Annotated in this window: 114 protein-coding genes and 1 tRNA gene (1 of these 115 running past the window's edge); 60 read left to right on the plus strand and 55 right to left on the minus strand. The window is 27.4% G+C overall.

Features of this window, described 5'->3' with window-relative positions; all coding sequences use genetic code 11:
• The first annotated feature begins 169 nt into the window (after positions 1-169).
• Positions 170-799: a LysE family translocator gene (locus KO488_RS05855; protein WP_216057863.1), complete on the plus strand. Its 630-nt coding sequence runs from the start codon at positions 170-172 to the stop codon at positions 797-799.
• A 19-nt stretch (positions 800-818) separates the two neighbouring features.
• On the opposite strand, the gene KO488_RS05860 is transcribed toward KO488_RS05855, so the two are convergent.
• From KO488_RS05860 to KO488_RS05945, 18 genes are all read right to left on the minus strand, one after another.
• The gene (locus KO488_RS05860; protein ID WP_216057864.1) at positions 819-1,145 is read right to left on the minus strand and encodes a putative quinol monooxygenase; all 327 of its coding nucleotides are present in this window, start codon (positions 1,143-1,145) and stop codon (positions 819-821) included.
• Positions 1,145-2,377 carry a glutamate-5-semialdehyde dehydrogenase gene (locus KO488_RS05865; RefSeq protein WP_216057865.1) on the minus strand — a complete coding sequence of 411 codons (1,233 nt, stop codon included), beginning with the start codon at positions 2,375-2,377 and terminating at the stop codon, positions 1,145-1,147. Before KO488_RS05865 ends, KO488_RS05860 begins: the two co-directional genes overlap by 1 nt.
• A gap of 100 nt (positions 2,378-2,477) precedes the next feature.
• Positions 2,478-3,458 (minus strand): YhdH/YhfP family quinone oxidoreductase, encoded by a 981-nt coding sequence (locus KO488_RS05870; protein ID WP_216057866.1) that lies wholly within the window; start codon positions 3,456-3,458, stop codon positions 2,478-2,480.
• Between the two features lie 146 nt (positions 3,459-3,604).
• The gene (locus KO488_RS05875; protein ID WP_216057867.1) at positions 3,605-4,300 is read right to left on the minus strand and encodes an ABC transporter permease; all 696 of its coding nucleotides are present in this window, start codon (positions 4,298-4,300) and stop codon (positions 3,605-3,607) included.
• Positions 4,301-4,351: 51 nt separating this feature from the next.
• Positions 4,352-5,251, minus strand: coding sequence for an NAD(P)H-dependent glycerol-3-phosphate dehydrogenase (locus KO488_RS05880; protein WP_216057868.1), 900 nt, complete (start codon positions 5,249-5,251; stop codon positions 4,352-4,354).
• A gap of 68 nt (positions 5,252-5,319) precedes the next feature.
• Entirely contained in the window at positions 5,320-6,744 is a 1,425-nt protein-coding gene (gene gatB / locus KO488_RS05885) for an Asp-tRNA(Asn)/Glu-tRNA(Gln) amidotransferase subunit GatB (protein WP_216057869.1), read from the minus strand.
• An 11-nt stretch (positions 6,745-6,755) separates the two neighbouring features.
• Entirely contained in the window at positions 6,756-7,580 is an 825-nt protein-coding gene (locus KO488_RS05890) for a peptidyl-prolyl cis-trans isomerase (protein WP_216057870.1), read from the minus strand.
• 73 nt (positions 7,581-7,653) lie between these two features.
• Positions 7,654-10,494: an FAD-binding and (Fe-S)-binding domain-containing protein gene (locus KO488_RS05895; protein WP_216057871.1), complete on the minus strand. Its 2,841-nt coding sequence runs from the start codon at positions 10,492-10,494 to the stop codon at positions 7,654-7,656.
• Between the two features lie 234 nt (positions 10,495-10,728).
• Entirely contained in the window at positions 10,729-12,090 is a 1,362-nt protein-coding gene (locus tag KO488_RS05900; RefSeq protein WP_216057872.1) for a TRAP transporter large permease, read from the minus strand.
• The gene (locus KO488_RS05905; protein WP_216057873.1) at positions 12,090-12,683 is read right to left on the minus strand and encodes a TRAP transporter small permease subunit; all 594 of its coding nucleotides are present in this window, start codon (positions 12,681-12,683) and stop codon (positions 12,090-12,092) included. The genes KO488_RS05900 and KO488_RS05905 overlap by 1 nt, the downstream gene beginning before the upstream one ends.
• A 135-nt stretch (positions 12,684-12,818) precedes the next feature.
• Positions 12,819-13,886 (minus strand): TRAP transporter substrate-binding protein, encoded by a 1,068-nt coding sequence (locus tag KO488_RS05910; RefSeq protein ID WP_216057874.1) that lies wholly within the window; start codon positions 13,884-13,886, stop codon positions 12,819-12,821.
• Positions 13,887-13,973: 87 nt separating this feature from the next.
• A complete protein-coding gene (locus tag KO488_RS05915) occupies positions 13,974-14,618 on the minus strand; it encodes a response regulator transcription factor (protein WP_216057875.1) in 645 nt (214 codons plus the stop codon).
• Positions 14,619-14,620: 2 nt separating this feature from the next.
• The gene (locus tag KO488_RS05920) at positions 14,621-16,822 is read right to left on the minus strand and encodes an ABC transporter substrate binding protein (RefSeq protein ID WP_216057876.1); all 2,202 of its coding nucleotides are present in this window, start codon (positions 16,820-16,822) and stop codon (positions 14,621-14,623) included.
• Between the two features lie 25 nt (positions 16,823-16,847).
• Positions 16,848-17,435: a LutC/YkgG family protein gene (locus tag KO488_RS05925; RefSeq protein ID WP_216057877.1), complete on the minus strand. Its 588-nt coding sequence runs from the start codon at positions 17,433-17,435 to the stop codon at positions 16,848-16,850.
• Positions 17,428-18,801, minus strand: a complete 1,374-nt coding sequence (locus KO488_RS05930) for a lactate utilization protein B (protein WP_216057878.1) — start codon at positions 18,799-18,801, stop codon at positions 17,428-17,430. Before KO488_RS05930 ends, KO488_RS05925 begins: the two co-directional genes overlap by 8 nt.
• On the minus strand, positions 18,798-19,547 hold the full coding sequence (locus tag KO488_RS05935) for a (Fe-S)-binding protein (RefSeq protein ID WP_216057879.1): 750 nt from the start codon (positions 19,545-19,547) through the stop codon (positions 18,798-18,800). Before KO488_RS05935 ends, KO488_RS05930 begins: the two co-directional genes overlap by 4 nt.
• A 62-nt stretch (positions 19,548-19,609) precedes the next feature.
• Complete coding sequence (locus KO488_RS05940; RefSeq protein ID WP_228319042.1) at positions 19,610-20,188, minus strand: class I SAM-dependent methyltransferase; 579 nt, start codon at positions 20,186-20,188, stop codon at positions 19,610-19,612.
• Between the two features lie 3 nt (positions 20,189-20,191).
• Entirely contained in the window at positions 20,192-20,632 is a 441-nt protein-coding gene (locus KO488_RS05945) for a deoxycytidylate deaminase (RefSeq protein ID WP_216057880.1), read from the minus strand.
• Positions 20,633-20,818: 186 nt separating this feature from the next.
• Here KO488_RS05945 and accB point away from each other — a divergent pair, with 186 nt between their 5' ends.
• From accB to KO488_RS05995, 10 genes are all read left to right on the plus strand, one after another.
• A complete protein-coding gene (gene accB, locus KO488_RS05950) occupies positions 20,819-21,280 on the plus strand; it encodes an acetyl-CoA carboxylase biotin carboxyl carrier protein (RefSeq protein WP_216057881.1) in 462 nt (153 codons plus the stop codon).
• Positions 21,281-21,292: 12 nt separating this feature from the next.
• Positions 21,293-22,645 (plus strand): acetyl-CoA carboxylase biotin carboxylase subunit, encoded by a 1,353-nt coding sequence (locus KO488_RS05955; RefSeq protein ID WP_216057882.1) that lies wholly within the window; start codon positions 21,293-21,295, stop codon positions 22,643-22,645.
• 241 nt (positions 22,646-22,886) lie between these two features.
• Positions 22,887-24,437 (plus strand): DEAD/DEAH box helicase, encoded by a 1,551-nt coding sequence (locus KO488_RS05960; protein WP_216057883.1) that lies wholly within the window; start codon positions 22,887-22,889, stop codon positions 24,435-24,437.
• Between the two features lie 293 nt (positions 24,438-24,730).
• Positions 24,731-26,311 carry an inorganic phosphate transporter gene (locus KO488_RS05965; protein WP_228319043.1) on the plus strand — a complete coding sequence of 527 codons (1,581 nt, stop codon included), beginning with the start codon at positions 24,731-24,733 and terminating at the stop codon, positions 26,309-26,311.
• A gap of 117 nt (positions 26,312-26,428) precedes the next feature.
• Positions 26,429-27,334 (plus strand): AEC family transporter, encoded by a 906-nt coding sequence (locus tag KO488_RS05970; RefSeq protein ID WP_303572115.1) that lies wholly within the window; start codon positions 26,429-26,431, stop codon positions 27,332-27,334.
• Between the two features lie 8 nt (positions 27,335-27,342).
• Positions 27,343-29,133 carry an asparagine synthase (glutamine-hydrolyzing) gene (asnB, locus tag KO488_RS05975; RefSeq protein WP_216057884.1) on the plus strand — a complete coding sequence of 597 codons (1,791 nt, stop codon included), beginning with the start codon at positions 27,343-27,345 and terminating at the stop codon, positions 29,131-29,133.
• A gap of 57 nt (positions 29,134-29,190) precedes the next feature.
• On the plus strand, positions 29,191-29,493 hold the full coding sequence (locus KO488_RS05980) for a hypothetical protein (RefSeq protein ID WP_216057885.1): 303 nt from the start codon (positions 29,191-29,193) through the stop codon (positions 29,491-29,493).
• Positions 29,494-30,138, plus strand: coding sequence for a 5,6-dimethylbenzimidazole synthase (gene bluB, locus KO488_RS05985; protein WP_216057886.1), 645 nt, complete (start codon positions 29,494-29,496; stop codon positions 30,136-30,138). It abuts the gene before it with no gap.
• A complete protein-coding gene (locus KO488_RS05990; RefSeq protein ID WP_216057887.1) occupies positions 30,122-31,189 on the plus strand; it encodes a TRAP transporter substrate-binding protein in 1,068 nt (355 codons plus the stop codon). The genes bluB and KO488_RS05990 overlap by 17 nt, the downstream gene beginning before the upstream one ends.
• A gap of 186 nt (positions 31,190-31,375) precedes the next feature.
• Complete coding sequence (locus KO488_RS05995) at positions 31,376-32,443, plus strand: TRAP transporter substrate-binding protein (RefSeq protein WP_216057888.1); 1,068 nt, start codon at positions 31,376-31,378, stop codon at positions 32,441-32,443.
• Between the two features lie 44 nt (positions 32,444-32,487).
• On the opposite strand, the gene KO488_RS06000 is transcribed toward KO488_RS05995, so the two are convergent.
• The 10 genes from KO488_RS06000 to rsmA all read right to left on the minus strand — a co-directional run bounded on the left by KO488_RS06000 (position 32,488) and on the right by rsmA (position 43,035).
• Positions 32,488-33,225 (minus strand): succinate dehydrogenase/fumarate reductase iron-sulfur subunit, encoded by a 738-nt coding sequence (locus KO488_RS06000; protein WP_216057889.1) that lies wholly within the window; start codon positions 33,223-33,225, stop codon positions 32,488-32,490.
• Complete coding sequence (locus KO488_RS06005; protein WP_216057890.1) at positions 33,222-34,826, minus strand: FAD-dependent oxidoreductase; 1,605 nt, start codon at positions 34,824-34,826, stop codon at positions 33,222-33,224. The genes KO488_RS06000 and KO488_RS06005 overlap by 4 nt, the downstream gene beginning before the upstream one ends.
• A gap of 1 nt (position 34,827) precedes the next feature.
• Positions 34,828-35,232 carry a hypothetical protein gene (locus KO488_RS06010; protein ID WP_216057891.1) on the minus strand — a complete coding sequence of 135 codons (405 nt, stop codon included), beginning with the start codon at positions 35,230-35,232 and terminating at the stop codon, positions 34,828-34,830.
• Positions 35,233-35,397: 165 nt separating this feature from the next.
• On the minus strand, positions 35,398-36,801 hold the full coding sequence (locus KO488_RS06015) for a PhoH family protein (RefSeq protein ID WP_228319046.1): 1,404 nt from the start codon (positions 36,799-36,801) through the stop codon (positions 35,398-35,400).
• The gene (gene hemJ, locus KO488_RS06020) at positions 36,798-37,322 is read right to left on the minus strand and encodes a protoporphyrinogen oxidase HemJ (protein WP_216057892.1); all 525 of its coding nucleotides are present in this window, start codon (positions 37,320-37,322) and stop codon (positions 36,798-36,800) included. Before hemJ ends, KO488_RS06015 begins: the two co-directional genes overlap by 4 nt.
• Positions 37,323-37,324: 2 nt before the next feature.
• Positions 37,325-38,509: a replication-associated recombination protein A gene (locus tag KO488_RS06025; RefSeq protein ID WP_216057893.1), complete on the minus strand. Its 1,185-nt coding sequence runs from the start codon at positions 38,507-38,509 to the stop codon at positions 37,325-37,327.
• Entirely contained in the window at positions 38,493-39,299 is an 807-nt protein-coding gene (locus tag KO488_RS06030) for a pseudouridine synthase (protein WP_216057894.1), read from the minus strand. Before KO488_RS06030 ends, KO488_RS06025 begins: the two co-directional genes overlap by 17 nt.
• Complete coding sequence (locus tag KO488_RS06035) at positions 39,299-40,261, minus strand: KpsF/GutQ family sugar-phosphate isomerase (RefSeq protein ID WP_216057895.1); 963 nt, start codon at positions 40,259-40,261, stop codon at positions 39,299-39,301. Before KO488_RS06035 ends, KO488_RS06030 begins: the two co-directional genes overlap by 1 nt.
• Positions 40,262-40,271: 10 nt before the next feature.
• The gene (locus tag KO488_RS06040) at positions 40,272-42,254 is read right to left on the minus strand and encodes a ribonuclease J (protein ID WP_228319048.1); all 1,983 of its coding nucleotides are present in this window, start codon (positions 42,252-42,254) and stop codon (positions 40,272-40,274) included.
• Positions 42,241-43,035, minus strand: a complete 795-nt coding sequence (gene rsmA, locus KO488_RS06045; protein WP_216057896.1) for a 16S rRNA (adenine(1518)-N(6)/adenine(1519)-N(6))-dimethyltransferase RsmA — start codon at positions 43,033-43,035, stop codon at positions 42,241-42,243. Before rsmA ends, KO488_RS06040 begins: the two co-directional genes overlap by 14 nt.
• Before the next feature lie 73 nt (positions 43,036-43,108).
• On the opposite strand from rsmA, the gene hisF reads away from it, so the two are divergent.
• The 14 genes from hisF (at position 43,109) to KO488_RS06115 (ending at position 57,414) form a co-directional block, all read left to right on the plus strand.
• Positions 43,109-43,870, plus strand: a complete 762-nt coding sequence (gene hisF, locus KO488_RS06050) for an imidazole glycerol phosphate synthase subunit HisF (protein ID WP_216057897.1) — start codon at positions 43,109-43,111, stop codon at positions 43,868-43,870.
• A 1-nt stretch (position 43,871) separates the two neighbouring features.
• Positions 43,872-44,561, plus strand: a complete 690-nt coding sequence (locus tag KO488_RS06055; RefSeq protein WP_216057898.1) for an SIMPL domain-containing protein — start codon at positions 43,872-43,874, stop codon at positions 44,559-44,561.
• On the plus strand, positions 44,558-45,094 hold the full coding sequence (locus KO488_RS06060; protein WP_216057899.1) for a purine-nucleoside phosphorylase: 537 nt from the start codon (positions 44,558-44,560) through the stop codon (positions 45,092-45,094). Before KO488_RS06055 ends, KO488_RS06060 begins: the two co-directional genes overlap by 4 nt.
• Positions 45,095-45,121: 27 nt before the next feature.
• Positions 45,122-46,204 carry a 23S rRNA (adenine(2503)-C(2))-methyltransferase RlmN gene (rlmN, locus tag KO488_RS06065; RefSeq protein ID WP_216057900.1) on the plus strand — a complete coding sequence of 361 codons (1,083 nt, stop codon included), beginning with the start codon at positions 45,122-45,124 and terminating at the stop codon, positions 46,202-46,204.
• Between the two features lie 88 nt (positions 46,205-46,292).
• On the plus strand, positions 46,293-47,717 hold the full coding sequence (gltX, locus tag KO488_RS06070) for a glutamate--tRNA ligase (RefSeq protein WP_216057901.1): 1,425 nt from the start codon (positions 46,293-46,295) through the stop codon (positions 47,715-47,717).
• Positions 47,718-47,799: 82 nt separating this feature from the next.
• Positions 47,800-48,459, plus strand: a complete 660-nt coding sequence (locus KO488_RS06075) for a response regulator transcription factor (RefSeq protein ID WP_216057902.1) — start codon at positions 47,800-47,802, stop codon at positions 48,457-48,459.
• A gap of 127 nt (positions 48,460-48,586) precedes the next feature.
• Positions 48,587-49,642 (plus strand): sensor histidine kinase, encoded by a 1,056-nt coding sequence (locus KO488_RS06080; protein WP_216057903.1) that lies wholly within the window; start codon positions 48,587-48,589, stop codon positions 49,640-49,642.
• 88 nt (positions 49,643-49,730) lie between these two features.
• Positions 49,731-50,114, plus strand: coding sequence for a FixH family protein (locus KO488_RS06085; RefSeq protein WP_216057904.1), 384 nt, complete (start codon positions 49,731-49,733; stop codon positions 50,112-50,114).
• Positions 50,114-51,310 carry a TolC family protein gene (locus tag KO488_RS06090; RefSeq protein ID WP_216057905.1) on the plus strand — a complete coding sequence of 399 codons (1,197 nt, stop codon included), beginning with the start codon at positions 50,114-50,116 and terminating at the stop codon, positions 51,308-51,310. The genes KO488_RS06085 and KO488_RS06090 overlap by 1 nt, the downstream gene beginning before the upstream one ends.
• On the plus strand, positions 51,307-52,317 hold the full coding sequence (locus KO488_RS06095) for an efflux RND transporter periplasmic adaptor subunit (RefSeq protein WP_228319050.1): 1,011 nt from the start codon (positions 51,307-51,309) through the stop codon (positions 52,315-52,317). The genes KO488_RS06090 and KO488_RS06095 overlap by 4 nt, the downstream gene beginning before the upstream one ends.
• Positions 52,318-52,326: 9 nt before the next feature.
• On the plus strand, positions 52,327-55,443 hold the full coding sequence (locus KO488_RS06100; RefSeq protein ID WP_216057906.1) for an efflux RND transporter permease subunit: 3,117 nt from the start codon (positions 52,327-52,329) through the stop codon (positions 55,441-55,443).
• 146 nt (positions 55,444-55,589) lie between these two features.
• Positions 55,590-55,883 (plus strand): hypothetical protein, encoded by a 294-nt coding sequence (locus tag KO488_RS06105; RefSeq protein WP_216057907.1) that lies wholly within the window; start codon positions 55,590-55,592, stop codon positions 55,881-55,883.
• Between the two features lie 24 nt (positions 55,884-55,907).
• A complete protein-coding gene (locus KO488_RS06110) occupies positions 55,908-56,732 on the plus strand; it encodes a DUF692 domain-containing protein (protein ID WP_216057908.1) in 825 nt (274 codons plus the stop codon).
• Positions 56,722-57,414, plus strand: a complete 693-nt coding sequence (locus KO488_RS06115; protein ID WP_216057909.1) for a putative DNA-binding domain-containing protein — start codon at positions 56,722-56,724, stop codon at positions 57,412-57,414. Before KO488_RS06110 ends, KO488_RS06115 begins: the two co-directional genes overlap by 11 nt.
• Here the strand turns inward: KO488_RS06115 and KO488_RS06120 are convergent.
• Positions 57,411-58,055: a response regulator transcription factor gene (locus KO488_RS06120; RefSeq protein ID WP_216057910.1), complete on the minus strand. Its 645-nt coding sequence runs from the start codon at positions 58,053-58,055 to the stop codon at positions 57,411-57,413. The two genes, KO488_RS06115 and KO488_RS06120, sit on opposite strands and share 4 nt — an antisense overlap.
• Positions 58,056-58,073: 18 nt before the next feature.
• Positions 58,074-59,708, minus strand: a complete 1,635-nt coding sequence (locus KO488_RS06125; protein ID WP_216057911.1) for a sensor histidine kinase — start codon at positions 59,706-59,708, stop codon at positions 58,074-58,076.
• Positions 59,709-59,869: 161 nt separating this feature from the next.
• On the opposite strand from KO488_RS06125, the gene KO488_RS06130 reads away from it, so the two are divergent.
• From KO488_RS06130 to KO488_RS06140, 3 genes are read left to right on the plus strand one after another with little or no spacing between them, the layout of a single operon-like run.
• Complete coding sequence (locus KO488_RS06130) at positions 59,870-61,033, plus strand: hypothetical protein (RefSeq protein ID WP_216057912.1); 1,164 nt, start codon at positions 59,870-59,872, stop codon at positions 61,031-61,033.
• A gap of 11 nt (positions 61,034-61,044) precedes the next feature.
• The gene (locus KO488_RS06135; protein WP_216057913.1) at positions 61,045-61,203 is read left to right on the plus strand and encodes a hypothetical protein; all 159 of its coding nucleotides are present in this window, start codon (positions 61,045-61,047) and stop codon (positions 61,201-61,203) included.
• Positions 61,187-62,293, plus strand: a complete 1,107-nt coding sequence (locus KO488_RS06140) for a tetratricopeptide repeat protein (RefSeq protein WP_216057914.1) — start codon at positions 61,187-61,189, stop codon at positions 62,291-62,293. The genes KO488_RS06135 and KO488_RS06140 overlap by 17 nt, the downstream gene beginning before the upstream one ends.
• Here the strand turns inward: KO488_RS06140 and KO488_RS06145 are convergent.
• The 5 genes from KO488_RS06145 to rlmB all read right to left on the minus strand — a co-directional run bounded on the left by KO488_RS06145 (position 62,290) and on the right by rlmB (position 67,755).
• Complete coding sequence (locus KO488_RS06145; RefSeq protein ID WP_216057915.1) at positions 62,290-63,645, minus strand: MATE family efflux transporter; 1,356 nt, start codon at positions 63,643-63,645, stop codon at positions 62,290-62,292. The two genes, KO488_RS06140 and KO488_RS06145, sit on opposite strands and share 4 nt — an antisense overlap.
• Before the next feature lie 107 nt (positions 63,646-63,752).
• Positions 63,753-65,015, minus strand: coding sequence for a homoserine dehydrogenase (locus KO488_RS06150; RefSeq protein ID WP_216057916.1), 1,263 nt, complete (start codon positions 65,013-65,015; stop codon positions 63,753-63,755).
• A gap of 14 nt (positions 65,016-65,029) precedes the next feature.
• The gene (locus KO488_RS06155) at positions 65,030-66,244 is read right to left on the minus strand and encodes an LL-diaminopimelate aminotransferase (RefSeq protein WP_216057917.1); all 1,215 of its coding nucleotides are present in this window, start codon (positions 66,242-66,244) and stop codon (positions 65,030-65,032) included.
• 3 nt (positions 66,245-66,247) lie between these two features.
• The gene (locus KO488_RS06160) at positions 66,248-67,054 is read right to left on the minus strand and encodes a hypothetical protein (protein WP_216057918.1); all 807 of its coding nucleotides are present in this window, start codon (positions 67,052-67,054) and stop codon (positions 66,248-66,250) included.
• An 11-nt stretch (positions 67,055-67,065) separates the two neighbouring features.
• Positions 67,066-67,755 (minus strand): 23S rRNA (guanosine(2251)-2'-O)-methyltransferase RlmB, encoded by a 690-nt coding sequence (rlmB, locus tag KO488_RS06165; protein ID WP_216057919.1) that lies wholly within the window; start codon positions 67,753-67,755, stop codon positions 67,066-67,068.
• A 131-nt stretch (positions 67,756-67,886) separates the two neighbouring features.
• On the opposite strand from rlmB, the gene KO488_RS15380 reads away from it, so the two are divergent.
• Positions 67,887-69,857, plus strand: a complete 1,971-nt coding sequence (locus KO488_RS15380; protein WP_216057920.1) for a methyl-accepting chemotaxis protein — start codon at positions 67,887-67,889, stop codon at positions 69,855-69,857.
• Positions 69,858-69,865: 8 nt separating this feature from the next.
• Here KO488_RS15380 and rsmI read toward each other — a convergent pair whose 3' ends face one another.
• The 5 genes from rsmI to KO488_RS06195 form a co-directional block, all read right to left on the minus strand.
• Entirely contained in the window at positions 69,866-70,684 is an 819-nt protein-coding gene (rsmI, locus tag KO488_RS06175) for a 16S rRNA (cytidine(1402)-2'-O)-methyltransferase (RefSeq protein WP_216057921.1), read from the minus strand.
• Positions 70,685-70,693: 9 nt separating this feature from the next.
• Positions 70,694-70,900, minus strand: coding sequence for a 50S ribosomal protein L31 (rpmE, locus tag KO488_RS06180; RefSeq protein ID WP_216057922.1), 207 nt, complete (start codon positions 70,898-70,900; stop codon positions 70,694-70,696).
• A gap of 85 nt (positions 70,901-70,985) precedes the next feature.
• On the minus strand, positions 70,986-71,858 hold the full coding sequence (gene miaA, locus KO488_RS06185; RefSeq protein ID WP_216057923.1) for a tRNA (adenosine(37)-N6)-dimethylallyltransferase MiaA: 873 nt from the start codon (positions 71,856-71,858) through the stop codon (positions 70,986-70,988).
• A 35-nt stretch (positions 71,859-71,893) separates the two neighbouring features.
• On the minus strand, positions 71,894-72,112 hold the full coding sequence (locus tag KO488_RS06190) for a hypothetical protein (RefSeq protein ID WP_216057924.1): 219 nt from the start codon (positions 72,110-72,112) through the stop codon (positions 71,894-71,896).
• A gap of 60 nt (positions 72,113-72,172) precedes the next feature.
• Positions 72,173-73,543, minus strand: a complete 1,371-nt coding sequence (locus KO488_RS06195) for a peptidoglycan-binding domain-containing protein (RefSeq protein ID WP_216057925.1) — start codon at positions 73,541-73,543, stop codon at positions 72,173-72,175.
• Between the two features lie 116 nt (positions 73,544-73,659).
• On the opposite strand from KO488_RS06195, the gene KO488_RS06200 reads away from it, so the two are divergent.
• The 3 genes from KO488_RS06200 (at position 73,660) to KO488_RS06210 (ending at position 75,250) form a co-directional block, all read left to right on the plus strand.
• Positions 73,660-74,139: an OmpA family protein gene (locus KO488_RS06200; protein WP_216057926.1), complete on the plus strand. Its 480-nt coding sequence runs from the start codon at positions 73,660-73,662 to the stop codon at positions 74,137-74,139.
• 89 nt (positions 74,140-74,228) lie between these two features.
• Positions 74,229-75,089: a menaquinone biosynthesis prenyltransferase MqnP gene (gene mqnP, locus KO488_RS06205; protein ID WP_216057927.1), complete on the plus strand. Its 861-nt coding sequence runs from the start codon at positions 74,229-74,231 to the stop codon at positions 75,087-75,089.
• Positions 75,090-75,173: 84 nt separating this feature from the next.
• Positions 75,174-75,250 (plus strand) — tRNA-Arg (locus tag KO488_RS06210).
• Between the two features lie 89 nt (positions 75,251-75,339).
• Here KO488_RS06210 and KO488_RS06215 read toward each other — a convergent pair.
• Complete coding sequence (locus KO488_RS06215; protein ID WP_216057928.1) at positions 75,340-75,930, minus strand: hypothetical protein; 591 nt, start codon at positions 75,928-75,930, stop codon at positions 75,340-75,342.
• A 161-nt stretch (positions 75,931-76,091) separates the two neighbouring features.
• On the opposite strand from KO488_RS06215, the gene KO488_RS06220 reads away from it, so the two are divergent.
• The 8 genes from KO488_RS06220 (at position 76,092) to KO488_RS06255 (ending at position 81,303) form a co-directional block, all read left to right on the plus strand.
• Complete coding sequence (locus tag KO488_RS06220; protein WP_216057929.1) at positions 76,092-76,358, plus strand: hypothetical protein; 267 nt, start codon at positions 76,092-76,094, stop codon at positions 76,356-76,358.
• A 5-nt stretch (positions 76,359-76,363) separates the two neighbouring features.
• The gene (locus KO488_RS06225; protein WP_216057930.1) at positions 76,364-77,005 is read left to right on the plus strand and encodes a Lin1244/Lin1753 domain-containing protein; all 642 of its coding nucleotides are present in this window, start codon (positions 76,364-76,366) and stop codon (positions 77,003-77,005) included.
• Positions 77,006-77,182: a hypothetical protein gene (locus KO488_RS06230; protein ID WP_216057931.1), complete on the plus strand. Its 177-nt coding sequence runs from the start codon at positions 77,006-77,008 to the stop codon at positions 77,180-77,182.
• Position 77,183: 1 nt separating this feature from the next.
• Entirely contained in the window at positions 77,184-77,468 is a 285-nt protein-coding gene (locus KO488_RS06235) for a hypothetical protein (protein ID WP_216057932.1), read from the plus strand.
• Positions 77,469-77,584: 116 nt separating this feature from the next.
• Positions 77,585-77,845, plus strand: a complete 261-nt coding sequence (locus KO488_RS06240) for a hypothetical protein (protein WP_216057933.1) — start codon at positions 77,585-77,587, stop codon at positions 77,843-77,845.
• A gap of 27 nt (positions 77,846-77,872) precedes the next feature.
• Positions 77,873-79,120 (plus strand): hypothetical protein, encoded by a 1,248-nt coding sequence (locus KO488_RS06245; protein WP_216057934.1) that lies wholly within the window; start codon positions 77,873-77,875, stop codon positions 79,118-79,120.
• Positions 79,121-79,255: 135 nt separating this feature from the next.
• On the plus strand, positions 79,256-80,086 hold the full coding sequence (locus tag KO488_RS06250; RefSeq protein ID WP_216057935.1) for a DNA adenine methylase: 831 nt from the start codon (positions 79,256-79,258) through the stop codon (positions 80,084-80,086).
• Complete coding sequence (locus KO488_RS06255) at positions 80,086-81,303, plus strand: type II restriction enzyme (RefSeq protein ID WP_216057936.1); 1,218 nt, start codon at positions 80,086-80,088, stop codon at positions 81,301-81,303. The genes KO488_RS06250 and KO488_RS06255 overlap by 1 nt, the downstream gene beginning before the upstream one ends.
• Positions 81,304-81,315: 12 nt before the next feature.
• Here KO488_RS06255 and KO488_RS06260 read toward each other — a convergent pair whose 3' ends face one another.
• From KO488_RS06260 to KO488_RS06285, 6 genes are all read right to left on the minus strand, one after another.
• Positions 81,316-81,465: a hypothetical protein gene (locus tag KO488_RS06260; protein ID WP_216057937.1), complete on the minus strand. Its 150-nt coding sequence runs from the start codon at positions 81,463-81,465 to the stop codon at positions 81,316-81,318.
• A 10-nt stretch (positions 81,466-81,475) separates the two neighbouring features.
• Positions 81,476-81,706: a hypothetical protein gene (locus KO488_RS06265; protein WP_216057938.1), complete on the minus strand. Its 231-nt coding sequence runs from the start codon at positions 81,704-81,706 to the stop codon at positions 81,476-81,478.
• A 313-nt stretch (positions 81,707-82,019) separates the two neighbouring features.
• Positions 82,020-83,153: a tyrosine-type recombinase/integrase gene (locus KO488_RS06270; protein ID WP_216057939.1), complete on the minus strand. Its 1,134-nt coding sequence runs from the start codon at positions 83,151-83,153 to the stop codon at positions 82,020-82,022.
• 364 nt (positions 83,154-83,517) lie between these two features.
• On the minus strand, positions 83,518-84,516 hold the full coding sequence (locus KO488_RS06275) for a type II toxin-antitoxin system HipA family toxin (RefSeq protein ID WP_216057940.1): 999 nt from the start codon (positions 84,514-84,516) through the stop codon (positions 83,518-83,520).
• A 2-nt stretch (positions 84,517-84,518) separates the two neighbouring features.
• On the minus strand, positions 84,519-84,845 hold the full coding sequence (locus KO488_RS06280; RefSeq protein WP_216057941.1) for a HipA N-terminal domain-containing protein: 327 nt from the start codon (positions 84,843-84,845) through the stop codon (positions 84,519-84,521).
• Positions 84,845-85,057: a helix-turn-helix domain-containing protein gene (locus KO488_RS06285; protein ID WP_216057942.1), complete on the minus strand. Its 213-nt coding sequence runs from the start codon at positions 85,055-85,057 to the stop codon at positions 84,845-84,847. The genes KO488_RS06280 and KO488_RS06285 overlap by 1 nt, the downstream gene beginning before the upstream one ends.
• A gap of 209 nt (positions 85,058-85,266) precedes the next feature.
• On the opposite strand from KO488_RS06285, the gene KO488_RS06290 reads away from it, so the two are divergent.
• The 16 genes from KO488_RS06290 (at position 85,267) to KO488_RS06365 (ending at position 105,934) form a co-directional block, all read left to right on the plus strand.
• On the plus strand, positions 85,267-88,395 hold the full coding sequence (locus tag KO488_RS06290) for a DUF3427 domain-containing protein (RefSeq protein WP_216057943.1): 3,129 nt from the start codon (positions 85,267-85,269) through the stop codon (positions 88,393-88,395).
• A gap of 131 nt (positions 88,396-88,526) precedes the next feature.
• The gene (locus tag KO488_RS15385; RefSeq protein ID WP_216057944.1) at positions 88,527-89,330 is read left to right on the plus strand and encodes a GGDEF domain-containing protein; all 804 of its coding nucleotides are present in this window, start codon (positions 88,527-88,529) and stop codon (positions 89,328-89,330) included.
• A 279-nt stretch (positions 89,331-89,609) separates the two neighbouring features.
• Positions 89,610-90,164 (plus strand): hypothetical protein, encoded by a 555-nt coding sequence (locus KO488_RS06300; protein WP_216057945.1) that lies wholly within the window; start codon positions 89,610-89,612, stop codon positions 90,162-90,164.
• A gap of 83 nt (positions 90,165-90,247) precedes the next feature.
• Entirely contained in the window at positions 90,248-90,889 is a 642-nt protein-coding gene (locus tag KO488_RS06305) for a hypothetical protein (protein WP_216057946.1), read from the plus strand.
• A 99-nt stretch (positions 90,890-90,988) separates the two neighbouring features.
• Positions 90,989-91,735 carry a hypothetical protein gene (locus KO488_RS06310; protein WP_216057947.1) on the plus strand — a complete coding sequence of 249 codons (747 nt, stop codon included), beginning with the start codon at positions 90,989-90,991 and terminating at the stop codon, positions 91,733-91,735.
• Entirely contained in the window at positions 91,732-92,478 is a 747-nt protein-coding gene (locus KO488_RS06315) for a hypothetical protein (RefSeq protein WP_216057948.1), read from the plus strand. Before KO488_RS06310 ends, KO488_RS06315 begins: the two co-directional genes overlap by 4 nt.
• Positions 92,478-93,188, plus strand: a complete 711-nt coding sequence (locus KO488_RS06320) for a hypothetical protein (RefSeq protein ID WP_216057949.1) — start codon at positions 92,478-92,480, stop codon at positions 93,186-93,188. Before KO488_RS06315 ends, KO488_RS06320 begins: the two co-directional genes overlap by 1 nt.
• Complete coding sequence (locus KO488_RS06325) at positions 93,189-95,996, plus strand: RCC1 domain-containing protein (RefSeq protein ID WP_216057950.1); 2,808 nt, start codon at positions 93,189-93,191, stop codon at positions 95,994-95,996.
• Between the two features lie 9 nt (positions 95,997-96,005).
• Positions 96,006-97,667: a hypothetical protein gene (locus KO488_RS06330; protein ID WP_216057951.1), complete on the plus strand. Its 1,662-nt coding sequence runs from the start codon at positions 96,006-96,008 to the stop codon at positions 97,665-97,667.
• Between the two features lie 2 nt (positions 97,668-97,669).
• A complete protein-coding gene (locus KO488_RS06335) occupies positions 97,670-98,686 on the plus strand; it encodes a hypothetical protein (protein WP_216057952.1) in 1,017 nt (338 codons plus the stop codon).
• A 9-nt stretch (positions 98,687-98,695) separates the two neighbouring features.
• Positions 98,696-100,363: a GspE/PulE family protein gene (locus KO488_RS06340; RefSeq protein ID WP_216057953.1), complete on the plus strand. Its 1,668-nt coding sequence runs from the start codon at positions 98,696-98,698 to the stop codon at positions 100,361-100,363.
• Positions 100,351-101,106 (plus strand): hypothetical protein, encoded by a 756-nt coding sequence (locus KO488_RS06345; RefSeq protein WP_216057954.1) that lies wholly within the window; start codon positions 100,351-100,353, stop codon positions 101,104-101,106. Before KO488_RS06340 ends, KO488_RS06345 begins: the two co-directional genes overlap by 13 nt.
• Positions 101,099-101,593, plus strand: coding sequence for a hypothetical protein (locus KO488_RS06350; RefSeq protein ID WP_216057955.1), 495 nt, complete (start codon positions 101,099-101,101; stop codon positions 101,591-101,593). Before KO488_RS06345 ends, KO488_RS06350 begins: the two co-directional genes overlap by 8 nt.
• Positions 101,590-103,818: a hypothetical protein gene (locus KO488_RS06355; protein WP_216057956.1), complete on the plus strand. Its 2,229-nt coding sequence runs from the start codon at positions 101,590-101,592 to the stop codon at positions 103,816-103,818. The genes KO488_RS06350 and KO488_RS06355 overlap by 4 nt, the downstream gene beginning before the upstream one ends.
• Before the next feature lie 19 nt (positions 103,819-103,837).
• Positions 103,838-104,851 (plus strand): hypothetical protein, encoded by a 1,014-nt coding sequence (locus KO488_RS06360; protein WP_216057957.1) that lies wholly within the window; start codon positions 103,838-103,840, stop codon positions 104,849-104,851.
• A 9-nt stretch (positions 104,852-104,860) separates the two neighbouring features.
• A complete protein-coding gene (locus KO488_RS06365; RefSeq protein WP_216057958.1) occupies positions 104,861-105,934 on the plus strand; it encodes a hypothetical protein in 1,074 nt (357 codons plus the stop codon).
• A 24-nt stretch (positions 105,935-105,958) separates the two neighbouring features.
• Here the strand turns inward: KO488_RS06365 and purT are convergent, their stop codons facing one another.
• The 4 genes from purT to coaE are packed head-to-tail and all read right to left on the minus strand — an operon-like array spanning position 105,959 to position 109,232.
• Entirely contained in the window at positions 105,959-107,128 is a 1,170-nt protein-coding gene (purT, locus tag KO488_RS06370; RefSeq protein ID WP_216057959.1) for a formate-dependent phosphoribosylglycinamide formyltransferase, read from the minus strand.
• Between the two features lie 8 nt (positions 107,129-107,136).
• Positions 107,137-107,889 (minus strand): glucosaminidase domain-containing protein, encoded by a 753-nt coding sequence (locus KO488_RS06375; protein ID WP_216057960.1) that lies wholly within the window; start codon positions 107,887-107,889, stop codon positions 107,137-107,139.
• Positions 107,890-107,895: 6 nt separating this feature from the next.
• Positions 107,896-108,645, minus strand: a complete 750-nt coding sequence (gene dapF, locus KO488_RS06380) for a diaminopimelate epimerase (protein WP_216057961.1) — start codon at positions 108,643-108,645, stop codon at positions 107,896-107,898.
• Positions 108,642-109,232 carry a dephospho-CoA kinase gene (gene coaE / locus KO488_RS06385; protein ID WP_216057962.1) on the minus strand — a complete coding sequence of 197 codons (591 nt, stop codon included), beginning with the start codon at positions 109,230-109,232 and terminating at the stop codon, positions 108,642-108,644. Before coaE ends, dapF begins: the two co-directional genes overlap by 4 nt.
• A 151-nt stretch (positions 109,233-109,383) precedes the next feature.
• Here coaE and purM point away from each other — a divergent pair, with 151 nt between their 5' ends.
• A complete protein-coding gene (gene purM, locus KO488_RS06390; RefSeq protein WP_216057963.1) occupies positions 109,384-110,379 on the plus strand; it encodes a phosphoribosylformylglycinamidine cyclo-ligase in 996 nt (331 codons plus the stop codon).
• A 78-nt stretch (positions 110,380-110,457) separates the two neighbouring features.
• Here purM and KO488_RS06395 read toward each other — a convergent pair whose 3' ends face one another.
• Positions 110,458-111,486: a glyceraldehyde 3-phosphate dehydrogenase NAD-binding domain-containing protein gene (locus tag KO488_RS06395; protein WP_216057964.1), complete on the minus strand. Its 1,029-nt coding sequence runs from the start codon at positions 111,484-111,486 to the stop codon at positions 110,458-110,460.
• 102 nt (positions 111,487-111,588) lie between these two features.
• Between KO488_RS06395 and KO488_RS06400 the strand changes: the two genes are divergently transcribed.
• Positions 111,589-111,843 carry a Rho-binding antiterminator gene (locus tag KO488_RS06400; RefSeq protein ID WP_216057965.1) on the plus strand — a complete coding sequence of 85 codons (255 nt, stop codon included), beginning with the start codon at positions 111,589-111,591 and terminating at the stop codon, positions 111,841-111,843.
• 5 nt (positions 111,844-111,848) lie between these two features.
• Here the strand turns inward: KO488_RS06400 and KO488_RS06405 are convergent, their stop codons facing one another.
• The 3 genes from KO488_RS06405 to KO488_RS06415 are packed head-to-tail and all read right to left on the minus strand — an operon-like array spanning position 111,849 to position 113,628.
• Entirely contained in the window at positions 111,849-112,550 is a 702-nt protein-coding gene (locus KO488_RS06405; protein ID WP_216057966.1) for a pirin family protein, read from the minus strand.
• Positions 112,551-112,571: 21 nt separating this feature from the next.
• Complete coding sequence (locus KO488_RS06410; protein WP_216057967.1) at positions 112,572-113,138, minus strand: YceI family protein; 567 nt, start codon at positions 113,136-113,138, stop codon at positions 112,572-112,574.
• A gap of 46 nt (positions 113,139-113,184) precedes the next feature.
• Positions 113,185-113,628, minus strand: coding sequence for a MarR family winged helix-turn-helix transcriptional regulator (locus KO488_RS06415; RefSeq protein ID WP_228319051.1), 444 nt, complete (start codon positions 113,626-113,628; stop codon positions 113,185-113,187).
• A 157-nt stretch (positions 113,629-113,785) separates the two neighbouring features.
• On the opposite strand from KO488_RS06415, the gene KO488_RS06420 reads away from it, so the two are divergent.
• The gene (locus tag KO488_RS06420) at positions 113,786-115,228 is read left to right on the plus strand and encodes a catalase (protein ID WP_216057969.1); all 1,443 of its coding nucleotides are present in this window, start codon (positions 113,786-113,788) and stop codon (positions 115,226-115,228) included.
• Positions 115,209-115,343, plus strand: the start of a protein-coding gene (locus KO488_RS06425; RefSeq protein ID WP_216057970.1) for an ankyrin repeat domain-containing protein. It continues 351 nt past the right edge of the window; 135 of the gene's 486 nt are visible here — the first part of the coding sequence; the start codon lies at positions 115,209-115,211; its stop codon lies beyond the right edge, outside the window. Before KO488_RS06420 ends, KO488_RS06425 begins: the two co-directional genes overlap by 20 nt.

Here is a 115,343-nt window from a genome sequence, read left to right on the forward strand (position 1 = left end):
GATATATAGTTCATGGTTTTTGTTTCCTTTTAAAATGATATTTTTAAATTATGTGAATTATAACAAAAATAAAAAATTGATACAATCCAGATATTGCTAAATTATTCTTATTAATTAATGTGATATACTTCTTTTATTAAAAAATGTAACATTATAATAAGGCTAGATAATGATTGAAACAACACAACTATTACTTTTTATAGGAGCATCTTTTCTTTTATGTCTTGCACCTGGACCTGATAATATTTATGTATTAACACAAGGTATTACTAAGAGTAAAAAAGCTGCTATCGTAACAACTTTAGGACTATGTTCAGGATTAATCATCCATACAAGTGCCGCAGCATTAGGTATTTCTGTGATTTTTCAAACATCTGAAATGGCTTTTAATATTGTAAAGTATGCGGGAGCTGCTTATTTAATTTATATTGCATATCAAGCTTTTAAACATAGAAATGAAGTTTTAGATTTAACAGTTCAAAACTCAAGTAGTGAATTAAAAAAGCTTTTTGTAAAAGGATTTATTATGAATATTTTAAATCCTAAAGTTTCTATTTTCTTTTTAGCTTTTCTACCTCAGTTTGTAAATACGCAAGAGGGAAATGTACCAATGCAAATGATAATTTTAGGAATAATTTTTATGATTATGACAATTATTGTTTTTTCAAGTATTGGAATTGCTTCAAATATGTTAAGTTCTAAACTTTTAGAAAAGCCAAATATTGTAAAATATATGAATATATTAACATCTTTTGTTCTTTTAAGTTTAGGACTTAAATTAGCATTATCTCAAAGATAATGCTTCATTTTAATCAGTATTAATTTACCTCATCACTATAAACTGCAACATTAAAATCTTTTACTAGTCCATCTTCATCAACACAGTGTTTTTGAAAGAAGTCGGTAATATATTTTTTATTACAATGAAGTTCAAAAGCCTCTTTTGATTCCCAAATCTCATTAAAAACTATAGGAAAAGATTTTCCCATAGCATTTGGATGTGATATATGCTTTGTCACAATATATTGTACACAGCCATCTTCTCTTGTAGTTTTTGGCTCTAAAGCTTGAAGTACTTCTAATAACTCTTGTTCTTTATTTTCTTTTGCTTCAAATGAAGCTATACAATATATTTTTTTAGACATTATCTTACTTGACCTTTTCCATAAATTTTATATTTAAATGTTGTTAAATCACTAATTCCCATAGGACCACGTGAGTGAAGTTTATTTGTAGAAATACCAACTTCAGCACCTAAACCAAAAGCTCCACCATCAGTAAATCTTGTACTTGCATTTGCATATACACAAGCTGCATCGACATAATCTAAGAATTTATTTACAACAGTATAGTTTTCACTTAAAATTGATTCAGAATGCCCAGAACCATACAGAGCTATATGATCAATTGCTTCATCTACATTTTTAACTACTTTAATATTTAAAATATTTGCTAAGTATTCTGTATTGTAATCATCTTCTGTTGCAATCTTCACATCAATATATTTTGCTGTTTCTTCACACCCTTTCAATACCGTTTCATGTTCTGTAAATGCATCATATAATCCTGGAAGTATATATGCTGCAATTTCTTCATGTATTAAAAGTGTCTCCATTGCGTTACAAACACCTGGTCTTTGACATTTTGCATTAATTGCAATATCAATGATTTTATTATGAGCAGCATCTTTATCAACAAAAATATGACATAAACCTTTATCATGTTTAATTACTGGAACTGATGAGTTTTCACTAACATACTTAATTAATGCTTCTCCCCCACGAGGTACAATTAAATCAACATATTTATCTTGTTTAATTAAATTAGCAACTCCTTCTCTTGTATAATCAGGTAATAATGAAATGGCTTGTTCTGGTAGCTTATTTGCTTCTAATACTTGTTTTAAAACATTAGCAATTGCTTTATTTGAATAAGCAGCCTCTTTTCCACCTTTTAAAACACAAACATTTCCACTTTTAAAACAAAGGGCTGCTGTATCACTTGTAACATTTGGACGGCTTTCATAAATAATACCAATTACACCAATTGGAACTGCTATTTTTTGGATATTTAATCCATCTTCTGTAATCCAACCCTCAAGAGTTTTTCCAACTGGCTCTTTTTGATCAGCGATTTGTCTTATAGCTAAAGCCATATCTTCAACTCTTTGTTGTGTTAATAATAATCTATCAAGTAAGGCATTACTTAGATTATTTAATGTTCCTTCACTCATATCTTTATTGTTATGTTCTAATATATAATCGCTGTGTGCTATTAAAGCGTCTGCCATTTCTCTTAAAACTCTATTTTTTGTATGAGTATCTAGGTTTGCAATAGTTCGGCTAGTTTTTTTTGCCTCTTCTAAAAATTTCTGCATTTATTTATCCTATACTTTATTTAATTAGTGTAATTATAGCGAATTTATTTTAATTGAGAATTTAGAGTTTTATTGATTTTAATATAAAGAGAAAAACTCTTTATATTTTTACTACATAACGTCCTACTGCTTTTCCAGCAAGTAATAGTTCATATGCATCTTTAATTTCTTCTAGTGATATTTCATTTGTAATATTATCTAATGTATTTATTTTCCATTTACTAGCAATCTTTTCCCAAGCAGCTTGTTTCTTTTCAAGTTTACACTCAACTGAATCAATACCAATTAATCTTACACCTCTTAAAATAAAAGGAAATACAGTTGTATTTAATTCATGAGATGATGTAAGGCCACAACAAGTTACTACACCATCATATTTTATATATTTTAATGCATTTGCTAAAATCTCTCCACCAACTGTATCAATTACACCTGCATATCTTTCACTCATCATTGGTTTTTTTGATTCTTCATTAAATTTATCTCGAGGTATTACTTCTGCTGCTCCAATATTTTCTAAATAATATGTTTTTTCTCTTTTTCCAGAAATAGCTACTACTGTAAATCCAATTTTATTTAGTATTGAAACGGCGATAGAACCTACTCCACCCGTAGCACCAGTTACTAAAACTTCTCCTCCTTCAGGTGTTACGCCATTTTCTATTAGTTCATTTACACTTAAAGCTGCTGTTAATCCAGCTGTTCCAAATGTCATAATTTCTTTATCACTAATTGCATCTGGAATTCTAGCTACCCAAGAACTAGGTACTTTTACAAATTCGGCATGTCCACCATTTGTATTCATTCCCATATCATATCCTGTAACAAGTACCCTCTCCCCTACTTTAAATACATTACAATTTGATTCAGCTACTGTTCCTGCAACATCAATTCCAGTAATATGAGGAAAATTTCTTGTAACTCCTAGATTTCCTGCTGAACTTAATGCGTCTTTATAATTTAATGAAGAATAACTTACTTTTATTAGTACTTCATTTTCACCACATTTTGGTATTGCTACTTCTTTTATATCAGATTTAAATTCTCTATCAGCTATTTTTTCTACTACATATGCTTTCATTTTAATTCCTTTAGTGATATTTATTTATATCAAAACTTTAGCTAAAATTCTTAAAAAGAACAAGAACTTACTTTTTAGAAATGTACTATCTAGAAAGATACTATAGAGTTAATTATGATAAAAAAGAAGATAAATGAGCCATATGTTTATTCATAGTTTTTTCTTTTTAGTAAAAAATAGATAATTATACTAATTCCTGATGAAGATAAAATGACTGACATTATCATAATCTGATATCTTACAGCAATTAAGGGGTCAACTCCTGAAAGTATTTGTCCTGTCATCATACCTGGTAATGATACAAGTCCTACTGCTAATAAAGAGTTGATTTGAGGAATCATACTTGCTTTAAAAGATATAGCTCTAGATTGAATAAAATTTTTATTTTTGGTGTATTCCATTTCAAAGCGTTCAATTCCTAAAGATAGGCTATTCATTATATTTGCAAATAACATTCCTGCTATTGGTATTACATACTGTGGTATGTAAATATTTTCTAATTTTAATACAAATAGTATTATAATAACAAGGTGAAGAAGTCCTGAGATTCCAAGAGAAATAAATATTAATAAGTATTCGTATTTTGATTTGTTTTTTATATTTCTTCTTGCTATATATGTAGAGACTAACATCATAAATATTAGTATAAAAACTCCAAGTAAATAGTTTTTATTATCAAAAATATAAAGTAGAATATAACCAATTAGAAGTAGTTGGACAATCATTCTTATAGTTGAATTTATTATTTCGTAGCTATTTTTAACCCATGATTTATAAAAATACCAAACAATAATTAATGGTAATACTAAATATAAAAGATTATAAAGCTCTATTGTTTTCATGATTTTTTAATACCTTAGTTATAGTTTACAACTAAGGTATTATATCTTATGTTAAGAATTAAGTAAGTCTTTTAAACTATCTTGTGGACTTTTACCCTCAAGTATTAGTTTAACTTCATTTGCAATGGGTGTATAAATATCATGTTCTTTTGAAAGTTTTGATATTGCTTCTGATGTTTTAACACCTTCTGCTACTTCCCCTAATTCTTCAAGAATTTCATCTAACTTTTTATTTTTTGCAAGACCTAAGCCTACTCTATAGTTTCTACTCATTGGAGAACTAGCTGTCAAAAATAAATCTCCAGCACCACTTAATCCTAAAAATGTTGCTTCTTGAGCTCCAAATTTTTTACCAAATCTATGCATTTCTACTAAGCCTCTTGATATTAAAGAAGCCTGTGCATTTTTTCCTAAATGTAAACCTTCACAAATTCCACTTGCTATTGCTAATACGTTCTTATATGCACCTGCAACTTCTGCACCAATTACATCACTACTATAATAAGTTTTTATAAATGTAGGAAAGAAAGGACTAAACTCATCATATAACTTCTTTGAAGTTGAATTTAATACTAAAGCACAAGGTAATCCTTGAATTACTTCAGCTGCAAAAGAAGGCCCTGAAATAAAGCCAATATTAGAAGATGGAACATAGTCTGCATAAATTTCATTTAAGAACTCACCTGTATTTGCTTCAATACCTTTTGAAGCTACTAAGACTTTTTGGTTTTTAAATATAAAGTTTTCTTTTAACCATAATTTTAATTGCTGTGCAGGGATTGCTATGATTAAATAATCACAATTAAGTGCAGTATCTAAATCTATAAAGTTTTTAATATCTCTAGGAGTTCTTGAAGTTATGAAAGTTTTTTGATTTTGTGATAATGCATAATGAAGTGCTTGCCCCCATTTACCAGCTCCAATTACTGCGATTGTAGGTTTTATTGTCATTTTCAAGCCTTTGATTCTATAGGTATTTGTAGTAATAAAACCCATTTTATATGGGCTTTATTTTTTGTTTATGAAAGTCTTTGTTTTAGTAATTCATTTACTTTAGCAGGATTTGCAGTACCTTTAGAAGCTTTCATAGTTTGACCTACAAAGAATCCAAATAGTTTATCTTTACCAGCTTTATATTGCTCTACTTTATCTTCATTTGCTGCAATTATACCATCAATTATTTCTAAAATAGCACCATCATCTGATACTTGTTTTAATCCAAGTTTATCAATTGCAGCATCTACTTCTACATCATTTTGCATTAGGTAATCAAGTACTTCTTTAGCAGCTTTTCCTGAAATTGTTCCATCTTCAATCGATTTTACAACTTGTGCTAATTTTTTAGCTTGAACTGGTGAAGTTTCTAATGTAATACCTTCAATTAATCTTGATGCTAATTCTACAGTTAACCAAGTAACTGCATTTTTACCACTAATTCCTTCTTTCATCATTTCATCAAAAAAGTTTGCCGTTTCAAGTGAAGCAGTTATAACTGATGCATCATACTCTTTGATTCCAAAATCTTTTACAAATCTTTCTTTTTTCTCATCTGGTAGTTCAGGAATTTGTGAGTATTTCTCAAACATCTCATCTGTAACAACTACAGGTAAAAGATCAGGATCTGGGAAATATCTGTAATCAGCAGCGTCTTCTTTCCCTCTCATTGATCTAGTCTCACCTGTATCAGCATCAAAAAGTCTAGTTTCTTGAACTATCTCAGTTGAATGAATACCATCTTCCCATGCTTCAATATGTCTATTTACTTCATAATGAATTGCTTTTTCAATAAATTTAAATGAGTTCATATTTTTAATTTCACATCTTGTATTAAGGTTTGTATCCCCTTTTGGACGAATAGAAACATTAACATCAGCTCTAAATGAACCTTCTTGCATATTGGCATCTGAAATACCTAAATATCGTACAATTGAATGAAGTTTTTTAAGGTATAAAATAGCTTCCTCTGCAGTTCTCATATCTGGTTCAGATACGATTTCAAGAAGTGGTGTTCCTGTTCTATTTAAATCTACTAAAGACTCATTTGCTGCATGTTTACTTTTACCTGCATCGTTTTCTAAGTGAGCTCGTGTTACTCCTATAGTTTTTTGACTTCCATCTGGAAAATCAATTACTAATTCACCAAGTCCTACAATTGGTACTTCAAATTGTGATATTTGGTATCCATTTGGTAAATCTGGATAGAAGTAGTTTTTTCTATTAAAAATAGATTTTCTACTTATCTCTGATTTTAATGCAGTTCCTAACATAATAGATTTATGAACAGCTTCTTTATTTAATACAGGAAGTGCTCCTGGTAATCCTAAACAAGTTGGACACACATTTGTATTTGGTTCTTCTCCAAAACTTGTTGCACAAGAACAAAATAGTTTAGATTTCGTATTTAATTGTACGTGAACTTCTAAACCTATAATTACTTCAAACATCTATTTCCTTTCTATCTTATTATTTTTATATCAGCTGTTAATTTTTGTTTTTCAAAAAAATCTTTTAAATATTTTTTTTCTCTTAATGCCATTACTTCATTAAATACTTTATTTTTTACAACTTCAAAATCTAAAATATCAGTACCTTCTTTTTTAAGAATAAAAAGTGCATTGTACATTTTATTTGAAGTAAAAACTGGTGTAAAGCTATTTTCATCTGTATTATTTAGAAGATATTGCATTTGTGGATCTAATTGTTTAACTTCAAGAGTTAAAGGATTTCTTTGAACATCTTGAGGTACTAATAAAGGACTTTTAATCACTGCTAATAAAGATGATTTTTTATCTGTTAGATATTGTACAACTTCAACAGTTTTTGCAGTTGTATAGTCCTTTTTATTGTTTTCATAATGTATTTGTAAATCTTCTTCAGTTGCTATTTTTAACTGACCTTGTACTAATTTCTTTATTAGTTTTTGTCTTGTAACTACATTTTTTGTTTCTTCTTCAAATACAGAATAATCTGGATATTTTTGTCTTACAATTGATTTAAAAGCGAAAACATCCATATTATTAGATTTTGCTAGTTTCTCAACATAATCATTGACATCGAAAATATCAGCTGTTACATTATTCTTTTGAAGCAGTTGCTCATATAAAATTTTATCAACAAGTAAGCTTACTGCTTGGTTTTTGTCAATTTTTTTTGCAACCATTAATTGGTCAATATCATATAGAGTAATTGGATCATCATTTACAGTAAGTGCAACACCATTGATTACACCAGCAAATGATATACTTGAACATAGTAGTAATGTTAAAAATAATTTATACATTATAATTCCTTCATTTATTAAAACAGACATTTTACCGAAAAAATGGTAAATATCTGTTTTGGCTAAAAAAGAATTAAATATTTTTAGCTTTTGTACACTTGTTTATTAAGTAAAAAATTGAATTATAATCTAACCCAGAATGCTCAGACAATCCTATTTCACAAGTCTTTGAAGTTGAAAATGCATATTTTGCATTTTTAATACTTTTAGGTAAATCTCTTAATGCAGATTCATTTAGCTCAGGAAAATTAAATCCTCTATCTCCCGCAAACCCACAACATTTTACATCTGCTGGAACTATAACTTCTTTTGAACACATTGAAGCTAAAGTTTTAAACTTATCTTCAAGACCCATTTTTCTTGAACTACATGTTGTATGAATTGTAATTGCTTCATCAATTGGTGTAAATTCTAAGTCTTTTGATAAATAATCTAAGGCAAATTCAATTGGTTCATAAAGTTTTATATTGCTTTTGAATTTTTCAATCATTGTTTTTGTACAAGGACTCATATCACATAATACTGGATATTCACCATTATTTGTAGCTTTAATTAAGGCCTTTTCAAGTTGTGTAGATTTAGTATTTCCAGCTTCATTAAACCCTTTTGATGAAAATGGCATTCCACAACATAAATTTGGTAAATCTTCTGGGAAGATTATTTGGTAACCAGCTTTTTGCAATAATTCAACAGTTACATCAAATAATTGTTTTTCTTCAACACTTATATCGCTCAATCCCATTGATCTATTTATACATGAGGGGAAATAAACTACTTTTTTATCTGAAACTTTTTGTTCAAAATTAGTATTTATAGTTGTTGGTTTTGGCAAGTTTGCATCCCATTTTGTAATTTTGCCTTTTGAAAATTCTCTCATTGTTGAAGTCACTGTTTCCATACTAGCTGTTCCTAAAAACTTATGAACTACATTTGCACTTCCTAAACCAAATCTCATTCCTTTTAATGTTAGAGCGAAGTTATTTGCTACAAAGTTTGCAACTTTTTTAGCATTTGGACTTATTTGTTCTGCTCTTAAGTGTTTAGTTAAGTTTCCCGTATCAATATTAACAGGACATGAAGATGAACACAAAGAACATGTAGCACAAGTTTCAATTCCATCATATTGATATAGGTCTCTATACTCTTTAGCTTCAACTTCTCGTCCAAGTCTTTCTAGTCTTGATATTTCTCTATTTATAACAATTCTTTGTCTTGGTGTTAAAGTAAGGTCATTTGATGGACATGATGGTTCACAAAAACCACACTCTATACACTTATCAACTATTTCATTAGTTGCAGGCATTGATTTTAAATTTTTAAGATGAGCTTGGGCATCATCATTTATAATTACACCAGGGTTTAATAAGCCTTTTGGATCAAATAATGTTTTGATCTTTTTCATCATTACATATGCATCATTCCCCCATTCAACTTCAATAAATGCAGCCATATTTCGTCCTGTTCCATGCTCTGCTTTTAAAGAACCTTGATATTTAACTGCAACAGAATGAACAACATCATTCATAAATTCATCATATCTTTTCACTTCTTTAGCATCTGAGAAATCTTGTGTAAATACAAAGTGGAAGTTTCCCTCTAAAGCATGTCCAAAGATTAATGCTTCAGTATAATTATGCTTTTTAAATAAATCTTGCAACTCTAAAGTTGCCTCTGCTAAGCACTCAATTGGATATGCAACATCTTCAATAATTACAGTTGTACCTGTTTCTCTCACTGCTCCAACAGCAGGGAATAAACCTTTTCTAATTTTCCAATATAAAGTATATTCTGCAATATTTTTTGTAAAATATAATTCTCTTTTTAGTGTAAATTCTTCTAAAAGTTTCTCTATTTGTGAAGTTTGAATATCAAGTGCTTCATTAGAAATGGCTCTTGTTTCAATTAATAAAGCAGTAACATTATCATCAAAATCTTTGATAAATTCTGGCATTGCTGGATCATTTTCAATACTTCTTAAAGCTGCTCTATCCATTAATTCAACTGCATCAACTGTGATAGTTTTTTCATCACGTGCAAGTTTTAATTTTGTAACAGCAGAACATGCCTCTTCAATATTGTTAAAGTAAATTAATGCACTTGCTTTATCTTTTAAATCTTCAACTGTATAATATGTGATTTCCTCAATAAAGGCTAAAGTTCCTTCACTTCCTATAATTAAATGCTCTAAAATTTCAAACTCATCTTGAAAATCAATTAAGGCATTTAGAGAGTAACCACATGTATTTTTAATTTTAAATTTTCTTTGAATTTTTGCACGTAATTCTTCATTTTTTACTGTACTTTGTGCAAACTCTTTTAAATCTTTTAAGAATTGCCCATGACTAATTTTAAATGCATTTTTGCTTATTTCACATGATGTATCTAACTTTGTTCCATCTGCAAAAATTAATTTCATTGATTTTAAAGTTTTATAAGAATTTTGTGAAATACCACAACACATACCTGATGCATTATTTGCGGCAATTCCACCAATCATAGCGGCATTAATACTAGCTGGATCTGGACCAATTTTCTTTGAATAAGGAGATAATAAATTGTTTACTTGTTGACCTGTAAGTGCTGGTTGTAGTGAGATATAACTCTTATCCTCTGATATTTTAAAGTCTGTAAATTTTCTTGATGTTACTATTAAAATTGAATCACTTATAGCTTGTCCAGAAAGTGATGTTCCAGCTGCTCTAAAAGTGATACTTAATTCTAATTCATTTGATAATTCTATAATATCTTGAACTTCTTTTGCCTTATCAGTTTTGATTACAATTTTTGGAATTAATCTATAAAATGAAGCATCTGTTCCATAAGCTAAAGTATGTAACTTATCTGTAAAAATATTCTCTACTGGAATTTTTTTTGAAATTTGATTATAAAAATCTAGGTATTTGCTATCTAACATTTTGAGTCCTTTTATTTTTTCATTATATTTTGTTTTATATTATTTTAAAAAAGGATGCTTCTTACTCTAGTCGTGGAACTGTATATATTCTTTGTTGAGGATCGTATATAAAAGCAAACATTTTATCTTTGCTTTTATATACAATATTTGTGGGTAGTTTTTTTATTAATAAATTCATAGGATATTTCCCTTTTTAAGTAAAAGGGAAACCCCTTTTACTTTTAAATACTATTCTTAAAGGCTTGGATTAATTCCAAAGAATTCTGGATAGAAAGCAATTAACATTAAGACTACAATTTGAATTGCAATAAATGGTAATACACCTTTATAAATTTGAATAGTTCTTACAGTTGAAGGAACTACCCCTTTTAAATAGAAAAGGGAGAATCCAAACGGTGGCGTTAAGAATGACGTTTGTAAGTTCATTGCAATTAAAATAGCAAACCAAACAGGATTGATATCTAAGTTCATTGCAATTGGAACTAAAATTGGAACAATAATATATGAAATCTCAACAAAGTCAATAAAGAATCCTAATACAAGAATTGCTAACATTGTAAAGATAATGAATCCCCATTTCTCATCACCTGGTAAACTCATCATAAAGTGTTCAACTATTTCATCTCCACCAGTATAAGTAAATACCATTGAGAATGCAGTTGCACCAATTAAGATACCAAATACCATAGATGTAATTTTAACAGATTCTAGTGATGCTTCTTTAATCATTCCAATTGAAAATGTTCTATATAAAATAGCTAATCCAACTGCTCCTAAACACCCTACTGCTGATGATTCAGTTGGTGTTGCAACACCTGCAAAAATTGAACCAAGTACTAATAAAATTAATGTAAGTGAAGGAATAATATCGATTAAAGCTCGTACAACTTGTTTACCTTTTGAACCACGTGATGCATCTGCTGGAATTGCAGGAGCCATATCTTTATTAAAAAATGATATTATAACTATATATAATATATATGCACCAACAAGTGCAAGTCCTGGTCCAATTGCAGCTTTGAATAAATCTCCAACAGGAACTTGAAATACATCTCCTAAGATAATTAAAACAATTGAAGGCGGAATAATTTGCCCCAGTGTTCCAGAAGCACAAATTGTACCACATGCTAAGGGTACGTTATAATTGTATTTCATCATAACTGGAAGTGAGATTACACCCATTGCAACAACAGAAGCACCAACAACACCAGTTGAAGCTGCAAGTAATGCACCAACTAGTACAGTTGAAATGGCAACTCCACCTCTAATTTCACCAAATAAGAATCCCATAGATTCTAAAAGTCTTTCCGCTAAACCTGTTTTTTGTAAAACAATACCCATGAAAATAAACATAGGAACTGCCATTAAAATTGTATTTTGCATTATTGACATAATTCTAAATGGCATAAAGTCAAACATTAGTAGACCTTCTTCAAAACCATCTATTAAAGCTACATCAATACCATCATCAAAACCAATTTCGATAATACCAGCAATAATACCAAATAAAACAGATACCGCTGCAAATGTAAATGCTACAGGAAAACCAAATAGTAGCATTATCAGCGCAGCAAAAAACATTACTATACCAACCATTATTTATCTCCCTTATGTAATCTTTCTTCAGATTTATGTACATCATTTACGATGATATCAATTTCACCATTTACCATATGAGGAGCAACTGGATGAAGTCCTTTAAATACATTTAAATTTTTGATAAAAAATCCAATTGATGTAATTATAAGTAAGAAAAATGATAAAGGGATAAGTGATTTTACTAACCATCTGTTTGTTAATCCCCCTGGATCTCCACTTTGTTCATTTGATTGATAAGCTTCTATAACATAATCTATAGAACCAAAACCAATTAGTAAAGCAATAGGTAAAATAAAGAATACAACACCAAGCATATTAATAATTGCTTTTCTCTTATCGCTTAATGTATCGTATATTAAATCCACTCTAACGTGACCATCTTCTTTTAATGTATATGAGATACCTAAAAGTATAATAACAGAAAACAAGTGCCATTCCATCTCTTGCATAGCAATACTTCCTGATCTAAAGAAGTATCTCATAATTACATCATAAAATACGTTTAATATCATAAGTACCATTACTATTGCAGTAATATATCCTATGATATTGGCAAATTTATCAAAACCTTTTTCTAGTTTTAACAGCATAAAAATCCTTTTGAAGTTCAATAAGTCGAATAAATATAATCAAGTTATATATTTATAACACTTATTTTTAAATTATAGAGTGATTTAACCCCCCCCCACATGGAGGGTTAAATTTTCGACATTATAGTATATTTCTTATAAGTTGTCTTTTAAGTATAAGTAATCAGACATTTTAGTCCATTCTCTAGCTTTCTTTTGGTAAGCAGCTTGTGAATCTAAAATTTCTTTTAATAATGGTTGATTTTTAGTTTTTTCAACAATTAATTCTTTGTTTGTTTTCTTTAAAGCATCCATAACTTTTTTTGGAAAAGTTTTAACTTTAATATTTGGATTTTCTTTTTCCATTTTTGCCCATGCTTCAGAACTCATGTGGTAATTTTGAATATACATATCATATGCAGACACTCTCATAGCTGTAATTAAGATTGTCTGTAAATTTTTTGGTAATTTGTTAAATTTTCTTTCATTAACAAGATATTGTAAATCTAAACCTGGTTCGTGCCATCCAGTGTAATAGTATGGAGCAATTTTATTGAATCCCATTTTGATGTCCATTCCAGGGCCAACCCATTCAAGTGCATCAATAGTACCTCTCTCAAGTGATGTATATAATTCACCTGGAGCAATATTTGTAACTGAAAGACCTAATTTTGCCATGATTTCACCTGCAAATCCAGGGATTCTCATTTTAAGACCTTTTAGATCATCAACAGAATTAATTTCTTTTCTGAACCATCCACCCATTTGGTTTCCAGTACTTCCCCCAGGGAATGATAAAACTTTATGTTTTTTGTAAACTTTTTTCATTAAATCCATACCACCACCATGGTAGAACCATGCATATTGTTCAGGTGTAGTCATACCAAATGGCATTGTACTAAATGGCATAGTGTTTATATCTTTACCTTTCCAATAATATGATGCTGAGTGACCCATATCATATTGACCACCTTTAACCATATCTAATACACCAAAGGCAGCTTTATGTTTATTAGAAGCGTCAACTCTAATTTGTAATTGTCCATTTGACATTTCTTCTACCATTTTTGCCATATTTGTTGGTGCATCAAAGAATGGGCTTAATGTTGAACCCCAAGTAGTAGCAAGCTTCCATTTGTAAACTTTATCTTTTGCCATTGCTGCTGTACTTAGTCCTGCAATTAGTGCAGAAGTAAGAAGTAGTTTTGTCGTTGTTTTTAACATCATCATTTTCTCCTTAGATTTGTTATTATTAATTCTAACTACTAGAAATGAAAATCATATGATATTTTCAATGATATTATGTAAATTTTACTTTGTTTTAAAAATATACCCAGTATCTACAACAGTTTGAATATAATCTTCAATTAAAGTCTTTCTTAGACGTCTTATTAAACTTCTAATTGATTCTAAAGAAGCAAACTTTCCTTCCCAAACGTAATTTTCAATTGCTTCATATGATAAAACTTGATTTCTTTTAGTTAAAAAGAGATTCATAAGTAGTCTTTCTTTTTTAGTAAGTCTTTGCTCTTTTTTATTTATTACAAGTAAAGATGATTTATAATCAAAGTGGCAATCTTTATCAAAATGAATTAAATCGTCTTGTATTTTGCACAATTTTTCTATTTTTATTTCTAACTCATCTATAAAAAATGGTTTTTTTAAATAATCATTACATCCAAAGTCATATGATTGTTTAATATCATCAAGTTCTACACTTGCAGATATTATAATTACAGGTATTTCATCATAATATTCTCTAATTTTTTTTAATATTTTAATTCCATCAATATTCGGGACATTTATATCTAAAATAAAACAGCTGAATCCATCACCAATTTTTTCAATTGCATCTGATCCATCTATACATGATTCAACTTTATAACCTTTTATCTTTAATCTTTTTGTAATTGTGTCATTTAATTTTTTATTATCTTCTAAAAGTAAAATCTTCATTTTTAAAGCCTTTTATGAGGTAATTTTATTGAGAATATTACCTTTTCATCATCATTACGTACAGTAATAGTTCCTCTCATCTTATCTTCTATAATTACCTTAGCCATATAAAGACCTAATCCCGTTCCATTTGTTTTTGTTGTAAAATATGGTTGAAAAATAGAATGTATAATCTGTTCATCTATCTTCCCTGCATCATCACTTATTTCAATTGTATTATAATTAACACATCTTTGAATAGTAATATCAATATTACCTTTTTGATTATCATCCAATTGTTTTTCAATGATTTTATTTTTTGCATTATTAATTAAGTTTAATAGTACTTGTTTAAACTCATTTTCATAACCGTAAATAAGAAGTTCTTCATTTTCATTTTTATAATTAAAACTCATTTTTATATTGGAGTAAAATACTTGTTTCCCTATTATTTCATTAATATCATTCAATGATTTTGAAATAGAAAATAGTCTTTTTTTTGTAGATGGTTTTAAAAAGTTTCTAAAATCATTTAATGTCCTAGACATATATTGAATTTGAACCATTGAATCTTTTACAAAATCATTTACTTCCATATCTTGTAATTCATTTAGTAAATATGAAGTTTGAATATCTTGAACTAATGCAGATAATTCTACTAATGGTTCATTCCATTGATGTGCAATTGCAGCTATCATATCACCCATTTCAGCTAGTTTACTTTGTTGTATTAAAAATTGTTTTTGTTGAACACGTTCTGTAATATCATCCATAATACAAACAATCCCACCAACTGTTCCATCAATATTTTTATAAACTGCTTTATTTAAAATAATATGTTTCATTTGATTTGTGACTGTATAAAAAGTGAATTCTGAAGTGGATGTAGAAAAAGTCTTTAGTAATTCTTTATCAATAATTGTATTTTTGGATGCTACTTCATTTGTAAAAAAGTCAAAGGCTGTTTTACCTATAACATTATTTCTTTCTTCATTTACTAAGTTTGCAAAAGCTAAGTTACATCCTAAAAACTTACCATCAATATTTTTATAATAAATAGGATTTGGGATAGTATCAAGTAGTACTTTATCAAACTCTAGTCTATTAGATAAGGCTAGTTCAACTTTTAATCTTCTTTGAATATTTGCTCTTAAAGTAATTACAATAATACTTAAAACCATAATAATAACTATGGCTAAAATAAGAATTTTTGTTGCTTCTTTATATTGTGAGCTTGGTTCATTTATTATAATATAATCATCAAGATGTTTTGTAAGATCTATATTAAATCTCTCAAGTTCATTGTTATCAAAGATGTATTCATTTGGAGATTTATCTATGATTGGTATTTCAGATATTTTTTTACCTTTTAAAAGATCAATAGCCATCTTTGAAACAGCTTCACCTTGTCCTATTGCAGAAGTTAATAATCCTCCAACCATTCCATTATTTAAATAAAAATCCCAAAGACCATAAATAGGTACATTACTAACTTTTCTTATTTCTCTAAACCCTTGTTTATAGGTAAAATACTTTCCTGTCGTATCTTTAAATAACAATACAAATAAAATTGCTGTGTCATCTCCTAGTGTTGAAACTTTTTTTGTAATTTCATTTATTTCTAGGTTATCAATATATTCTATTTCAAACTCTTTTTTATACTTTTTAATAATTGGTCTTAAGTCTCTTTTTACAGCATAACCTGTTCTAGAAGTATCATTTATGATGAGTAGTTTTTTTAAGTTTGGATGTAAGTCTTTTATTAGTTCAAAGTTTTTTTCTAAGTCTACTTGTTCAACAACACCTGTCATATATTTTTTCATATAATTTTGTTCTAAAAAAGCTTTATCAAAATTATTTATTCCACAAAAAAGAATAGGCAAATTTTCAAATAAATAAGTATGATAATTAATAACAAATTCAAAGGCATTGTTATCACTAACAATTACTAAGTCAAAGTTTCTTTTTTTGAATTGTTGTTTATAAAGTCTTGCTAATTGATCAATATAGCTAGGATCTGCAACCCTCTTTGTATCCATGTATACAGTGGTTAATTCAATATTCTCAGAACCTATTGATTCTTCAAAATTCTTTTCGATAGTTTTAGAAATATCATCACTCCAAATATATCCTTTATGATACGAGTGAAGTAATAATACTTCTTTTGGTTTATTTGCAAAAAGAAATGTAATAAAAAGTAAGCTAAATAGTATTATTTTTTTCATATAAATCCTCTATTTAGCCATTATATCAAGATTTAGTAAAAATTACATAACCAGATTTTGGTCCATGTGCTCCAATAACTAAAGATTGTTCAATATCTGCAGTTTTTGAAGGACCTGAAATAAATACTCCATAACCACCATTTTCGAAATTTATTTTCTCATATGCTTGATGCATATTTGAAACAATTTCTTTTTCATCAATTACTATTACAATATTTTGTGCAATAAAATATAAAGATCTATGTCTATTATCTTCATTTCTCATCCAAATAGCACCATTTTCTGCAACAGCAAAATTTCCTTTTACTACAGCTACATCAATATTTCTTAGATTATGAGGATCTTCTTCTTTATTTGAATCGAAGTTTCCTAAAGTAAAACCTTCCACATTTGAAGATATTATTTTCTCATCTTTATATAGATTTTGTACTGTTTTATCTAAGTCTTTTTTATCAATTTTTAAAGCTTTTCCCCCTACACTTTCAATCATAGTAGAAAACTTTTCAAACTTATCTTCAAAAGTTATCCCAAAGTTTTCATAAGAAGGTAGTTCACTATCTATAACTACATTATTCTTTTTGATGTTTTCTAATATTTTTTCTTTACTAGTCATCTAAATCTCCTTGTTCAAACATTTCTTTAAAACTTTTCTCTGCCATTTTTGGCATATCTCTTTGTTTTCCCCATGCATTAGCTTTATTATAAACAAGTGAATTAGGAAGTTTTGGTACAATTTTTCTAGCCATTTTTCCTGCAAAATCAAATAGTTTGGGTTTTGTCATTAACCATGCAGTTACTTTCATAGCCATTTTCTTTTTTGAATCAATTAAATTCATTTCACTTAAGTCTTGTCTTCTTGCATAAAGTTGTGAATCTAAATCAATTTTTACAGGACATACATTTGTACATGAACCACATAAAGTACAAGCAAATGGTAAAGTATTGTGTTTTTCAGGCTCTTTTACAGATCCTAAAATTGAACCAATTGGTCCAGGAATTACATATTCATAAGAGTGACCACCACTTCTTCTATAAACAGGACATGTATTCATACAAGCACCACATCTAATACAGTTTAATGCTTTTTTATATTTTTCTGAACTTAAAAATTCACTTCTTTTATTATCAACAATAATAATATGCATTTCTCCGTTTTCAATACTCCCATGAAAATGCGAAGTATAAGAGGTAATCGGTTGCCCTGTTGCAGATCTTGCGAGTAATCTTGTAAATACTGATAAATCTTTTAACCTAGGAATTATTTTTTCAATCCCCATTGAAGCAATATGAAGTTTGGGTACAGAAGCTCCCATATCAGCATTCCCTTCATTTGTACAAACTACAACCCCTCCAGTTTGGGCAATTGCAAAGTTTACACCTGTCATTCCTGCTTGTGCACTTAGAAAATCATTTCTTAAACTAGCTCGTGCAGCACGTGTAAGATATGTAGGATCATCGTTTCCTTTTTCTGTGCCTAAATGCTTATGAAAGGTATCAGATACATCCATTTTTTTCAAATGGATTGCTGGTAATACAATATGAGAAGGCGGTTCATTTCTTAATTGAACAATTCTTTCTCCTAAATCTGTATCAATAACTTCTATACCACGCTCTTCTAAATATGGATTTAAATGACACTCTTCTGTAAGCATAGATTTTGATTTAACTAATTTTGTTACTTTGTGTTCTTGAAGTATTTTATATGCAATTTCATTATGCTCTTTTGCATCACTAGCAAAATGTACTTTTATACCTTTTTTTATTGCATTTTCTTCAAATTCTAAAAGATATTTATCAAGATTTGCCATAGTATGTGATTTAATTTGTGCCGCAAGCTCTCGTAAATTTTCCCATTCAGGAATGGATTTAGAAGCTAAATCTCTTTTTTCACGAACAAACCATAATGCTTGATCATGCCAATGCATTCTCTCATCATTTGCAACAAATTCTTTTGCATTTTGTGCATGATTTGTACTCATAATTCTTCTCCTAATAGGATTTGAACAATATGTTTTACTTTTATTGGATTATTATTTCTATTTATAATCCCATCCATATGCATTAAGCAAGACATATCTGCACCTGTCATAATTTGGGCATTTGAATCTAAATGATCTTTTATTCTATCTTTTCCCATAGCAATTGAAATATCTTCTTCTTGTACTGAGAATGTTCCACCAAAGCCACAGCATTCATCTTCTCTTTTTAAAGTTACAAGTTCGATTTGAGGAACTTTTTGAAGTAAGTTTTTTAATTTAGAGTTATAAGGAACATTAAGTTCACTTGCCGTTGCAAGTTTTAAAACTCTATGCCCATGACATGAATTGTGTAAACCTACTTTATGAGCAAAAGGTTTATCAAAACTTAGGTTTTCAACTTTTACAATATCATGTAAAAATTCACATACTTCATAAATAGAGGCTTTTACCTTATTATAGTCTTTATCGTTATTAAAAAAAGGAGCATAATGCTCTTTTACCATTGAAACACATGAGCCACTAGGTGCAACAATATAATCATAATCTTTAAAAGTCTTTACAAATTGTTTTGCTAATACTTCAACATCTTTTGAGCATCCTGAGTTTGCCATTGGTTGACCACAACATGTTTGATTTAGAGGGTAATCAACATCTAAACCTTGTTGCTTTAGTATTTTATATGTCGATTTACAAATGTCTGGGTACAGTTCATTCATAAAACAGGGGATAAATAGACCTATTTTCATATAGACTCCTTTAAAACTAATTGAATAATCTTATAGTTTATATATGAAATAGGTATGATATTTTATTTTTTTAAAAAAAATGAAATATCATTTTCTAAGTAAGTATCTTCTATACTTATATTTGAACAGATACTTTTACAGAAACTAAGAACTATATTCATAGAAACATTACTTAATAAATCTTCTTTTAAAAAGTTAAAAATGAAACCTTTTTTAGAAGCTTTGTATGAACGTTTTATAAATGTTAAAACTTCTTTTTCATCTAAAGTATTCATAGCTCCACTACATATATAATAATCAGCAGCTGGAAGTTTATCTTCAAGAATATTTTTTAAAACAAATTTTGTATTTAAAAACCTTTTTGATGCGGGATCTATCATTTGTTCTTCGCAATCAATACCAATATATTCTTTTGGCTTCAAATCATTATCATATAAATAGTTATAATATTCACCAAAACCACAACCTGCATCTACAATTACATAGTCTTTTATATTATTTTTGATAAAGTTTGTTAATATTTCAAATCTTAAATATTGAGATTCTTCACAGTTCCAATGAACACCTCTTGCACTTATTCCATATCTTTTTATAACTCTTTTATAAAATTGAGTATTGTTTTTATATCCAATATTAGCCATAGATTAGCAATTACCAATTTGTTCTATTATTACATTATTATCTTTTAGAAATTTTGAGATTATTTCTGAATTAGTGTGTTCATAAGCTTTATCATATACTATTCTTTTTATTCCACTTGCGATTAAATTTTTTGAACACTCACTACAAGGTTCTAAAGTTACATATATTGTTGCTCCTTCTATACTTATACCTTTTCTTGCTGCCCAAATAATTGCATTCATCTCTGCATGAATTTCATAAGTTTTCGACCAATCATGATGATCTTTTGTATATTCTCCATTCCAATGATCACTACAGTTTGTAAATCCAGTTGGAGTTCCGTTGTAACCAGTAGAAAGTATTCTTCCATCTTTTACAATAACTGCACCTACTTGTTTTGATACACATTTTGAAGCACTTGCAATTTCTTTTGCAATATTTATAAATGTTTGCTCTTTTAACATTTCCGTGCCTTTATTAAATTTTTTGAAATTATAGCAAAAGATGGTTTGTATTGGTATTTAATGAAAATGAAGCTTGAAATTATTCTTGCTAACTTAAATTAAGCTTATTTATTTTTGTAAAAATAAAATTATAATTAAACTTGTGATAATATGTTGAAAATTTGAATAACATTAAAAAGGCTAACTATGGATTTTAAAGAAATCAAAGAATTAATAAGAGTATTTGATAAAAGTGAATTAAACAAATTAAAAGTTAAAGATGGTGAATTTGAAATATCTATGCAAACAGGATTTGAAGGTGGGACTGTTGTAACTTCTTCTACGCCTGTTGTTGCTGCACCTGTTGCTGTTACTGCATCTGAAACTACTACAGCAACTGCTGTTACTACTGCACCTGCTGCAACTTCTGGAATTACAATTGATTCTCCAATGGTAGGTACATATTATTCTTCACCATCACCTGAAGCCCCTACATTTATTAAAGTTGGAGATACAGTTAAAAAAGGTCAAACTCTATGTATTTTAGAAGCTATGAAAATTATGAATGAAGTTGAAGCAGAATTTGACTGTAAAATTATTGAAATGTTAGTAAAAGATGGTGATCCTGTTGAATTTGATATGCCTATTTTTACTGTAGAAAAAATTTAAGAGTAGCTTGATATGGCTGAAATAAAAAAAATACTAATTGCTAATAGAGGAGAAATAGTTCAACGAGCTATTCGAACTATTAGAGAAATGGGTAAAAAATCAGTAGCAGTTTATTCTGCTGGTGATAAAAATGCATCTTATTTAAAACATGCTGATGAAGCTGTTTGTATTGGTGGGGTTAAATCTGCTGATTCATATTTAAATATTCCTGCATTAATAACTGCTGCAGAAATGACAGGTTGTGATGCAATTTTTCCAGGTTATGGTTTCTTATCTGAAAACCAAGACTTTGTAGAAATTTGTAAACTTCATAATATTAAATTTATTGGTCCTTCTGTTGAAGTAATGGAAAAAATGGCTGATAAATCTAAAGCTAAAAATGAAATGATTAAAGCTGGAGTTCCTGTTGTACCTGGTTCTGATGGTGCAGTTCATTCATTAGAAGAAGGTAGAAAAGTTGCAGCTGAAATTGGATATCCAATTATGGCTAAAGCATCTGCTGGTGGTGGTGGAAGAGGAATGAGACTTGTTAATAAAGAAGAAGATTTTGATCAACTTTTTATGGCAGCCTCTTCTGAAGCACTTGCAGCTTTTGGTGATGGTACTATGTATTTAGAACGATTTATTAATAACCCAAGACATATTGAAGTTCAAGTTATTGGAGATTCTCACGGTAATGCTATTCATATAGGTGAGAGAGATTGTTCTTTACAAAGAAGACATCAAAAAGTTATTGAAGAATCACCAGCTATTTTATTAAATGATGAAACAAGAGCACACTTACATAAAGTTGCTGTTGATGCAACAAAATACCTTAAATACGAAGGTGCAGGAACTTTCGAATTCTTAGCAGATGATAAGCAAAATATTTACTTTATGGAAATGAATACAAGACTTCAAGTTGAGCATCCCGTTTCTGAAATGGTAAGTGGGATTGATATTATTGAGTTAATGATTAAAGTTGCTCAAGGTGAAGAATTACCACCTCAAGAAAAAATCAAATTTAGAGGTCATGCTATTGAAGTAAGAATTACAGCAGAAGATCCAAATTCATTTTTACCAAGTCCTGGAAAAGTAACACAATGGATGGTTCCTGGTGGAAGAAATGTAAGAGTAGATTCCCATCTTTACGCTGGATATGTTGTGCCTCCATATTATGATTCAATGGTTGGAAAGCTTATTGTTTGGGGAAGAGATAGAAATAAAGCTATTAATATTATGAAAAGAGCTTTAAATGAGTTTGAAGTTGAAGGAATTAGAACAACAATTCCTTTCCATAAAAAAATGATGGAAAATGAAGACTTTATAACAAATAATTACGACACAAAATACTTAGAAAACTACAAATCACTTGATGATATTTAAAGAAATAGGATTAATTCCTATTCCTTTAAAGCTTAAATTTATATTAAACTAGCTATAATCCGCAAAATTATACACATATATATACCCATTCAACTTTGATAATAAGACCTTCAAAGATTTACTTTTGATAATCTAACTAAATTTTACAAGATTAGAAGTACGTTATTCGTGCATTAATGGGATTAAATCCAACTTATATAAACGTGTGTATCAATTTTATAAATACATACTAAGGTAAAAAATGACTTTTAACGATTTTAATTTTAAAGAACAGTTACAAAAAGCAATCGACAACGCAGGCTTCAAAGAACCAAGTCCAATTCAACAAGAAGCAATTCCTATTGTTTTAGCAGGTAAAGATATGGTAGGACAAGCACATACAGGTACAGGTAAAACTGCTGCATTTGGACTTCCAGTTATTAACATGATGAAGGGACAAAAAGGCGTTGAAACTGTTGTTATTGTTCCTACAAGAGAACTTGCAATGCAAGTATCAGATGAATTATTTAGATTTGGTAAGAACTTAAACTTTAATACAGCTACTGTATATGGTGGACAATCTTATTCAATGCAATTAAGAAATATTGACAGAGCTTCAATTATTGTTGCTACTCCAGGTAGATTCTTAGATTTATTAAGAGGTGGAAAAATTAAAATTGATCCTTCTTATGTAATTTTAGATGAAGCTGATGAAATGCTTGATATGGGATTCTTAGATGATATTAAAGAAATCTTTACTTTCATGCCAAATGAAAGACAAACATTATTATTCTCAGCAACTATGCCTCAAGCTATCAAAAGACTTGCTCAAACAATTTTAAAAGAACCAGAATTTGTTACATTAACTAAAAAAGATGTAACTAATGCAATGATTAAACAAACATATTATGTTGTAGATGAAAGAGAAAGAGATGATGCTCTAATTAGATTATATGATTTCAAAAACCCTACAAAATCAATTATTTTCTGTCGCACAAAAAAAGAAGTTGATAGATTATCAACTTTCTTAGTTTCTCAAGGATTTATGGCTAAAGGTCTTCATGGTGATATGGAGCAAAGACAAAGAGAAGAATGTATTAGAGCATTTAAATCATCTAAATTAGAAATTTTAATTGCAACAGATGTAGCAGCACGTGGACTAGATGTAAATGATGTTTCTCACGTATTTAACTATCATTTACCATTTGATTCTGAATCTTATGTACATAGAATCGGAAGAACAGGAAGAGCAGGAAAAGAAGGTGCTGCAGTTTCAATTGTAACTCCTCATGAATTTAGAATGCTTCAAAAAATTGAAAAAAATATTGGTACTAAACTTGAAGGTAAGATAGTTCCAAATATTGATTCAGTAAAAGTAAAAAAAGTATCTAATTTAAAAGAAAAAATTAAAGAGCAAGATATTAAAGATTATGCTTTAGAATTAGTTGAAGAATTAAAAGAAGAATTTGATATTTCAACAATTGCATTTAAATTAGCTTCAATGGTTGCTTCTTCTACTTATGTAAAAGGTAACGACTCAATTGGTAAATCTGAAAGTGATATCAAAAGATTAATCGAAAACGCTCAAAGAGGCGGTGGAGATGATAGAGGACGTGGTGGACGAGGTGGTTCACGAGGTGGATACAGAGGTGGAAATCGAGGTGGTTCACGAGGCGGAAGATCTGGCGGTGGTAGATCTGATGGTCGTTCTGGTGGAAGATCTGATGGTAGATCAGGTGGTGGAAGATCTGACGGTCGTTCTGGTGGTAGATCAGAAGGTCGATCAGGCGATAGAAATAGAAGTAGAGATTAATCTCTCTTCTATTTTTAATACTTCTAAATTAACTTAATAAATAACTCAAAGCTTAATAAACTCCAAATAACTTCTTTTTACTCAATACTTTTACTTTTTACTCAATACTTTTACTTTTTACTATTTCATTTTTAATGGAAATATTTGAATTCATATAGAATAATATATAGTCTTTTATAATAAATTAAATAGATTATCTATAAATATATTAAGTATAATTAAAGCTTTGAAAAGGAATTTTCTATTAAAATGCTAGCGATATAAAACAATTAAATGTTTATAAAAGGGTTCCTTTGGATATTAAAACTTTCGATACTTTAGATAAGGCAACAGAAAAATCAATTTCTAGCTTTGCTAAACTTTCACTTGCTCTTCTTTTTATGGTAGTTGTATTTTTATGGTCATATAACTCTCATGGAGATGTTCCTAATAGTACATTCTTAATTATTGGTGCTGTATTTGGGGCTTATATGGCTATGAATATTGGTGCTAATGATGTAGCAAATAATGTTGGACCTGCAGTTGGTTCAAAAGCTATGACAATGATGTGGGCAATTATAATTGCAGCAACATTTGAAGCCTTAGGTGCTTTTGTAGCAGGTGGAGATGTTGTAAATACTATTAAAAAAGGGATTATTAATCCTGATTTAATCTCAGATCCTCAAATATTTATTTGGGCTATGACAGCTGCTTTATTATCAGCAGCACTCTGGCTTAACTTTGCTACATCTATTGGAGCTCCTGTTTCTACAACTCACTCAATTGTTGGCGGTGTAATGGGTGCAGGAATTGCTGCTGCTGGGTTTGGTATTGTTGATTGGGGAACAATGGGAAAAATTGCTTCTTCATGGGTTATCTCTCCTGTTTTAGGTGGTATAATTGCCGCGGCTTTTCTTTATTTCATAAAAACTAAGATTGTTTATAAAAAAGATATGGTGAACTCTGCTAAGGTTGTTGTTCCTTATTTAATTGCAGTAATGACTTGGGCTTTTTCTACATATCTTATTTTAAAAGGTTTTAAAAGACTAGTTAAGTTAGAGTTTTTTTCTGCTTCTCTTATTGCTTTAGTAATTGCTATAATTACATATTTTCTTATAAAACCATTAATAGCCAAAGCTGCTAAAAAACTTGAGAATTCTAGAGGTGGAGTGAATACTTTATTTACAATACCATTAATTTTCGCAGCTGCACTTTTATCATTTGCACATGGGGCAAATGATGTTGCAAATGCTATTGGACCACTTGCCGCAATTAATGACGCTGTTGTGAATTCAGGAGTTTCTTCAAAAGTTGCTATTCCTTTTTGGGTTATGGCTGTTGGAGCTTTAGGAATTGCAGTAGGACTTGCTTTATATGGTCCAAAACTTATTAAAACAGTTGGTTCTGAAATTACAGAATTAGATCAAATGAGAGCTTATGCTATTGCCATGGCTGCATCAATTACTGTAATTATTGCTTCACAGCTTGGACTTCCTGTTTCTTCAACACATATTGCAGTTGGTGGAGTATTCGGAGTTGGATTTTTACGAGAATATTTAGATTCAAATGAAACTAGATTCTTACAAGGTTTAAGAAAAAAGTTTAAAAAGCATAAAAAAGAACTTGATTCTATGACTAAAGAACTTAATGAATTAGAAAAAATTGAATCTAAATCTAAATCTAACTATGTACGAATTGTTGAACTTTATAAAAGTATTGATGAAAAACAAGATATTGTTAAGCAAGAGAAGAAAGATGTTAAAGAAGCTAAAAGTATTAAATATGTTAAAAGAGATGCAGTTAAAAAGATTATTGCTGCATGGGTTATAACTGTTCCTGCTGCTGCTATTTTATCTGCTGCTGTATTTTTTATGATTAAAGGTGTGATGGCTTAAGGAGTAATTTCCTTGAGTATTACACTCTTAATATCAAGAAACTAAAAATTCTATTTGAAAGATTTTATTACTTTATGATAAAATCACCAAAAAAATAGGAATTTTCCAATCGAAGCTATCTTATCTGTATTACCAATTTATTTTTTTATTTTATTAGGTTTTACCGCTAAAAAAATCTTTGATGAGCAAATTAATGAAAGAACTTTAGTTCTTTTATCTCTTTACTTTTTTCAACCTATCTTAATATTTTGGGGATTAACTAAAGCTCCTATTGATTATGCTTTTATTGCCTCGCCTTTAGTTTATTTGGCAATTGTTCTAATTTCATTGGTAATACTTCTGTTAGTTAATAAAAAAATATTTAAAACAAGACAAGACCAATCTATATATTTAGCAACTGCTTTAGTTGGAAATACAGGAAACCTTGGAATTCCATTGGGAATTGCACTTTTTGGTATGGCTTCTGTACCTTATACAAGTATTATAAATATTGCAAATATTTTCTTTATTTATATTTTCTCTGTTTATTTTTTTGCAAGAGAGCAATTTTCACTAAAAGAAGCAATCTTTTCAATTCTAAAAATACCTGGAATTTGGTTTGCTTTTTTAGCTTTATTGGTTAATTATAGCGGTGTGGGAATAAATAAAAATATATATACTGCACTTGAAATGGGAGCATATGCTTCTATGGTTATTCAGCTATTAATTTTCGGAATGTATTTATCAAAAATAAAAATAAAAGCCATGCCTTGGTATTCATCTTTACATATAAGTTTTGTTAAGCATATTTTCTTACCATTATTTGGTATTTTTGTAATATTGTATTTTACTAATTTAAACGCTTATGTGGCCTCTATTTTAATTATGGAGCTAATGGTACCACTTGCAGTTAATAATGTGAATTTAGCTGCTTTATATAACTGTAAACCCTATGATGTTACCGCTTCAATTTTAATATCATCTATAATCTTTGTTGTTTTCTTATATCCTTATATTCAAATTATTGAATATTTTATTAAATAGGTTTTATTATGTGTGGAATATTAGGTACAAATTTTTTATCAAATAACTTCAAGCAATCTCTTGAACTTTTAAATAATAGAGGACCGGACTATCAAAAAAGTGTAAAAATTAATGAGAAAGAGTTTGGACATACAAGATTAGCAATTATTGACTTAGACCAAGAAGCTAATCAACCTATGGTTTTTGATAATATTTTGATTGTTTTTAATGGTGAGATTTATAACTATAAACAGTTAATAATTGATGAGCAATTAGAGTGTAAAACTGCTTCTGATACTGAAGTTATAATAAGACTTTATCAAAAATATGAAACAGATTTTTTAAATAAATTAAATGGAATGTTTTCTTTTTGCCTTTATGATATGAAAAAAGAGAAGTATTTTTGTGCAAGAGATAGATATGGGAAGAAACCATTTTTTTACTATTTTAAAAATAATAAGTTTATCTTTGCTTCTTCTATTAAATCTATACTAAAACTACTTGATAAAAAACCCAATTTAAATAAAGTAGCTGTAAATAAATACCTACAATATTTTGTTTCTTATGGAGAAGATACTTTTTATCAAAATATATTAAAACTAGAAGCTGCTACTTATCTTACATATGAGCCTTTAAAGTCAAATGAGTTAGTTAAAAAAAGATTTTATAAAATAAACACCTATAAAAAAATTAAAGATGAAAGTATTGCTTTAAAAGATATAGAAGAGCTTTTATTTAAAAGTGTAGAAAGTAGATTAGTTGGAGATGTTGAAGTTGCTTCACTTTTAAGTGGGGGAATTGATAGTTCATTAATCTCTGCACTTTATACAAAAATATCAGGAAAAAGAATAAATACCTTTTCAGTTGGTTATGACGAATATAAAAACTATTGTGAGTTAGATTATGCGAAAATAACTGCAAAACATATTAATTCAAATCATCATCCAGTAATAATTGGCAAAAAAGAGTATATAGATAACTTTCATGATACTTTAGATGCACTTGAAGAACCTCATGGTGATAGTGCGGCTATTCCTTTAAATATTTTATCCCAAAGAATTCATCAAAGTGGAATAAAAACTGTTTTATCAGGGGAAGGAAGTGATGAAATATTCTTAGGTTATGATAACTATGCTAAGTTTTTAAAATATTATGAGTTTGAAAAGACACTATCAAGTGGCCAAAATGAGTTTTTAAATACAATAATTTCTGCCTTACAAAACAACACTAAAGAGAGTGAATATTTAAGACGAATTGTAAAAAAGCAAACTTTATATAATTCATTTGGCGAGATTTATACTGATATACAAAGAAAGAAACTTTTTTCTAAAGTACCAAGTTATAAAACTGAGAAACCTAAAAATGATCCAGTTGATTGGATGAGTTATATTGATTTAAAAATATGGCTAGGAGAATCACTTTTATCCAAAGTTGATAGAATTTCTATGAGAAATTCACTTGAAGTTCGAACTCCTTTTTTAGATTTTAATTTAGTTAATTATATGTTCTCAATTGAATCTTCTATAAAAGTTGGAAATACTAATAAATATTTATTAAAAAAAATTGCAGCTAAATATATACCTGAAACTATTATAAATAGAACAAAAAAAGGTTTTAATTCACCCTTTAACGAATGGTTAAATGAAGAATATGGAAATTCAATACTAGATATAGTAATTGATGTAAATAATACAACTAAATTATTTAATGAAGTGTATATTAGGCATATTTATGAACTCTCTTTACAAAGAAAATTTAAACAACATTTTTATTCTTTATTTATATTTTCTTTGTGGTTTAAAAAAGAGTATATATCTTAAGAAACAAAATTGTAAAATCAAAACTTATATAACTTATAATATTTTAAAGAGGATTATATGACAGTATTAATACCAGTTGATTCAACTTCTAGAGATGAATGTGTTATTGCTTCAATTGAAGAAAATAAATCTTGGGCTTTTGTAAAATTAGACGGCGGTAAAATAGCTAGTATTGAATTTGTAGATAGAAGAGAAGATATTTTAGAATGGATTGATGCAGTAGTTGTTATAAATGACCAAGAGTATGTTTGGCCATTTATGGATGAAGGAATAATTGCTTTAGTTGCTCCTACTCAAAAAAGCATTGATGAAATTATTGAAGCTTTTTTATTCAAAGACTTACACGATTTTTCAATATAAATGATTTTTAAAAAGAAAGATCAAACTACACTAAATAAGATTATTACTTCACGACGTGATGTTAGAGGTAATAATTTTATAAATAAAAAGATATCACAAAAAAAACTTTTAAAGATTTTAAACTCTGCACAAAATGCACCTTCTGTTGGTTACTCTCAACCTTGGCGTTTTGTAATTGTTGATGAAGAAAAAAAAGAATTAGTATATAAACATTTTAAAAAATCTTATGATAAAAGCAAAGTAAAATTTAAAGATAGAAAAATTTATAACTCTTTAAAACTGGAAGGAATTAAAGAATCCAATATCAATATTGCTGTTTATTATAAAAAAAGTAAAAAAGATATTTTAGGACAAACATATATGAAAAGAACAGGAGAATACTCTGTTGTATGCGCAATTTTAAATATGTGGTTAACAGCTCGTGCATTAAATATAGGGATGGGTTGGGTTTCTATATTAAAGCCTAAAAAGATAAATAAAATTTTTGATATGAAAAAAGAAGAGCATAAATTTATTGCATATTTATGTTTTGGGTATACAAAAGAGTTTTTTGATGAACCTGAATTAAAAAAACTTGGTTGGAAAAAGAAAAAGAAATTAAGTAAATTAATTTTAAAAAAGGAAGAAAATGAAGAGAACAATTAGTAAATTAGGAGTTACCTCTGTACTTTTAATTGCAATGAGTATAAGCCTTCAGGCAAAAGAAAAAGTATACAAATTAAAAATGGCAACAACTTGGAGTAAAACTACTACACCATTAATTGATGCTGCTACTAATATGGCAAAACTTGCAGAAGAAATGTCTCAGGGAAGATTAATGATTAGAGTTGATAGTTCTAATAAACATAAAGCTCCTTTAGGAATTCTGGATATGGTTAAAGGTGGGCAGTATGATATTGGTCATAGTGCATCTTATTATTGGAAAGGTAAAGATATTAATACTCTACCTTTTACTTCTATGCCTTTTGGTTTAACTGCACCTGAACAATATGCATGGTTTTATTATGGGGGTGGTTTAGAGTTAATGCAAAAAGTTTACTCTAAACATGGTCTTTTATCTTTTCCTGGAGGAAGTACTGGTGTACAAATGGGTGGATGGTTTAGAAATGAAATCAAAACACTTGATGATTTAAAAGGTTTAAAAATGAGAATCCCTGGTTTTGCAGGTGAAATCATGGCTAAACTTGGAGTTCAAGTTACTAATATTGCTCCAGGTGAACTTTATACTGCACTTGATAGAAATACTATTGATGCATTAGAATGGGTTGGCCCTGCAATGGATATTAAAATGGGATTTCATAAAATTGCACCATATTATTACACAGGTTGGCATGAACCTGCTTCTGAAATGCAATTTTTAATAAACAAAAAGAAGTTTAATAAATTACCAAAAGATTTACAACAAATTATGATAGTTGCAATGAGAGTATCTGCATACGATATGTATATTCAACATTATGATATGAGCGCGCAAGCTTGGGATAAGATGAAAAAAGAACAAGCAAATATTAAAATTAAAACTTTACCAATTCCTGTTATGAATGCTATGAAGAAAGTAAATAAAGAGTTAAGAGTTGAACTTGGAAATGAAAGTCCTATGTTAAAAGAGATTTTAGATTCTCAAGATGCTTATCAAAAAAAAGTAAGAGAATGGACAAAAATGTCTGATTATTTATATTTAAAAGATAATTTATAATTATAAAAAAGGAAGCTAATCTCTTGGCTCCTTTTTTTAACTCTTCTTTAATCAAATATATTCCTTATAATGTTTCATGTGAAACATTTATCTTAATTAATACTTTCTTTAAATATTTAATACATCAATTAAGTAAAATAATACTTATATAAATATATACTCTTCTACATTTATTAAGGAGAGATAATGAGAAAAATGATTACTAAACTTGGTCTTACATCTGCATTACTTATTGTAATGTCTATGAATGTACAGGCTTCAGAAAAAGTTTATAAATGGAAGTTAGCAACAACATGGGGGAAAACACTTTCTCCATTAATTGATTCACCAATTAAAATGGCAAAGCTAGTTAAAGAAATGTCAAATGGGAGATTTATTATTAGAGTAGATTCTTCTAATAAACATAAAGCTCCTTTAGGTATTTTAGATATGGTTAAAGGCGGTCAATATGATATGGGTCACTCAGGTTCATATTATTGGAAAGGTAAAGATATTGATACTTTACCTTTCACTACAATGCCTTTTGGTTTAACTGCACCTGAACAATATGCATGGTTTTATTACGGTGGTGGTTTAGAATTAATGCAAAAAGCATATAGTAAACATAAAGTTTTATCTTTTCCTGGTGGAAATACTGGTGTACAGATGGGTGGATGGTTTAAAAAAGAAATTAATACTTTAGATGATCTAAAAGGTCTTAAAATGAGAATTGCTGGTTTAGCAGGTGAAATTATGGCTGATTTAGGTGTTGCTGTAACAAATATGGCACCAGGTGAATTATATACTTCTCTTGAAAGAGGAACACTTGATGCACTTGAATGGGTAGGACCAGGTATGGATATAAAAATGGGATTTCATAAAGTAGCACCTTTTTATTATACAGGTTGGCATGAACCAGCATCTGAAATGCAGTTTCTTGTTAATCAAAGAGCTTATAATAAATTACCAAAAGATTTAAAAGAAATTTTATTAGTTGCAATGAGAGTTTCAGCATATGATATGTATATTCAAAATTATGATATGAGCTCAACTGCATGGGATAAAATTAAAACGGATTATCCAAATATTCAGATTAAAACTTTTCCAAAACCTGTTATGGATGAAATGAAAAAAACAAATAAAAAATTAAGAGATGAAGTATCTAAAAAGAGTTCTTTATTAAAGGAAATTTTAGATTCTCAAGATGCTTACCAAAAGAAAGCTAGAGAGTGGACAAAAATGTCTGACTATTTATACTTAAAAGATAATCTGTAAGAAAGCAGATTATTAAATTTAATTAAGAGCTTTTATGCTCTTAATTAAAATCCTGCATTTGGATCAAAACCCATATCTTGCATCCCAAAATCCATTCCTGAATCAAAATTAGAAAAGTTAGGATTTTCATATCCTTTTTGAACTGATATATTTTGTAGTTGTAATATATCTGCTTTGGGGTCAATACCTTGCGGACATACAAAAGTACATGCGCTACATAAAGTACAATCCCATATTCCTTTATCTTGAATAGAATCAATTATAGAGCTATTATTTAGGACTTTCTTATCATTTATATATCTCAATGCTCTTGTTAGTGCAAAGGGGCCTAGAAACTCTTTATTTACTTCGTAAACAGGACATGAACTGTAACAAGCATTACAAAGAATACAATTACTTTGTATGTCAATAAGCTTTGTATCATTTTGAGATATTTCTAGCTCACTATTAGTATCAAGATATGCTTTAGATTTTTTAATTAAGAATGTTTCATGTGAAACATCTACAACTAAATCCTTAATAACTGTTCTATTTTTTAATGGTTCAATTAAATCATTTTCATTTATAATAGTTTTACAAGCTAGAACTTCTATTCCATTTACTCTAACAGCACACGAACCACAAACTCCACTTTTGCATCCACATCTAAAAGTTAAACTTGCATCACTTATTGATTTTATTTCATTAAGTGCTTGCAATAGATTTGTTTTACTAACAGAAAAAATACTAGTACTTTGATTTTCATGATTTTGTTTATTAAATCTTTTTATTTTTATGTTCATAATACATCCTCAAAAGATAGAATTAATTTATTATCAACCTTTTTTATAAGAGAGTTTTTTTCATATGATTTTGATTCTTCTGGATAATCATCTCTATAATGTGCACCACGACTTTCTTTTCTATTTTTTGCAGTCTTGGCAATTACTTCAGCAATTTCTATCATATTTAAAAATTCGAGAAAATCTACTAAGTTTTTATTATATTCAATTGATTTATCTAATATTCCCATCTTTGGAATTTTACTTTTTATCTCATCTAACTTATTAATTACTAATTGTAAATTTTCTTCATTTCTAAAAAGACCTACATTATCAAAAAATAGTTTTCCTAAATACTCTTTACTTTCATAAAAATTTATTTCATTTGTATAAGTGTATATTTCTTTTATATACTGTTTTTGCTTTTTAAATTCATTGCTTTCTTTATCTTTATTATTCTTTATTTCTTTAGCATTATTTGATGCATTTACTCCAGCAACTTTTCCAAATATAACTATTTCTAGTAATGAGTTCCCACCTAGTCTATTTGCTCCATGAATTGAAGCTTGTGCAACTTCACCACAAGCATATAAAGAGTTTATATTTGTATTAGAATTTATATCAGTTTTTATTCCGCCCATTGAATAATGTGCAGCTGGATTTATAGGTAAAAGTTCATGTTCTAGTTTAATATTCGAAAACTCTAAAGCCAATCTTTTTTCTTGAGGCATTAGACTATTTATCTTTTCAAGTCCTAAATGTCTTAAATCTAAATATACTTTTTCGTTGTTTTTAATCTTTTTGTAAATTGCTCGAGCAACTTCATCTCTGGGTTTTAGTTCATCTACAAATCGTTTTTCATTTTGATCAAGTAAATATCCACCCTCACCTCTAGCACTTTCACTTACTAGAATATTACTATTTACAAGTGCAGTTGGGTGAAATTGTACAAACTCTATATTTGATAGATTCACTCCTGCATTTAAAGAAACTGCTAAACCATCAGCAGTATTTGAAAAAGAGTTAGTTGTAAAATTTGTGTAAATTCCTGCATAACCACCAGTTGCTAGAATTGTACTCTTTGCTTTAAACTCCTTTACAATACCTTCAATGATATCAAAAGCTATTACTCCTAAACAAACATTATTATCAATGATTAACTCTAGTAAAATATGTTCATTTAAAAATTCAACATCATTTTTAATACACTGGTCAAATAAAGTATGAACTATTTTTAATCCTGTGTAATCACTTGAATAACAAGTTCTTATTTTCTTTGTACCACCAAATTTTCTTTGTGCAATTTTACTATTCTTATTTTTTGTAAAAGGTACCCCTATTTTGTCAAGCCATAAAATAGTGTCTTTAGCATTTTTACACATGAAGTTTATATTCTCTTTATTTGCTAAGCCACAAGATGCTTTATATGTATCTTGTGTATGAATATCAACACTATCATCATCTTCATATAAAACTGCATTTATTCCACCTTGTGCTTGAACTGTTTGTGAATGAGTTGGATATGTTTTTGAAAGAATTGCTACTTTTAATCCATTTTCTTTAGCATTTAAGGCAGCAGTTAATCCTGCTGCTCCAGAACCTATAATTAAGACATCATACATGCTATTCCCAGAAATCTTTTAATTGTTCTTCTTTTTTTATTACAGTTTTCTTTGGTAACTCTAAATCTAATTGTTCAATCTGAGCTAGTGCATCTTGTAAATCATCACTATTTATTTCATCAATATCTTCTATTGTTGAATCTTCTGTGTTTTCCTTTAAATTTAGATTCTCTTCTTTTGTAATTACTTTAGGTTTTGTCTTTACTTTTTCTTTCAATTCTAAATAGTCGCTTATTAGTTCTTCATATTTTTGAAAATCCATAAGCATAAAGCTAGGTTTACCATCTCGTAAAATTACAGCTTTATCTATCTCTTTTTTAGAAATCTTATCAAAAACCATTTTACTTTTTCTGATTAACTCTGTTGAAGAAAACATTTCATTTGATCTGTATTGTAGTAAATCCATTTAAACTCCTATACGTATTATAATATGTATTATAGCACAAAATAAAGATTATCTTAATAATAAATAGAGTAGTTAATTTAGATTTATAGTAATTAAAGAAAGAAGATTTTGGGATAAAAATGTATAATTACCTATTAAACTATATGTAATTATACATGTAAAATATTACTTAGAGAATATCAATTCAGCCCATTCTGTAATTGGACCTCTTAGTACTTTTTGTAATTTAATTGCGAATGTATTTACTAATGTACTTTCGTTTTTTGTTGATTTTAAAAGTGTTGTTAATGAATTTGTATATTTATTTACATAGAAATTATCGATTTGTTTATTTGAACCTAGAATCACAACTTTAGATGTATTATCTATTCTTGATAATACCATTTGCATTGTTTTATTAGACATATTTTGAGCTTCATCAATTATTATAAATGAGTTTGATATAGTTCTTCCTCTCATTTCTCCTACCCACATTGTTTCAATACTATAGTTTTGAATCATCTGCTCAACTCTTGATGTTACTTCACTATCATCTAATTCACTTATATTTTCTATGTTTTTTTTAGAATTTCTTTTTTTATGTTCACTTCTTATAATATATTCTAAACTATCCATTAGTGGATGATTATAAATTTTAAATTTTTCTTCAAATCCTGGTAAATATCCAATATCTTCACCTTTATCAAGTGATTCAACAGAGTTTCTAATATAGATTATTTTTTGATACTTCTTTTGTCTTACAAGTTTTAGAGCGCCACTTAAAGCAAGTAAAGTTTTTCCTGATCCAGCTTTTGCTTCTACTATTAACACATTATATATATGTGAAATAATTGCATTTGAAAAGAACAACTGTTCTTTATTTAGTGGAGTAATTATCTGATTTCTTATCTCGATTTCATCTAAAACTTTAATTCTTTTATTTTGAATATTTGCTAAGACTACTTGATCAGAATCTTTTACTTTAAAACAATATGAATAATTATAAGGTTTATGCTCTTTATCAAATAAAGATATTTCTTTATTGTCAAAATCTTCTAGGTCCTCAAATTTTATCTCTATATCCTTTATAAATTCGTACTTAAAGTCATCACTAGTCGAACCTGTTAAGGAGTGCGTTTTTATATCAAGAGATATAGCTCTTGTTCTTGCCATGATATCAAGTGATAAAAATTCTATATTATTTTTATAATATATTTTTGAAAAACTAGCTATTTCTAATATCTTTCTATCGTTAATTATATTTAATGAAACATTTTTTGTATTTATATTATATTCATCTTTAGAGATGATATCTATAATTGCATTTTGTTGATTTTCTATTTCTAATCTTATTATTTTATATCCATCTTTAGAAATTGATTCTTTAATTATTGAGTTTTCTAAAATTCTTGCAAACTCTCTTGCTTGAAAGTTTATTTCATCGAAACCAGATTTTTTACTATCAATTTCATCAAGTACTGTTTCTGGTAATATAATTAGATTTTCACTTTCAGCTGATAGTTTAAATATATTTGTAGCATCTTCTAATAATATATTTGTATCAAGAACATAATATTTATCAAATATCATTTTGCATCCTTTGGTGTTTGTTTTAATACTTTATAAACTAAGAACGCTCCAACTAGTAAAGTTATAACTGTAAATAGTATTGAAAATGTTTTTGTAATTACGTACCCTACAATTAAAAGTGATAATACAGTTGGCACTTCATTATAAGCTCTAAAGAAATTACCAGATTTTTTACAAATCCCCTGCTCTAATTGCTTCATATAATATCCAAGTGAATAAGAATATATTACTAATAAAAAAGCAAATAAAAGTTTTGCATGCATCCAGCCTCCAGCTTCACTAGATAATAAATATGGGTTTAAATAAAGCATAGTTGCTCCACTAATTATTGTTGCCCACATTGCAGGAATACCGATGTATTTATACATTTTATATTCTTGAATTTTAACAACTTCTACAAAGTCTGGTTTATCTTTATGTTCAGTATGATAAACATAAAGTCTTGGTTGATAAAAGAGCATTGCCATCCATGACATAAATGCCATTACGTGAAAAGTTAATATCCAAGTGTAGTATTCCATTCTTAGTCCTCATGTTTTATTTTCTTAAGCCATTCATTCAGAGTCTTTTCATATCCAATATTTTTACTCTCATAAAATTTTAAATCTTTTTCTAAATACTCTTGTTTAACATAACCACCAAAATCATGTGGATATAAGTAGCCTATATGCTGCGAATCTAAATGTTTTGGTATATTGAGTAGTTCGCCATCTTTTATGTCTTGTAGAGCTTTATTGATAGCTTTATAAGCACTATTAGATTTTGGAGAAGATGCTAGATAAATTATACACTGCGCTAACATGATTCTTGATTCAGGGTAACCAATTTTATTACATGCAGTCATTGTATTTACACTTAAATTAAAAGCATGAGGATTTGCATTACCAATATCTTCACTTGCAAAGATTACAAGACGTCTAGTGATAAAATCTACACTCTCCCCCGCATTTATTAATCTACTCATATAATATAAAGCTGCATCAACATTTGAGCCTCGAATGGATTTTATCATTGCACTTGCTAAATCATAATGTGTATCAGATGAAGATACTCCATCCCCTATTACATTTTCTCTTAACTCTTTTACTAAAGAGATATCAATATCTTTTGATACTTTATATGAAAAGTTTAAAAGTGTAAGCATAGCTCTGGCATCTCCAGAACTTGAATGAATTAAATGCTCTTTAGCTTCTTTAGATATATTTACATCAATATCCTTTAAAGCAATAGCTAAAATCTTTTGCATTTCTTCTTTTGTAAAAGCTTTAAACTCGTAAAGAAAAGATCTAGAACGAATTGCATTTGTTAAAGTAAAAAATGGATTTTCAGTACTTGCACCTATAATTGTTGCATCATAATTTTCCATTATAGGAAGTAAAACTTCTTGTTGATTTTTTGAGAGTCTATGTACTTCATCTATAAATATTAAAGGTTTAATTAAAGCATTTTTATATCTATCAAATACTTTACGTAAATCTTCAACTTTTATACTAGTTGCATTAAAATAGTAATAATCTGTATCTATTTCACGAGCTATAATTTTAGCTAAGGTAGTTTTTCCAGTTCCAGGTTTGCCATAAAAAAATAGATGAGGAATATCTCTTTTTTTGATAAGTTTATAAAGGGCTTTGTCTTTTGAGATTATATGAGATTGACCAACAAAGTTTTCTAAGTTTGTTGGTCTAAGTTTGTTAGAAAGATCTGTCATCTTCACTTTCATTTAAAAAGCTTCTTAAGTTCCTATACTCTTCTTTTGAAAGAAATCTACTTTTTCCAGTAGGCAAGTTATTTAATGAAATTCCACCAAATTCATATCTTTTTAAATCCATAATATCAAGTCCAAAGTGTGCAAAGAATCTTCTTAATTCTCTGTTTTTACCTTCAACAATTGCTACTTTAATTTTAGAAAAGTTTTCATTATTTGATTGAATACTGTAACCTATAAAAGGAGCAAATGTCATTGATTTAATTTTACTTGTTTTAAATGCACCATCAGTTGCATCTTCAAGTTCTAAACCTTGCATCATTGCTGATTCTACTTTTGGTCCAATAGATCCATTTACTTTTAATTTATATTTTCTTTCTAAATTTGAGTGCATTAAAGCATCAACAATTTTAACTGAATCTGATAAAAGTAATAATCCTTCACTAGCATAGTCTAAACGTCCTACAGACATAAAGTGTTGATACCTCTTATCCAGTGAATCATAAATAGTTTTTCGACCTTGTGGGTCTTTTTTAGATACTATTTCACCTTTTGGTTTATTATATATAATAACAGTAGGTAGTTTATTTTTATCTTCTTTGATTAAAGTTTTATTGATATGTACTTCATCATCAATTGTTACTTTAGTTGCTAAATTATCAACTACTTTACCATTAACTTTTACTTTACCCTCTTCTATTAATCTATCAGCTTCTCGTCTTGAGTATTTACTATTATGAGATAAAAATTTATTTAATCTTGTCTCTTCTAGTTCTTCTACTTCTTTTTTCATTATTTTATACCAGCTTCTATTAAGTCATGTATATGAAGAACACCAATTAGTTTATCTTCTTCATCTGTTACAATCAATAATTGTATTTTATAGTCTTCTATTACTTGCAAGGCATCACTTGCTAATAAATCTTTATTCTTTAAAGTTTTAGGGTTTTTTGAAGCTAATTCTTCTACTTTACAATCAATTGTAAAGTCGTCATTCATTAAAGCTCTTCTTAAATCTCCATCACTTAATAATCCAATAACCTTGGTATCTTTATCAGTGATAATTACACTTCCAAGTCTACCTTCACTCATTTTTAAAATGGCATCTTTAAGTTTTGTTTCACGTGAAACGATTGGAAGATTATCACGTCTAAGTAAATCATCCACTTTAATAAATAGCTGTTTACCTAAACTTCCACCAGGGTGGAATGATGCGAAATCTTCTCTTTTAAAATCTCTTTTCTTCATTAAACAAACAGCTAATGCATCACCCATTGCCATTGTAAGTGTTGTTGATGACATTGGAGCAACATCTAGAGGACAACCCTCTTTTTCTACGTTAATATTGATAAATACATCAGAATACTTTGCTAATGTAGAGTTTTCATTTCTAGCCATTGCAATTAATGGAATATTAAATCTTTTAAGATGAGGAAGAATTTGAACCAATTCTTCACTCTCTCCTGAGTATGAAATACCAAGAACAATATCTTCTTTTCCAATCATTCCTAAATCACCATGCATGGCTTCAGTAGGATGAAGGAAGAATGAACTAGTACCAGTACTTGCAAGTGTAGCTGCTATTTTTGTTCCAACAAGTCCTGATTTACCAACACCTGTAACAATAAGTTTACCTTTTGAATTTACAATTAAATCAATAGCTTTGTCTATATCAAAAGATATTTTTCCTGCTGCTTTTTCTAATTCCTTAGCTTCTGTTAACAGTGTATCTTTAACTATTTGTTTAAAATCCATTCTTTTCTCCTTATTGTACAAATATAGTAGGTACAATCATTGGGTATTTTTTGTATTTTCTAATACAATGTTTTCTTACAACTTTTCTTAATTCATCTTCTAACATTCTAGAGTTTTTGAAAATACCTGGTTTTGCATTTGCTAAGAATGTTGCTAATAAATCTTCAATCTCTTTTGCAAAGAATTTATCTTGTTTATCAGGAACTAAACCAAATGATGTAACTTTTGCTCTATCAGCTAATGTTCTATCATTTTCATTTATTTGTGCAACAATCATAACAACACCTTCATTAGCCATTGTTTGTCTATCAATTACAATATCATCAGAAATTTTATGATTTAATTGATTATCAATATAAACTTTTCCAGATTTTACTGTTTTTATCTTTTTCATATATTTAGGAGTTACTTCAATTTGCTCCCCTGCATTCATAATATATAAGTTTCGCTCTAATACACCACAATCGATACCTGTTTTACCATGTTTTAAAGCATGGTTATACTCACCATGAACTGGCATAAAGAATTTAGGTTTAACTAATCTTAACATTAATTTTTGTTCTTCTTGAGCAGCATGTCCTGATACGTGAATATCTGGATAATCTTGGTATGCTACTTTTGCCCCTGCTTTTAATAAGTTATTTAAAATTCCAGAAACACTTGCTTCATTTCCAGGAATTGCTTTAGCAGATAATACAATTTGATCTGTTGGCTTGATTTTAATATGTCTATGCTCATGAATTGCCATTCTATATAGTGCTGACATTGGTTCTCCTTGAGAACCAGTTGTAACAATTAGAACCTCATTATCTTTATACTTATTAACTTCATGTGCGTCAATAAAAGAATCTTTTGGAAATTTAACATATCCTAAACCCATTGCTAAGTCTAAGTTTTTTTCCATTGATCTACCAATAACACATACTTTTCTTCCACTTGCAATTCCTCTATCAATTGCTTGAGAAACTCTGTGAATATTTGATGAGAATGTAGACATAATTACTCTACCTTTTGCTCCAGCAAAAATTCTATCAAATGTTGGTCCTACAGTTTTTTCTGTTCTTGTAAATCCTGGTGAGTGTGAATTAGTTGAATCAGATGTTAATAATAAAACACCCTTCTCCCCATAGTATGCAAGTCTATGTAAATCTGTTGGATAACCATCAATTGGAGTATGATCAATTTTAAAGTCACCTGTGTGAATCATTGTTCCAGCTTCAGTTGTTACAGCAATTGCAGATGAATCAATAATTGAGTGAGTAACATGCATCCATTCAACTTCAAATTCGCCTATTTTAATAGGTTTCCTTTTTTCAATACATCTAAAGAATTTTCTAAATTCTCTCATTTTATGTTCATCAAATTTTGAACCAATCATTTCTAATGGTAAAGATGTTCCATAAATTGGGAATTGCATTTCTTTAAATAAATAAGGCATTGCACCAATATGATCTTCATGTCCATGAGTAATAATAACTGCTTCAATTTTATGTTTGATTTCTCTTAAGTAAGTAAAATCAGGAATTAAGATATCAACACCATGCATAGTTTCATCAGGGAAATTCATACCAACATCAACAATAATTGCAGACTTTTCAGTCTCAATAATCATCATATTTCCACCAATTTCGCCTAGTCCACCTAAAGGAGTAATTCTCATTTTTGCAGATGTGTTTAAGTTTAATTTATAGTGTGGATTTAATCTATCTTTTTGAATTTTTTCATTAACTAAGTGACCTTTTTTAAGGTCATTCATCCAACCATCACCTGACATCTCTGTAGGTATTTTTGCTTTTGATCTTTTATTAGGGTTTGGCTTCCTATTTTGATTAGGATTAGCTCTTTGAACCTTTTCTGAAGTTGGTTTTACTTCTTGTGTATTATTTTTCGTTTGCTCTGCAGGAGTATTTATAGCAGGCTTTGCAACAGCTTCTGTTTCTGTCTTAACAGTAGTATTCTCTTGTTTTATTTCTTCTTTTTTAATTTCTTCCATCTTTTACCTTTGTATACAATTGGCTATACAAAGATGAACTAACTTCATGAGGTCTTATATTATCACTAAGATCTAATTCTTCATAATACTTAGATACTAAATCTTTACTTATAATAGAAGAAAGGTTTTTTGATAATTTCTTTCTTGGCTGTACAAAACATGCCTTAAGAAATTTATTAAAATCTTTATCTATTGATTTATTCATATCTTTTCTAATATAAAGTATTGAAGACATAACTTTTGGTCTTGGATCAAATGATTCAGGAGGAACATCAAATAATATTCGTGATTCAATTGAAACTAAATCAGCAATAACTCCTAAAGATGAGAACTCTTTATCCTTAGGCTTTGCCGAGAATTTTAAAGCTACTTCTTTTTGGATCATTACAATGATACTTTCACAGTTGTCGTCTTCAAACGCTCTTAATATAATATTCGTTGCAATATAGTATGGTAAGTTTGCGATTAAATCGTATTTACCATTATGTAGAGTTTCTTGTTTATCCCAAGCTTCTAAAACATCAGTGTGGATCAGTTTTAGTCTATTCTCTTCTATTTCTATTGCAAATTTTGACTCTAAAATACTGATTAAATCAGTATCTACTTCATAAGCAGTCATCTCTTTGTACTTGACTAGATTTTTAGTCAAATCACCTAATCCAGGCCCAATTTCCACCAGGTAGTTATTATTGTTGGGCATCGATTGGATGATCTTATCCAAAACCGTAGTATCTTTTAAAAAATTTTGACCATATCGTTTTTTTGCTTTTATATTTTCCATAATTGCAAAGAGTATAACTGCTTTTAACTTACATTTAGATAAGATAATATCTAATAATAATAAAGGAATTTATTTGAGTAGTTTTGCAAAAAGAATTATACCTTGTTTAGATGTAGATAACGGAAGAGTTGTAAAGGGAGTTAACTTTGTTGGACTTCGTGATGCAGGGGATCCTGTAGAAGTTGCAAAGAGATATAATAATGAAGGTGCAGATGAAATAACTTTTTTAGATATTACTGCAAGTCATGAAAATAGAGGAACAATTGTTGATATTGTAAAAGAAGTTGCAAAAGAAGTTTTTATTCCTCTTACTGTTGGTGGTGGTATTAGAAAACTAGAAGACATTTATAAGTTGTTAAATGTTGGATGTGACAAAGTTTCTATTAATTCTTCAGCTGTTACTAATCCAGATTTAATAAATGAAAGTGCAAAAAGATTCGGTTCACAGTGTATTGTTACTGCAATTGATGTTAAAAAAGTAGAAGATGGCTCTTATCATGTTTTTGTAAAAGGTGGTAGAGAAGATACAGGACTTGATGCAGTAGAATGGGCAAAAGAAGTATATAATAGGGGTGCAGGTGAAATTTTACTTACATCTATGGATACAGATGGTGCTAAAACTGGATTTGAGCTTAATATTACTAAACAAATTTCATCAATAATTGATATTCCAGTGATTGCAAGTGGTGGTGCTGGAACTATGGAACATATGAAAGAAGCTTTTGATCATGGAGCTAGTGCTGCTTTAGCTGCATCTATTTTCCATTTTAAAGAAATAGATATTATGGATTTAAAAAGATATTTAAGAGCTAATAACATTCCTGTAAGGATATAAAATGAAATTTAGAATAATATTTACATTTTTACTCGCCCTACTTTTACCAATGTCTCTATTTTCTTATGAAATAAGCTTCAATAAAAAGTTTTCGAAGCTTGTATCACCAGATCTTTTAACTACATATGTAAATATTAGTATTGAAAATGATTCTGAAAGATTTATAAATGAAAATATAGAAAAATATAATGATTATATTAAAGGGAATAATTTAATTGAAAAAACTCATGGGAACTTTACTTTAAGTCCTAAATACAATTATTTTAAAAATACGCAGAAATTTATAGGTTATGTGGGAAGTTTAAAATATACAATTAAAGCAAAAAATGCAAGTAACTTAAATAGATTTATTAATGATTTAATTGAACTTGAGAAAAAGTTAGATAAGAATAATGTGAAACTTAGAATATCAAATGTTTCATGGATAATTAGTGAAAAACTTTATGATAATAGTTTAGATACTTTACGAATTGATGCTATGACATGGATTGAAAGGTATTCAAAGAGTTTAAAAAATGTTTTATCAAAAAATTGTACGGTTAAAAGTATAAATATAAATAAATCAAACAATCAATTGATAAGAGCTAGTCAAATGGAATCCCTTTCTTCAAAAAGAATTTCGAATGTAGCTCCTGTAAACTCTAATCAAGAAATAAGTATTGAACCAAATTTTCTTTTGGAATGTAAATGATTGTTTGTGCAGGAAGAAATGAAACTTTTGAATATGCACAAGAAATCGGTGTAGGATTAATAGAATCTGCTATAAATTTAACTAAGATTTGCTTAGTTAAAAAACCTGAGTCTATTCTTTTTATAGGAAGTGCAGGCTCTTATGGTAAATATGAAGTATTTGATATTATTGAATCTTGTAAAGCTTCTAATATTGAGCTTTCTTTTTTAACAAATAGTTCATATACTCCTTTAGATAAGATCTTTGAATCAAATAATGAGATACAAAGAAATGATACTATTGTTAATTCATCAAATTATATATCAATAGATGAAGAGTTAACAGAACAATATAATGAATATGGTATTGGTATTGAGAATATGGAATTTTTCTCTGTTTTACAAGTGGCACTTGAATTCAAAATACCAGTTACTGGAATATTTATAGTAACAAATTATACAAATGAAAATGCTCATAAAGATTTTATAAAAAATCATAAAGAAGCGATGAAAAAACTAAGTAAATATTTAGTTGATAAAAATATTATCAAATAATACAAAATAAAAAGAAATGGAAAAGTAATGGCAAAAGAAGGAACACCCTCAATATATGACTTCTCACTTGATGAATTAAAAGAAACTTTAAAACCATCATTTAGAGCAAAGCAAGTATATAATTGGTTATATAAACAATATGCAACATCATACGATGAGATGAAAAATATACCAAAAGAGTTAAAAGAAGAGTTAGAAGAAAAGTACCCTATTGATGTAATGAGTATTCTAAAAAAAGAAGTAAGTACGGATGGAAGTATTAAATATCTTTTTAAATTAAGAGATAATTTAACTGTTGAAGCTGTTTTATTATTAATGAAAGAGAAGAAGAAAAATGAAGAAGGTGTAATTGTTCGTAGTGAAAAATACACAGTTTGTGTTTCTTCTCAAGTAGGATGTAAAGTAGGATGTACTTTTTGTTTAACTGCAAAAGGTGGCTTTGTACGAAACCTTACGGTTGGTGAATATATTGCGCAAATTGTAAATATAAAAAGAGACAATGATATTCCTGCTAATAAATCTGTAAACATAGTATATATGGGAATGGGTGAGCCTTTAGATAACTTCAAAAACTTTACACGTGCAGTTAATGTATTTTCTGAGGAAGAAGGTTTATCTATTAATAAAAGAAGACAAACTGTTTCAACATCAGGAGTTGCTTCAAAAATTGAAAAACTAGGAGAGTTTGACTTAGGAATTCAATTAGCAATTTCACTTCATGCTGTTGATGATGAGTTAAGATCTGAATTAATTCCTATGAATAAGGCATATAATATTCAAACTATTATTGATGCAGTTAAGAAATTCCCTGTTGATACTAGAAAAAAAGTAATGTTTGAATACCTTGTAATTAAAGGTAAAAATGACAGTATTGAAGCTGCTGCTAAATTAATTAAACTATTAAATGGTATAAATGCAAAAGTAAATCTTATTTTCTTTAATCCATATCCAGGAACTACATATGAAAGACCTGAAGTTGAAGATATGGTTAGATTTAAAGACTATTTAAATGATAGAGGTCTTATTTGTACTATTAGAGAATCAAAAGGTATTGATATCTCAGCTGCATGTGGGCAATTAAAAGAAAAGGATGCAAATGGGCTTGCTTGAGATAACAATGTTGATTTTTATTGCAATAGTAGCAATAGTATCAGGCGTAGGATTTTACATATATAATAAGAAAGAGGAGAAGTAAACAATGTCAATTACAAGCAGAGCAATTACAAGATTTGCACCAAGTCCAACAGGATATTTACATATTGGAGGACTTAGAACAGCACTTTATAGTTATCTTTGGGCGAAGAAAACAAATGGTGAATTTAAACTTCGAATAGAAGATACAGATAATGCTAGAAATAATGAAGATGCAGTACGTGCAATTTTAGAAGCTTTTGATTGGGTTGGAATGCCAAGTGACTGTGAAATAGAATACCAATCAAAAAGAGTTGATATTTATAAAAAATATATCGCACAACTTTTAGATGAAGGTAAGGCTTATAAATGTTATATGAGCAAAGATGAATTAGCACAATTAAGAGCTTCACAAGAAGCGGCAAAAGAAAATCCAAGATATGATGGAACATGGAGACCAGAAGAAGGTAAAGTTTTACCAGAGATTCCAGCTGATGTTGAACCTGTAATTAGAATTAAAGCTCCTACAGAAGGATTTATTACATTTGAAGATGGTGTTAAAGGTTCTATGAAATTCGATGCTAATCAAGTGGATGATTTTGTAATTGCACGTGCTAATGGAATGCCTATATATAACTTTGTAGTTGTAATTGATGATCATTTAATGGGTATGACAGATGTTTTAAGAGGTGATGATCATGTTAGTAATACTCCTAAACAAATTGTAATTTATAATGCTTTAGGTTTTGATGTTCCAAAATTCTATCATATGCCAATGATTAATAATCCTCAAGGGAAAAAACTATCTAAAAGAGATGGTGCTATGGATGTAATGCAATATAGGACTGATGGGTATTTACCTGAAGCACTTTTAAACTTCCTTGTTAGACTTGGTTGGTCAAATGGAGATAAAGAAATATTCTCAATGGAAGAAATGCTAGAATTATTTGATCCAAATAATATTAATAAATCAGCATCTTCTTATAATGCAGAAAAACTTTTATGGTTAAACTCTGAATATATAAAAGCAGTTTCAAATGATAGATTAGTTGAAGAGTTAAAAGCTTTTGATTTAGATTTATCAAATTATTCTAAAAAAACTGAAATTTTAGATTTAGCAAAACAAAGAGCTCAAACTTTAATTGAATTAAAAATAGCTGTAAATACTATTTTAGAAGTTCCTACTTCATATGAGGCAAAGGGAAGTAAAAAATTTATAAAAGAAGGTACTATTGAGATGTTAAATAAGTATTTACTTTTATTAGAAGAGAATAAAGATGAATTATATTCTGTTGACAATGTAGAAGCAATTACAAAACCATTTATTGAAGAAAATAATTTAAAATTCCCTCAATTATTCCAACCAATTAGAATTGCTTTAACAGGTGGAACTCAAGCCCCTTCTGTATACGATATTATCTCTGTTTTAGGCTTTGATGAAACAAAATCAAGACTAAATACAGCGATTGAAAAAAACTTTAATAAAGAATAAAAAACTAATTCAAAATCAGGTGCCACTGGGTACCTGAAGTGGTTACTGCTTTTTATCTTGAAAACTTTAAAATGGAGAGTTCATGAAAATACTATTAATGGAAGATGATATTATTTTAAATGAAATTATCTCCGAGCATTTAGAAGAGAATAACCATAAAGTTATTTGTGCTTTTGATGGAGAATCTGCGCAAACAGAAATATACTCACAAACTTTTGATTTATTACTTTTAGATGTAAATGTCCCTAATATTACGGGCTTTGAATTATTAGAAGAGATAAGAAATAAAGATATAAAAACTCCTGCTATTTTTATTACATCGGCAAATATGCTTAAAGATATTGAAGAAGGCTTTAATATTGGTTGCGATGATTATATAAAAAAACCCTTTGAATTAAAAGAATTAGACTTACGTATCAATAATATAAGAAGATTACATGGTATCTGCCCTACTTCTAAAATTGAATTATTTAAAAATATATTTCTAGATACTGAAAACTTATTTATACAAATAGATAATAAAGATATTCATATTGCTCAAAAAGAGTGTGAGGTATTACTATATTTATTAAAAAATAAAACTAGAAACGTGAGTATAGATGAGTTAAGTATGAATCTTTGGTCATATGAAGATTCTCCTCTTAGTTCAACGATTAGAACTTATATAAAAAATTTGAGGAAAATTTTAGGAGAAGATTCTATATTAAATACAAGAGGGGTAGGTTATCGATTTAACTGTTAGTGAGAAAAGAACTTTTATTAGATTTTTATCCCTTTATTTAGGCTCTTCTTTAATTTTAATACTCTTAATTGCAACTTTATATTTTCAAAAAGAAAAGAGTTTATATTTTGATCTTTTAAAATCTAATATGCAAAATATTACATCAAAGATATCTTCTGAAATAATTATTTCACATATGCAAATAAATTCATTTGATAAAGAAAAATATATTGATAGTGGAAAATATGAAGGTTCTTTTGAAAGTAAAAGGGAAAAGTATTTAAAAAATAAAGATTATAAAATAGCTTTTTATGATGATAAACAAAAGAAATTATTTGGAAGTTTAAATGATAAAATAGATTTTTCTAAAACAATATCTTTTGATAATAAAAGTTTAATTCTTATTGATTCTTCAACAGTAGGACACTTGGGAATAGAATATATTGTTATAAAAGATCAATCTTTTGAAAATAAACTAAATGATTTAAAGATTAATATTATACTTTTCTTTTTAACTATTTATTTAATCATTGCTTTAATAGGTTTTTATCTTGCGAAACTATTTCTAAAACCAATAAAAGATGAAAGAATAAAACTGAACAACTTTATAAAAGATACAACACATGAGTTAAATACACCAATTACAGCTATTTTAATGTCACTTGAAAATGATAAATTAACACAAAAACAAATACAAAGAGTAAAACTTAGTGCAAAAAGGGTTTCTGATATATATAAAGATTTAATATATATTTTTTTACAAAAAGATGATGAAAAAAAACTTTTTGAAGATATATATCTTGATAATTTGATTTTAGAGCAGTTAGAATATTTAGAACCAATGGCATTAAAGAAAAAGATTAAGATTAATACATCTTTGGAGAAACTAAAATATCTTATTAATAAAGATGATGCAATAAGAATAATAAATAATTTAGTTTCTAATGCTATTAAATATAATAAAATAGGCGGACAACTTGATATATCTTTAAAGAATAGAATTCTAAAAATATCTGACACAGGTATTGGTATTGATGAAGAAAAACTTAAAGATATTTATAAAAGATATTATAGAGCTACAAGTGAACAAGGAGGATTTGGAATAGGTCTTAATATAGTAAATCATATTTGTGTCAACTATGATATTAAAATTGATGTGCAATCTAAAAAAAATAAAGGTACAACTTTCTTCCTTCACTTCTAATATTTAATCACAAGATAAAAACTCTCCACACATTCTCCACACAAGATTGATAATATTCCTTTATAAAATTAAAAATTGGAGTATATAAATGAAAAATTTATTTAAAATAATAGTAGCAATGTTTTTAACATTAGGCTTTTTAAATGCAGAACCCTTAGAACAAGTAGGTGAGAAAAATGGTTATGAGGTGAATTTAACATCAGATAAATCACTTATAGTTGGAAATAATGATTTATTTGTAGTATTGAGTAAAGATGGCAATGAAGTAAAAGACGTAAAAGTAAAGATAAAAGTATTTATGCCTGAAATGCCAGGTATGCCATATATGGAATATAAAGCAAAAGCAAAATTTATAGATGGTAAATATAAAATGATGGTGAACTTTTCAATGGGCGGAACATGGCAGTATCATTTAAAATTTAAATCAAAAGATGGAAAGATACATACTATTAGAGGAAGTGTAAATATCTAATGAAAAATATAGCAATAGCTTTATCTTTTGCTATATCATCAAGTTTTGCATTAAGTCTTGATGATATAGTAGAAACTGCTTTACAAAACAATCAAGACTTAAAAAATATTCAATCTTCTATAGAAGTAGCAGATGAAAATATAAAACTTTCAAGAAAATGGAAAAACCCTACACTTTCATTAGGTATAAATGATATTCATTTTGATGAGCCACTTAAAAGGGATGCTGAAGCAATGCAAGGTCAATTTATTGGTTTCTCTCAAGTCGTTCCTGTTGGAAATAAACTAGATATAAAAGAAGAAGTTTCAAAAAAAGATAAAAAGATTATTGTTTTACAATTAGAAGATAAAAAATTAGAATTGAAATCAAAAGTATATGAAGCATCTTATAATATTTTAATATTAGAAAAAAAGTTAGAACTTTTAATAAGTTATGAAAAAAATATTAAAAAGATAGAAAAACTTTCAAATGCTTTATATTCGTATGGTAAGTCAATACAAAATGAAATACTAAATGCAAAAGTAGCATATTCAAATGTACAAATACAAAAACAAAACCTAAAAAATATAATTGATAATTTATATTTAAAATTAGAGCAAATTTCATATGAAAAAATTGATAGTATTGATGCTTCACTTGAAATTGAAAAACTAGTTTTAAATATGGATATGCAAAATCATCCAAAAATTCAAATTGAAGAAGAAAGAGTAAGTAAATTTAATAAACTTTCAAAATTAGAGTTAGAGAAAGAAAAAGGTGATATAAAAGTAAATCTTACATATTTTAATAGAGATACAAAGTTTAAAGATTATGCAAATATTTCTGTTAATATTCCTCTTGCTTTATATAAGACAGAAAAGACTAAAGCTTTAAAAGAAAAGATAAAAGCAAGACAGCAAGTTAATAAACTAGAAGCTTTAAAACAAAACTTTAAAATAGAACTAATGTCTTTACAAAACAATATGAATAGTGCATATTTAAACTATTCAATGATTAAAAAAACTATTATTCCTTTAAAACAAAAAATACAAAAGAATATTGAAAACTATAATAGCTTGACAAATATAAAACCTCAAAAAGCAATAAGTAATCTAAATGAATTAATATCTTATGAACTTAAATCTTATGAGCAATTAAAAGAGTACTTCTCAAGCTATGCAAAATCAAAATATTATACATACAAGGCAAACCAATGAATATAATTAAAGCCACATTTTTATGCATGCTTACAATTAGTGTAATGAATGCAAAGATTATAGAAGTAGAACAACTATTTAATAAAAAAACAGTATTAGTAAAAGAAGAAAAAATAGGTATTACTAAAAGCTTCTATGGTAAAACAAAAATTGATGAATCAAAAGTTGTAGATATAGTTACAAGGTTTGATGGATATATAACTAAACTAAATGCAAATAAAAGCCTAATGTATGTAAAAAAAGGTGAGCCTTTATTCTCTGTATATAGTGATACGATTTTAAGTATACAAAAAGAGATAAACATAGCTAGAAGTATAAATAAAAATCTATATAGAAGTTCACTAGAAAAACTAAAAGTATTAGATTTAGACAAAGAAGAGATAAATAGAATAAAGAAGAATAAAAGCTCATTTAATGGTATAAAAGTTTTATCTCCAATTAATGCAATAGTTCTTAAAAAGAGTATCAATCATAATAGTGCTGTTAAAAAAGGAAAGCTTCTTTTGCAACTTGCCAATATTGATAAACTTTGGTTTATAGCTCAAATTTATCAAAAAGATTTAACTTTTATTAAAGAAGACATGAATGCATATATTTATATAGATGGCTTAACACAAGCTGTAAAATCTAAAGTTGATTATATTTATCCTATGGTTGATACAAAAACAAAGACAGTAGATGTAAGATTTATAATTGATAATAAAGATTTAAATATTTATCCAAATATGTTTGCGAGTGTGAAAATCAAAGCTATAAATAAAACAATGTTAACTTTACCAAAAACAGCAGTATTAACAAAAGGAAGCAATTACTATGTATTCAAACCAATATCAGATAAAGAGTTTGAACCTGTAAAAGTTGAAGCAAAAAGAATTAGCTCTAATAAATATGAAATTTTAGATGGCTTAAGTGCAGATGATGAGGTTATAAATAATGCTTTATTCTTACTAGATTCCGATGCAGTTACAAATGCATTATATGAATCAGATACTGATGATGATTGGTAGGAGTAAGTTATGGTTGAAAGTGTAATATCTTATAGTATTAAAAATAAATTTCTAATACTATTTTCTATAATTGTTTTAACATTTGCATCTATTTGGGCTGTGAAAAATACAGCCTTAGATGCCTTACCAGATTTATCTCCTCCACAAGTAATTGTACAAGTTAAGTGGGCAGGGCAGAGTCCTCAAACTATTGAAGAACAAGTATCATATCCCTTGATTTCAAATCTTATGTCTTTACCTGATATAGATACTGTTCGAGCTATGAGTTCTTTTCAAAATGCTTTAATATATATTATCTTTAAAGATGGTACTGACCTTTATGATTCAAGAAATAGAATATTAGAACAATTATCTCAATTACAAGGCACTTTTCCTCAAGGTGTAAATGTAGCAATTGGACCTGATGCCACAGGTGTTGGTTGGGCTTATGAATATGCTTTAAAATCTGATACTAAATCTTTAGATGAGTTAAGAACATTACAAGATTATTATTATAAATATGCACTACTTGGTGTTGATGGTGTTAGTGAAATTGCATCTATAGGTGGTTTTATTAAAAATTATGAGATTACACTAAATCAAGATAAATTAGTTCAATATAACCTTAGTATCAAAGATGTTAAAAATGCAATAAGCAAAAACAATGATGAAAAAGGTGGACGAATAATCCTAGAAAATGGTTTTGAACATATGATTCAGGCCCGTGGTTATTTACAAAGTGTAGTTGATATAGAAAATATTACAGTAAAAACTATGGATTCTATTCCTCTTAAGATTAAAGATATTGCTCGGGTAAATATCACTTCTTCAAATAGACGTGGTATGGCTGATTTAAATGGTGAAGGGGACACAGTTGGTGGCATAGTAGTAGTTAGATATGGAGAGAATCCATATGCTGTTATAAAGGCTGTAAAAGAAAAAATAAAAACATTAAATGTCGATGGTATTGAAGTAATAGAAACTTATGATAGAACTTCACTTATTGATAAAGCAATTGATACTTTAACAAATACCTTACTTGAAGAATCTATTATTGTAATGATTATAACGGGACTATTTTTATTCCATTTTAGATCTGCACTTATTATTATAATTACCTTGCCACTTACTGTTTTAATCACTTTTTTACTTATGAAAGCTTTTGGGATGGGTTCAAATATTATGAGTTTAGGTGGAATTGCCATTGCAATTGGAGCAATGGTTGATGCAACAATTGTTATGGTTGAAAATGCCCACAAATATCTTCAAGGAAAAGAAAATATTTCAAATGAAGAGAGAACTGCAATTATAATCAAATCTGCAAAGCAAGTAGGGCGACCTATCTTTTTTGCTCTTATTTTAGTAGTAGTTTCGTTTTTACCAATTTTTGCTTTAACAGGTCAAGAAGGAAGACTGTTTACTCCTTTAGCTTTTACCAAATCTTTTGCCATGATAAGTGGAGCAATACTTTCTATTACAGTGGTACCTATTTTAATGGTCTTTTTTATAAAAGGTAAGATAATGAGTGAAAATAAAAACTGGTTAAATAGATTTTTTATCTTCCTTTACTCCCCACTTTTAAAACTATCTTTAAAACTAAGATACTTTGTAGTTGTTGCTTTTGTAGCAACGATTATATTAGCATATCCTGTTTATAAAAAACAAAACTGGGAATTTATGCCAATGATGAATGAAACTGTATTTATGTATATGCCAGTAACTCCCTATGGTTTAGGAGTTGATTTGGCAAAAGAGTTAACTTTTAAAACTGATAAGATTTTAAAATCCTTTCCAGAAGTTCAAACTGTATTTGGAAAAGCAGGGAGAGCAGATACAGCAACAGATCCAGCACCCTTAGCAATGATTGAAACAATTGTTACTTTTAAGCCAAAAGATCAATGGCGAGAGGGAATGACATATAAAAAACTAATGGAGGAGATGGATAGTAAGTTACAAATTGCAGGGCTTATTAATTCTTGGACCTATCCTATTAGAGGAAGAATTGATATGCTTCTAACTGGAATTCGTACTCCTTTAGGAATAAAACTATATGGAAATAATCATCAAAAACTAGAAGAAACAGCAGGATTAATAGAGCAAAAACTTAAAAAGTTTGATAAAACACTTTCTGTTTCAACTGATAAAATAAATTCAGGATATTATTTAAATATTAATATCGATGAAGAGATGATTTCAAGATATGGGATTAACAAAAATGATATTTTATCAACAGTGTCATTAGGAGTTGCAGGTGCAAAAATATCAACATTCTTAGATGGGCTAGAGCGATATCCTATAAGCTTAAGATTTGAAACAATTCAAAGAGAAGATATTACAAGTTTACGAAATTTACAAGTTAAAACAAAATTAGGCTTCCAGCCTTTAGAAATGTTTGCCGAACTTAAATATGAAGAAGGGCCTTCAGTAATTAAATCTGAGAAAGCACTAAATGTAAACTTTATATATATTACACCAAAAAGTGGAATATCAGCAAAACAGTATAAAGATGAAGCAAAGGCAATATTGAAAGATATAAAGCTTCCTAGTGGGTTTTATTATGAGTGGGCAGGGCAAAGTGAGTATTTAGAATCAGCAATGCAAAGACTAGCTTATATTATTCCTTTAACTTTTGTACTTATATTTATACTTATATATTTTGCACTAAGAAATATAACATATACAATGATTATTTTCTTTACACTACCTTTTGCATTAACGGGTGGAATATTTTATTTAGATTTCTTAGATTTTAATATCTCAATCGCTGTTATTGTAGGTTTTCTAGCTCTTCTAGGTGTTGCTGCTGAAACCTCAATTGTTATGATTGTTTATTTACATGAAGCAATGCTTGAACTAAAGAAAAAAGATATAAAAATACAGAAGAAAGATATTTTTGAAGCAATTTATAAAGGTGCAGTATTAAGATTACGTCCTAAACTTATGACTTTATTTGCAATTCTAGGAGGACTTATTCCTATTATGTATATTGATGGAGTAGGGAGTGAAGTAATGCAACGAATAGCAGCTCCAATGATTGGTGGAATGATATCTTCTGCATTTTTAACTTTAATTATAATACCTTCTGTATTTTTTATATTAGCACTTAGAAGAGATGGGAAAAAGGAAGCTAATGATTTAAGAAATTAAATAATCTACACACTTACTACACAATAAATAAATAAAATACGACTGAACATTTGATAAAAATGAAAAAAAGAAAAGTGACTTTCTTTATTTGAAAGTAAATAAATTAAATGATAGAATTAATATCAATTAAAACTAAAGGAAATAAAATGAATACTAAAATGAAATTAGCTGGAATTATGTTAGGAGCTGCTTTAACAACTACATCTGCGTTTGCAGGAAATGGTTCATGTGGTGCTGGTAAATGTGGTGGTGAAGCTAAAACTGAAAAAATGGACAAAAAAGGTTCATGTGGTGCTGGTAAATGTGGTGGTGACATGAAAAAGTCTGAAAAAATGGACAAAAAAGGTTCTTGTGGTGCTGGTAAATGTGGTGGTGACATGAAGAAAAAAGCTGAGAAAAAAGCTGGTTCTTGTGGCGCTGGTAAATGTGGAAGCAAATAGTATTTAACTATTAAAAGATAAATAATGATAAATTTAAACGGGTGTGGATTAGGTTTACGAAGTGATTTTTTACTTGATATTAAATCAAGTAAATTTCAACCAGATTGGTGGGAGGTTACCCCTGAAAACTGGATGCATATGCCAAAGATTTTTGAAAAGTCTTTTGAAGAAGCAGTGTTTTCTAGACCAACAATCGCACATGGTTTATCTTTATCAATTGGATCTGCAGACAAACTTAATAAAAAGTTTGTCAAACAGATCAAAACTTTCTTAGATAGATACAATATCGAATTTTATTCTGAACATCTTTCTTTCTCCTCTCTAGATAATAAACAATCTTATGAATTATTACCTGTTCCAATGACTAAAAAAATGGTAAATATTATAAGTGATAGAGTAAAAGAAGTTGAGGATATAATTCAAAGAAATTTAATACTTGAAAATGCTACATATTATTTAGTTCCTTATTCAGAAATGAGAGAAGTTGATTTTATAAATGAAGTAATGGAAAAATCAGGTGCTCAAATGCTTTTAGATGTAAATAATGTATTTGTAAATTCTGTAAATCATTCTTTTAAAGGTAGAAAATTTATTGATGAAATTGATAAAAGTAAAGTAGCTTATATGCATATGGCAGGACATTATTTTGATGAAGATGCAGGATTAAAGATTGATTCACATGGTATGCCAATATGCTCAGGTGTTTGGAAGCTTTTAGAATACACTCTAAAACAAATAGATGCACCAGTTATGATAGAACGAGACAATAATGTACCTCCATTAAAAGAACTTGCAATAGAGTATAAAAAGATGGAAAGTATTTGTAAGGCAGTTCGTAATGGCAAATAATATTGAAAGAGATGTGCAGAATAGATTTTTTGATATTATAAGTGATCAAAAAAACAATCCAAATAACTCTGCTTATAGTGTTTATCAAAAGCTTGTTTTTAATAGATATGAAGAAATTGTAAAGTCTACTTTTATAGAGTTTAGTAAGTATGTTAGTGAACATGAACTAGAAAAAAGTATTTATGAATTTCTAAAAAATCCTCCAAGTACACCTTTTGTATGGCAAATAGCAAATGACTATAGAAAATTTGTAAAAAAACAAAAACTTTTTCATAATAGAAAGTATTTATATGAGCTTTTATATTTTGACTGGATTGAAGTTGAGATATATATGAAAGAATATAAAAAAATCAAAAAATCTAAGTTTTCTTGGGATAACTCTTATCTTTTAGCCCCTTGGAGTAGAATTAAAAAATGTAATTTTGATATTATAAATAAAAATCATGAAACAAAAAGAGAAAACTTTTTAATTATATATTATGATTACAAAAGTGATGATGTTTTATTTAGAGAAATAAATCAATTTATATATACATTAATTAAAAAGGCAAATAAGAAAGAGAGTATTTCAAAGACTTTAGAATCTTTATGTAAAGAAAATGAAATAGATTTTAATGAAGCAAAAGAAATTTTATATGAGCCTTTAAAAGAGTTACTTCTTTCAAAGGCAATTTGTAATTAGTTTGTATTGATTCTGTAGCCTTCATCTAAAACATTTTCTATTAGTTCTGAATTCATTTTTTTTCTAAGTCTTTTGACCATACTTCTTATTGCATCACTTGTTTTTGACTCTCCCTCATAAACAAAATCTTCTATTTTGGAGTGGTCAATAATTTGATTATGATTTTCTATTAATAAATGTAAAAAATTCTTCTCATTTTTAGTTAATGGACAAAGCTCATCTTCTATATATAATTCCTTCTTTCTAAAATAATATTTTGTAAAGGAATTAATTTCAATTAAGTTAGTGTCTTTTTTATTAATCCTTTCAATTTTAAATAATAATTCTTCAATTTCAAAAGGTTTTTTTATATAATCATCACAGCCAAGGCTATATGCTTCTCGGATTTTCTCTATATCAATAATTGCACTAATCATTAGTACTCTAGAATTTGATTTAGATTTTTTAATATAAGCTAATAAGTCAATACCTTCTAAAGATGGCGTATTTATATCTAAAATATATAAATCATAAGTATTGGATATATTCATATATGCTTCCATACCATCATAAAAAGAGTCTACTTTATAATTATAATTTTCTAAGGTTTCTTTTATCGCTTCATTTAAGCTAAAGTCGTCTTCTAATAATAATATTTTCATAAAGAAATTATATAATTCTTAGGTGTCAGTATTGTGGCAATTAAAAGTATAAATAAAAGTATTTTTATTTTCTTTTGAAATTACATCAATAAAGATATTATTATCATAAGCAATATCACTTACGATACTTAATCCTAAGCCATTGCCACCTTGTGTATTATTTTCTCTAGTATATTTTTTAAAAATAGTTTTACTATTAATAATCTTTTTTCCTGAAGATTCAAAGGACAAAATATTGTCTTCAAGTTTTATATAAATAGTTGAGTTTATATCTGAATATTTAATTGAATTAGAAATATTATTATCTATAAGTCTTGTAAGTTCAACTTCTGATATTTTAACTTTAATATTTGAATTATTATTAGTAATTTTTAAAACTCTTCCTTGATCAACTGCAACAGTTGAAAAATAATAAACTCTTTGTTGAATAAACTCTTGTAAATCAATAATACTTTTTTCATATTCAATAAAATTCTTTGATATTAAATATGTCATATCTTCATAAGAATTTTTTAGAGTTTTTATCGCACTATCAATTTTTTGAGTATATTTATCTTCACCCCTTACTTTTTTTCTTAATTGATTGTTTAATGAAATAATTGTAAGAGGAGTTTTTATTTCATGAACTGAGTGTTTGATAAAAGTATCTTTTTGATTTAATAAAAGTTCATTATCTCTTGCTTTTAATAGGAAATAAATTATTATAATAAATAAAAGAGATAAAATTATGGTAATTATATTTATCTGTTTTAATTCATTTTCCAAATTTGATTGAGCAAAAACTACAGAATAGATAATTTTCGCATCATCAAAAAAAGGTGATTTTTGAGAAAAGTATAAATTTTTATAGGTTTTCCCATCTTTTTCCCATCTTTGGGTAATAATTTTATTGTCTTTTATTTTGTCATTTAAATCTTTCCCTTTTTTTAAACGTAATTTAATTTCTTCTAAATTAATCTTTTTTACTTTAAATTCATTAAATACAAAATCCCCTATGTATCCATCTTTAAATATAATATAAGCATTTCCATTTTTTATTATCTCTGATGAGCTTATTAATTCTTGAATATTTTTTAAGTCATTAAAAGTATGACTGTATGTATAACTTATTTGTAGAATTCTATTTGAATTAGGCAAGTAAGAATCAGAAAAACTTAAAAAATTACTTGAAAAAGTTTCAAAAATAGGAGCAGAAGAGCCTATAATATTTTCTTTTTTATGCTTATCAAAGAAGAATTTTGCAAATGATAAATCAAAGCCTAAATCAGCTTTTAAAGTAGTATTTACAATTTTTAAATTATCATCAGTAATATAAATATTATATGGTTTATTTGTAAGCCCTTCATTTAAAATATTATGTATTTCATTTAGTGAAATATTATATTCTTTATCTTTTAAATACTCAAGTGCTATTTTATGTTTTTGTATTATTGTTTCTTTATTTTTATAATACTTAAATAAGATAGAAGTTAGGAGTTTATTTGTTTCTCTTTGTATCTTATAAAATTGCATTTGCTGATTTTTTATATTATTTAGTTGAACATTTTTTATTAAATACTTATATCCAAAAAAGTTTGTTATAAAGAATAGAAATAATATTATAAGCATTACAATTGAGATTTTTGTTCTAAATTTATTAAATTTTGTATTCATTTATGCATGGTACAATAAAATTTATTAAATTATTATAGTTATTTACTGTAGTGATATTAAGAAAATAATATAAAATAATTTATTTAAAGACGAAATGACATTCTATTGACACATAAATAATGTATTATTGTTTATAAATAAAAATTATACAAGGAAGTAAAATGACTAATAAATTTAAAACAATCGTATTATCTGCATTATGTACGAGTACATTACTTGCAGGAGGTCACCCAAGTAAAACTGTTTCAATTGCTACTGATGGAACAGGAGATTTCCTAATTGCACCTTTTTATGAAGCAAAAAATGATGTTTGTAGTGAAATTAAAGTTTTTAACACAAATGAAACAAACTCAATTTTAGCAAAAGTTTCTATTAGAGAAAGAGTTAGTTCTCAAGAAGTAGATTTACCAATATTCTTATCTCCAGGAGATGTGTGGTCAGGAACTCTTTGTGATGTACAAGGGAGAGTGATTTTAACTAGTGATGATGATTCTAATCATCCTTCTGTAAAAAAAGTATTATCTCAAGGTAAAGATTTAAGTGCTCATAGTATGCTTTCAGGTCATAGGGATATTGATTTTACAAATGGCTATATAGAAATTTATCCAATTGCACAATTTGATGAATCAGGAACTAATAAAGTAGATAAATCTATTTTAGTTAACAGATGGGATATGTTAGCACAAGGAATTCAACCTCATGGTAATTTAAGAACTCAAGGTGTTGATGAAGATAGTTTAAGTGGAGTAGTTTCTTTTAAAACATTTAATAAGGAAACATCATCAATTGATATGACAGCTTTTGAAAATGCACACTCAAAACAAAAAATGGGGAATAGTATAGCTTATGCTGAAGATACTAGTCCTGATATTTTATTAGGTCAAAAAGAGAAAATTCAGATTTTAAAATTACTTCAAAATAAAACAACTTCATTTGTTTATGATAATTATGGACATGAACAATCACTTTATATTTCTTTCCCATTTGGGTATACAGCTAATCAAGAAAGAAGTTTTAAATTAACAGTGAGAGATATGAGTGAAAACAAAGATGTTGAAAAAACTGTAATATTCTCTCCTCGTCCAACTAAGACTAAATATTCAATTAAAGGTGAATTAGCAATCCTTTCAGTAAATGAATTAATTAAATTAACTTCAAATTCGCAAAATTATAAAAAAGGAATGATTCAAGTTAAAGAGATTACAAATCTTAGTAATCACCAATTAGGTTATGGACAATATGCTTCATTCTTACCAACATTAGTTTCAACAATGGAAGGTAGAGAAAAGTTTATTAATTCCGTAGTTTCTACTCCAGTTAAATAGTAGGTTGACTTATGAAATATATAAAAGAATTACTTAGCTGTCTATTTGTTTTAACACTATTTACAGCCTGTTCTCAAAAAGAAGTAACTATTGTAGAAGTAGTAGATGTTCATACTGAAGAAGTACCATTACTCCATAGTAAGATTATTGCTGTTGAAAAATCTAGATAAAAATTCAATAATTAGTAGAAGTATTCTTCTTCTACTAGTTATCTTTTGTATTAATTCTTATGCAAAATTTCATGATATTTATAATATTGTAAATCCTTCTTTTCATTATCATATAGAAGGTAATAAATATAGAGTAATTTTAAAAGATACAGGATATGTGTCTTTAAAAGATAATGGCTTTAGATTTTTTCTTCCCAAACTTGTTAAAGATTATAATTTAGAACTATTAAGAGTAAGTTCTATTGGTTACCTAGATGGTTATTTATCAAAAAATAAATATTTTGATAAAAAGAATATACTAAACATAGGTTTTGTAGATTTAAATTATTATCTTACTGATTATAACGAGCAAAATCAGAGACAACTAAACTACATATTAAATGATAAAATAATTCCTTATAAAAAGTCTACTTCTCTAATAATTGAAGGATATAATATCCCTTTATCAATAAGTAATAAACTTGATAAATGGTTGTACTTTACATTTAAAAAAACAAGTGATATTCGTCTAAAAGAAATGTCATATACTTTTAATATGACGTTTGATAAAGAGGAGATAGATACTTATGTTAAAAATAATTTAAATATTAAAAACTATGATAAATCAGAATATAGATATATAGATGCATATCTAAATAATTTAACAAAGATAAAAAGCAATTTTTATACACCCATTAAAGAAGTAAAAAGAACAAATAAAATTAAGAAAAAATCAAAATACTATTTAGATATTAAAAGAATAATAAACTATATAAATATAGATGGAATAAAAAACAATAAAAATGATTTATTAAAGGCTTTAAATAATCCTAAAAATCAGAATATTGTTGGAAAAATAAAGTTTAATCTAGGCGTTTATTATCTAAATAGTAAAAAAAGAATTGATAAGAAAAAGTCTCTTAAATATTTTAAAGAATCAAAAGAAAAAGAGGCTTATTTTAATCTAGGCATATTTTATTATATAGGCCTATTTGTAAAAGAAAATGACAAAATAGCCTATAAGTATTTTAGCAAATCATCTGATTTAGGTTTTTCTAGAGCAAGTAAAAATAAAAATATTATGGAAAAATATAAAGTGGGAACAAACTAAATAGTTTTATTACAAACTTCTTTAAGCACTCTATTTGTATAGAAATATGCAAAAATAGCAGCACTGTAAATCATAAATAAAATCCCAAACCATAAATAAATATAATCTAATTCAAAATATTTTACTATAACCCATGCAATAATTAGCTTTGCTACAATCTGTCTATATAAACTAATAAACAAAATCATCTTAGGTTTTTTAATTCCCTGAAGTGTTGATACACAGATAAATAAAACAATATAAGCATAAAAAATCCATATTTCAACTAGTAAATAATCAACACCGAAATCTACAACTGTTTCATTTGAATCAAATTGCATAATAAAAAATCTACCAAGGAGCGTTAATATAATTATTCCAACAGTTGATATTATAAATCCATATTTAAGTGAAACTTTTAATGTTTGAATAACTCTATCATATTTTTTAGCACCATAGTTATTTGATACTAGAGTTAGAACAGCAGTATTAAGTCCTAGTGCAGGTAAAAGCATAAGTTGTTCAACTCTATATCCAATTCCATATCCTGCAACTGCTTGCATACCATAATGAGATACAAAATAAGTAAGAATTAGTGAACCAAATGCCATAGTTAGCATACTTAAACTAATAGGCAAGCCTTGGCTCATAAATAGTTTATATACTCGTAAGTTTGGAAGAAAGTATTCAAGTTTTTTAAAATGAATTACTTTTGTTTGAAGTACTTTATAAAGCATAAAAAACATATTTATTACTTGAATTAGAACTGTAGCAATTGCAATACCTTTTATCCCCATTGCAGGAATAAATAAGAATCCATAAATAAATAAAGGATTTAAAGCAAGGTTTGCAAAGAATCCAAATATTAGAGTATTTCTATATGTTTTTGTATCACCTTGAGCAACAAGTACTGAGTTTAACGAAAAGTTAAACATAAAAAAGACAGTACCAAATAAAATTGGATTTATATATTCAATTGAAGTTGCTAAATATTGATCACTAGCACCTAATAAAATAAATAAAGATGGAGCTAAAAGATATCCAATGATACTTAAGAAAATACCAAGAAGAGGAACAAAAAACAAGCCTTTATGAGCATAAATAGAAGCTAGTTTATATTTCTTTTTTCCAAAGGCATTTCCTAATAACGCTGTAATTGCAGAAGAAAAACCATATCCTAGTCCAATTATTAAAAAGAATATCATAAAAGATAAAGATAAAGCAGCAATTGCTTCAGTTGATATTAGTCCTGCATAAAATGTATCTACTACATTATACATAGTGTTAAAAAACATTCCTACACTTGCTGGAATTGCTAGTTGTTTTATTAAAGTAGGTATTTCTTGTGTTGTTAAATGTGCTGATTTTCTCAAAATGGAATCCGTATCTATATTAGTTTGTTTAAAATTGATTATAGTATAAAAAAGAAGATTTAGATGTTTATATTGTAAATTTGTTTATAAAGATAGAAAAGAAGGGTTTAATCTTCTATTCTAATCATAGCAGGTTTTGAAGTAACAAAACTTGTTGCTTCAATTTTTGCTAATGCTTTATTTATATCACTTTCAATACAAGTATGAGTTGAAAGTAAAAGGTGCGCACAAGTTTTATTAAGTGGTTTTTGAATTAATTTCTCAATTGAAATATCATATTCACTTAAAATAGTTGCAATTTTTGCTAATACTCCAGCTTTATCTTCAACTCTAAGTCTTATATAGTATTTTGTTTTTATATCATCTTTGCTCATTAGTTTTAATTCTTCACCATAAGAAGTTTCAAAACCAAGCATTGGTGAACCTTTTCCTCTTCTTGCAATATCTACAATATTAGCAACTACAGCAGATGCAGTTGCATCTCCACCTGCTCCTGGTCCATAATACATCGTTTCACCAACTTTATCTCCAATAACAGAAACACCGTTCATAACGCCATCAACTTTTGCAATCATTTCACTATTTGGAAGTAATACAGGATGAACTCTAAGTTCAATCTCATTACCTATTTTTTTAGCAATTGTAAGAAGTTTAATCGAATAACCAAATTCATTTGCAAAATCAATATCTTCAGGAGAAATATCTTGAATACCTTCAATTAAAATATCTTCAGGTTTCGCATCAATACCATATGCAATAGAACCTAAAATTAGTAATTTATGTGCAGCATCAAAACCGCCAACATCAAATGTTGGATCTGCTTCTGCATATCCTAATTCTTGTGATTCTTGTAATATCGTGTCATAATCAACACCTTCATCAATCATCTTTGTTAGCATATAATTACAAGTACCATTCATGATACCTTTAATTGATTCAATATTATTTGCAGTTAGACCTTCTCTTAAAGCATTAATAATTGGAATACCACCTGCAACTGCTGCTTCATATTCAAAAGGAGTATCTCCTGCTAAATCTTGTAATTCATATCTATGATATGCAAGTAAAGCCTTATTTGCAGTTACAACTGCTTTACCTTTTGCCAATGCTTTTTTTACGATTTCATATGGTTTTTCAATTCCACCCATAAGCTCAACAACAATATCAATTGACTCATCATTTAAAACTTCATCAATATTATCTGTTAATTTAATACTTACATCTCTATCTTTATTTAAGTTAGAAACTACGCCAAGAACTGGTTCAATTTCAATACCAGCACGTGCAGTAATAATATTTTTATTATCTCTTAAAATATTTGCAACACTAGCTCCTACAGTTCCTACTCCAATAATTCCTACTTTTAACATCTGTTTTCCTATTCTTATTTTTCTAAAGATTTTAAATATTTCTTTATATTTTTTGCTGCTTGTCTAATTCTTTTCTCATTTTCAATTAGTGCAATTCTTACATAACCTTCACCATAGTGACCAAATCCAATACCAGGACTTACAGCTACTTGTGCTTGTGTTAATAATTGTTTTGAGAATTCCATACTTCCTAAGTGTTCTGCTTGTTTTGGAATTTTTGCCCAAATAAACATTGAAGCATTTGGTATATCCATATCCCAACCTGCATCTTTAAATGCATCAATCATTACATCTCGTCTAAATCTATATTTTTCGGTATGTTCTGCTACACATTCTTGTGGACCATCTAGAGCTACTGTTGCTGCTACTTGAATTGGTGTAAACATTCCATAATCAAGCCATGATTTAATTCTTTTTAAAGCGCCTACTAATTTTTCATTACCAACAATGAATCCAACTCTCCATCCTGCCATATTATATGACTTAGATAAAGTAAATGATTCAACTGCAACATCAAGTGCACCTTCTGCTCCAAAAATTGAAGGAGTTTTATATCCATCAAAAGTAATATCTGCATAAGCAATATCAGAGATTACATAGAATCTTTCTCTTTTAGCCATATCAACTAATCTTTGATAAAACTCAGGAGTCACTGTTGCACAAGTTGGATTATGTGGAAAATTAACTAGTACATATTTTACTTTTGGAATTGATTCATTTAATGTTTTTTGTAATCTTTCAAAAAATAGATCTTCATCAACTCTAAAATCAGCTCCAAAAGAAAGTTCAAACTTATGAATTGCTGCTCCACTTAACATAAATGCATACGAGTGAATTGGATATGTAGGATCAGGTACTACTGCTACATCACCAACATTTACAATAGCTTGAACTAAGTGAACATAACCTTCTTTTGAACCCATTGTTGCACATGCATGTTTATCTGGATCTAGGTAATCTACACCATATTTTCTTTTATACCAGTTACAAATTGCAAGTCTTAATTTATAAATACCAGCACTTGCTGAATAACCATGGTTTTTAGCTTTATCCGCAGTTTCTTTTAGCTTATCAATAATGTGTTGTGGTGTAGGACCGTCAGGATTTCCCATTGAAAAATCTATTATATCTTCACCCGCACGTCTTGCTTCCATTTTTATATTATTAACTTCTGCAAACACGTAGTTTGGAAGTCTCTTCATTCTCTCAAACTCTATTTCTTCAAACACTTATTACTCCTTTGTAATACTAATCCCTCGCTTTAAATTAGCAAGAGAATACAAATCATCTATTTTTATATATGTTGTATTAATTGGTACATCAACTCTTAAGTCATGATGTAAACTATCATCTTTAAAGTTTTCTATAATATTCAAATCATCATCATAAAAAACAACATCTGGATGCCATCTATTCCCTCTATTAGAAGTTATATTCAAACTATTAGCATTTGAAATTTTTATTAAATAAGGTTTAAGTGGTTTCTTTAGTGATAATTGATTATTTGCTGTTAAATCTTTTGCTTTATATATATTTGAATTATCACTATTTATTGAATATCTCCAGCTATAAGCTCCCTCTCTTTTTATATAGCTCACTTGGCAATTATTTTTTGCAAGTGCTTTTGCTAATCTGAGAGGGTTAATGGCGGCTTCTGTTTTTAGCTTTATATTCCAAATAAAACTGTTGTTATCATATTTTGCATCTTGAACAAGATAGTAATAATGACCTAAAGAGTTAAGTGCGTCTTTTAAAATTAAAAGAGATTTTTTAGGTGTATCACTTATTTTAAATGATACATCTATATATTTTGTAGAGCCATATTTTAATTTTAATAATCCATTACTTTGTAATTTACTTGTTAATGCTAGATAATTTACTTGACCATTATTAGAATACGATGAGCCATTAAAGATATAATTAATTAAGTTTTTGTGCTTGTTGTAAGCACTAGGGCCTAGTATATCTCTAATTTGAGTATTTACGTTTGCATTTAAAGCTACAGTACAAGTAATTATTAAAATTAGTTTTTTTATCATAATAAAATCTCTTATCTTTTTAGATTATAAATTAAAATCCCAGCAGCTACTGATACGTTTAACGAATCAAATTCATGTTCCATTGCAATTGATACTTTTAAATCAAGTTTTTTAGCAACTTTTGGAGAAATACCTTCACCTTCACTTCCTAAGAATAATGCAACTTTATCAGTTTTCTCGATTTTACCATATTTTTTTAAGTCAACACCATCCGTTGTTGCACCTATTAAAGTAAAGCCACAATCTCTTAACTCACTTGATAAATCAGCAGATCTTGGGTGCACCATAAATGGTAAATCAAGTAATGCTCCTGAACTTGTTCTTACAATTCCAGCGTTATTAATAGTCTTGATATTTGAAGCTATAATTCCTTCAATACCCATTGAATATGCAGTTCTTGCAATTGCACCAATATTTCCAACATCCGTAACTCCATCTAAAACTAAGATAAAGTTCATTTCTTTGAAATCTTTGATTGGTGTATAGTCAAATTGAACTAACTTTAAAAAGAAACCTTGATGATTTCCACCTTTTGCAAGTGCTTGAGCTTTTTGGTTATCTACTTTGTAAATTACTTTTTTAAGACTTGCAAACTTTGAAAAAAGTTTTTTATCTATTTCTTTTGAAAGAAAAACTTCTTCAATTAATTCGGGGTGATTTTCTAGTACGTATAGTACGATTTGTTTTCCATATATTATCATGGCTAGATTTTATCTAAAAGTTGTTGATAAACCTCTTTGATAGTTTTAAAAGAATAAATTAGCTATTTGCTATAACCTAGCTATATAATTATATTATTATATATCATAGAAATTAAAGAGAAAGAGCGTCTATGAAAAGTGAATATCTAAAAATAGTAAATACAAAATTGTCAGAAATTAATCAAGATTTAATTGATAGTTTAAGTTTCGAAAATAGCGAGACTAAATTGGTTTTAGGATTTGTATCCCCTCATGTAAATTTTAGAGAGTTATCAAGTAAAGTTAAATCATTTTTTTCTTCAGCCACAAAAGTTATTTTAGTTACAACAGCTGGTGAATTATGTACTTATAATTTAGACGAAAAAAGAAATATGATTTATAATGATGCAAGTTCTACTTGGGATGACATAGTTTTTCAAGTATTTAGTGAAAAAATGATAGAAGATATAGAAGTATTAACTATCCCTTTATTTAGTGAAAACTTAGATCCAAATAGTTACTCACACAAAGAAAGGGTTTCAAAAATAAGTAATGAATTAGATAAAGTAAATATTCCATTTAAAATTAATCATGAGGACACTTTTGCCTTAACTTTAATAGATGGATTATCAAATAGTGAGAGTTTTTTCACTGAAGCTGTTTATAATAGTGGAAAACTTCCTTGTTTAATTATAGGTGGATCAGCAGGTGGAAAACTTGATTTTAAAGAAACATTTATTTTTAATAATAACCAAGTAGTTAGACATAAAGCTGTTGTTACTTTAGTAAAATTAAAGAATAATATAAAATATGGAATATTTAAATCTCAAAGTTGTGAAGCAACAAATAAATCTTTTTTAGTTGCGCAAGCTAATGTTTTAAATAGAACAGTAACTAGTACACTAGATGAAACAAGTAATCAAATCGTTAATTTTGTTGATGTTCTATGTTCTACATTAAATTGTACACTTGAAGATTTACCAGAAGTGCTTAACTCATATACTTTTGCAATTAAACTTGATAATGATATTTATATTAGATCTGTATCAAATGTTGATATAGAAAATAAAAATATTTCATTTTTTTGTGATATTTCTTTTGGTGATGTATTATATTTAGTAAAAAGAAAAGATTTTCTTTCACAAACTGAAAATGATTATAGAAGATTTTGTGCAAATAAGCATGTTGAACCAATAGGTGGAATGTTTAATGATTGTATTTTAAGAAGATTGACTAATTATGAACATTTAAACTCTTTGACAACTTTTAATGATATTCCTATTGCTGGATTCTCAACATTTGGAGAACTTTTAGGCTTGAATATAAATCAAACTTTAACTGCATTATTCTTTTATCATGTAGAAAATGAAAAAGATTTTGCTGATAATTTTGTTGATAATTTTGTAAAAAAATATGCACAATATTCTGCTTATTATGAAAAGAAAGAAATCCATCAGCAACGATTGTTATCAAAAGTTAGAAATACTTTATTAAGTACTTTAAATGATGCTTTTCCTTTGATTAAAGATATGGTTAACATTTTAAATGATGTTTATGGAAATACAAAAAAAGGGAATGAAATTATTAGTGATGTTAATAGTAAGTTTGAAGTATTTTCAAATGATATTACAAAAAATGTCGATACAAATAATGATTTAGTTGAAAATATGAAAAGTTTAATAAGTAATGCATCTGATATTAAAACTGTATTAACTGCAATTTCAGGTATTGCAATGCAGACAAACTTATTAGCTTTAAATGCAGCAATTGAAGCATCAAGAGCTGGTGAATATGGTAATGGTTTTAAAGTTGTTGCAGATGAAGTTAAGAAACTTTCTAAAACAACACAAGAAAGTGTAAAAGAGAGTAATTCTTCAGTTGATATTACAATAAAAGATATAAATAAAATATCTAAAATAATTTATGAAGCTAGTTCTTCATTAGAAACAATTTCAAAAGATATAGGATTAATAAGTGGCTCTTTTACAGAAATAACTAAAAGTAGTAAAGATACTAATGGCTTAATTGAAGATAAAAAAGATGGCTTTAATATTTTAATTAATCACTTAGGGAAAATAGATTATATTCAAAATAATTTAAAAACTTTAGAAAAGAATATATAAGTAATAACTTATATATTCTCTTTCATAAGTTGTTGGTAAACTTCTTTTGTAGCTTGTCCTGTTAGTTTTGAAATAAGTTTTGCTTTGATTTTTGGAGCTAAGTCTAAGTCTTGTATATCTTTTAATTCAAGATGTGAACCACTTATTTCTTTTGGTTCAATAACTACAACCCATTCACCTCTTATATTTATATTTTTAAATTCTTCATATAAATTTGCAGCAGTACTTTTATAAGTTGTTTGGTGTAATTTTGTAATTTCTTTTGCTAAAAATATTGTTCTAGAAGGTTGAAGTTTATTTAATTCTTCTAGTAGTTTTGCTAGTCTATGTGGTGATTCATAAAGAATTGCTAGTTTATCATCATTTAAAATTTCATTTAATTTCTGTGCTCGAGTAGCTCCTTTATGATCTAAAAAACCATGAAATGAAAAAGTAGTATGAGGAAACCCACTCATTGCATAAGCTGTTAAGACAGCATTTGCACCAGGTAATACATCATATTCTATATCATTTTTAATACAGTAATCAACAAGTGTAGCCCCAGGATCTGAAACACAAGGCATTCCTGCATCACTTACATAAACAACATTTTTAATAAAAGTTTCTTTTGATAATGTTTCTAAGACTTTTTTTTCATTATGAGAATGATAAGATTTATATTCTTTATCTTTGAAGTCTAGATTATTTTTTTCACCTAAAAGTGAAAGTAGTTTTTTTGTTACTCTTGTATCTTCACAAAAAATTAGTTCCGCCTCCTGTAAAACTTGAAGAGATCTTTTTGAGATGTCTTCAAGATTTCCAATAGGAGTGGGAACTAAGCAGAGCATAAAGTTCTACTACTTAGAAGCAGCAGCGTATTTAGCTTTGAATTTCTCAACTCTACCAGCAGCATCAACAATTTTTTGCTCTCCAGTAAAGAATGGGTGACAAGATGAACAAATATCTATTCTCATAGTTTCAACATTTGATTTAGTTTCAAATGAATTACCACAAGCACAAGATACTGTACAAGTTTTGTAGTCTGGGTGTATATCTTTTTTCACGCCAAGGTCCTTATATAAATTAATGTAAAATAAAAGGTCAAGTCTATAGTTGCCCTTTATTAAACTCTTTGAATCGGGATTATATCTAAAAAAACTTAATAATATCTGAATTTAAGTTTGTTATAATATTTGAAGTTTTATTACTTTTAAATTGACCCTTATTAAAAGTATTTTGTCTTTTTGCAAGTTTGACTGTATTTTGAGCAATTTTTTCTTCTAATTGTTTTTTATTTAGTTTTCCATCTAAAAATTCTAGAGTTTCAAGTATTCCTATTGATGACATACTATTTGGTTTTCTAGTATATTTTCTTTCTAAATATATTACTTCATCAATAATTCCATTATCTATCATTTGAGTTGTTCTTTGATAAATTCTTTTTTTAAGGTCTTCTTTTTCCCAAAGGATTTCAAAAAGTTTTAGATTTTTTACAATTGGAATTTTTGGATTTTTTTTAAAATAAACACTTGGAGTTAAATCAGTTTTCTTATAAATCGCATAAGCTTTTTCAATTCTATATCTATCATTTCTTTTGATTTTTGACATATAATCTTTATCTAATGAATACAACAAATCATATATCTCACCAACATTTGAATCAAGTTTTACTTTAAAATCAACTCCTGTAGAAATACCCTCTATTAAACTTTTTAAATAAAATCCTGTTCCACCAACAATAATAAGGTTTTTATCATTATTCTTTGCAAAATCTTTTGCTTTTTTATAACAGTTTATAAATTGAATAACATCAAACTCTTCGTTTGGTAAAACTTCATCAATTCCAAAGTGAATAATATCTCCGCGCTCTTCTTTTGTAGGTTTTGCAGAAGCTACATTTATCTCTTTATACACTGCTAGTGAATCAAGTGATAGTATTATAGAATTTGTTTTATGTGCTATTTCTAGTGATAAAGCAGTTTTACCTGAGGCCGTTGAGCCTATAATTGCGATTTCTTTCATTTTTTGATTTTATCTAAACTCTTATGAATGCTATCTTATTTAGCAGTTTCTTTTGATTGTACTTCTTTATTTCTACAATCTTCTAATATTTGATTTAGTTTATTGATTTCTTGTTCTTTTTCAATTAATGATTTTAATAAATTTGAGATATCGTCTTTGTTTGAATCTTCTACGTGTGTTTGTGCTTTTGAAATACAAGCTGTAAAAACTGTAGAGATAAGTAGTATTGATAGGGTAAGTTTTAATATTTTCATGAGTTTCTTTCTTAATTTAATTAAAAACAAAAAGCTTTATAGCTTTTTGTTTTAATTATACTATAAACCTAAAGATTTTAGAGTTTTTAAAGTAAGAGCACCTTCATTTAATTTGTTTGCTCTTTGATATGCTTGAACTGCAGCTTTTGTTTCTGGCCCATATACACCATCAATTTTAGTGATTTTAAAGTCTTTTGCTTTTAATGCTCTTTGTAAGTTAGCAACTACATCATTAGTAGTATTTGTTTCACAAAGAATTCCTTGCCATTTTAGGTAAGAATCAGCAACTTTAACTTTTGTTGGTACGTTTGTGTAAACTGCTGGAATATTAGTTTTAACTTCTTTTGCAGGAGTATCAACTACTCTTGTTTTAACCATTTTACATACAGCTGGAATTTTAACTTCTTTAGTAGTTGCAGGTGTTGCAACAACTTTTTTAGTTATCATTTTGTAAACAGCTGGAATAACAATTTTTTTAGTAGTTGCAGGAGTTGCAATAACTTGAGTTGGTACTGATTTATAAGTAGCTGGAATTTTAACTTCTTTAGTAGTTGGAGCAGTTACAACAACTCTTCTTTCTACTGTTCTATAAACAGCTGGAGTTTTAACAGCTTTAGTAGTAGCAGGTTTGTCAATTACTTTTGAAGTAAGAGTCTTGTAAACAGCTGGAACTTCAACTAAACATAAAATATCACCTGTTGAGTTATCAATCTTTTCAATTTCACCTCTACCTTTTTTCCATGAAGTATATGCAGGTTTAACTAAAATTTTTTCAGTAACTGTTTTATAAGTTGCAGGAATTGTAACTAATTTAGTTTTTTCTGGCTCAACCATAATAGTTTCAGTAACTGTTTTATAAGTTGCAGGAACAGTAATGATTTTTGAAGATTCAGGAGAAGCCATTACTTTTTGTGAAGCTTTTTTGTAAGTTGCAGGTATAACAACTAATTTAGTTGTTTCTGGTTTAATTAAAACTTTTTCAGTAACTGTTTTGTAAGTAGCAGGAACTGCAACTAATTTTGAAGATTCTTCTCTAATAGTAACTTTCTTTTCTACAACTTTATATGTAGCTGGAATAATTTCTATATTAGTTCTAGCTTCTTTTAACATTTTTTGGATTTTTTTAGTTTCATATTTTGCAGGAACTAAAACTTTTGCGTAACACTCACCTGCTTTTGCATTTGCAGGTACTAGTGAATTTATCACAGCATTAGCATCTTTACCTTCCGCATTCATTGCGTTAATCGATGATAAAGCTTTTGATTTATCCATTTCTAATTGAGAAATTTTTGCATTTTGAGCATCAATTTCTTTTTGTAATTGTATAACTTTATCAGATGATGTTCCCATTGTATCTTTTGAAGTACAACCAGTCATTCCAATAACAGCTGCAGCTGCTAATATTGCAGAATTTCTTAAATATTTTGACATTTTTAATTCCTTTTTTGAATAATTACTAAATGCTATCTAAATAATCATAAATATTACTTTAAAATTAGTTTAATTATGATATTATCTGATTAATTATTAAATTTGAGGAGAAAAAATTGAAAAAAGTTATTATATCAACACTAGTTGGATTTATAGGAGCAGCATCTTTAAGTGCGGCTGATTGTATTATGGTTAAGGACTTAAATGTTCAATTTAAAAATGCATCAACAGTATATGCTGATTCATCAGAAATGAAAGAAATTAGAGAATATGCACAATTCTTAAAACAAACTGATTTATATACTGTTATTGAAGGACATACAAGTTCTTTATCAGGTGCAAAATATAATTATGATTTATCAACAAGAAGAGCTGCAAAAGTTAAAGCTGAATTAATTAAATTAGGTGTTCCTTCATCTAGAGTAAAAGCAATGGGATTTGGTGAGTCAACTCCTTTATATAACAACAATACAGAATCTGGTGCTGCGCAAAATAGAAGAGTTGTAGGTGAAGTATTTAATACATCTACTGAATTATCTAACTATATCGCAAATCAAAAAACTAGAATTGCAACAACTAAATTTCAAGAGCAATAAAACTTAAACAATAAATAAAGACGATTTAAAGTCTTTATTTATTTCTATCTTAATTTATCTTTTTATTATTCTTAGATAAAATCCTCTTCATGGAAAAACTTTTAAAAAAACTTAATGATTTCAATGAACTAGTTATGTTCAAACATTCTATATTTTCTTTACCTTTTATTTTTATTGCAATGGTAGTAGCTGCAAATGGCTGGTTTGGATTTAACCTTATGCTTCTAGGAATCTTTGCAGCCCTTACGGCAAGAAATTTTGCAATGGGCTTTAATAGATATATGGATAGAGATATAGATGCACTAAATCCAAGAACTGTAAATAGGCCAAATGTAGATGGAAGAATTTCTGCTACTCAAATGTTGATATTTACACTAGCTAATGCTTTTGGATTTATTTTAGTTGCTTATTTTGTAAATGACTTGGCTTTATATTTATCTTTACCTATTTTATTAGTTATTGGTTCTTACTCATATTTCAAAAGGTTTTCGTATTTAGCTCATATTATATTAGGAATATCTTTAGGTCTTGCACCAATTGCCGGAGTTGTAACGGTATTAGAAACTATACCTTTATGGTCTGTATTTCTTAGTATTGGTGTTATGTTTTGGGTTGCTGGATTTGACTTGCTTTATTCTTTACAAGATATTGAAGTTGATAAGAAATTGAACTTACATTCTATTCCTTCAAAGTTTGGTGCAAAAAAAACAATGTTGATATCAAAAGTATTTCATTCTTTAACTATACTATTTTGGTTGTTGTTTATAATACAATCAGAAAGTTCATATTTTGGATATCTTGCAGTAATAGTAAGTGCTATTATGCTTTCTTATGAGCATTATTTAGTAAATAAAGATTTTACAAAAATAGATAAAGCATTTTTTACTGTAAACGGTTATTTGGGGATTGTGTTTTTTATTCTTATTGTTTTAGATAATATATTTTTCTAAATTTTAAACAAAATCAGGAAAGTGTTAGTAATCTAAAAGGTATGTAAGCTTTTATCTGCTAATATTCTTCCCTTATTTATAAATGCGTCTGTGGCTCAACTGGATAGAGCACTGGGTTTCGGCCCCGGCGGTTACAGGTTCGACTCCTGTCAGGCGTACCATTTAGAAGCCCGATTTAATCGCTGTTTGCAGTGTTTATGTCGGGCTTTTTTTATATTGATAGATATTCAAATACCCAGATGTTCCCCATCTAATTCTTTTTTATAAAGTCATTAAGACTTGTAGATTTTAAATAAGTAGCATAATATTTATCTAATACTCTATTTGGAATATTGTTAATAAAGTTAAATATTGCATAATAAATTGTATCTATATCTAATTCAAGTAAATAGGAAGATAAGCAATTAAATGGTTCTTCTAATATTTTACTATTCATATTATTATTGATTTCCGAGGCATAGTATTTATTTAAATATTTTAATAACAATATATTTACTTTTGTGTCAATCATATTACTTTTATTAGATGAATAATGTAATAAATCATCAAATATATTTTGTCCAAATTTATCAAAAAAACTAAAATAAAGAAATATTCCTTCTTCTTCTAATGTATCAGCTAGTTTTTCAATAAAAAAGAAATATTCATCGAACTGTTTTTGACTATAGACATTTATTAAATCGTATCTTGAAATACTATCTGTATTTATAAACTGTATTAAATCATCATCAGTAAAATACTTTTCAATTAATCTAATTATTGGTCTATTCTCTTTTCTCCACTTTCCTACTCCTTGAGGAGTCATACTAAGTACTTTTGAAATTAGTGTGTTTGTAATCATTTATAGCCTAAATTGTAATAATATTTCTAAATTTTATACAATTAACTCTTAAGGAAACATTGTTTCCAATATTAAGAATTTATTAAGTGAAATAATATTACAATTTATGGAGCAAAAACATATAAAATGAAATATAGTTACAATACATAAAGGAAAAAGAAATGAATTACGAAGACATATTAAAATACAACCTTATGCGTTTAGAAGATGCATTTCCAAATTCAAAAACGTCAATAGGTATTACAAAAGAGCAGTTAGCAGAATATAAACAATGTTCAATTTCAACAATAGATAGAGCTATTATGGAGTCTGATTCAAGTGTTATCCCTGATTACATAAAAGGAAAAGGAAAAAATGGACGTGTGTTTTTCCCTTTATTAAATATTGCTATGTATTTAACAGACCAAACTGTAAAAGTTGTTAGGTAGTAATCATGTTAAAAAAGGATGCATATTACTTTTCTCATGACAGTAATGCAAAAGATGACTTCAAGTGTATGTTACTCATAGAAGAGATAGGATTAGAAGGATATGGTATTTTTTGGATATTAGTTGAAACATTACGAGAACAAGAAAGCTATAAATATCCATTAAAACTACTTCCTAGTCTTGCAAGAAAATATAATACTACATTAGCAAAAATGAGAGTTGTGGTTTTAAATTATGGTTTATTTATACTTGAAGATGAGAAATTCTTTTTTAGTAAAAGTTTGAATAACAGAATGGCGTTAATGAATAGTAAAAAAGAGCAAGCAAGGTTAGCAGGAATAAAGTCAGGAGAGGCAAGAAGATTAAAAAATGAACAGAAATCGAACGGACGTTCAACGGATGTTCAACAAATGTTGAACAAAGAAAGAAAAGAAAAGGAAAAGAAAGAAAAAGAAAAAAAAGATATCGAAATTTTAAGAAAAATATCAGGAATGACAGCAAGAGAAATGTCACAAATTAAATTAGAATCATTAGGATTGAGTATTGAATGTGAAAATTTGGTTAAGAAAGAATCTTTACCAATGATTGTTAATTATGCAATTAATAATACAAGATATTTAATTGGTGAGATAAAAAAAGGATATTAGATGAATATAGATCTTAAGAGAATGAAAAAAATATTACAAAAAGAAAGAACTAAAGTAAAAGTAATTGAAAAAAGAAAAAGAACTTCAATCAATGTAAGAAATAAAAAATATGAAAGATATTTAAAATATGAAAATACAGTTCTTTCTAAAATTTTTACTCCTTACGAAAAGATTTAAAATGATTGTAGATATTAGCTATCAAAATACAGATGATGTTGAAAATAGAGTTACTGTTGTTAGAGTAAGAAAATCATCTAAAAGAGATTATCTCTTTGATATAGAAGTCTTAAGAAGTATTTGTTCGGATTTAGCAATGTCCTTTGATCGTATGGGAGGCGAATTTTATAAAGATTGTTTTAATAATTTTGTAATTAATGCTAAAGAGGATGCTGTTATTCAAATTGAAATATCATGGGAAGATACATATCTAGGAATAATATCATCTCAGAGTTTGCCATACTAAAAAAGTAATGGAACAGTACTTAAATAAAATTTCTAATCCCTTGTGGTAAGAAATTTTCAACAAGCATCCCTTTGTGAGTACTTACATTTTTATATAAAAATGAATGGAGAATTAAAATGACAAAGAAAGAAGAAGCTATTTATCTACTTGGATTATTAGGTTATAAATTTGATGACTTCGAGAATGCACTTAAATTATTAGAAGAAAATGAATTTAATAATCTTGTAGATTTTTATTATGAATTAGAAAATTATAATATTGAAAATGAAACGGCAACTAGAATTTCATTAGCAGGCTGTTATCCAAAAATTAAAATAAAAAATGGCGACTGGTGGGAAGTTGAAGAATTGATGAGAAAGTGCAATGTTTCAATCTAAGTAAAAATATTTGTAAAAGGTATAAAAATGAGAAAAGGAACTTTTTCAGTACAAAATGCAACTACACATTCTACTAAACATAACTCAAGAGAAGAAGCTCCAAGATATTTAATTGGCTTAGAAAGTGGAAAATCAAATTATTATGAATTGATAGTTGAAGATGAAGAGTTTGTTGAAAATGCTAAGTTAAGATACAAAGAATATGTAAAACAGAATATGCAAAAGAAACAAATCCCTGGATTAATCAAAGAAACTATTTTAACTCTTAAAGAACATCAAAATGAAAATGATGTTAAAGCATTATTCAAAGAATTAAATAAAAAATATGGAGGACACTTTTTAACAGAAGTTTCTATCCATAGGGATGAAGGACACTTTGTAAGAAATGATATTGCATATTATCCAACAAAGAATATTTTACAAAAAGAAAATGATTGGTATATCTGTTCTAATCCATATATCAAGAAACCAAAAAAAGATGATTTTGATATAAAAGTAAATATTAATGAATTTAAAAAAGTTTATAACTATCATGCACATGCTAAGTTTTCAATGTTTGATATGAATACAGGTAAAACTGCACGAATAGATAAAAAAGCTATGAGTAGTAGAATTAAATTTATAAGTAAATATCTAGGTTTAGATTATGGTCCAGGGAAAGACCGTTATATTAAGAAATCAGTTAATCAAATTAAAGATGAACATTTAGCAGTTTCTAATGAAAAGATTAAAGAATTGGCTAAACAAAAAGATTTAAAGCTAGAAATTGCAAGAGTAAGAGAAGAGCTACAAAAAGAAAAAGCAACTAGAAAAGATTATGCAGCACTTGAAGAATTAAACAGAAATTTAAAAAAGAAAATTAGTAATAAACAAATAACAATAGATGAAATGCAAAATGAGATTGATACTCTTAACGAGCAATTCAATAATAACATCAATCCTATTGAACTTGAAAAAGAATTAGAAAGAGTTTTAGATGAACATTTAGAAGAGCAGGAAGTAAAAGTAAGCTTATTTGGTAAAGAAACTAAATCAGTAGTTGAAGATAAGTTTTCTTTCAAAAGTGCATTAAGTAAGCTTATATCAAAAGGTGCAGTTTATTTATTGAAAAAATATAATGAGTTGAAAACAAAATATGAGCAGTTACAAAAACAATTTAACAACTTAGAAAAAGAAAATATACATTTAAAAAGTTTGATAGAAAAATTAAAAGAAAATTATCAAGATAAAAAAGAATTAAACATTGTTAGTAAAAAAAGAAATTTTAATAGATAAGAATAGTGAGTATTTTATATGATTACAAATTGACATATTTTTATAGATTAAAATTTTTTTAGTCTATAATTATAAGAGATATAGCAACTATTAGATATATTACAAATTTAACAAATAAAGGGAATTAAAGAATAAATGTGTAAGCCAGTTATAAAATGGGTTGGAGGAAAACGCCAACTTTTAAATGAATTAAAAAAATATATGCCTAAAAATTTCAATACATACTTTGAGCCTTTCATAGGTGGTGGGGCTTTATTTTTTGATTTAAAAATAAAAAAAAGTTTTATAAATGACTATAATTCAGAGCTAACAAATTTATATGAGATTATTAAAAACAAACCTAATGAACTTATCAAAGATTTAGAAAAGCATCAAAACAATTCAGAATATTTTTATAAGACAAGAGAATTAGATAGAACACCCGAAAAATATAAAAGATTATCAAAAGTAAAAAAAGCAAGTAGATTTATATATCTTAATAAAACTGGTTTTAATGGACTTTATAGAGTAAATAGAAGTGGTCAATTTAATGTGCCATTTGGTAAATACAAAAACCCTAATTATGCCGATAGTGATAATATTTTAGCTTGTAGCGAATTATTACACGATACAACTATATTAAATGGAGACTTTGAAATTATAAAGAAACATATTCAAAAAGGTGACTTTGTATATTTTGACCCTCCATATGTTCCATTGAATGAGACTTCAAGTTTTACTGGTTATACAGACAAAGGCTTTGATGAAGATATGCAATTTAGATTAAAAGAATTATGCGACTATATAAATAGTATTGGAGCTTATTTTATGTTATCTAATTCGTATACTAAATATATAGAAAATTTATATAAAGAATATAATTTAATTACAGTTCAAGCCAATAGAGCTTTAAATTGTAAAGCTACGGGAAGAGGAAAAATAAACGAATATATCGTTATAAATTATGAAATTAATAAGGAAAAATAATGTCTAAGATAACAAGTCATACTTCATGGGAAAATATTTTTAATCAATATAATGTTTTAAGTGAAATTAGTCGAAATAATTATTTTGATATTACGGCAGACCAAATAAAAGCTGTTGATGGTAAAGAAGCGAGACTTATGACAAAAGTTGATTTTAGACAAAGCTTACCCAATATAATGAAGCAAGAAGAACTTTCTATTTTAGCAATAAAAAATGGTTTATATAGAATTGCAAAAAATGACCCTTTTATTAATATCAATCAAAATATAGAAACTGAAATTATTGAATTAGAAGCACCTTCAAATATAATAAGTATTGACCCATATAATATAAAAAGCGAAAGTGCTGCATTAGATATTGCAACTATTACAGAAATGGCTAATACTGTATTTGGAGAAGAGAGTAGTTTATCAATTAGAGGAAGGTTAAGAGGCTCATTAAATTTTAATATTGGAACTGTTCCATATAATATTGACGGAGTTCAAATAGAAGTTGATGGAGGCTACGAAGGTAATTCCTCAATAAATTTAATTGAAGCAAAAATTGGTTATCGTGATAATATTAATATAAGGCAATTACTTTACCCTGAATTATATTGGAAAAATGAAATTAGTAATAGAAAAACAATCAAGAGCTATATTTTTTATTTACAAGAAGATATTTATAGATTCATTCCTTATATTTATGATGGAGTAATAGGCTACGCAGACCACGCAAATGAGAAAGCATTTAAATTTAAAGAGCCTTCTTCTGATTTTTCTTTATTTAGTATCGAAATAAATGAAAATCATATATGTTTAAACACTCCATTTCCACAAGCTGACAAATTTGATACTATTCATAGTATGTTAATTTTAATATCAGAACACCCATGCATGACAAAAGAAGAACTAAAATTAAATTTTGATATCGTTGATAGACAAATAGATTATTATTACAATGTTTTAAAATGGTTAAAACTTTGCGAAGAAGAAAATGATTGTATGGTCTTAACTACAAAAGGAATAGAAGTTCTTCAATTACCTTTTAAAGATAGAATTATTGAAATATCAAAGATTGTATTTTCAGAACCCATTTTCAATAATTACTTAAATGATAGAGAAGTAAATCTTCAATTATTTCAAAGATATAATGTAAATAGTGAAAGCACTAAGAATAGAAGACTTCAAACTGTTAAGGCTTGGGTTTTATACTTTAAGAATATCGTTGAAAATTAAGAGTAGAAGTAATTATTTACTTCTACACTCTTTACACCAACTTTGGTTAGTTGCATTACCGCTAATTGTTCTATAACCAAATAGCTTATCTAACTCAACTGCTGTCGTTGCTACTTTTCCACATTTTGGGCATGAATGTGGTAAATTTATTTTTCCTGACATTTTTTTTCCTTTATTCTTTTCTCATCATAATTTTTAAAGTTTCTTCACTGTATCCTCTGTTTAGTAATTCTTTTGCAGCATATCTAGAACTTATGCCATCTTTAGATTCAACCATTTCTAATAACTTTTCGTCATTATATTTAGAAAATTTTTCAGTTCTTTCTTCCTGTTGTTCTACAACTTTTTCACTTGTTTCTTTGACAAAATTAAAAACTTTTTTTAGAGTACTTATTAATTCCACTTGATACAACCTCACTTTAATTAAATTATAATTATAAACATCATAATATAATTATTATTATTTCTAAATTAAAGTAATAAAATGCACATTATAAAAATCAATCAGATATGTTTAAAAAATGAGTAGAACAGAATAAGAAAAATGGCGATATGAATTATGTAAAACAAAAGAAGAAAAGCAAAAGATCATGAAGGTAAGAACTGGTAGTAACTTTCCTAAAATCTTATTCTATATATTTAAAATTATTTTTTCTTTTCATCATTAAAAATTAAAAGTAATAAAAATTAGTGTCCTTTTTTATTCCCCATTTCTATTAGATTATATTTGACATAATGGCATCTATCATGTCCCTACCACTATCAGGGGATAGTTTCGCATATCTTAAAGTCATATTAATATCTTTATGATTTAAAAGCTTTTGAATGGTATATATTGGAGTACCTTTAATTGCTAAGTTACTTGCAAAACTATGCCTAAAGGTGTGAATAACAACTCTATTTTTAGCATCACTTTTTTCAAGACCTTCATTGAAAAGTTCATCTAAGATAGGTTTTAATCTTTTTTGTATTTCTCTTAATTTTGCTTGAGTATTATTTATTTGAAATATATAATCATTTACACTAAGAGTTTTTAGCTTTTCATTTAAGATGGTTGCTGTTTCTTTAGTTATAAAGCCTGTGTATGTTGTACCATTCTTGAAGTCTGTTAAAGTAATATTTCTTTCCTCAATGTTTATGTGCTTTTTTTGAATATTAAGTGTTGTTGTTGCTCTTGCACCTGTAGAGAATGAAATTAAACAGAATAGATAGAGAAGTTCATTATCTCTAACATTGTCAAGTAACAGTTGAATCTCACTTAATGTTAAAAATCTTTCTCTTTTATTATTGATTTTGACCCGTTTGATTTTATTAAGAGGATTTGTACCTTTATAAACATCATTGTTAATAGCATAATTAAAAATTGTACTAAATAATGTGAGTATATGATTTACAGTTTTTGGTGCAAGTGTTTTAAGCTTCTCACGTTGCAGTTTTTGAATATCCTGTATAACTATAGCATCTAAGTTTTTTTTGCCGAATATAGGCTTTAAATGAGTGTTATATCTATATACTTCATTGTCTTTACTTTTTTTATTATGATGAACTTCTCTATATTCAAAATATTGCTTTGATATATCATCTAAAATTAATGTTGTTCTATTATTTCTAGCTGCAACTTTTGGCAGGTCTTCACCTAATCTAATTTTTGTAATAATTTCATTTCGTTTTGTGTTACAATAATTCTCTCTTATACCTTCAGAGAATTTACCTATTTTTAATTCTTTATCTTTTAAGTTTTCATCTTTATATCGTATGTAATAAGTTTTATCAGGCTTACTATTTGTGGTAGAATGTATGTAATATACACCTATGAATTTTGTTTTATTTCTATTAAATGCTTTTCCCATTTTTACCCTTTCTCTCCCCATCTTAAATAAAATAAAGTGCTATAATTTGTAAATAACATGATATAAGAAAAAGGAATTATCGAATACTATAAGTACGATATATGCGATGATGTGCGAGTAAATTGATTGAAGTTAAAGTGAATTGATATATAGTGATAAATCGCTAATATATAATTTCGGCCCCGGCGGTTACAGGTTCGACTCCTGTCAGGCGTACCATTTAGAAGCCCGATTTAATCGCTCTTTGTGAGTGTTTAGGTCGGGCTTTTTTTATGTCTAAAAATTAAAGTGATGCCTATATCACACTAATAGATTAGCATTTTCGTCAAATGATTTTATTAGGAAAATATAAAGATATTTTATACTATTTAGTCCTTACTCTTTTCATTCTATCTTTATAAGATTCCTTATAAAACTCTTTTGCTTTAGGACTTAAAAAAGATTTATCAATTAAATCTTCTACTTCTAGATATGAATCTTCAATAAATTTCATAATTTTATTAAATCTAATTTCAGGTAAATCTATAAACTTAGCAAAAGTTTTGAAATCATTATAAGTATAGTAACCATAAGCTTCATAAGTATCCGTATAATCATCTAATAAATCTATTGCCATATCTCCATATTTTTCATTTATATGAAATCTTGTGTTTAATAAATCATAACTTGGTGTTAAAAAGTATTCATTAGAATCTGCTTTACTATACAAAGAAAAGTTTTTAAGATGAGCATCGCCATTACATATTAGATAGTTTAAAATAATTCTTTTAAAAAAATCTTCTTGTGATACTATACTAGATGCTACATGTTTTTTTATCATCTTTGCACAATCTAAATAACTACAAGCATCATACTTATAATTTTCTCCATGAGTTACTGGTGTTATTCCCATAATTCCAGCAAAATCTTCTTGATCGTATTTTAAAGCTGATACATCATCATAATCAAATCTCTTTGTTATATAAGCTAACTCTCCATCACTAAATCTAATCAAACCACTTGAAGCTGTAGGAATTTTAAATATGTTCTTTGAGATAAGCATTGATAAATGTTCATTTGCCACAATATCTTTTTCATTTTGAATATGTCCATCCCCATTAGTAATAGGTTTTAAAATATATCTTCCATTAGCTGCAGTGGGTATTAAGTCTTTCTTTTCAAAAGTTAAAGAGATTTTATCTTGAACCCCAGAGATTGACATTCTAGGCGATAATTCTGCTCTTTTTTTAGTAAATTCAATTCTGTCAAAACTTAAAGGATTTGGCACTTTCCCATTAAAAAGCTCTTTAATACACTTTGGACAATAGTTATTTCTTAGTTTTTTATTTTCTGATAAACAACCCAAACATATTTTATCTTCCATTTTTATATCTCATCTTTTTCTATAGTAATAGAACCTATTGTGTTCTCTTTTGTTGTTAATAATAATCTTGAAAAATCATCATTTTTATCAATTCTAAGTTCCTTGCATTGAATATCTTTTAATTTACCTTCTGCCAATAAATTATAAAAAAAAGGAAATAAACTTTTTGATGTAAATTCCTCTTCTTGTAAAGGGAATGTTAGACTAATAGCTTTTGCATTATCTTTATTTAAATACTCTTTATCATAAACAAAGCTATAGCTATTGTCATCAAACTTTGTAAGTAAACCAGTAAAGGTGTTATTTCTAAAAACTTTTGCTCTTTGCATTATTTAATCTTCACTTTGATATCTAATTCCATTCCTAATACATCTAAAAGTTTTTCTAGTGTTTTAACCGTAGGATTAGCTTTTCCATTTTCAATCTCAGATATTGAAACATAATTAACACCTGAATAATCTTGTAAATCTTTTAGTTCAAGATTTAATTCTTTTCTTCTTTTTTTTATAGTTTTACCTATTTTAGCAGATGTTACTTCCATTTTAATACCTTAATATGTATTCTTATTTAGTATATAAGTTAAATATGTTTAATTATATATCTATAAAAATTAATATTTACTTTAAATTTAAGTTATATACTAAATAATATGATACGAGTTGATAATATTTGAAAAAAGACTTCATATTTAATATATATGTTAAATTAAAAATATGATAAACTCAATTTACAAAAATAATTGGATTCTAAATGTTTAAAAATGGTTTATACGAACAACTCATAAATAATTTGATTTCAAATAAATTAAATTCTTTGGATTTGGAAACTATTTATTATAAAACTACTGCTATTGAAAAATCGGAAGCTTCTAATTTCTTAACACAATATATAAGTAACTTTATTAATCATTCACTGAATTTAATAAGTGGTGAAAATAGTGTTGAAACCAAGATAAATATCATAAATAAAATAATCTTATTACTTCAAAGTGAAATAGAAAAACAAGATTTTAAAGATAATTTACTTGATATTAATACTTCTATTTTAAAAGCAGTTATACCAAAACTTGATTCTCATATAAAAGATTTTGACACTTATATTAAAGAAATCACTCCATATACAGGTCTTACTCAAAGTGAACTTTTTACGGGAAGTAATGCTGGAGTTTCTTTAGAAAGTGAAATAAAAAAAGAGATACTTTCTTCTGACAAGATATATTTTCTGGTCTCTTTTATAAAATGGTCAGGTATTAGGATATTTGAAAAAGAGTTAAGAGAATTTACTAAAAGAGGAAAAAAACTACAGGTTATTACCACTTCATATATGGGAGCAACTGATTTAAAAGCAGTTGAATTTTTAGCAAGTTTACCAAATACTGAAATTAAAGTTTCATATAATACAGCAAATGAAAGACTACATGCAAAATCTTATCTATTTTTTAGAGATACGGGTTTTCATACTGGATATATAGGTTCTTCCAATATTTCAAAAAGTGCACTTACAAGTGGATTAGAATGGAATTTAAAAGTAACAAATTCAGAAATTTCACATATAATAAAAAAGTTTGAAAAAACTTTTGAAACATATTGGGAAGATAAAGAGTTTGAAGTATTTACACAAGCAGAAAAACAAAAACTTCAAATTGCACTAAATAATGCTTCGACAAAAGATACAAATAATTTCTCAACTTTTTTTGATATAAAACCGCATCATTATCAAGAAGAAATTTTAGAAGAACTTCAAGTACAAAGAGAGGTTCATAAACGTTACAAAAATCTTTTAGTTGCTGCAACAGGAACTGGAAAAACAGTTATAAGTGCTTTTGATTATAAACGATTTAAACAAAATAATCCAAGTGCAAAACTTTTATTTGTAGCTCATCGAAAAGAAATCTTAATACAAGCTAGATCTACGTTTCAAGCAATATTAAAAGACAATAATTTTGGTGAATTATGGGTTGATGGAATTACTCCTTTAAGTTATGAGTACTTATTTACCTCTGTACAAACTTTACAAAATAATATTGAAAAACTCTCTCTTACAAAAAACTATTATGATTTTATAATAATAGATGAAGTACATCACATAGCTGCAAAAAGTTATAGACCAATTTTACAAAAGTTTGAAGCAAATATTCTCTTAGGACTTACAGCAACACCTGAGAGAATGGATAATGAAAATATTCTAGATGATTTTTGTGGTGTAATTGCTTGCGAGATTAGACTTCCTGAAGCATTAAATAGAAAACTACTTTGCCCTTTTCAATATTTTGGAATTAGTGATAGTGTAGATTTACAAAATATAAAATGGCAAAATGGGAAATATCAAACAAGTGAACTAAATGATGTTTTATCAAGTGAAAAAAGAGTTGGTGAAATTATTGCAAAATGTGAAGAATATCTAAGAGATATAAATGATGTCTTAGCAATTGGCTTTTGTGTATCACAAGAACACGCAAAGTTTATGAGTGAGAAATTTAATGAAGTTGATTTAAAAGCAGATTTTCTTATAAGTGGAAGTTCCAATAGAGATGATGTGAAGTCAAGATTATTAAAAAAAGAAATAAACTATTTATTTGTAGTTGATATCTTTAATGAAGGTGTTGATATTCCACAAATTGATACTATCTTATTTTTACGTCCAACTGAGAGTTTAACTGTGTTTTTACAACAATTAGGGAGGGGACTTAGATTTGCTGAAAACAAAGAGTGCTTAACTGTTTTAGATTTTGTAGGAAATGCTAGAGATGAATATGATTTTGAAGGTAAATTTAGAAACTTAATTGGTAAAACCTCTAATAGTGTAAAAGATGAAATAGAAAATGAATTTCCTCATTTACCTTTAGGATGTTCAATAGTCTTAGAAAAAAAAGCTAAAGAACATATTTTAAATAATATTAAAAAAGCAACTACACTTGGTAGAAGAAAACTAATATCAAAAATAAGAAATTATGAAAATCAGACAACTTTAGCACTTACAATTAGAAACTTTACGAAGATAAATCATCTTTCCTTAGAAAATTTATATAAAAAAGATAGTTTTTCTAAATTGTGTTATGAAGCTAATATTGTAGAAGATTTTAATGAAGTTAATGAAAAAGAGCTGATAAGAGCAATTTCTAAAAAATGGCTATTAACAAGATCTCATAGTTATTTTGAATTTATTTTAGAACTTATAGATAATAATTTTGATTTTACAAAAGAAGTTATGGAAAAAAATAAAAAATCATTTTTGATGCTTTATTATGATTTCTTTCAAGACCCAAATATGTTTAATAGTTTAGACGAAGGAATAAAATATATAGGAAATAATAAAATCTTAATTAAGGAATTAAAAGAGGTAATTGAAATTTTAATAGATAAAATCACTCATATTGAAAGTGATTTAGATTTACCATATTTTTGTCCAATAAAACTACATTCAAGATATACAAGAGAACAGATATTATCAGGTTTTGGGCAAAATAGTTTTCATAAAAAATCAAATAGTAGAGAAGGTGTTTTAAATATAAAAGACAAAAATACTGAACTTTTATTTGTAACATTAGAAAAAACAGAAGATAAATATTCCCCTACAACTATGTATGATGATTATGCAATAAATGACAGATTATTCCATTGGCAATCTCAAAATTCAACTAAGCCAGACTCTCCTAAAGGTTTAAGTTATATTAACCACCAAAAAGAGAATAAAAATATTATCTTATTTGTAAGAGAATCAAGCCATAATGAAAATAAAAATGTAATGACATATATATGTTTAGGGAAGGTTATTTATAAAAGTCATTATGGAAGCCAACCTATGAGTATTACATGGGAACTTGAAAATAAAATACCACCTTTTTTATGGAAAAATATTGCAAAAATGGCAGTGGGATAAGTTAAAAAGTAACAACAAATTTCTGTAGTTTTTTAAGACAAATATCAATATATAAAGCATTAAAATTTGTATTTAATATAAGTATTTGTTGAGATTGAATATACTATTAGAATTATATTCTAGGAGTTGTAGTGATTAATAAGTTAAAAGAAATAACATATTTAACAATAAAAGATTTAAAAAAACAATCTATTATTCTTCCTGGTAAATATTCTGATATTTTTGAGAACTATGCAAAGGAATTAGAAGTAAACCTTGATGATGAAAAGGTTATTTTAAAAGACTTACAGAAAGATACTGAATATGTTGATAAAATTGTTAGAAAAACAAATGACAACTTAACAGCTTTAAAAGCATCAACTTCAAATGCAAGAAAAGCGATTCAAAATAAAGATGAAGAATCTTTAAATAATATTAATAATGAATTAGAAGAGATGCAAAAACAGATAAATACCTTACAAAAAGAGCTTTTTTCTGATCCTTTAACTGGCGCATATAATAGAAAATGGTTTTCAGATTATTATTTAAAAGATGATTTATTTGTAAATGATGGTTTTATTGTTTTTATAGATTTAGATAAGTTTAAATTTATCAATGACAATTATGGACATATTGTAGGTGATCAAATTTTAAAATACTTGGTTAACTTTTTACAAAAAGAGTTAGATAATCCTGCCGTAGATATTTTAAGATATGCAGGAGATGAATTTATTGTATTATTTAATAAAAATAAATCATCAATTTTAAATCCTGATAAAAAAATGAAAGAAACTCAAGATAAACTATCTAAACTAGTTCTAACATCTTCAAAAATTAAAAAATTGAAATTCACATTTTCATATGGAATTACACCTTTTAAGAAAGAAGATAACATAGAAGATATACTTGTTATCGTTGATAAGCTTATGTATAAGAATAAAGAAGAGAATAGATAATATAAGTAATCTTTACTTATTAACTCATACACAATTTTATTATATTATGTTCAATTAAGTTATTATACAATTATAAAAGTTAGTTTAAAATAATTATAGATAATAATTATAAAATTTTTATTAACTCATTAGACACCTTAAAATAGGCTTCAGAGATATTTAAAGGTAAATTTAGAAGCTCAAATAAAATAAAATAATTTTGTTTAAGCTTACTTTTAACAATAGATATGCTAGAATTAGACAAATAGAATATTATTCATATTCATATTAAGGAAGAAAATGCCATATCTAGTTGCATCTATTATTACAATTGTAACAGCTATGACTATTTTACTTACAAGATATGAAGCTGATGATAGTACTATAAAAGCGGAACTTGAAAATATGAGAGTTATGTTTTCAATGATTGATGGTTTTGTTAATACTTATGTTGATAGTGGTGGAAATTTAACTATTATTAATATTTTTGAATTAGGGAATGATGGAATATTGCTTTCAAATATGGAAGTTTTTCCTGATACTGTAGATGAAGATTCAACTTATTTGGAAAAATTGAAAACTACAACTATTTTACCAAATAGTAATGTTGTTTGGCAAATTATTCCAAATAATGCTGATGCTAGTTCTTATAAAATATTAGTTGATATGAGAGCTAGTGGAGGATTAATGAGTAAAGCTGTATTCTCTGAAAACTTCTCAGGTAGAGAATTTTGTGAAAAATCGCTTTTTGGTACAGCAGAATTAACTTTAAATCAATTTGATGGAACAGATGATTTTAAAGATAGTGGAGGTACAACTAAAGATGGAATCTTTGTTTGTACTGTATTTAAGTAATTGGTGTGATTTATAAAGGTTTATAAATTATAAACATTTGGTAGGTTGGTAGGAAAAATTTAAATTAATAAAAAAGGATTAAAATGCCACAGTTAATAGCAATGGTTATAGTAGTAGTTGGAGCAATGATTTATATGTTCCAAACGTTTGGTGGAACAGGTGATAAAATTGAAGGTATCGCACAAAAGTCTAGTATTATTACTGAAATAAATAATATTAAAAGTGGTGTACAGCTAGCATTAAGATCTGAAGTTGTTTATAATACTTCAGAAACAGAATCAGTTGAAAATAGTTTAGCGACTAGTTTAAGTGGAATTGCTTCATTAGAATTTTTCCCTGAACAAATAAATAATCAACTAATAGATAATGCGGTAACGAATACTTATAATGCAATTTCTTTTGGGGCAAGTGATAATATGGAGATAACATTAGTCTTGCCATCTACAGATGCAGCTGCAGATGAAAGTGCTAGACCAGGTCTTTTTATAGATATGAGTAAAGGTAATTTAGCAACAAATTCAGGGTTTTTAGAAAAACAAGTAATTAATGATTTAGAATCTTTAGCATCAATAGACGAACATGCTATAAGTACAACAGGATATAATGCTTTAGATAATGATGGGGATATAACTGCTAAGACAGCTGCTAGTACTGGTTCAGATTTAGATGGTATGTTTACAATTTATTTCAAAGATTTACCTAGAGGTTCAATTAGGAGTGAGTAGTAACATTTTAGGCTTTTTAGCCTAAGTGTTATCTAAAATAAAAAATGAGTATTATCCTTTAATATTCATTTTTTACTTTATAAAAAGGGACAAATACAAATGTTAGGAAATATATGGCTATCATCAGCACTCATTGTTACAGCTATATATTCTGCATCATCTGTATATAAGTCATATTCTGATGCCCAAGAAGCAAAACAAATCCAAGAAAACTACGAAATTATATCTGATATAAAAACTCTCTTAGCTAAACAATACAATAAAAATCCAGATGAAGTTACACGTGATGAGATTATGATGCACTTACCCGTTGGTGGAAATTGGGAAAAGGTATTACTTTTAGATAGGAGTACTTCTAGTACTCTTGAAAATGATGCCTTGGTTGATGTTGATGGTAACTTTGTACTAAATGAAAGTGAGCAATTAAAACTTTTTGCTTTAAGAGCAAAATTGAGTAATTTATCAGATACTAATACAGAAGTCTTAGATGAAAGTACAAAAGATTATACTTTTACTGTTGGTAAAAAAGATAAAAATATGGTAAATAAAAATATATCAATTGATGAAAATGTAGAAAAGGCCATAGAGTATTTAAGTACAACAATTTTATATTCTACATTAACTAGTGCTGAAATTGAAACTAAATTAAATGAAGCAATAGAAAAATACACTCCTTATAGTGATATATATCAAGATATGAAAAAGAGTGAAGCAGAAGTGATAGATGATGCTGAAGTAGAAATAAGAAAGAAAGCATTTTTCAAAAATAGAATAGAAGAACAATTACTTTTAAATGAAAATGCAATGGAAACAAAATTATATTATTACTTGAAAGATATATTATGATTAAAATATTTTTAATGATGTTAGCATTTTTTATGTCACTAAACATTTTAAATGCAGAGGATTCGGAGTTTATAAAACAGCAAGAATTACTTTTAACAGTAAAAACTATTATTCAAGAAGAAGAGTCCATAGCTAGAGCTTATGAAAGTTTTATTATTAATAAAAAAAAATTACCTGAAGTATTCTCAGATTTAGTAAGTGATGAGTATCTAGGTAGTGGATTTACTTTGACACCTTTTGTAGTTGGAGATACCGTATCTATTAATGATTTTGGCTTTAGAAAAGGGATAAATAACAGATTTAAAGATGCAAATTTTGATGGAATATCTTTAGAGGATAAGCTTAGTGTACAAAGATTATATGAAAGTGATTTATTTAGAAAAAAAACTTATTTTTATGATAGCGATACAATAGGTATAAAACTTGATGATGAGTTTGCAAAACATTTATATTTCTTAAGTTCAACTGCTGGATTTAATTTAGTCGATTGTGCTGATACTCCTAAAAAAAGATATTGTACAGATGGAGATGATATTTATATCTATGATAATGATTCCCGAACAAATTTATTAATGTATTATTCAATAGATAAGTTTAAAACAGGACCAATTATTATTACTAAAGAAACTTCTTTTCATATTACAAGTGATGAATTTAATTCTATACCAAAAGGTGCTACGCTATATGATACTAATGCCGTAAAATATATAAAAACAATAAGTTCTATTGAAGTGGTGAAATAATGAAAATATTAATAACAATACTTTATTTATGCCTTAGTTTTTTAAATGCAAAAGATACATTATATGTACAGCAACAAAATGTATTATATGTACAAAACTTAATAGAAATAGAAGAGAAAATAGCAAGTAATTTTGAAAAATATCTATTAAATGAATTTAAAATACCAGAAATGAGTGATTTAAAAGATGATGGATATTTAGGAAAAAATTTTAATACTACAAATAAATTTAGCTTAGAAGATATAGATTTTATTTCAAATGAGAACTTAAAGATAAGATATGCGATTACAAAGGAAAACTTACCACTTTATATTAATGGATTATATAAAAGAGATTTATATCGGGATATGACAACTGCTTATGAAGATAGTGATTCTAGTAAATCATATGTATCTTTTGAATTAAAATCAAAAGTTGCAGAAAATATTTTAGATATTTTAGAAGGTGGATTTACTATTGAAAGTGAATGTTCTAATTCTTTAAAAGAGACTTATTGTGTTACGAATCTAAATACTATTAGATGGTATAATGCAAGTTCAAATTGGATTGAATATAATAATGAGAAATTTGAAGATGGAGATGTAACTATAAGCACTAGTGGACTTCTTACAAGTTCAAAATTAGATGACTTAAGTATTGGAGTCTTTGTTTTTGTAAATAATGGCGATAAATATTTGAAAACATTTTCTGATGTAATAAAGGTTAATTAAATGAGATTTATACTTTTGATTTTATTGTTAATAAATATTAGTTTTGCAAATACACAAAATATATCTAGAATGAATGCTCTAAAAAAAGTTATTCAAAAAGAAGAATATATAGCTTTAGCAATTAATAAGTATATCTTGCAAACGGGAAGTCTTCCTCTTACAGAATCAAAGGATTTTGATTGGACTAAACTTGATAATGAAGATTATTTAGGTAAAAATTTTAATAAAAGTAATCCTTTAACTTCAAAATATATAGATGTTTACTATAAGAGTGGCAACTTTTTTATTAAAGGAGTAATCGATGATAATATTTCATATGATGAAGATTTAAAATATTTATATAATTTTTATACAAGTAGAATATTTAGAGTAAATACTTTAGCACCAATAAAAATAATAGAGGATGGTGAAAATAATGACTCTCAAGTTATTTATTCTTCAATTCAAAAAGAGATAGTAAAAATTCTTAATGATCCAGAAACTGATGCAATTACAACTATAAAACTTGATAGTCAAGAGTGCCCCGCAAATGAATATTATTATGAATTAAAAGGTAAAGAATTAACATTAAAATTTTGTAAAGATGAAGTTAGTCCAAGTTCTAATCGAGGTATTAGTGTATATCAAGAAGCTCCTATTTATGCTGAAAATTGGGAAGATTTACTATATATTAAAGCAAAGATTGGAGATAAGGCTTATGCAAAGAAAAATGGCACATGGTATGAATATTATTATCAAGGAGATACATCTATTCGATGGGTTCCTTCTTATTTAGGTTCAACAATAAGCGCAGAAAATGAGAGTGAAAATGTAGAAGATTTGATACTCTCATATATTCCTGATTCAAAAGATTTAGTTTTTAGGCGAGATGGTGGATGTATGTTAGCAAATGGAGATATATTTTGCTGGGGAAATAATAAATATAAAAAAGCTGGAATTGAAAACTATGGACAATTAGATACATCATTAAGTCCAGATTATGTAAATACACCAGTAATGCTAAAAGTTCAAATTGATAATATAACTAAAATTGAAGATGATAAAGGTAATAAACTATCAAGATATGACAAAAAATGGTATAACAATCCTTATAGAGTAAAATTCGAAAAAATGGGAATGAATAGTTCAAATGTATGTGGAATATCTCCAATCTTTACATATAAACTTGACGGGCTTGAAAGAAAAATTGGAGGGGAACTATATTGTAATGGTAGTGTATCCTCAACATATTTTGAAGATTTAGATAGTAGTACTAAAATGACTTCAATTTTAAAGAAAAATAAATTTTTCACTAAAGGGAAAACAAACACCGAGACAGATACCCCTGTATATTTGCAAGATATAGTGATGGTAGAAGATACTACGGTTGTGTTATCAGATGCTGGAGATATTTACACTTTTGGAAGAAATTATAAAGGTGCTTTAGGAATCGGAAGTGATGATAAGTTTATTGCTAAAAATACTCCTGAGAAGATTAATGGAGAGACTATTTTTAAAAAGATTTTTGCTCTTAGAGATATAAAAGGACTTGGAGCTATTGATGAAGATAACTTTTTTTGGATTTGGGGAGAAACATCATCTGGAATAGTTTATAATAAACCTACACTTTTAGATGAAGTTAGAAGATATAATAAAGATGCAATTTTTGTAAATACAAAAGAGTTTGTATTAAAAGGTGTTGATAATAATTTTTACCAAACTACAGGTACTAATTCAACAAAATTATTAGCGAATATTCCAAGTACAGCAATAAGCGTATCTGTTTATGGAGACTTTTATACATATATAAATGAAGACTTAGAATTAAAAGCGAGTGAAAGTTTAAGAGTATGTATGCAAGCAAATGAAACTGATAAATGTACAGCAAATGCGAATAATTATATATTCGATACTTCATTTAATGAACTAAATGAAAAATCAAATACTGTAAATAATAAAGATTATGCAAACTTCGCAAATGTATCAATTTTTAAACTTGATAGTGTGATAATTGAAGATTTTGAAGATTTTGAAGACTATAAATCTAGTGATATCCCAAATGGTTGGAATAATGCTAAAGTTACGGTTATTGAAGATGATGGAACAGATGAAGTTCCAGTAACAACATTCTTAGGAAATTTTAAAATAGGTTCATCGATTGATAAGGTATATTCATTTCCTGAATATAAAAATAATGAAGTAGATGTAGAATTTGATTTTTATGAAATTGATACATGGGATTATGAGAAATTTATTGTTAAATTCAATGGAGAAACCATTGTTGAAGATAATTTTATTCATGATGATCATACAGAATTAACTGATGTCAAAGATAATGGGGAATCTCTTCAAGCTGTATCCTCATCTGGTGGTTATAATGATGGTGACCAAAAATTTCATTATAAGTTTAGAACAAATTTAGATGGTAATGGAGATTTAAAGATTGAATTTAGTACAAGAGGATTAGTTGAAGGTGATTTTGGGAAAAACAAGTGGTCATATGCTCAAACTTTAGGAGATGAATCGTGGGGAATTGATAATGTACATGTAAAAGTAAAGGAAACAAATAAAAAATTTGTATGTGCTATGACAGGTTTAGGTAGTAAGTCTCAGATGTATTGTTGGGGGAATGTCGCTAGAAGCATACCTATTTTAAGCACATCTTTATATGATATGAGTAAAATAACTACTATTAATAAATTATTTATCACTCAAGAAGATGAAAAAAAAGTCCAAATGTCAGATAGCTTCTATAATTCAAATGGAAATTTATTTCTAAAATTTCCTACATATATTGGAGGATTTGATTATGGTTTTTATTTTAAATAAGGGAAAAGAATGCATTATGTTTTAAGAAATATTTCATTAAGTACATTAATTATTTTTATGATGACTGCTTGTTCAATGAAGAGTTATCACGATCAAATGACGACAGATGTTAAAAAAACAGTAAATGAAGAAAGTTATGAGGGAGTTAGAAACTCATATTCTGAAGAATTGGTAGATCAAAGAAGTAGAAATAAAGAGTTTATAGATATATTAAGTGATAAATCATTAGGTGATGTTTTAAAAGAGTTGGAACTTATTGATGGCAATTTTTATTATTTAAAGAGTAGTGATATCTTAGTCCCTAAAAGTAGAATGAAAATTCATAATATGGCTGAATTAAATCAGTATTTAAACGCAGTACTTGATAAAGAGCTTTTTATTAAAAAAAGTGGTTCTATATATTTAGTAAAACTTTTAAGTACAAGTGAAACTAAAAAACAATCAATAAAAGATATACCTTTTAATTTAGATGGACAAATATCAGTAGAAGAGTTAATCAAACTTATAACTGCCCAATCTGGTTATGAAGTTTCAATTGGAAATTATATTAAAGATAAAGATGATTTTCAAAATAGTATTGTTTCTGTAAAATCGAAAAATTTAATAAATGCAATTAATTCTCTTGCACATGCAAAAAATGTTTATGTAGATGTTGATTATGACAAAGAAATGATTCATATTAAAAGATATAAAGATGTTGTTGTTGAATTAAATATTCCTTTGTTAAATATTACAACATCAAATGAAACATCATCAAGTGAAACAAATGGTGAGAGTAAAGTTGAAAATAGTTCAGAAATTGTTCTTTATGATGAGTTAGATAAAATGATGAAAAATATTATTGGAAATGATACTATTTCAACTTACCATATTGATAAATCAAGTGGTCTTATCTTTATGAAAGCTACGAAAAGTATAGAAGCAACTGTTCGAACTATTGCAAAAGCATATGAAGATAGTTTTGCAAGAGAAGCTACTATTGTATTTGAGAGAATTGAACTAGTTTTAAATAAAAGTAGAGAATATGGAATCGGATCTGCGTCATTAGCTCCTAATGAATCTAGTGAGTCTTCAAGAGGAATTACTAAAACTTTAGGAACAGATGGTGCTCTTTCATTTTTACAACAAGGTTCAGCAAGATTATTCCAAATTACAGGAAAAGTAGATAATAAAATAGGAAAAATTTTAAACTATAGTAAAAATGTTATGGTATTAAAAAACAATATCCCATCTGTTCAGTCAATTAGTCAAAATACAGACTATATTGAAAAAATTGAAACTACAGTAAATGATAATGTAACAACTTCAGAAGCTACTGTAAATACTATCAAAGATGGTACATCAATTACAGCAATGGCAAAAATATCAAGAGATAAACTATTTTTAAACATTACACCAAATATTAAAAAGTTAATTAATATTTCAGAAGCTACAATTGGTGATTCTACTATTCAATTACCTGAATACAAAGACCAAAGTTATAATATTTCAAGAGAAATAAAAGTTGGTGAAACTTCAATTGTTGGTTCAATTATTGTTCATGATGATGCAAAAGAGTATGCGGGTATTCTTCCTTTAGAAGGTTTTGCAATTGGTGGAAGTGATTCAAAATCTTATGTAAGAAGAGAAATAGTATATGTTGTTTCTGTACAAAGTATTAAAGGCTTCTAATCATGAGTATGTTTTCTGATCCATATGAACAGTTTTTACTAGACTATTTAGTAACAAAATTAGAGAATGGATCTAATACTAGAAAGGCTTTGCTTTTATATAAAGAACAAATTACAAAAGAAACAAGATTTAAAAGAAGACTTGAATCTGCAATTAAAGACATGGAAATTGGAAAGCATAAACTAGAAGCAATTTTACATAGAAATAAGTTTTTAAATGATTTTCAATATAGCTTAGTAGTAAATAGTACTAATACAGTAGATGGTTTAAAATTAGTTCAATCTTTTGAAAAAGCAAATTCAAATCTTTTACCTAAAATGATTAATCCAATATTTGTGCCCTTAGCAATTATAATTTTTTCTTTTTATGGTCTAATTTTATATTTAGGAATGCTTGAAAAAGACTTAGAAGGTTTAAAAAAATTAAATTCTGATGTAGAGTCTTTTTTAGGAATTCCTGCATACTTTAATTATGACTTTGCATATCTAGGACTTGGAATCTCTATTTTTGTGACCTTATTTATCTTTTTTGGATATGTATATACTGAAAAATATAAACCTGCATGGCTTTATAAAGTTTTTAAAACACAATGTTACTCTGATGGTAGGTTTATGTTTAGGATTTTAAATGGTATGTTAAGTGCTGGTATTTCATTTCATAAAACTTCATTAATTCTTTCAAAAGATTATTTTAAAGTAGGGCTGCGTCCATTTTTTGCTGAACTTGCAGATATTATAAGTAAGAATAAAAAACTATTTTTAGTTTTTGAGAAGTATAATTTCCCCCCTTTAGTGACAGCTGATATAAAATTATCTGAGTTAAGTAAAACAAGTTTTGCTGATGTTACTAAAGCTTTATATCAAACCTGTGACACAATGTATGAAAAAAATATTGCTTATATGGTTATTCAGTGGAGACTTCTTTTTTGGTTAATAGCAATGCTTATTACTGTTGTAATAGGTTCAGATATTATAAATTTAGTTATAAGTACTTTTACTTTTAAAACACTGTATCAATAAGAAGAAAAAATGATAAAAAAATTAATAAAAAAATATAAATCAAATAAACTTTCTATCTTGAACAGAAATATTAATAAAAGTGAAAAAATTAATATAAAAGAATATCTTAAAGAAAAAAAGACTGAACTTGTTCAGTATATAAAAAAAGAAGATGAAAAAGATGTAGTGTTATCAACGCTTATTGAAGATTTAATAAAAGATAAATTTAATATTGCAGGAGGATATGGAGATTTAATTGCAAACGAATCAAAATATGCAGAATTTGTAAGAAGTTTAGGATACGAATACTATGCTTCATATAGTGAATTATCTAAACTTTATCAAGATACCTCTTTTCAATTAGATGAAAGAAAACTTGAATTTTGTACAAGTATGTATATTATTACACTTGAAGATAAAAAAACTAAAAATAAAGTGTTAGGGATAAGAGATGTTGTAAACTTAGACTTTGATGTTTTAAGTAAATTTTATTTTACAAAAATAGTTGTTTTAGGAGAGGGTGTATTATCTTCAGTATTTGGAGAAGATAGAGAGATTATTTTTGGGTCTACAACGGATACTGATAATGAAGAAGAAATTGATAAATATTTTGACAAAATGATGGGACAAGCTATTTTATTAGGTGCTTCAGATATCCATATTCAAAAAACAAATAGATATGCTTCTTTATGGTTTAGAATTGATGGTATAAAAGTTGATATGGGAACAATGCCAATTGCAATTGCAAAAACAATTAAAAGAAGACTTGTAACTATGGCTGATCAAGAAGATTCTGATTTTGAGTCAATTAATGGTGTTATTAATTATGATTATGGAAAGAAAAATATTAAATTTAGACTTGGACTTATTAACTCTAAATTAAACTTTTCCCTTGTAATGAGAATGATTGGTGGGAAAGGTGTAGTTTCTCATAATCTAAGAGGACTTAATTATCCTTCTGAAACTGTTGATATTCTTGATAATTTGACAAAATATTCAAATGGTATGATTTTAATTACTGGGCAAGTTGGTTCGGGTAAAACACACTTAATGTATGCACTTTTACAACAACTTGCAAAACAACAACAATATGTAATTACTATTGAAGATCCTGTTGAGTATGTTGATGAGTCTTTCTTCCAAATTGATTTATCAGAGTTTGCAAGTGCAAGTGAAGAGTTCAAATATGGTTACCCAGAAGCAGTTGTTGATATTTTAAGACAGGATTCAAATATTATTTTAATTGGGGAAACAAGAGAGCCTGAAACTGCATCTCAACTTGTAAATGCATCAAACTTAGGACAATTAGTATTCTCAACTATGCATACCAACTCAGCACCTGCAACAGTATCAAGAATGACGAGTTCATTAGGTATTAATGAAGGGGATGTAGTAGATAACTTAAGAGGAATTGTATCCCAACGATTAGTACGTAAACTTTGTGATTATTGTAAAGTTGAAGATGGTGAAGGCGGATATGCCAAAGTTGGCTGTGATGAGTGTAATGGAAGTGGATTTAAAGATAGGGTACCTATTGCCGAGGTAATTAGATTTAAATTAGGATTTGGTGGAGACTTTGAAAATCCAGCTGAATATATGACAGTTGAAAAAGCTTGTATGGCACAATATCATGCTGGTCTTATTACAAAAGCTGATGCAACGGCAATTATTAAAGGGGAGGAAGTATGGTACGACTAGTAGTTACAGATTTTGCAACTAGAGAAGACAACGAAGCTTTCTACCTTAAAGATGATTTTGATATTTCTCAAAAGATGTTTACTTATGACTCATTTAAAAAGCATAGTGTTTATCTATCAAAATATGAAGTTACAAATACGATATATTCTTTAAATTTATTATCAAGAGAACATTTAAAGAAAAATCAATTATTAGTTTATATTACTGATAGTGAATATTTTATTTTGTTTAATCATAAAACTGTATACTCAGCAAAAATAAATCAGAATTTTATTACAGATGATATTATAAAATCGATTTTAATTACAAAACATATTGCGATGCTTTCAAGTGGTGGGAGTATTGAAAGATATTATTATGTAATTAGTGCAAAGTATAAAAGTGCTGTAGAAAATATTTTGAAACAAAATACCAAAAATGAAAAACATGAAGAAATTGCACAATCTTTAGGAAATATTGAAGAATTAGTTAAGCCTTTAAATGAGTTAGATAGTTTTAAATCACATTTTGGTAAAAATATTTTTTTGTTATTCTTTACTACTTTAGTTGTATGGGTTATGTTTTTTGGTTTAGATTTAGTGACAAAGAAATATATCTATAAAGAACCTTTAGAAAAATTAAAAAGAGAAATAAAAATTGAAAAAAGATTAATACAGAGACAAAAGATTCTATTAACTAGAACAAATAAAAAGTATAAAGAATTAACAGAATGTATTACTCCTTTTGAGGTGAAAAATGATTAGTATTAATAGGAAAAGATTTAATCTAATTATTAAAGTAGGTTTTGTTATATTTATTGCTTATATTATTGGTTTTTTCTTTTTTAAGTTAGCAAGTTTTTTTAAAATAGCTTATGAAAAAGATCAACTTACAAATGAACTTCAGATTAAGAAACAAGAAACACTTAGTTTGAAAAGAAAAATTGTTAATATAAAAGATGATATGAAAGAGGTTGAATCAAGATATATAAAAAAAGATGAATTAGATAGTAAAATAAAAGATGTTTATAAAAGAATGTCTGTTTTAGATTATAATTTAAAGTTTCTAGATTCAAAAAGAATGTGTATAGACAATTATATTATAATTACACAGTTAACAGCAAGAAGTAAAAAGGGCTTAAATGCGGGAGAGGGTATTTTATCTTATTTAGGTCAGATGAAAAAGAGTGAAAAAAATAATACAATTTACTTTGTAAATTATATATCAAAGCCAAAGGATATTAAAAAATGATTTTTATTAAATTTCTTATTTTCATTTTCTTATCAGTATCTTTGTATTCAGAAGAGATGTATTTTGATACTATCTCTTTATCTAAAATAAAAAAAGTAATAAAAAAAGAAGAGCAAATTGCCAAGGCATATAAAGAATATATTTTAGAAAAAGCTCAAATAAGAACTTCAACTTCAATATCTATTTTAAATGATTTTTTACCAATAGGATTTAAGAATGATAATTTATTTAGTAAATCATTTTCTTTACATGCTACTGAATCTTATATTGTAAATGAAATACCTTCAAATATCAAATCAGCTTTATATGATAAATATTATTCAAATGAAAATAGAATATACACTAAAGCCCCTCTTAGTAAAAATAGTAAAAATGTTGAAATTATACTTTCTGAAAAAGAAAAGTACATATTAACTCAATTAAGTTCAATTACTACAGATGCAACATCAAGTCCAAAAAATAAGTACTTACTAGATACAAAGGGAGTATTACATTGGTATGATAATGATGGAAAGCTACTTTTCTCTTATGATAAAAACCTAATCGTATATCCAGATGCTAAAATGATAGATGATGATGGTAATATATCTTCTGACTTTCAAGATTTATTAGATGATAAAAAAATCTCATCTCTTGGTCAACAAATATTAAATATTGAAAACGGTATAGCTCATGAGTATATTAATATTGGTGGGGATACAGGTATTGTAAAAATAGGAGATGGAAGTAGAGATATTGGAAAAACAATTATCCAGTTTTCCAGACGTGCTGGAGGTATGATAATAAATGGTGATATATATACTTGGGGTAATAATGCAAATCAAATTGTAGGCTTAGTAAAAACAGATAGTTATGGAAATAAATCTAATACTCAATATTCAGGTTCAGCTGATAATTATTATAAATATCCCGTTATTACAGGCCTAGTAAGAGCAAAAGTTAAAACATATGATTCTAAATTTGATAGTAAAAATTTCTTTTCTTCACCTATAAGACCAAAGTTTGTTGATTTTTTTAGTACGGTTTATCATAGTACTTGTGGTGTTACGGTTGATGGAGCAATTTATTGTGGAGGTTCAAAAGGAGTTACCTACTCTTTTGGAAGTAATTTTACTCATGTTCTTGATGCAGATGGAAATCTTGTAGGAAATGATGATCCAGAGATGTTATATCGAAGTAGATTTTTTGATGGAATTACAAATAAAGCTTCAAAAATGTTCGCAAATAATCAAATATGGCTTATTTTATCGCAAGATGGAGATATTTATAGATGGGGCTATGATTTTGGCTCTGGTTTTTCAGGAAATGGATATACTCAATTTAACTATTCAAATAAAAAAACTAATAAAGACCCAGAAAAATTGAGTATAAGTAGTAATGGTACTAGTGTGAAATTTAATGATATAACATATTTACTAACTATTGGTTATAGAAAAATGGGGGCATTATCAAAAGATGGTGATATTTATATTTGGGGAATAGAATCAGAAATTGCAAGTGGTAAGTGTGGGGTTACATGGGAAGGTGTTAGCATGAATTTATGTAAACCATTAAAAGTTGAAACGGATATAACTTTTAAAAGTATTACTGGAGGCTTAGAGGCTTTTGTAGCAGTATCTGATGATGATAAATTTTATAAGATATATCAACCAAAAAATAAAAAACCAATTGTATTGTCTGTTAATGAAGCAATTAAAAATTATAATGAAGGTGAGCATAATAAATATGTTGAAGAAGATGATACTCAATTATTATCAGTAGATTTTTCTAGCAAAGCACCAATCTCAGAGTCAACATGGAATACTGGTATTGTTTGGGTTAATAGTAAAAATGAACTAAAAGGTGATTATTTTACATCAGAAAATAAAGATGATGAATTTTTTAAAGATGCTATTGCAAATATTAAATGGAAAAAGATTAAAGTAATACAAGATGATAATGGTATGTGTGGAATAGATACTTCTAATCAAATGTATTGTTGGGGAAAAATGTCCTTTTATAGATCAGGTGGTAGCAATAGTGATTTTGTGGGTAATACTTTTATGTTACCTGTATTTAACACTAATCTATATGATTTAAAAAAAGACTTTTTAGTTGCAGAAGGCGGATATAGTGGTTACTTGACTAAAATGACATCAGGAGATTGGAATCCATCTGGTAATGATTTCTTTATGAAGTACCCAACATATATAGGTGGATTTAATTATGAATTTACATTTAAGTAAAAGTTTTAAAAGGAAAAAAATGAAGAAAATTAGTTTAATTATAGTATTTGTTTTTACAGTAATTAATTTATATGCCCAAGAAGTAAATAAAGAAAGTATGGAGAATGTTGATAAATTAGATGTATTAGATCAGCAATCAAAAAACTTCTTTAAAAGTATAACTGGACTTGAAAAAGATTATCTAGAAGAACAAATTGATTCAATTCAAAATAAAACTAATAATACTTCTAAAACTCAAAATTCAAATTCAAATCAAAATACTCAAGGTATTTATGTTGAAAAGCCAGAAGTCTCTCAAGAAGATTATGAAAAAAATGTATTCAAACACCAAAATGAAATGGCTAGATTAACTAGTGATTTTACAAGAACTAAAGAACTAAAAGATATTAAAATAAAAAGTATGTATTCTTTTAATGGAAAAGATTATGTAATTTTGAAAATAGATAAAAAAAGTTCATCAAATACGAATAGTGAATTAAGTTCAAATATTGAAGGAAGATTTGTAAAAGGTGATAGTATTTTAGGTCACAAAATTATAAAAATTGATGTTAGAACAAAAACAATAAAACTATATAAAAAAGTTGATGAAGAGTATGGATATTTAATATATTTAAATAACTATGGAACATCAGTAAGTGATTTAAAGAAAGAACCAAAACCAAAAATCGAAAAAGAAAAAGAGAAGAAAAAAGAAGTAAAGGTTGAAATTAAAAAAGAAAAGAAAGTTTCTAATATAAAAGAATCTTTTGCAAAGATAAAAGATAAGGTAACAAAAAATGATTTATCTACATGTTTATACACTGTTAATAAATTGAATTTAAATGTTAGAAATACAAATGCCTTGGATGGAACAATTTTAAGAGTTTTAAAAATAAATGATCAATTTACTATTCAAGATAGAAAATCAAATTGGTTGCATTTAGACACTATTTATAAAAAGAAATCTGGTGACGTGATGGTTGTGGACAATGATTCAAATTGGGTTCAACTAATGGATACTAACTTATTAGTTGATGATGAAAATTGTCAATAAGGTATTATTTTGAGTAATATAATAGATGAATGTAATGCAAAAATTAATCATCATATAAAAAATATTTCTGAAGAAATAAAACCTTTTACAGATATATTCAATAAAATATTTATATTTGATGAAATTTTAATAAGTGAAAATGGTGGAAAAACTAAATTAAATAGACAAATATTAAATGACCAACATGATTTAATGCAAAATAAAATCCTTCTAATTAATTCTGAACTAAATCAATGTTTAGATGTTGTTAAAGGATATTTGGAAGTAATACTATTAGAGTGTAATAAATCAAGTCAAATAGAAACTGTAAATTTAATATATGATGATAAAAACTTTTTAGATTTATTAGAAATGGACTTGGAAACTAAAGTTATTCCTAGTACACAAAAGAAAAAACTATTAAAAGATGTTCAAAAACTATCAAATATAAAAAATAAAATATTTAATCTAAAATACTTAGTAACAATGTTTGATACAACAATTGTTGATAAATATTTAAATAAATTAGGTGTTGAAGATTTAATAAATAGTACATTTATTTTTGAACTTATTGATACTTTTGCCTTACATTTTGAAGAATTAAAAAAGTTTGAGTATGTAATTAATAATTTTGATAAAGATAGTGAATCTATAAAAGATTTTTCTGTTCTTAACTATTTACTTGAGTTACACAAAAGAAGATCAGATAATTATATTTACGCAAATTTTAGATATAAAATTTCTTTAGATTACAATTTAGATTTAGATTTAAGAAAAAAAGTTGAAATGAACATTATCTATCTTGAAAATATTATCTCATCTTTTATTGAACAATCATGTATGGATTTAGTAAAAAAAGAGATGAAAAAAGGAAAAATAAATAAATTAATCGAAGTAAATATTTTTAAGCATAAAAGAAATATCCAATTAGTAGTTAAAAATAATGGATTTGAAGTAAAAAATATTCATACTCTTTTTCTATCTGATACTGAAAATAAATATATTATTGAAGCAAAAAATTTAGCAACTATGTTAGGTGCAAGCATAGAAGTAACTACGCTTGAAGATGAAGGAATGGCTTACTCTTGTTCTTTTAAAATTTAATAAAACTAAAGTTGGCCTTTAGTTTTATTTATCGTCAAAGTTCCCTATAATCTCTTTAGCTTTTTGTAAAGCTTTATCGCTAGAATCCTTATCAAATGTCAAAGCAACTGCCATTCTTCTGCCTACATGGCTTTGTGGCTTTCCAAATACTCTAATAATAGAATCTTTTGTAAACGATTGTTCAAAAATATCAACTTGAGGATTAAAGCTATCATTTCTTGCTTTATATGCAGCACTAGCACCTGCTCCATAATCAATATAATCTAAAGGAAGTCCTAAAACAGCACGTACATGAAGTGCAAACTCGCTAGCTGATTGTGTAATCATAGTAACCATTCCTGTATCATGAGGTCTTGGACTTACTTCTGAGAAATATACTTCATCACCTTTTACAAACATTTCAACGCCAAAGATACCTCGACCACCTAAACCATCCGTAACAGTTTTTGCAATCTCTTGAGCTTTTATTTTTGCATCTTCACTCATGTTCATAGGTTGCCATGAAAAGATAAAGTCACCATCTTGTTGTATATGTCCAATTGGTTCACAAAATACAGTTTGTTTTTCATTTCGTACAGTTAGCATTGTAATTTCATAATCAAAAGTAATAAATTCTTCTACAATTAATTCACTAGCATCACCTCTAGCTTCTTTTGCTATTTCCCAAGATTCTTCTAACTCATTTGCACTTTTTGCAACACTTTGTCCATGACCTGAAGAACTCATAACCGGTTTAATTACACAAGGGAATCCCATCTTTTCTGCTGCTTTTTGTAAGCCTTCAAAAGTACTTACAAATTCGTATCCACCAGTTTTAACACCAAGTTCTACTGCTGCAAACTCTCTGATGTTTTTTCTATTCATTGTTTTATTTACTGCATCTGCATTTGGAATTACATGGAAACCTTCTTCTTCTGCTGTAAAAAGTGCTTGAATATTTATAGCTTCAACTTCAGGCAAGATAAAGTTAGGTTTTTCTCTTCTTATTACATCTAAAATCTCATCTTTATTTTTCATATTAATAGTATAAGATTTATTTGCTACTAATTGTGCTGGTGCGTTATTATAGCTATCAACTGCAATTGTTTCAATCCCAAGTCTTTGTGCTTCGATTACAACTTCTTTTCCTAATTCTCCACTACCTAATAGCATTATTTTTATTGAATCTGATTTTAAAGGTGCTGTAAAATTCATATTTATCCTTATTTTATATTTTGCTTGTACATATTTTTATTATAGAATCTTTTATCGTATTTTTCAAGTTTATTTTTTCTAATTACTATTTCTAGAATTGATAAGTATTCTTCTCCAATACCTGAATAATTTATCATAGTTTGTGATAATTCCAAGCCATTTAAGTGTTTATTTTCTATTCTCATTTTGTATCTCTTTTCTTGAAAAGATTTATATGCTCTATTCCTATTTAAATTTAACATATAAGCAGTAATAGAATCTTCTAAAGTTTTAAAAATTCTAATAAAATGCTTGTCTTCATCATTTCTTTGTTCTGGAAGTATCCCAATCTTTGGATTATATGTCCAATGTCCAAAGATATTATTTGCTTTTTGTATAAATCTACTTTTCCCCCAACCACTTTCTATAGCAGCTTGAGCTAAACTCATTGAAGGAGGTATAATATCTATTTTTTTCATATATGAAGTGATATTATAAAGTTTTTTTATTCTATATTTCTTTTTTATTTCAAGAAGTTTTTTAAATTCTTCTGACTTGGTATTTATATTTAATAAATTTGATGAAAGTATTTTTTTTATAAAAGTTCTTTCTTCTAAAATTTTATTATTTTGATTTTCAGTCATATTATAAATGTATTCGAAAAAATAAATTCTTGATTTTTCATTATTTTCAATTAGATAATATTCTTTTGGCATACCTTTTGCGAAAAGATTTATTGAAAAAGAAATAAAAAATACTAAAAAGAATCTATTTAGTGTCATTTTTAATTACTTATTTGTGGTAAACACATTTTTTACCGCACCTTTAAAATAAATAGTATTATCAACTAAACTTAAACTTAATTCTTCTTGGCTTTTTGGATAAACAAAAGTTTTATTAGAAACTAGATTTAAATTGTTTGCTCTTAAAAAACAAGCAGCCATTCCTGTTCCACAAGCTAATGTCTCACCCTCAACACCTCTTTCATAAGTTCGGACTTTTAAAACTTTTCCCTCTTTGCCGTCTTCTATTTTTGCAAAGTTAACATTTGCATTATGTTCATATCTCATTTTAGCACTTAAATCATGGTCATATTTTTCTAAGTCATCTACTATTGTTACTAAGTGAGGAACGCCTGTATCTACTAAGTACCAAGTGAATCCTTCTTGTTCAAACTCTTCTTTTATAACAATTGGAGCTGTTAACTCAGTTTCAACAATATCATCTTCAACTATAGATTTTATAAGTCCTGCACCTGTTAAAAACTTCATAGAATTTGGAGCTAAACCATTTTTATATGCATAATGTGCACAAGCTCTTGTTCCATTTCCACACATTGAAGCATCACTTCCATCACTATTGTAAAATAACCATTCAAAATCTGCTTTTTCATTTGGAACTAATACTATTAAACCATCAGCTCCAATTCCTTCTGTTCTATTACAAAGTTCTATTGCTTCTTTTGAATAGTCTTTTTTAATAAAGGTATGGAAAATAACAAAGTCGTTTCCACTTGCACTATATTTAGTATATGTCATATAATTTCTCCTATAATTCTTTGCACTTCTTTTTCTAAATGTTCTAAATCTTTTGAATTATCTATTAAGATATCCGCTAAACTCTTTTTTTCTTCAATATCCATTTGATTAGATATTTTTAATTTGGCTTCATTTTCATCAATATTATCTCTTATCATTAGTCTTTGAATTTGAATATCATTTGGTGTATAAACTACTAATGATTTTGGTATTGGATAACGCATTTTTTCAAAAAACAAAGGGATATCAACAAAATATTTCTTATTTTGTTTTTCTAATATTTTCGACTCTTTTATAACCTCTTCTTTTATAAGTGGATGAAGTAAAGCCTCTAATTTTAGTTTATTATCTTCATTTGAAAAGATAATTTTACCTAACTCTTTTCTTATAACTTTTCCATTTTCAACATACTGTTCTCCAAACATAGAAGCTATTTTGTGAGCATTTTCATCTAATAACTTATGTGCTATTTTGTCTGCATCAATAATTGAAAAGCCATGAAGTTTCAAAAGCTTACAAACTGTACTTTTTCCTGTCGAAATTCCACCTGTTAAGGCGATTGCATTTTTAAATAAATCCTTGTTCATGTAAAAAGTTTACAATAATAATGATTTATTTAAAATTTAATAGAAGTTTTATCTTTATATTTCATTGTATATAATCCTTAATATTTATAAACATTTTGATATAATTGCCAAAATATTTTAAATTAATCAAAGACAATAAAAAAGGTGAATAATGAGCACAGTTAGTTACAAAGACGCAGGCGTTGATATCGATGCTGGGAATCAGTTTGTAGAAAATATTAAACCTCTTGTAAAATCAACAATGATACCAGGTGTATTAGGTGGAATTGGTTCTTTCGCAGGAGCTTTTGAATTACCTACTGGATATAAACAACCTGTTATTCTTTCAGGAACTGATGGAGTTGGTACAAAACTTAAGTTAGCAATTGATTCTAAAAAGTTTGATACAGTTGGAATTGACTTAGTTGCTATGTGTACAAATGATTTATTATGTAACTTTGGTGAACCATTATTTTTCTTAGATTATTATGCAACTGCAAAGCTTGAAGTTGAAGAAGCAACAGCTGTTGTTAAAGGAATTGCTGAGGGTTGTATTAGAAGTGAATGTGCTTTAGTTGGTGGAGAAACTGCTGAAATGCCAGGTATGTATAAAGAGGGTGATTTTGATTTAGCTGGTTTTTGCGTAGGAATTGCGGAAAAAGAAGAGTTAAATAGAATTGAAAGAATTGCTGCTGGTGATACTTTAATTGCCTTACCATCTTCTGGTATTCACTCAAATGGTTTTAGCTTGGTGCGAAAACTATTATTAGAAAAATTAGGCATGTCTTTAGATGATGATTTCCAAGGGAAGCCTTTAAAAGATGTATTATTAGAGCCAACTAGAATTTATGTAAAAGAATTCAAAGCTAATAAAGAAAATATTAATGCTTTAGCACATATTACTGGTGGTGGAATTACTGAAAACTTACCAAGAGTTTTACCTGATAATTTAAAAGCAGTTGTAAAAAGAGACTCAGTTAGAGTTTTACCTATTTTTGAATTTATGAGTGCTCATGTAGAACTAGAAGAAATGTATAGAACATTTAACATGGGTGTTGGTATGATTTTAGTTGTAAATCCTGCAAATGTTGATGCTGTTTTAGCAAATACTGATGGTTATGTTATTGGTGAAATTGCTGAGGGTGAAAAAGGTGTTGAGTTTATCTAAATAAGCTTATTTAATAAACTTTAAATACCTAGTAACTAGAAAAAGCTAAGTTTATATAAACTTAGCTTTTTTTATGTCTTAATCTTTCTTATTTTTATAATACTTTAAAATCTCTACAACCTTTGAAGCATATCCCCATTCATTATCATACCAAAGTAGAAGTTTTACCATTTTATTGTTTTTAACATCTGTATACCTATGATCTATAATTGTAGTTTTATGCTCTTTTTTAAAGTCACTTGAAACTAATGGCTCATTATTATTTAACATAATAGGAAAAGATTGATTTCTTTCATAATTCTCAAAAATATCAATTATTTCTTCTTTTGTACATTCTTCATTTAAAAATAAAGTTACATTTATTGCACCTACTGTATCTGTTGGAACTCTAAGTGAGCTTGATGAGATTAACTCTGCATTAATTTTAGGACAAATATATGAGCATGCTTCAATAGTAGTCGTTTTATTTGGAATAATATTTTGAGTTGATGAACGTCCAAACTCAAAATTACACTCAACATCTCTTGTTGCACTTCCTACAAAACTTCCATCTAAAACTCTTTGATGATTTAATAGTGGATGGATAGTTACAATATCTCCACAAAAGATTCCTTTTTTTTCATTTAAAAGATTTAATGCAGGAAGTAGTGCTGTTGCATTACAAGAACTTGTTGAGATTACTTTATGTTTTTTTATCTCAAGTTGTTTTTCATTTACGCCTAAAATTAGATTTATATCCGCATTTACATTTGGGTGGGTTAAAAAGACTGCTTGAACATCAAGGTTTTGTAAAATATCTTTTTCTTCTTTTTTCCCACTTGCATCGATTATAATATCAATATTACTTAAATCAATATCTTTTAAACAAGAGTGATTTACTATTTTTATTTTTGAAGAACTATTTTGTATATAGTTATCATCTGCTATTTTAAATTTATCTTCAATATTCCCATAAGTTGAATCATGATTTATTGAGTAAACAATGTTTTTAATATAAGGATTTATTTCATTTATAGAAACAATTTCAAATGTATCATTTTTATCTAATAATCTTAGAATTACTTTTCCAATACGTCCAACGCCGTTTAATAATACTCGTGTTTTCATATATAATTACCTATTTTAATACAAGATTTTTGAAATTGTACCATTTATCATATTATCTTTGATATAGTTACTTATTATAAAGATAAAAGGAGATTTAAAACATTGAATAAAACACAAATAAGTTGCAGTCTGTATGATCATATTGAAATAGCATGTTTGTATAAATATGAAATTGAAATACATACTATTAATGAAGATGTTTTTAGAGGAATTGCAATTGATACAAAATTAAATGATGAAAAGAAAGAGTGTATTGTTATTACAAGTGAAAATATCAATAAGTTGATTCTTTTAGAAGATATTGAAAAGTTAAAAGTTCTCACTAAAAATGCAAAGTTTAGTGAGATTGTTTTTTAGATAATTTAACTTTCTTTCATTTCTATAAACAAAAAGTGAGAATTGCTAATAGCTTCAATATTTAGCATACTCTCTTTTGTAACTTCTAGTGCATCTCCATGATTTAACTCAATATTATTAACTCTTGATGAACCTTCAATTTGCACAAAATATACTTGTCTGTTTTCATCTATTTTATATTCTAAGCTCTTTTCTTTATTAAGTTGGCTTACATAAATATTTATATCTTGATAAATTTTAATTTTTGCATTTCCCTCTTGTGAAGAAACAATATTTAAAAGTTTGTTATCTTTTTCTTCTTTAAATCTATGGGAACCATAAAGTCTTGGAAGTGAAACTTCAGGAGGAACTATCCAAATTTGAAGAAGTCGTAAATCCTTTGAATTATGAATATTCTTTTCACTATGATAAATACCATCTCCAGCGCTTAGATACTGTACTTCACCTTCTTTTAAAGTCTCACTATTTCCCATTGAGTCTTTGTGTGTTATTTCTCCTTCTACTACATAAGAAATTATCTCCATATTTGAATGAGGATGAGTATCAAAGCCAGAGTTAGGATGAAGAATATCATCATTTAGTACTCTTAAAACACCAAAATTTATATTATTAGGATTTCTATATTCAGCGAATGAAAAATGAAATCTTGATTCTAGCCAGCCTAGATTTGATCTTCCCATATTTTCTTTTGATAATTTTTTTAGCATCTTAATTTAAAAAACCTTAGCTTATTTAGCTAAGATTCCTTCTAATTCTATATCGAGTTTTATTTTTTCTCCAACAACAACTCCACCAGTTTCAAGAGCTTTATTCCAAGATAGAGCAAAATCTTTTCTATTAATTTTTCCGCTTAAAGATAAACCTACTCTTTTATTTCCCCATGGATCAGTTATACTTCCATTATTTTCAAAATCAAGTTTTACATCTTTTGTAATACCATGAATTGTTAATTTCCCATAAGCATTATCTCCAGATATCTTATCTAACTTAAAAGTTAAGTTAGGATATTTAGTAACTTCAAAAAAATCTGCTGATTTTAAATGCTCATCTCTTTTTTCATTTTCAGTGTTAATTGAAGAAGCTTCAATATTTCCAGTTAAAGAGTTTAATGTTTTAGTTTTCTCATCATAATCAAATGTTCCACTAAACTTGTCAAACTTTCCACTTACATTTGTAATCATTAAATGCTTTACTTTAAAGCCAATATTAGAGTGACTTGTATCCACATTGTAAGTTCCAGCAAAAAGTGCAGATGCTGTAATAAGTGAGGCTAGTGTTAATTTTTTGAAATTCATTTTATTGTCCTTTTATTACTAATTAGTAGTAATAGATTAAATTTTTTTAAATAGAGTTATAAATTTTATTTAATAAATTGTAAAAAGTATCTAACTCTTCATCACTCAAGTCTTCAACACAATTATGAAGATTTTTTGCATGATTTGGAAATACTTTTTCAATCACCTTTTTCCCTTTTTCCGTGATAGTTAATATTGATGCTCTTTTATCTTCAGGATTTAAAATAGAAGTAATCCAGCCATCTCTTTTTAAATTTTTTATAACTACCGTAATGTTTCCAGGAGTACTCATAGTAAGTTTTGTAATTGAACTTATATTTAAATCACCTCTGTGATATAAAACTTCAAGTACTTTAAATTGATTAAACGTAAGGTCATGTTCTGATAAATAGTTTACAGTTTGAGTGTGTATTTTTAAATTAAGTCTTTCTAATCTAACAATTGTTTTCATAGCTTTGTCAGTTCTTAATCCATAACTTTTTTTATTCATCATTAATCCCTTGACAAAATTATACTACTAATTAGTAATAAAGTCAATACTGGTAATAAATATATCAATATTATATAAATTATTAGAAGATAATAATTATCCTTTAAGTTTAAATCTGACATACTGTTAGAATATATATAAGAATAAAAGGAAAATTATGAAAACAATAACAACAACAGCAGGGGAACCTGTAGGTAGTCATCAAGATGCTTTAACAGCGGGTGAGAGAGGCCCTTTATTAATGCAAGATTACTATTTAATAGAAAAACTTGCACATCAAAATAGAGAAAGAATTCCTGAGCGAACTATGCATGCAAAAGGTTCAGGTGCACATGGAACTTTAACTATTACTAATGATATTACAAAATATACAAAAGCTGATATTTTTAGTGAAATCGGAAAACAAACACCTTTATTTATGCGGTTTTCAACAGTAGCAGGTGAGAGAGGTGCTGCTGATGCTGAAAGAGATGTAAGAGGTTTTGCTATGAAGTTTTATACACAAGAAGGAAACTGGGATTTAGTTGGAAATAATACTCCAATCTTCTTTGTAGCCGACCCATATAAGTTTCCAGACTTTGCACATACACAAAAAAGAGATCCAAGAACAAATATGAGAAGCCCAACTGCAATGTGGGATTTTTGGTCATTAACTCCTGAGTCAATACACCAGGTTACTATTTTATTCTCAGATCGTGGAATACCAAGCTCATATAGACATATGCATGGTTTTGGTTCACACACATATAGTTTTATAAATAAAGACAAGGAAAGAACATGGGTTAAATTTCACTTTGTAACACAACAAGGTATTAAAAATCTTACAAATGAAGAAGCTAGTGTTGTAATTGGAAATGATAGAGAAAGTGCTCAAAAAGATTTATACGAATCAATTGAAAATAAAGACTTCCCAAAATGGGATTTAAAAATTCAAGTGATGAGCGAAGAACAAGCAAAAAATCACAGAGATAATCCATTTGATTTAACAAAAGTTTGGTCTAAAAAAGAGTATCCACTTATAGATGTAGGTACTATGGAATTAAATAGAAATCCAAATAATTATTTTAATGAAGTGGAACAAGCATCATTTTCTCCATCAAATATGGTTCCTGGAATTGCATTGTCTCCTGATAAAATGTTACAAGCCAGAGGTTTTGCATATCCTGATGCTCAAAGATATAGAGTAGGAACTCACTATGAAGCATTACCAATTAACAGACCTTTAAATGAAGTTAATACTTATCATAAAGATGGTTCTATGAGTTTTGAAGATATAAATAAAACAGCTGGGCTTATATATGAGCCAAATAGTTTTGGTGGAGCAAAAGAAGATGCCCAATACTTAGAACCTGCATATCCATTAGAAGGTGATGCAGCAAGATATGATAGAAGCTTAAATAATGATCATTTCTATCAAGCTAGAGATTTATTTAATCTTATGAATGAGAGCCAAAAAAATCTACTTTTCACTAATATTGCAGCAGGAATGCAAGATGTTCCAAATGATATTATAAATAGACAAATAGCGCTATTTGAACAAATATCATCTGCATATGCAAATGGTGTAAAAAAGGCTTTAGATGGAAACAATAGTAAGTAGCCAAGAAGAAGAAAGATATGTAGAACTTCAATTACTTGCATTAGATTATGCAAGAGAAGGTAATACACATGATCTTGATAAGATGATATCTTATGGAATGCCTATAAATCTTTGT

Source organism: Poseidonibacter lekithochrous (assembly GCF_018861145.1).
Taxonomy (GTDB): domain Bacteria; phylum Campylobacterota; class Campylobacteria; order Campylobacterales; family Arcobacteraceae; genus Poseidonibacter; species Poseidonibacter lekithochrous_A.

What these genes read in the sequence shown, in the direction of transcription:
- KO488_RS05855 (WP_216057863.1), top strand. Translation starts at nt 170, where the DNA reads ATGATTGAAACAACACAACTATTACTTTTTATAGGAGCATCTTTTCTT.
- KO488_RS05860 (WP_216057864.1), bottom strand. Translation starts at nt 1,145, where the DNA reads ATGTCTAAAAAAATATATTGTATAGCTTCATTTGAAGCAAAAGAAAAT.
- KO488_RS05865 (WP_216057865.1), bottom strand. Translation starts at nt 2,377, where the DNA reads ATGCAGAAATTTTTAGAAGAGGCAAAAAAAACTAGCCGAACTATTGCA.
- KO488_RS05870 (WP_216057866.1), bottom strand. Translation starts at nt 3,458, where the DNA reads ATGAAAGCATATGTAGTAGAAAAAATAGCTGATAGAGAATTTAAATCT.
- KO488_RS05875 (WP_216057867.1), bottom strand. Translation starts at nt 4,300, where the DNA reads ATGAAAACAATAGAGCTTTATAATCTTTTATATTTAGTATTACCATTA.
- KO488_RS05880 (WP_216057868.1), bottom strand. Translation starts at nt 5,251, where the DNA reads ATGACAATAAAACCTACAATCGCAGTAATTGGAGCTGGTAAATGGGGG.
- gatB (WP_216057869.1), bottom strand. Translation starts at nt 6,744, where the DNA reads ATGTTTGAAGTAATTATAGGTTTAGAAGTTCACGTACAATTAAATACG.
- KO488_RS05890 (WP_216057870.1), bottom strand. Translation starts at nt 7,580, where the DNA reads ATGTATAAATTATTTTTAACATTACTACTATGTTCAAGTATATCATTT.
- KO488_RS05895 (WP_216057871.1), bottom strand. Translation starts at nt 10,494, where the DNA reads ATGTTAGATAGCAAATACCTAGATTTTTATAATCAAATTTCAAAAAAA.
- KO488_RS05900 (WP_216057872.1), bottom strand. Translation starts at nt 12,090, where the DNA reads ATGGTTGGTATAGTAATGTTTTTTGCTGCGCTGATAATGCTACTATTT.
- KO488_RS05905 (WP_216057873.1), bottom strand. Translation starts at nt 12,683, where the DNA reads ATGCTGTTAAAACTAGAAAAAGGTTTTGATAAATTTGCCAATATCATA.
- KO488_RS05910 (WP_216057874.1), bottom strand. Translation starts at nt 13,886, where the DNA reads ATGTTAAAAACAACGACAAAACTACTTCTTACTTCTGCACTAATTGCA.
- KO488_RS05915 (WP_216057875.1), bottom strand. Translation starts at nt 14,618, where the DNA reads ATGAAGATTTTACTTTTAGAAGATAATAAAAAATTAAATGACACAATT.
- KO488_RS05920 (WP_216057876.1), bottom strand. Translation starts at nt 16,822, where the DNA reads ATGAAAAAAATAATACTATTTAGCTTACTTTTTATTACATTTCTTTTT.
- KO488_RS05925 (WP_216057877.1), bottom strand. Translation starts at nt 17,435, where the DNA reads ATGACTAGTAAAGAAAAAATATTAGAAAACATCAAAAAGAATAATGTA.
- KO488_RS05930 (WP_216057878.1), bottom strand. Translation starts at nt 18,801, where the DNA reads ATGAGTACAAATCATGCACAAAATGCAAAAGAATTTGTTGCAAATGAT.
- KO488_RS05935 (WP_216057879.1), bottom strand. Translation starts at nt 19,547, where the DNA reads ATGAAAATAGGTCTATTTATCCCCTGTTTTATGAATGAACTGTACCCA.
- KO488_RS05940 (WP_228319042.1), bottom strand. Translation starts at nt 20,188, where the DNA reads ATGGCTAATATTGGATATAAAAACAATACTCAATTTTATAAAAGAGTT.
- KO488_RS05945 (WP_216057880.1), bottom strand. Translation starts at nt 20,632, where the DNA reads ATGTTAAAAGAGCAAACATTTATAAATATTGCAAAAGAAATTGCAAGT.
- accB (WP_216057881.1), top strand. Translation starts at nt 20,819, where the DNA reads ATGGATTTTAAAGAAATCAAAGAATTAATAAGAGTATTTGATAAAAGT.
- KO488_RS05955 (WP_216057882.1), top strand. Translation starts at nt 21,293, where the DNA reads ATGGCTGAAATAAAAAAAATACTAATTGCTAATAGAGGAGAAATAGTT.
- KO488_RS05960 (WP_216057883.1), top strand. Translation starts at nt 22,887, where the DNA reads ATGACTTTTAACGATTTTAATTTTAAAGAACAGTTACAAAAAGCAATC.
- asnB (WP_216057884.1), top strand. Translation starts at nt 27,343, where the DNA reads ATGTGTGGAATATTAGGTACAAATTTTTTATCAAATAACTTCAAGCAA.
- KO488_RS05980 (WP_216057885.1), top strand. Translation starts at nt 29,191, where the DNA reads ATGACAGTATTAATACCAGTTGATTCAACTTCTAGAGATGAATGTGTT.
- bluB (WP_216057886.1), top strand. Translation starts at nt 29,494, where the DNA reads ATGATTTTTAAAAAGAAAGATCAAACTACACTAAATAAGATTATTACT.
- KO488_RS05990 (WP_216057887.1), top strand. Translation starts at nt 30,122, where the DNA reads ATGAAGAGAACAATTAGTAAATTAGGAGTTACCTCTGTACTTTTAATT.
- KO488_RS05995 (WP_216057888.1), top strand. Translation starts at nt 31,376, where the DNA reads ATGAGAAAAATGATTACTAAACTTGGTCTTACATCTGCATTACTTATT.
- KO488_RS06000 (WP_216057889.1), bottom strand. Translation starts at nt 33,225, where the DNA reads ATGAACATAAAAATAAAAAGATTTAATAAACAAAATCATGAAAATCAA.
- KO488_RS06005 (WP_216057890.1), bottom strand. Translation starts at nt 34,826, where the DNA reads ATGTATGATGTCTTAATTATAGGTTCTGGAGCAGCAGGATTAACTGCT.
- KO488_RS06010 (WP_216057891.1), bottom strand. Translation starts at nt 35,232, where the DNA reads ATGGATTTACTACAATACAGATCAAATGAAATGTTTTCTTCAACAGAG.
- KO488_RS06015 (WP_228319046.1), bottom strand. Translation starts at nt 36,801, where the DNA reads ATGATATTTGATAAATATTATGTTCTTGATACAAATATATTATTAGAA.
- hemJ (WP_216057892.1), bottom strand. Translation starts at nt 37,322, where the DNA reads ATGGAATACTACACTTGGATATTAACTTTTCACGTAATGGCATTTATG.
- KO488_RS06025 (WP_216057893.1), bottom strand. Translation starts at nt 38,509, where the DNA reads ATGACAGATCTTTCTAACAAACTTAGACCAACAAACTTAGAAAACTTT.
- KO488_RS06030 (WP_216057894.1), bottom strand. Translation starts at nt 39,299, where the DNA reads ATGAAAAAAGAAGTAGAAGAACTAGAAGAGACAAGATTAAATAAATTT.
- KO488_RS06035 (WP_216057895.1), bottom strand. Translation starts at nt 40,261, where the DNA reads ATGGATTTTAAACAAATAGTTAAAGATACACTGTTAACAGAAGCTAAG.
- KO488_RS06040 (WP_228319048.1), bottom strand. Translation starts at nt 42,254, where the DNA reads ATGGAAGAAATTAAAAAAGAAGAAATAAAACAAGAGAATACTACTGTT.
- rsmA (WP_216057896.1), bottom strand. Translation starts at nt 43,035, where the DNA reads ATGGAAAATATAAAAGCAAAAAAACGATATGGTCAAAATTTTTTAAAA.
- KO488_RS06055 (WP_216057898.1), top strand. Translation starts at nt 43,872, where the DNA reads ATGAAATTTAGAATAATATTTACATTTTTACTCGCCCTACTTTTACCA.
- KO488_RS06060 (WP_216057899.1), top strand. Translation starts at nt 44,558, where the DNA reads ATGATTGTTTGTGCAGGAAGAAATGAAACTTTTGAATATGCACAAGAA.
- rlmN (WP_216057900.1), top strand. Translation starts at nt 45,122, where the DNA reads ATGGCAAAAGAAGGAACACCCTCAATATATGACTTCTCACTTGATGAA.
- gltX (WP_216057901.1), top strand. Translation starts at nt 46,293, where the DNA reads ATGTCAATTACAAGCAGAGCAATTACAAGATTTGCACCAAGTCCAACA.
- KO488_RS06075 (WP_216057902.1), top strand. Translation starts at nt 47,800, where the DNA reads ATGAAAATACTATTAATGGAAGATGATATTATTTTAAATGAAATTATC.
- KO488_RS06080 (WP_216057903.1), top strand. Translation starts at nt 48,587, where the DNA reads ATGCAAAATATTACATCAAAGATATCTTCTGAAATAATTATTTCACAT.
- KO488_RS06085 (WP_216057904.1), top strand. Translation starts at nt 49,731, where the DNA reads ATGAAAAATTTATTTAAAATAATAGTAGCAATGTTTTTAACATTAGGC.
- KO488_RS06090 (WP_216057905.1), top strand. Translation starts at nt 50,114, where the DNA reads ATGAAAAATATAGCAATAGCTTTATCTTTTGCTATATCATCAAGTTTT.
- KO488_RS06095 (WP_228319050.1), top strand. Translation starts at nt 51,307, where the DNA reads ATGAATATAATTAAAGCCACATTTTTATGCATGCTTACAATTAGTGTA.
- KO488_RS06100 (WP_216057906.1), top strand. Translation starts at nt 52,327, where the DNA reads ATGGTTGAAAGTGTAATATCTTATAGTATTAAAAATAAATTTCTAATA.
- KO488_RS06105 (WP_216057907.1), top strand. Translation starts at nt 55,590, where the DNA reads ATGAATACTAAAATGAAATTAGCTGGAATTATGTTAGGAGCTGCTTTA.
- KO488_RS06110 (WP_216057908.1), top strand. Translation starts at nt 55,908, where the DNA reads ATGATAAATTTAAACGGGTGTGGATTAGGTTTACGAAGTGATTTTTTA.
- KO488_RS06115 (WP_216057909.1), top strand. Translation starts at nt 56,722, where the DNA reads ATGGCAAATAATATTGAAAGAGATGTGCAGAATAGATTTTTTGATATT.
- KO488_RS06120 (WP_216057910.1), bottom strand. Translation starts at nt 58,055, where the DNA reads ATGAAAATATTATTATTAGAAGACGACTTTAGCTTAAATGAAGCGATA.
- KO488_RS06125 (WP_216057911.1), bottom strand. Translation starts at nt 59,708, where the DNA reads ATGAATACAAAATTTAATAAATTTAGAACAAAAATCTCAATTGTAATG.
- KO488_RS06130 (WP_216057912.1), top strand. Translation starts at nt 59,870, where the DNA reads ATGACTAATAAATTTAAAACAATCGTATTATCTGCATTATGTACGAGT.
- KO488_RS06135 (WP_216057913.1), top strand. Translation starts at nt 61,045, where the DNA reads ATGAAATATATAAAAGAATTACTTAGCTGTCTATTTGTTTTAACACTA.
- KO488_RS06150 (WP_216057916.1), bottom strand. Translation starts at nt 65,015, where the DNA reads ATGTTAAAAGTAGGAATTATTGGAGTAGGAACTGTAGGAGCTAGTGTT.
- KO488_RS06160 (WP_216057918.1), bottom strand. Translation starts at nt 67,054, where the DNA reads ATGATAAAAAAACTAATTTTAATAATTACTTGTACTGTAGCTTTAAAT.
- rlmB (WP_216057919.1), bottom strand. Translation starts at nt 67,755, where the DNA reads ATGATAATATATGGAAAACAAATCGTACTATACGTACTAGAAAATCAC.
- KO488_RS15380 (WP_216057920.1), top strand. Translation starts at nt 67,887, where the DNA reads ATGAAAAGTGAATATCTAAAAATAGTAAATACAAAATTGTCAGAAATT.
- rsmI (WP_216057921.1), bottom strand. Translation starts at nt 70,684, where the DNA reads ATGCTCTGCTTAGTTCCCACTCCTATTGGAAATCTTGAAGACATCTCA.
- miaA (WP_216057923.1), bottom strand. Translation starts at nt 71,858, where the DNA reads ATGAAAGAAATCGCAATTATAGGCTCAACGGCCTCAGGTAAAACTGCT.
- KO488_RS06190 (WP_216057924.1), bottom strand. Translation starts at nt 72,112, where the DNA reads ATGAAAATATTAAAACTTACCCTATCAATACTACTTATCTCTACAGTT.
- KO488_RS06195 (WP_216057925.1), bottom strand. Translation starts at nt 73,543, where the DNA reads ATGTCAAAATATTTAAGAAATTCTGCAATATTAGCAGCTGCAGCTGTT.
- mqnP (WP_216057927.1), top strand. Translation starts at nt 74,229, where the DNA reads ATGGAAAAACTTTTAAAAAAACTTAATGATTTCAATGAACTAGTTATG.
- KO488_RS06215 (WP_216057928.1), bottom strand. Translation starts at nt 75,930, where the DNA reads ATGATTACAAACACACTAATTTCAAAAGTACTTAGTATGACTCCTCAA.
- KO488_RS06220 (WP_216057929.1), top strand. Translation starts at nt 76,092, where the DNA reads ATGAATTACGAAGACATATTAAAATACAACCTTATGCGTTTAGAAGAT.
- KO488_RS06225 (WP_216057930.1), top strand. Translation starts at nt 76,364, where the DNA reads ATGTTAAAAAAGGATGCATATTACTTTTCTCATGACAGTAATGCAAAA.
- KO488_RS06230 (WP_216057931.1), top strand. Translation starts at nt 77,006, where the DNA reads ATGAATATAGATCTTAAGAGAATGAAAAAAATATTACAAAAAGAAAGA.
- KO488_RS06235 (WP_216057932.1), top strand. Translation starts at nt 77,184, where the DNA reads ATGATTGTAGATATTAGCTATCAAAATACAGATGATGTTGAAAATAGA.
- KO488_RS06240 (WP_216057933.1), top strand. Translation starts at nt 77,585, where the DNA reads ATGACAAAGAAAGAAGAAGCTATTTATCTACTTGGATTATTAGGTTAT.
- KO488_RS06245 (WP_216057934.1), top strand. Translation starts at nt 77,873, where the DNA reads ATGAGAAAAGGAACTTTTTCAGTACAAAATGCAACTACACATTCTACT.
- KO488_RS06250 (WP_216057935.1), top strand. Translation starts at nt 79,256, where the DNA reads ATGTGTAAGCCAGTTATAAAATGGGTTGGAGGAAAACGCCAACTTTTA.
- KO488_RS06255 (WP_216057936.1), top strand. Translation starts at nt 80,086, where the DNA reads ATGTCTAAGATAACAAGTCATACTTCATGGGAAAATATTTTTAATCAA.
- KO488_RS06260 (WP_216057937.1), bottom strand. Translation starts at nt 81,465, where the DNA reads ATGTCAGGAAAAATAAATTTACCACATTCATGCCCAAAATGTGGAAAA.
- KO488_RS06270 (WP_216057939.1), bottom strand. Translation starts at nt 83,153, where the DNA reads ATGGGAAAAGCATTTAATAGAAATAAAACAAAATTCATAGGTGTATAT.
- KO488_RS06275 (WP_216057940.1), bottom strand. Translation starts at nt 84,516, where the DNA reads ATGGAAGATAAAATATGTTTGGGTTGTTTATCAGAAAATAAAAAACTA.
- KO488_RS06280 (WP_216057941.1), bottom strand. Translation starts at nt 84,845, where the DNA reads ATGCAAAGAGCAAAAGTTTTTAGAAATAACACCTTTACTGGTTTACTT.
- KO488_RS06285 (WP_216057942.1), bottom strand. Translation starts at nt 85,057, where the DNA reads ATGGAAGTAACATCTGCTAAAATAGGTAAAACTATAAAAAAAAGAAGA.
- KO488_RS06290 (WP_216057943.1), top strand. Translation starts at nt 85,267, where the DNA reads ATGTTTAAAAATGGTTTATACGAACAACTCATAAATAATTTGATTTCA.
- KO488_RS06300 (WP_216057945.1), top strand. Translation starts at nt 89,610, where the DNA reads ATGCCATATCTAGTTGCATCTATTATTACAATTGTAACAGCTATGACT.
- KO488_RS06305 (WP_216057946.1), top strand. Translation starts at nt 90,248, where the DNA reads ATGCCACAGTTAATAGCAATGGTTATAGTAGTAGTTGGAGCAATGATT.
- KO488_RS06310 (WP_216057947.1), top strand. Translation starts at nt 90,989, where the DNA reads ATGTTAGGAAATATATGGCTATCATCAGCACTCATTGTTACAGCTATA.
- KO488_RS06315 (WP_216057948.1), top strand. Translation starts at nt 91,732, where the DNA reads ATGATTAAAATATTTTTAATGATGTTAGCATTTTTTATGTCACTAAAC.
- KO488_RS06320 (WP_216057949.1), top strand. Translation starts at nt 92,478, where the DNA reads ATGAAAATATTAATAACAATACTTTATTTATGCCTTAGTTTTTTAAAT.
- KO488_RS06325 (WP_216057950.1), top strand. Translation starts at nt 93,189, where the DNA reads ATGAGATTTATACTTTTGATTTTATTGTTAATAAATATTAGTTTTGCA.
- KO488_RS06330 (WP_216057951.1), top strand. Translation starts at nt 96,006, where the DNA reads ATGCATTATGTTTTAAGAAATATTTCATTAAGTACATTAATTATTTTT.
- KO488_RS06335 (WP_216057952.1), top strand. Translation starts at nt 97,670, where the DNA reads ATGAGTATGTTTTCTGATCCATATGAACAGTTTTTACTAGACTATTTA.
- KO488_RS06340 (WP_216057953.1), top strand. Translation starts at nt 98,696, where the DNA reads ATGATAAAAAAATTAATAAAAAAATATAAATCAAATAAACTTTCTATC.
- KO488_RS06345 (WP_216057954.1), top strand. Translation starts at nt 100,351, where the DNA reads ATGGTACGACTAGTAGTTACAGATTTTGCAACTAGAGAAGACAACGAA.
- KO488_RS06350 (WP_216057955.1), top strand. Translation starts at nt 101,099, where the DNA reads ATGATTAGTATTAATAGGAAAAGATTTAATCTAATTATTAAAGTAGGT.
- KO488_RS06355 (WP_216057956.1), top strand. Translation starts at nt 101,590, where the DNA reads ATGATTTTTATTAAATTTCTTATTTTCATTTTCTTATCAGTATCTTTG.
- KO488_RS06360 (WP_216057957.1), top strand. Translation starts at nt 103,838, where the DNA reads ATGAAGAAAATTAGTTTAATTATAGTATTTGTTTTTACAGTAATTAAT.
- purT (WP_216057959.1), bottom strand. Translation starts at nt 107,128, where the DNA reads ATGAATTTTACAGCACCTTTAAAATCAGATTCAATAAAAATAATGCTA.
- KO488_RS06375 (WP_216057960.1), bottom strand. Translation starts at nt 107,889, where the DNA reads ATGACACTAAATAGATTCTTTTTAGTATTTTTTATTTCTTTTTCAATA.
- dapF (WP_216057961.1), bottom strand. Translation starts at nt 108,645, where the DNA reads ATGACATATACTAAATATAGTGCAAGTGGAAACGACTTTGTTATTTTC.
- coaE (WP_216057962.1), bottom strand. Translation starts at nt 109,232, where the DNA reads ATGAACAAGGATTTATTTAAAAATGCAATCGCCTTAACAGGTGGAATT.
- purM (WP_216057963.1), top strand. Translation starts at nt 109,384, where the DNA reads ATGAGCACAGTTAGTTACAAAGACGCAGGCGTTGATATCGATGCTGGG.
- KO488_RS06395 (WP_216057964.1), bottom strand. Translation starts at nt 111,486, where the DNA reads ATGAAAACACGAGTATTATTAAACGGCGTTGGACGTATTGGAAAAGTA.
- KO488_RS06405 (WP_216057966.1), bottom strand. Translation starts at nt 112,550, where the DNA reads ATGCTAAAAAAATTATCAAAAGAAAATATGGGAAGATCAAATCTAGGC.
- KO488_RS06410 (WP_216057967.1), bottom strand. Translation starts at nt 113,138, where the DNA reads ATGAATTTCAAAAAATTAACACTAGCCTCACTTATTACAGCATCTGCA.
- KO488_RS06415 (WP_228319051.1), bottom strand. Translation starts at nt 113,628, where the DNA reads ATGAATAAAAAAAGTTATGGATTAAGAACTGACAAAGCTATGAAAACA.
- KO488_RS06420 (WP_216057969.1), top strand. Translation starts at nt 113,786, where the DNA reads ATGAAAACAATAACAACAACAGCAGGGGAACCTGTAGGTAGTCATCAA.